The organism is Butyrivibrio hungatei NK4A153, assembly GCF_000424465.1.
In the GTDB taxonomy this organism is placed as follows: domain Bacteria; phylum Bacillota; class Clostridia; order Lachnospirales; family Lachnospiraceae; genus Butyrivibrio; species Butyrivibrio hungatei_A.
The window spans coordinates 1-115,343 of sequence record NZ_AUJY01000008.1; the positions used below are offsets into that span (position 1 = coordinate 1).

The window sequence follows — 115,343 nt, forward strand, 5'->3', positions numbered from 1 at the left end:
TAAGAATCTTAGGTGTTGTAAGACCATGGTTAGTTACCTGGTCAATAAAATATTCCTTGAACTCAAGAGTGAACGTTAGCCTATAGGGGGTAGCTGTGTGTGTATAAGGATTCTGAACAAGAATTGCAACTTGTTCATTTGTGTAACATGGTTTCTTTTTTGGATTCATATAGAGTCCTCCCTTGCTAATTATATCAGCAAAGACAGTTACATCCGTGTCCACATGTTGGGATTATCACATTTTTTAGTAAATATACAGCCAATGTTATGTCCACATGTCGGATTTGTTGTTTGAAATCCTGCCAAAATGCTTTTTGGCTGTGTCCACTTCTTGGGGTTCATTTTAAGGAAATGACACCGTACAGAAAGGCTGAAAGGAAAGCGTACGGTGTGAAAATGGGAAATGACACCGTACAGAAAGACTGAAAGGAAAGCGTACGGTGTGAAAACAGGAAATGACACCGTACAGAAAGGCTGAAAGGAAAGCGTACGGTATAAAGGCAGGAAATGGTACCGTACAGAAGAGACGGAAGGAAAGTATACGGTGGCAGATGCAATCTATTAATAATTTGAAGTATAGTTTTCAATTAGATGAACGTTTAGCTGGAAATACTTGACATGAACGAGACGTTGGTATAATATCTTTTTAAATAAATATTCAATAAACCGTTGAAGCGGAGATAACGGCAATGATGCCAATACAGAGAGTCTGAGGTGCTGAGAATCAGGCATGAAACAAGTTGTCAAATGGACCGCTGAGGGCGTAGTGAAAAGTGAGATATGAAATCTATGGTTTTCTTCATCGAACTTTGTTCTGACGAGTGCTAAGCACGAGAGCAGGGCTTCCGATGAAAGTGATTTTTGGGTATGGAACTACCGCATAATTATTCACCCAGTATTCTACGACGTAAGGCATGCGTGATTTGCCGGGGATATGTTGGTATCTCGCTAAGTTGCATGGTAACACATGAATTCAAGGTGGCACCGCGGATAAAGTTTAAGTATTCGTCCTTGATAGAGTCTAGGCTCTATCAAGGACTTTTTTGCGTGATATAGGTGTTACAATACAATCATTTGTCATGCTTGCATGATCAAATGCTTGCATTGATAACCCGAACAGACATGAGGAAGTAGCACGATAGTGCGGATTCCGAATGGATGTAGGATTGCGGGAGCGAAGCGGAGCAATCCGTATATCACGCAAAATAAGTGCAGCTAATGCGCAGGGATTTCGCAATCGAAATCCTATGCAATAAGCACACCTTGTGGTAATGATAATAATTGCTTTGTAATACCGCTCGATTGCTACTCTTTGTTCCGTGATAACGGATTTGTTGAGATTGGGATTGCGGCATATAAAGGTTTTAATCCTTGCACTTTTTATATGTTTTTTTACCGTAAGAAAAGGCTCAAAAGCATATAAATCGGTTCTTGCACATATTATCTATATGTTTTTGCTGAAAAAATATAGGCAAAAAGGCATATAAAACCTTATGTTTTTTGAATTTTATACCATGACTTTATTTCGGAGGTATATAAAAAGGATTTATAACAGCATTTTATATGCTCGGAGCAATTCAAATATCGCGCAACCGCGCAAAATAGGCGTAGCTAACGCGCAGGGATTTCGCAAGCGAGACCACGCAAAAACATAAGCAAAGCAAAACATAAGCAAAGCAAAACATAAGCAGAGTATCAACCCTTAGTAAACCGATACAATTCATCACCGACACAATTCATCACCACGAAAGGACAGTACTATGAACATTACACCTACATTGGAACAAGTAAAGAGCATAGCTGCGACAAAGGAATACAACGTTATTCCTGTAAGCTGCGAACTTTTGTCGGATTTCATCACTCCGATCGAAGCAATGAGAAAACTTAAGAACGTATCGACTCACTGCTATATGCTTGAGTCGGCGCAGGCGGACGAGACCTGGGGAAGATATACATTTATGGGGTACGATCCCAAGATGGAAATAACCTGCAAGGACAATGAGCTTGTTGCGGGAGATCTCAAGGTGACAACGGATAAGCCTGATGCATACCTTCGAGACATCCTCTCAAAGTACAAGAGCCCGAGATTTGATTACCTTCCTTCTTTTACAGGCGGACTTGTCGGATATTTCTCTTATGACTATTTCGGATATTGCGAACCGACTGCAAAATGCAATGTAGAGGACACCGATGCATTCAAGGATCTGGACCTCATGCTCTTTGACAAGGTCATTGCCTTTGATAATGTAAGACAGAAGATAATTCTTATCATAAATATCAAGACAGAAGGCAACATTGAAGAGAATTATAACAATGCCAAAGAAGAACTTGGAAAGATAAAAGATCTTTTGTACAAGGGAGAAAAGAGTACCGAAAAACCCGGAAAGCTTCTTGGCGAAGTGACACCTCTTTTTACCAAAGAAAAATACTGTGACATGGTTGAGAGAGCTAAGGATCATATCAAAGAAGGTGACATCTTCCAGATAGTCCTTTCCAACAGACTTTCGGCCGATTACGAAGGAAGTCTTCTAAATACATACAGAATGCTCAGAACAATCAATCCTTCGCCCTACATGTTCTATTTTTCCGGAACAGACGTGGAAGTTGCGGGAGCATCGCCTGAGACGTTGGTTAAACTTGAGAATGGCGTGCTTCATACATTCCCTCTTGCGGGAACAAGGAAAAGAGGTGAGACCGAGGAAGAGGACAAGGCCCTTGAAAAAGAGCTTCTTGCGGATAAAAAAGAACTTGCGGAGCACAACATGCTTGTTGACCTTGGAAGAAACGATCTTGGCAAGATAAGCGAGTTTGGAAGCGTAGAAGTTGAAAAGCTCCACGAGATCACAAGATACTCACACGTAATGCACATCGGTTCAACGGTACGCGGAATCATCAGAAAAGAGTTTGATGCCATAGATGCGGTAAATGCGGTACTTCCTGCAGGTACACTTTCTGGAGCACCCAAGATCAAGGCATGCAAGCTTATCGGAGAACTTGAGAACAACAAGCGCGGAATTTACGGCGGAGCTGTTGGATATATAGATTTTACGGGCAACATGGACACATGTATCGCCATAAGGATAGTTTACAAGAAGAATGGCAAAGTGTTCGTTCGAAGCGGAGCCGGCATCGTAGCCGATTCCAATCCGGAGAAAGAGTTTGAGGAGTGCCTCAACAAGGCAAAGGCTTCACTCAGAGCACTTGAGCTTTCACAGGAGGTGGAGTGATGGTCTTATTGATAGATAACTATGACAGTTTTTCATATAATCTGTATCAGATGATCGGTGAGATAGAGCCTGACATCAAAGTGATCAGAAACGATGAACTTACAATTGATGAGATAAGGGCGCTTAAGCCTGACAGACTTATCATTTCGCCGGGGCCCGGAAGACCTGAAGATGCGGGAATAATCGTAGAAGCTGCAAAAGAACTTGGAAGAGAAATCCCTACACTAGGAGTGTGTCTCGGCCATCAGGCCATCTGCATGGCGTTCGGAGCTACGATAACATATGCAAAAGAGCTGATGCACGGCAAAGAATCGACAATATCTTTTTATGCGGATTGCCCTTTGTTCAAAGGGCTTCCCGAAAAGGTGAGCGTGGCAAGATATCACTCACTTGCAGCAGATGAAAAGACAATGCCTGAGTGCCTTGAAGTTGTCGCAAAGACAGACGACGGCGAGATCATGGCAGTTCAGCACAAAGAGTATCCCATATACGGAGTGCAGTTCCATCCCGAGTCAATAATGACTCCCGAGGGAAAAGAGATGTTAAGAAACTTTATATGATATAGGCGTCGTAAGTCCAAAATGCGTACATGCTTGTATGTTAAGCATTTTGACTTTATGACCCGAACAAATATGAGGAATTAGCAATTTGCGTAGTAAATTAGCGGTTTCCGAATATTTGTAGAATTGCGAAAGTTTCGAAGAAACGGAGCAATTCGTATATCATAATCAAATAATTTAAATCAGGAGGCAATAGCAATGATCAAAGAAGCAATAGTAAAAATCGTAAACAAAGAAGACCTTACATATGATGAGGCTTATGCAGTAATGAATGAGATCATGGGAGGAGAGACAACACCTACACAGAATGCAGCTTTTTTGTCAGCTCTTTCCACAAAGTCAGCAAAGGCTGAGACAACAGATGAGATTGCAGGTTGTGCAGCAGCTATGAGAGACCATGCGACCAAAGTTGACACCGGAATGGATATCTTCGAGATTGTAGGAACAGGCGGAGACAACGCTCAGAGCTTTAACATTTCAACTACATCTGCACTTGTTGCGGCAGCAGGCGGAATGAAAGTTGCAAAGCACGGAAACAGAGCAGCTTCTTCAAAGTGCGGAACAGCTGACTGTCTTGAGGCACTTGGCGTAAACATTCAGCAGGATCCCGAGAAATGTATCGAACTTTTAAAGGAAGCAGGAATGTGCTTCTTCTTTGCCCAGAAATATCACACGTCAATGAAGTATGTAGGCGCAATCAGAAAAGAACTCGGATTCAGAACGGTGTTCAACATCCTTGGCCCCCTTACAAATCCCGGATCACCCAAGATGCAGCTTCTTGGTGTTTACGATGAGTATCTCGTTGAACCCCTTGCAAGAGTTCTTGTAAGCCTCGGAGTTGAGAGAGGTATGGTAGTTTACGGACAGGACAAGCTCGATGAGATCTCACTCAGCGCTCCGACAACAATCTGTGAGATCAGAGACGGATGGTACAAATCATATGTTATAAAGCCTGAGGACTTCGGACTTACAACATGCAAGAAAGAGGACCTTGTAGGCGGAACACCCGATGAGAACGCCGAGATTACAAGAAAGATCTTAAAGGGCGAGAAGGGACCCAAGCGCGATGCGGTTCTTTTAAATGCCGGTGCATCTCTTTACATCGGTGGAAAGGCAGACACCTTCGAAGCAGGAGTTAAGCTTGCGGCAGAGCTTATTGATTCAGGCAAAGCATACGAGACACTTGAGAAACTTATTGAAGTAAGTAACAGGTAAATAACTATGACTATTTTGGATGAACTCGCAGCATATGCGAGAAAACGAGTTGATATAGCCAAAGAGAAAGTTTCTTTGGAAGAGGTAAAGCAGAAGGCACTTGCGATGCCCAAGGGAGATTTCCGGTTTGAGAAGAACCTTAGGCGTGATGATATTTCTTTTATCTGCGAGTGTAAAAAAGCTTCTCCTTCAAAGGGTATAATCGCTGAGGAATTTCCTTATCTGGAGATTGCAAAAGAGTATGAGAAAGCAGGCGCTGACTGCATTTCCGTATTAACAGAGCCGAAGTGGTTCCTGGGAAAAGATGAGTATCTTAAGGAAATCACAGATACTGTAAAGATTCCCTGCATCAGAAAAGATTTCACGGTAGATGAGTACATGATCTACGAAGCAAAAGTACTCGGCGCTTCGGCGGTTCTTCTCATCTGCTCAATCCTTGATGATGCGGCTATAGAGAAGTATCTTGGAATATGTAACGACCTTGGACTTTCCGCTCTTGTCGAGACTCATGATGAGGAAGAGGTCAAAAGAGCTGTTTCACTCGGCGCTTCCATAATCGGTGTAAATAACCGCAACCTCAAGGACTTTAGCGTTGATACATCAAACAGTGAGAGACTTAGAAAGATAATTCCTTCTAGTTCTGTCTTTGTTTCCGAGAGCGGCGTAAAGACGGCGGAAGATGTAGCAAAGCTTAGAAAAATCGGCGCGGATGCGGTACTTATAGGCGAAACGCTGATGAGAGCAGCAGATAAGAAGGCTAAGCTGAATGAACTTAAAGGCATATGATGTCTTTAATAAGGAAAAGAGCTATGACAGATAATAGATACAAGCGCCCAAAGATAAAGCTGTGCGGGCTTTCGTCGGCTTCGGATATAGAAGCTGCAAATGCGTTAAAGCCTGAATTCATCGGTTTTGTCATATGGGAAAAGAGTAAGAGAAATGTCGGTAAGGACAAGGCAGCAGAGCTAAAGAAGATGCTTGATCCGCAGATTAAGGCGGTTGGAGTCTTTGTTGACGAGGATGCGGAAGTTGTCGCAGATCTTTTGAATAAAAATGTGATAGACATCGCGCAGCTTCACGGAAGCGAAGATAACAGCTATATCGCAAAACTTAGGAAGCTGACAGATAAGCCTGTCATCAAGGCTTTTCAGGTTAAGGGCAGCGAAGATATAGCTGATATCGAGAAATCCGATGCCGACTATGTGCTTATCGATTCCGGTCAGGGAGCGGGAAAAGCGTTCGACTGGAAGATACTTAAAGGGGTGAAAAGAGATTTTTTCCTCGCCGGAGGGCTTGATCCCGATAATGTTGCGGAAGCTGTGAGGGTGGTTGCACCCTATGCGGTTGATGTAAGTTCGGGGATAGAGACAGACGGCAAAAAAGACAGAAGCAAGATGGAAAGATTTGTCGGAAACGCAAGAAATTAGTATAAAGACACGATGGCAATCAGATAAATAAATTGCGAAAGATCTATCGTATCAGCACGCTAATTCGCAGGAATCTGCGATTACATGAATAAAAACATTTTTTGTGAAAGGATGTACCATGACTAATAAAAATGGACGTTTCGGTATACACGGCGGACAGTATATACCCGAGACACTTATGAATGCAGTAATAGAGCTTGAAGAAGCTTACAATCATTACAAGAACGATCCTGAGTTCAACGCAGAGCTCACAGAGCTTTTAAATGAATATGCGGGAAGACCTTCACGCCTTTACTACGCTGAGAAGATGACAAAGGACCTTGGCGGAGCAAAGATCTATCTTAAGAGAGAGGACCTTAACCACACGGGCTCTCATAAGATAAATAACGTTCTCGGACAGGCTCTTTTGGCCAAAAAAATGGGAAAAACAAGGCTCATAGCTGAGACGGGCGCAGGACAGCACGGTGTTGCAACAGCTACGGCTGCAGCTCTTATGGGCATGGAGTGCGTTGTATTTATGGGCGAAGAGGATACTAAGAGACAGGCTCTTAACGTGTACAGAATGAGACTTCTCGGCGCAGAAGTTATCCCTGTTAAGTCAGGAACCGCAACACTTAAGGACGCCGTATCGGAGGCCATGAGAGAGTGGACTTCAAGAATTGACGATACGCATTACTGCCTCGGATCTGTCATGGGACCTCATCCGTTCCCAACAATAGTTAGAGATTTCCAGTCTGTTATCTCTAAGGAGACTAAACAGCAGATTCTTGAAAAAGAGGGAAGACTTCCCGATGCGGTTATCGCATGCGTTGGCGGCGGATCAAACGCTATCGGAAGTTTCTATAACTTTATAGAAGATAAGGAAGTAAGGCTTATCGGCTGCGAGGCAGCAGGACGCGGAATAGATACTTTCGAGACTGCAGCGACCGTCAATACAGGAAGAGTGGGAATTTTCCACGGAATGAAGTCATACTTCTGCCAGGATGAGTACGGCCAGATTGCGCCTGTTTACTCGATATCCGCAGGACTTGATTATCCCGGTGTCGGACCTGAGCACGCATACCTTCATGATATCAAGAGAGCTGAGTATGTGCCTGTGACTGACGACGAGGCTGTTAATGCTTTTGAATATCTTTCACGCACAGAGGGAATCATCCCCGCAATTGAGTCTGCTCATGCGGTTGCCTATGCTATGAAGGTCGCAAAAGAGTATGACAAAGACAAGATCATCGTTGTAACAATCTCGGGAAGAGGAGATAAGGACTGCGCAGCAATCGCTCGCTACAGAGGGGAGGATATCCATGAGTAACATTAAGAAAGCATTTGAAAACGGCAAGGCATTTATCGCCTTCATCACATGTGGAGATCCCGACCTTGAGACCACCAAAAAAGTTGTTCTTGAAGCATGCAAAAACGGTGCAGATCTTATAGAGCTCGGAATACCTTTTTCCGATCCCACAGCCGAGGGACCTGTAATTCAGGGTGCAAATATCCGCGCGCTGGCAGGAGGCGTTACAACAGATAAAGTTTTTGATCTTGTAAGGGAACTTAGAAAAGAAACAGATACACCTTTCGTGTTTATGACTTACGCAAACGTAGTATTTTCATATGGTTCTGAGAAATTCATCTCACTCTGCAAAGAGACGGGCGTAGACGGAATTATTCTTCCCGATCTTCCGTTTGAGGAAAAAGAGGAGTTTTCTCCTGTCTGCGATAAATACGGAGTAGATCTTATTTCGCTTATCGCGCCCACATCCGAGAACAGAATCTCAATGATCGCTAAAGAAGCACAGGGCTTTATCTACATCGTATCAAGTCTTGGTGTAACAGGAACAAGATCTGAGATTAAGACAGACCTTGCATCGATCGTAAAAGTCATTCGCGAGAACACCGATGTTCCCTGCGCAATCGGCTTTGGAATCTCAACACCCGAGCAGGCAGCCAAGATGGCAGCAGTATCTGACGGCGCTATTGTTGGTTCTGCGATAATCAAGATTCTTGAGAATTATGGAAAAGAAGCTCCGAAGTATGTCGGAGAGTATGTGAAGTCAATGAAGGACGCGCTGTGAATAAGCTTTGCATAGTTTGCACAAATTTTTTAATACTTTGATAAGTGCTCTGCACGAAAAAGAGGACTCGCACTAATTTGATCACTTAGTGCGAATCCTCTTTTTATCTATAATGGAAAAACTATATTGTTTACTGCCCAATCATGCTTATTACAAGACCTACGAGTATGATAGCCGCACAAAAGATCTTGTAGCCGATATTTTTTTCCTTGAAGATAAACTTTCCGCATATGATAGAGACGATGCAGGCGGATTGTTTGAGAAGAGTCATTATTATGACTTTCGAATCAGCGAAGGAATTGGCGATAAACAGCGCTTTGTCCGCAATAAAGAACAGGAAACTGAGTATCCAGATCCAGCCGTTCTTCCACACGGAAGAACTTATCTTGATGCGTCTTACGACAAAATACATGCCGTAGAAGATCACAAGATAAAACATGTACCAAAACTGAAGCTGAGAAGAATTGATATCTCTCATATATATTTTGTCGAGGCAACCGGATATCGCATTGCAGATGCAGGAAGCAAGTACCATCCATACATATATGGATGGTATTTTTTCTGCCTTGTATGTTCCGCGGGTGTCGGAACGCTTTTTCATCTCGGGATAGATCTTTAAGAACAAGAGCCCGAAGAGTATGAGTAGAAGGCCGACTGTTGAATATATTGAGCCTTTTTCTTTTAACACAAATATTCCGAACGCGGTTGAAAAGAGAATCCTTGAGAGGTCAAGAACTCCGTATAAGCTGATGGGGATATTGTCGAGCGCCTTAAACGAGCATATCCACGCTATGAATATTACAAAACTCTTTATTGCGATCAGGAAAAAATATTTCGGAGGAAATCCTTTAAATGCCGCGGGCGCCTCCGGTATGCAGAATAAAAATGTAAGGAAGGTATATACAAAAAGCACTTCCATTACTGTATTTTTAGTCAGCGCTTTCTTTTTTACAACATCACGGAATCCTTTTACTATTCCGTAGAACAAAACAAGTCCGGCCCAAAGCATTTCTAAGATATCTCCTTTATAAATAAGTAAATCCGAAACATTATATCATTTTTGCCACTTTATGTATGTAATTTATGATTGAAAATTGCCTACTTGATTATTACAATATTATTAACAATATGTTAAGGAGAATTTTGTATGAGAAAAGTTTTTGATGCGCTAAAATACGCTGTGATCATGGCGTTTTGTATTTTTTTATTTGTTAAAACAGACTGTAAGGCTTATGCTGCTGACTGGTATATTTCACCGTCGGGTAACGATTCAAACGCCGGCACGTCTGTATCCGCTCCGTTTAAGAGCCTTATGAGAGCTCAGGAGGCGGCTTCGGTGGGAGACACCGTGTATATTATGGGCGGCACATACAATGATTTTGGTATTGCGGCCAAAGACAACAACTACAATTATGTAAATGAGTTTACAAAGAGCAACATCACTTACAGAGCTTACACATCCAAGGAGGTACCTGTATTTGATTTTTCAAGAGTGCCTACGGATAAGAGAGTGGCGGCTTTTCATATCAAGAGCGGAGTGCAGGGAGTGTATTTCCTCTGCTTTAAAGTTACGGGAGTTCCTGTGGGAAACCAGAAGCAGTCTGAGTGTTTCAGAGTAGAGGGAAATGCCACGTTTAATCAGATCACATGCTGTGATTCACAGGCAAACGGTTTTTATTTCTGCAACAACGGAAGCGGTAAGTGCATAAAGTGCGATGCTTATAATCTTTTCACTTCGAATAGAAATTCCAATTCGAATACCGACGGTTTCGGCGCGCACGGTCAGGGCGTTGTTTTCCAGCAGTGCAGGGCATGGTCATGCGGTGATGACGGATTTGACTGCATTACATCCAAGGGTGCCAACACTTTCGAGAACTGCTGGGCATTTAATATGAATAAAGGCGGAGATTCCAATGGATTCAAGATTGGTGGCTACGGCACGGGCAAGGTTCCGAACACAGTTCCTGTACATACCGTATCACATTGCATTGCTGTAAATAATGCATCCAACGGATTCTATGCAAACCACCAGCCCGGACAGGCAGCAAACTGGACCAACAATGTGGCTTACGGTAATGCAAGAGGCAACTATAACATGCTTGAAAGAGTGAGTCCTTCGGATTCCAAGGATATTCCGGGAACAAGAGAGTTCCTTAGATGCAATATTTCTTTAAATGGAGCGGTTACAAATATCGGTAGAGGAACAAAAGTTGGAAGTTGTTCATGGAACAGTGGATATAACTGCACTAACGACGATTTTGAGAGCCTTGATGCTTCACAACTTTCAGCACCTCGAGGCGCAAACGGAGTGCTTCCCAATATCAACTTTATGAAGCCCGTGAGCGGAAGTGATCTTCAGGATATCGGATATTATATGAATTGATTTATGGAATAAATTGCGGAATAGATTTATTTTTTTCACTGTTTATTGAGCTTTTTTTGTGTTGTATAAAACGTTTTTAATAATCTGTTTTGATAAAAGTATCGTATCACATACCACAATTTTATATGTTTGCTGAAACAGAAAAGTGCAAATGATAGTATATTTATGGCTTTAATAATGAATACTACGATATAAGAAAAAAGAGATAAAGAATATAGAAAATACGAGGTCTATGCATGGAAAAAGAAAAGCGTGACTACAGGAAGGAGCTTAATGCAATTCGGATTGAGAGAGAAGAAGTGCAAAGCAGATACGCCGGATTGCGAAAAGAACTTGAAAGTCAAAACGAGGAGCTGGTTCATAGGATGAATAATGAATACAGAGATTTAGAGTATTCAAACATAAATAACGATCCTGTACTCGTGGACATGTACGAAAGGCGTGCAGCATATTTTAGAAGGAGTAATAACGATATTTCAGATTTTTATGATTCTATAGAACAAAAAGAACGAAAAATAATGGATGAACTTGATAAAAAGGAATATAGAATCAAAAAGGAAATGAGCAGCGACGAAAAAAATAATGAGTGATTAGGAGTATGAAAAATGGCTGATGGAATGGAAATAAAGATTAAAGGCGATGAAATAGAAAGTTTTAGGAAACGTCTTTTCGTAGCAGGATGTTATCTTGGAGAAGACATCGACGAGGCTAAGAAAGATCATAAAAGTAATATAACAGCAAATAAAAGTGCACATATGAGATTCGCTGAGGAGAAAGAGTTGCGGAAAAATACACAGGATTCGGCAATTAATGAATGTAAAAATATTGCAACTATGAAAGAGAACTATGAAGATGCCGACCAGCAGGCAAGCAATTATATAACAGTGGACTTAACTGCAAATATACCCGATTATAATAAGTACAATACTAAAAACTCAAATACGCTGGATCAGGCTGAGTTGCAGGAGATATATGACGAAATTATGGCAGATGAAGCAAAGAAAAAAGCTAGAAAAGAAGCTTTTGATAAACTGTTTAAAGGGCATTGATTAAAGAAAAGTATAAGATTATGAGTGAAAAACGTAAGTGAGGAAAAACAATGGTAGAAAGTGATTATTTAGATCAGGGAAAGCTGAAAATGCAGTGTCATACAGCGATTTCCGTTTTTACAGCAAATAACGGGAAGCTCTCAGCATTAAGAAGAATATATAATTCGTCACGAGATGTTACTTTTACAGGTAAGGGATCAGAAAGTTTTTTTGGACATTGTGATAATTATGTTGTTCTTATAGATGCCATCATGACTGCAAATGATTGTGATATTGCAGATAATAAAACTCTGTGGGCTATGCTTGGCTTTGATATTCTTGATGGCAGTGTTATTTTACCCAAAAAAAGAGAAGCAAAGCAAAATGAAGAGCATGAACGTCATGAAGCCGATAAAGCAAAAAGGAGAAGAGATTCTGCGCCTGAAGATGAAAAAGGGTATTGGGATTCAAAATATCATAATCATTTGAATAGGGCAGATATTTATGAGGAAGAATACAATTACTGGAAAGGACTCGAAGAGAAGTTTGATCAGATAGAAACTGACTCAAAAGGTTTATTTAAGGATAGTGTGTCTATTAGGACAGCAGCAACAAATGGACTTAAGGAACTTTCAAGAGATTTTTCTACTAAATCATTTGTATTCTTTTATAACCCGCTTTGGAAAAACGGCATAGAAAAACTGTGTAATCAGGTTTCCATGGTTGATAAATGCAAGGAAAAGTGGAAAGATGGAAACGGTGTATATAATCTTGATGTTTTAAAAGATATATTAAACAATAGGATGGATGAGTTATCTGCACCTGAAGTTACGGCTTTCGAGGAGGTTCTTAAAGAACTACATCCAGAGGCTCAGAAGCAGGTTATCGGACATGCTGTTGCCGGAGATGCTGACATAAAAGATCTTATTCAGGGAGTTGTTAAGTCTTTCGGATCCGGAGCTAAAATAGGAGTTGATGAATATAATGTTTTAACTTCAAAAGATGATAAAAGTGCCAGAAAAGCTTGGCTTAAGCTTACAAAAGATTTTGAGTCTGCTACTGCAACTTGGGCAGGAACATTATTTTATACTGGAAATATAAGAGAAGCATTTGGCACGTTGACAACCGATGTGAAAAAGGACTTTATTAAATCTATTTCGGAAGAAGGCGATGATTTAGTAAATGTAAGTGGATTCGAAATAATAAAACGTTCCTTTAAAAAAGATTTTAAGTCTTATGCTTTTAAGAATGTAGAAAAAGCCGGTGAGGCTGCAATAGAAAATGCAGATGATATAGCTGAGGGAACATTAAGAGGCATAAAAATAAAAGCTAAAGATGCAGCGAGATTAGATAATGTAAAGGCCGGAGTAAAATGGGCGGGCACGCTTGTTGACTTTGCTTTTAATGCATCAGATAACTTGGAAGAGCAGGAGCTGGCGCGTAAGTCAGGCATAGAAATGTCAAACGGAAGAGTGGCTGCGGAAACAGTAATTGAGACGCTTGTTGATGTAGGTGTTGGATTTGTCGGTAATGCAGCTGCAGGGTTTGCAATAGGTGGGGCGGCAGCGCTTCTAGGACTTTCAGCTCCTGCCATTGCTGTTACAGCTGCGAGTGCAGTTGTAGTTTGGGGGATTAACGAAGCCTTTAAACACAAAACGGGAAAAGATGCAGGAGAAAATGTTGCAGATATTGCGTGTGATATTATGGGATTAAAATAGTTTTGTTTTACTACTAGTTGATGGAGGAGAATAATGGGTTTAGTAACTGTTTTAATAATATTGGCATGGGAATGTATAGTAGCCATGTTTGCTTTTTTGCTTCATGTTATTCCGCTTAAAAATTATTATAAGAATATTGTTAAGGTACAATTGTTTTTATCATCAAGTGCACTTATATTGGGACTGTTTGTTCATTACTATGTGAAAATGAATTACGATTCGGGTATCTTTTACGGAAGCAAGTGGGATGATAGAGGCGAGCCAGAAATGGTGATATTGTTTTTGACATTCTTTATTTGTTCATTGATCCATTTTGCTGCTGATAAGAAGAATAGCCGCAATAAGATAGAGACTTTTGTATTAAGAGCTGATGAATACAAAATAGTAAAAGATGTTGAGTATTTATATATGCCGACCGTAAAGAATTATTGTGAATTTGACAGAGGAATAATTGCCTTTTCAGGTAATATGCCTAATCGAGAGATTGATGGCACATTTACATGTAGGATGGTAAAAGACGGAATATATGAATGCTTTGAGTATAAGGCATTGTCAGGCGAAAATAATAAGTTGAGTTTTTCAAGAATAAAACAAATTATTATTTGGCTCTTAGGTGCAATAGATGTAGTGTTGGCAGGCATTTGGATTTCACAAGATCCTAAAATGCATATAGATGTTGTGTCGCATTTTTTGCCGGGGTTAAGTTTAATTCTTTTTGGAACGATGCTTTTTGAACTGCTTAAAGGAACTAAGGGATTATTTGCCAAAATTATGATTGCGTTCTCGATTTTTTTAATTATCATAGGAATCGTTAGCTTTTTTAAATAATTAGGGGGTTAAAATGGACGTTAAAGTAAAAGATCTACTGCCAATCGGTAGTGTAATATGGCTCAGGGATTCAAAGCATCCGCTTATGATTTTTGGAGTTAAGCAGCAGAATCTAGAGACTAAGCAGGAATATGATTACATAGGAGTCCTTTATCCGGAAGGAAATCTTGGAGGAGAATCACAGTTTATGTTTATGCATAAGGACATCGAAAGAGTGTTGTTCCACGGCTTTGAAGACGAGAGCAGAACAGAGTTCATTGAGAAGCTGTCTGAGTTCTACGGAGAGTGATATTTGGCATAAAGGCTATTTGATAAAAAAGTAATGCTAGTGTGGTAAAGGATATGCTTATAGTAACTATAACGATAATATTAGCGTGGGAATGTATAGTAGTTATGTTTGGCTTTTTACTTCACGTTATTCCACTTAAAAATTATTATAAAAATATTGTTAAGGTACAATTGTTTTTATCATCAAGTGCACTTATATTGGGGCTGTTTGTTCATTACTATGTGAAAATGAATTACGATTCGGGTATTTTTTACGGAAGCAAGTGGGATGAAACCGGTGCTTCAGATATGTTGGTTTTGTTTTGGGTATTCTTTATTGGTTCTTTAATCCATTTTTATGCTGATAAGAAGAATAGCCGTAATAAGATAGAGACTTTTGTATTAAGAGCTGATGAATACAAAATAGTAAAAGATGTTGAGTATTCATATATGCCGACCGTAAAGAGTTATTGTGAATTTGACAGAGGAATAATTGCTTTTTCGGGTAATATGCCTGCTCGAGAGGTTGATGGCACATTTACATGTAGGATGGTAAAAGACGGAATATATGAATGTTTTGAGTATAAGGCATTATCGGGCGAAAATAATAAGTTGAGTTTTTCAAGAATAAAACAAATTATTATTTGGCTCTTATGCGCAGTAGATGTAGTGCTGATAGGTATTTGGCTTTCACAAGATCCTAAAATGTATATAGATATTGTGACGCGCTTTTTGCGGGGGTTAACTATAATTCTTTTTGGAACGGTCCTTATTGAACTGCTTAAAGGAACAAAGGGATTGTTTTCCAAAATTATGATTGCGTTCTCGATTTTTTTTATCATCATAGGATTTATTAGCTTTTTTAAATATTAACAGGGGGTTAAAATGGACGTTAAAGTAAAAAATCTACTGCCAATCGGTAGTGTAATATGGCTTAGGGATTCAAAGCATCCGCTTATGATTTTTGGAGTTAAGCAGCAGAATCTAGAGACTAAGCAGGAATATGATTACATAGGAGTTCTTTATCCGGAAGGAAATCTCGGCGGAGAATCACAGTTTATGTTCATGCATAAGGACATCGAAAGAGTGTTGTTCCGCGGCTTTGAAGACGAGAGCAGAACAGAGTTCATTGAGAAGCTGTCTGAGTTCTACGGAGAATGATATTTGGTATAAGGGGCATTTGATAAAAAAAGTAATGCTAATGTGGTAAAGGATATGTATATAGTAACGATAGCAACAATAATAGCATTGGAACTTATAATAGCTACATTTGCTTTTATACTTAGAGTTATTCCGTTAAAGAATTACCATAAAAATATTGCCAAAGTACAGATTGCCTTACTGGGAATAGCTTCTTTACTGGGAGCGTTTGTTTTCATATGCTTTAATTTTGACAGGTATAATTAATCTTTTTATGTAAAGTGCGTTGAGTGAAATATAGCTGAAGTGAAATTGCAGAATGATAAATTTCATTATGGACTTTAATCGGACCTTACGGTATAATTACTCTGTTTTAATAAAAAAAGAACTATATATAGATAATTATTGGCAAAATTAGAGAAATCTAATGACGCAAAGCTATAGGGTCCGAAAGGACAGCCAGTTGCAGTTGAGTTTATAGCGGCGCGTCAGTGCCGCTATTTTTTATTTATTGAAAAATCTAGAAAAAAGGAATTACGTGCAAGCAATGAGAAAGAAAAGTATTACTATGGCAATCGCAGTGCCGGTGCTGTGCGCAACAATCATCGGATATGGAGATAATTCATCATCACCTGAAGAAGTTTTTGTACATATGGAAGAAACATTTGCTCCGGGAGATCAGGAAGGAATTACCGAAACAGTTGAAGCTGGCGCAGAAGTGGTGAATCCTGTTGAAGATAATGCAGTTACAGAGGAAGTTGTAAGCGAAGCACCTGTTGCTGAAGCTCCGGCTCCGGCGCCTGAAAATATAGCTTGGGCAAGCATCGGTCATGAAGATATCATGCTGTATCCCGCTAATGAGGATGCAAATAACGTAAATGCGAGAGTCGCATGCGGATATATAAACGGATATATTGTAAAACCGGGAGAGACATTCTCATACGCAAGCACGATCGGAAGGGGAACACCACCTGAAAAAGGATATGTTATAGCACATGTTGTCGGAGGATATGATTACGGCGGAGGCGTATGTAAGATAAGCAGCGCTCTTTACCACGCAGCAATGAATGCCGGTTGCAAGATTGTTGAAAGACACAATCATTCAAAACCTGTTGACTACTATAAGCAGGGAGATGATGCAGCTATTGCATACAAAACCAGAAAAGACTTCAGGTTCAGGAATATATTTGACCATGATGTTATGATACAGGCAGCTTACGATGAAACCGGATATCATCTTGATATCCTTGCACCGCAGCCTGCAGGAATGCCTGTCGCACCTGCTCCTCAACCTGAAGGAACACCGGTTGTTCTTGCACCACAGCCTGAAGGAACACCGAATACTCCTGATCCTCAGCTTTAAGAAAAATTGATTTACGATTAAAAATAGAAAGCACCTCTTTCTTGGATGACGGTTCTAAGCCAGATCCGATGATGAAAGAAGGTGCTTTTTTAATCTTAAATAACTATAAAATCAATTGAACACAATTTTTTTTAGTTATATAATACTTGATTGAAGATTACAACAGGAGAGAGACTATGATAAAAACGTTAGGTAAAGAACTAAAAGAATATAAGCTCGTATCCGTTTTGACGCCGCTTTGTATGATCGGTGAAGTTGCGGCGGAGATGATCATCCCAAAGCTTATGGGAAAGATTGTCGACAACGGTATATACGGAGAGAACATGGCGTATATTTTCAGAGTGGGCATTATGATGCTTTTGATCGCTCTGTTTGGACTCGCTGCGGGACTTGGAGGAGCGTATTACGGATCGAAGGCGTCCACAGGTCTTGCAAAGAACCTCAGAAAGGCTATGTTCGATAATATTCAGACTTTTTCTTTTTCCAATATAGACAAATTCTCTACATCGGGCCTTGTAACAAGGCTTACAACCGATGTCACCAATATTCAGAATGCATATATGATGCTTCTCAGAATGGCAATGAGAGCGCCGGCGACTGTTATTGGCGCGATGATCATGTCATTTATGATCAACCCCAAGCTTGCTACGATCTATCTCGTGGCTGTAGGTGTTCTTGCCGCGTTCATGGCTATTATCATGAGTAAGGCGACTGTTTATTTCAAAGAAGTTTTTGAAAAATATGATGAACTCAATGAGAGTGTTCAGGAGAATGTTTCCGCGATCAGAGTGGTAAAGGCTTATGTTCGTGAGGACTATGAGAATGATAAGTTCAAAAAAGCTGCCGGAAACATTTACAACATGTTTGTAAGAGCTGAGATGAACGTTATTAAGATGGGACCTATGATGACGGCTACCGTTTATGTGTGCATCCTTCTGATAAGCTGGGTCGGCGCGCACATGATCGTTGCGGGAAGCCTTACAACAGGTGAACTCATGGGACTTTTGGCTTATTGCATGAATATCCTTATGAGTATGATGTTCCTTGCAATTATCTTTGTTATGCTCACTATGGCACAGGCAAGCGGAAAGCGTATCGCAGAAGTTTTGGAAGAGACACCCGATATCACAAATAAGCCAAACGTGATCACAGCAGTTCCCGATGGAAGCATCAGTTTTGAGCATGTAATTTTTGCATACAATACGACTTCGGAAGAGCCTGTTTTAAAAGACATCAATATTGATATCAAGTCAGGTGAAACAATCGGAATTATCGGTGGAACAGGATCTGCCAAGTCTTCTTTGGTTAACCTTATCAGCAGACTTTATGATGTAACTGAAGGTGCCGTTAAGGTAGGTGGAATCGACGTAAGAGATTATGATATGGAGACACTCAGGGATCAGGTTTCCGTGGTGCTTCAAAAGAATGTTCTTTTCTCCGGAACTATAATAGAAAACCTCAGATGGGGCGATAAGAACGCGACAAAAGAGGATTGCATAAGAGCCTGCAAGATGGCTTGTGCAGATGAATTTATTGAGAGAATGCCCGATGGATATGACACATATATAGAGCAGGGCGGTGCCAATGTATCAGGCGGTCAGAGACAGAGACTTTGTATTGCAAGAGCGCTTCTTAAAAAGCCCAAGATACTTATTCTCGACGATTCAACAAGTGCGGTTGATACCGCTACGGATGCCAAGATCAGAAAGGCGTTCGCAGAGGAAATACCCGGAACTACCAAGCTTATCATTGCACAGAGAATCGCGTCCGTTCAGGAATGCGACAGGATAATCGTCATGGATGACGGTCAGATCAGCGGTTTTGGAACACACAAAGAGCTTCTTGAGAATAACACTATTTACAGAGAAGTATACGAATCGCAGACCGGTGGTGCAAATGCGGACTTTGATAAGCAGGCTTAAGGAGGATTCATTATGGCAGAAGAAGCAAAAGAGATAAAAGTAGGGCCGGGCGGCGGTAACAGACGCGGCATGCCAAAGCCTAAGATTGAAAATCCCGGAGCTCTTTTTAAAAGGCTCATGGGTTATGTGTTTAGATATTATCCTGTGCACATGGTTACTGTTTTGGTGTGCATACTTATAACGGTTGCCTCAAATATTCAGGGAACATTTTTTACAAAAAGTCTTATTGACTCGTATATACAGCCAATGCTCGACAGCGGAAGCAATGATTTCGGGCCGCTTCTTGGTGCTATAGGAAGAGTTGCGATTTTCTATGCTCTCGGTGCATTGTCGGCATACGTTCAGTCAAGAGTAATGGTATATATCAATCAGGGAACGCTCAGAAGACTTCGTGAGGAGCTTTTTACCCATATGGAAAGCCTTCCCATCAAGTATTTTGATACAAATGCGCACGGCGATATCATGTCAATTTATACAAACGATATCGACACGCTCAGACAGATGATAAGCCAGAGTATTCCCCAGCTTATCAACAGCGGAATTACGATTGTCAGCGTGCTTGTTTCAATGTTTATTCTTAGTATACCGCTTACTTTTGTGACTCTTGCTATGGTCGGAGTTATGCTTTTTTGCTCAGCTATGGCTACCAAGGCTTCGGGAAAAAACTTTGTGGAGCAGCAAAAGAACCTCGGTGCGCTTAACGGTTACATTGAAGAGATGATGACGGGACAGAAGGTGGTTAAGGTATTTAATCACGAGTCTGAGAGTATTGTGAAGTTTGATGAGCTTAATGAAGCTCTTTGCAGCAGTGCATTTAAGGCTAATGCTTTTTCGGGATCTCTTGGTCCTATAAACGCACAGCTTGGAAATACAAGTTATGTTATCTGTGCGATGGTCGGTGGTGCGATAGCTCTTTCTGATAATATTGCCGTAGGCTTTACAGTTGGTGCGCTTGCATCCTTCCTTACATTTAACAGAAATTTCAGTATGCCGATAAACCAAGTCAGCATGCAGCTTAATTCGATAGTTATGGCTCTTGCCGGTGCGGATCGTATCTTTAAGCTTCTCGATGCACAGCCTGAGACAGATGACGGCTACGTAATGCTTGTCGATGCGATTGAGGAGAACGGCGAGATAAAAGAGGCCGATCATCATACGGGTCACTGGGCTTGGAAGCACTATCACAAGGCTACCGATACGACAACTTACCAGCCGATGGAGGGTGATGTAACTTTCAACGGCGTGGACTTTGGTTATACGGATGAAAAGATGGTTCTTCATGATATCGTTCTTCATGCAACACCCGGACAGAAGATTGCTTTTGTAGGTTCTACGGGAGCAGGAAAAACCACGATAACAAACCTGATCAACAGATTCTATGATATTCAGGACGGTAAGATCAGATATGACAACATCAATATCAATAAGATAAAAAAAGCGGACCTTCGCCGCTCGCTCGGAATAGTGCTTCAGGATACGCATTTATTTACGGGTACGGTTAAGGACAACATCAGATACGGCAAGCTTAATGCAACTGATGAGGAAGTAATCGCAGCAGCAAAACTTGCAAATGCACACAGCTTTATCAAGAGGCTTCCCGAGGGTTATGACACTATGCTTACAGGTGATGGAGCCAATCTGTCACAGGGACAGCGTCAGCTCCTTGCTATTGCAAGAGCAGCTATTGCAGATCCTCCGGTACTTATCCTTGATGAAGCTACATCTTCGATTGATACGAGAACAGAGAAGATTGTTCAGGACGGTATGGACAGGCTTATGAAGGGCAGAACGACCTTTGTAATTGCACACAGACTTTCAACCGTCAAGAACAGTGATTGCATAATTGTCCTTGAGCAGGGACGCATCGTAGAGCAGGGTACGCACGACGAACTTATCGCCAAGAAGCAGAGATATTACCAGCTCTATACAGGCATGAAATCGGAGACTGCGTAAAGTATAGTTAGGCCGAGATTTTGTATATTAGTATAAAAATATTTTCTTGACATGTAGTCATTGCGTATATTACAATTCGTTTGTGATGCACGCAGTGACTACATTTTTTGTGAGGATTTATGAGAACTGAGAAATATAACATAGAGGGTATTGAAGTCGAAATTGAGATAGCAGACAGAAGCGATGAGGACATAGAGCGTACCAGGACTGCGTATGCTTTTAAGGCAATCAGAGAATTCTCGGGAATGAACAGAAAGCAATTTTCGGAGTGGCTTGAAATTCCGTACAGGACGATGCAGGAGTGGGAACTTGGACGTCGTGTTATGCCGGAATATGTTCTTAAGCTGATTGCATATAAGGTTGCAAATGAGAAGAGGAGACAGTGTTGAAGTTTTAAATTATGGGGAAGAAAGATATATTGACTAAACAATATCTTGCACAGGATGATGTTTTTGCCGATGCATTTAATTACTATTTTTTTGACGGGGAAGAGGTAATTAAGCCTGGAGAGCTAAAAGAGCAGGATGCTGCGGAATTAGCGGCAATTGATAAGATGAATAAAGTGTTTACCAGCCAGAAGATGCGTGATGTTTTAAAAATATGCAATATCAAGCGCAGTAAATATGCAACGATGGTTCTTTTGGGAATAGAAGGGCAGACCAATATTCATTATGCTATGCCGGTAAGGGATTATTTATATGATGCACTTAATTATGCTTCTCAGGTTGAGAACATTAGAAAGCAGCATGAAGATAATAAGGATTTATCAGGAGATGAAAGGATATCCGGTTTTTCCAGAGAAGATCATATCCTTCCGGTTATAACACTTTGTATTTGTTTTGATAAGAAAAAATGGGATGCTCCCAGGTCGCTTTTCGATATGTTTGGGGATATGGATCCGAGAATTGCCAAATATGTTGATGATTACAGGCTTAATTTAATAACGCCTGATGAGATAGAGGATTTTAAGAAGTTTTCATCAGAACTTGGCAAGGTTATGGAAATAATACATATTTCAGATGACAGTGAGAAACTGCATGATATAATAATGTCAGGAAGCGATGAATTAAAGGTAAAGACCGTCGAGATGATAAATATGTTTGCCGGTACCAGAATTTCTACAGATAATGCGAAAGGAGGGCAAGTCATGGTTAGTAAGGCGTGGAAGGAATTGGTTGATGCAGAAAGAGAGATAGGCCGCGAGGAAGGCTGGGAAGAAGGAATTTCGGAAGGCGGCGATATGCTTGCAAAACTCCTTAAGATTTTAGTGCCAGGTAGTATAGAGTTTGACAAAGCGTTAAATGCTACAGGTAAAGAGAGGATGAAGCTTTATAAAAAGTATGGCATCTTAGATTAGCTTAATTAGTATGTTATGTGGCCGGATAGACAAGCGCTGTCCGGCTTTTTCTATGATAATAAAAAATAACATGGTGAAGGTATGAGTGACAATTTGAATATAAATAAAAAATATAAAACCCCTGAAGAGGTACTGAAAGTCCTGTTTGGATACGACACTTTCAGACCGGGGCAGAAAGATATAGTTGATGCAATCTTAGATGGAAGAGATGTTTTTGCTGTTATGCCTACGGGGGCGGGAAAATCTTTATGTTATCAGATACCTGCAATGATGTTGGATGGCATAACGTTAGTGGTTTCTCCACTTATCTCTTTGATGCAGGATCAGGTTAATTCTTTGAATGAAGCGGGAGTTTCGGCTGCATATATTAATAGCTCTCTTTCTGACAGAGATTTATTTGAAACGGTAAAAAAGACCGGAAATGGTGAATTTAAAATCTTATATGTTGCGCCTGAACGACTTATGACGGAAGGGTTTATAGAACTTGCAAAGTCTGTAAATATTTCAATGATCACGGTTGATGAAGCACATTGTATATCGCAATGGGGGCAGGATTTTAGACCAAGCTACATGAAAATTGTTGAGTTTGTGAAACTTTTGGGCAAGAGGCCTGTTATTAGTGCGTTTACTGCTACAGCGACTGAGACTGTCAGAGAAGATATTGTGTGTACACTTGGACTAGGTAATCCGTATGTTCTGATTGGTGGATTTGACAGGGAGAATCTTTATTTTCAAGTTGACAAACCGAAGAATAAGGAACAGTACATTTTGGATTATATCGCTAATCATCCGAATGAAAGTGGAATAATTTATTGTGCCACAAGAAAGAATGTAGACAGCTTATATGAGATATTGGCAGATAAAGGAATCGCGGCAGCAAAATACCACGCAGGGATGAACGCTTCTGAAAGAAAGCAGATGCAGGATGATTTTGTTTTTGATTACAAGAGTATTGTTGTAGCTACCAACGCATTTGGTATGGGGATTGATAAGTCGAATGTCAGATTTGTCATTCACTATAATATGCCTCAGAGCATGGAAAATTACTATCAAGAGGCGGGGCGTGCAGGAAGAGATGGGCTTGATTCAAAGTGTATTCTTTTGTTTTCACCGCAAGATATTGTTATAAACAGATTTCTGTTAGAGCACAAAGAAGTGGCAGATATTGATCCGGCAGATCTTGAAACAATCAAGGAACGGGATAATCAAAGATTGCAGGTTATGGAAAGATATTGCTATACAACAGGGTGTCTTCGTAATTATATTTTGAAATATTTTGGAGAGAACCACGAAAATCCTTGCGAAGATTGCGGCAACTGCAATCGTGAGTTTGAAACACTTGATATGACTGATGCAGCAAAAAAGATAATAAATTGCGTTTATGAAGCAAAAGGAAGATATGGCAGAGGAATTATCATAGATACTGTCCTTGGAGCAAAAACGGCAAGGTTGAAAGAAGTGGGGGCTACGAACTATAAATCGTACGGAGTGCTTAATTCGATAAACAGAAGTATGTTAATGAGAGTCATCGATCAGCTTGTTTATGAAAAATACCTTGTTGTAGGAGATTATCAGGTTTTGAAAATGGGAGATATCAGGAGGCTGAAAGATTCAGCTACCTCAGTTATGGTTAAGATAACAGATGAGGACAAGCGTCCTGAAAAAGCGCGCAAAGTAAACAAAAAAGTAGCCGAAAAGAGCTCGCTTACATCCTCAGGATATAAATTGTTTGAAAGACTCAGGGAGCTAAGGCTTGAAATCTCTCGCGAGGAAAATATGCCTCCGTATATTGTCTTTAATGATAAAACATTAATAGACATGTCAGCCAAGGTTCCGACAACAAAGGAAGAAATGCTGGAAGTTTCCGGTGTCGGAGAGAATAAATTTAAGAAGTACGGTGATAGATTTTTGAAAGCGATTTCTGAGTGCTGTAAAGAGCTTCCGGAGCTTATCACGAAAAAATAAATTATTGGGATATGAAAGGCTTGAGCTTTTCATATCCTTTTTTGTATCAGAAGTATATTGACAATATGGTCTAATAATAGTAGACTACATTTATAAGGTTTACAATTAGTAGACCAAGAAGAGGAGGGAATGGATGGAGCAATTATTCATAGGCGTTTTAAACAATGCTATTACGGTAAGTGCGCTTATCATTGCGATCATCGTAGTCAGAGCTTTTGGGAAAAAGATGCCTAAATGGATTGCATGCATGCTATGGATGACTGTCGCGATAAAATTGGTTGTTCCCATACAGTTTGAAAGTGTACTTAGTTTGATACCTTCAGGAAAACCGATTCCGACAAACATTTCTATGGAAACAAAACCGCAGATAAGCTCAGGAATAAGCAGTGTTGACGAGATTGTGAATCCTGTTATCAGTCAGAGCTTTACACCGGAAAAGGCAGTAAGTATCAATCCGATGCAGATTTTTTTCCATACAGGTGCACTTGCGTGGCTTGTGGGCATGGCAGTAATGCTGATCTATGCTGCGACAACATATATGCTGATAAGGAAAAAAGTCAGCGCATCGGTGAAGATTGATTCAAGGGTTTATGAGTGTGATGATATTTCAGATTCATTTATTCTTGGGACAATATCTCCGAAAGTTTATATACCTTCATCGCTGTCTGATGAAGCAAGAGTGTATATATTAAAGCATGAATTTGCTCATTTAAGCAGGTACGATCACCTATGGAAACCGCTTGGCTTCTTGATCCTATCGGTATATTGGTTTAACCCGCTATGCTGGATAGCTTATATTCTTCTTTGCAGGGATATAGAGTATGCATGCGATGAAAAAGTAACTAAAAACATTGAGAAGGGCGAGAAAGCTGAATATTGCAGAGTACTACTTGAAAACAGTATGCAAAGAAATATGATATCGGCTTGCCCGGTGGCATTTGGAGGAACAGACGTGAAAGACAGAATAAAGAATATTGTAAATTATAAGAAACCGGCTTTTTGGATCACATTGGCATCTATCATGGTGTGCGCTGTGGTGGGTGTGTGTTTTGCAACAAGCAGGAACACAAATACTACAAGTGAGCAGCAAACAGTAAAACTCGCGCAGGCGCAAGCAGAAAATCAGGAACAGACGCCTAAGAGTGAAAAAAGTGTCTGGACTAGGCTTTATGAAGGAGACGAGACAGCAGCCGATCCGAAACTGGAACTGAAAGAAACCACAGATCCTAAAATCATCGACTTTATCAATAAGTTCTATGAAGCCCAAGCAAGCGGTGATATAGAAACACTTAAAGGCATGCACAAAGATTTAAGTGAATATAGTGAGCTTAGGACAAAAGCAATGGCAGATCATATCGAAAAATATGATTCGTTTAATATATATAACCAGCCCAGACCTCATGAAGGAACAAATATTGTTTATGTGTTTAATACTGTTAAGTATAAAGAGTATGATAAGCCTATTCCGGAATGTAGTTGGTTCTATATATATACAGATGAAAATGGTGAATTGCATGTAAACGATAATATAGCTGATGAGGCTACAAAAGAGGAGTGGAAGCATATTGATTTGGCATCAATGCAGCCTAGTGTGCTCAAAGTATATAAAAAGTATCCTCAGGTTGATAATGATACTTATGAAAAAGTCATTATAAAATTAAATGATGAAGTTGCTGAACAGATTAAAGCAGAGGTAAATAAAAATAACTAAAAACATTATGAAGGGCAAGAAAGCTGTATATTGCAGCTTGTCCGGTGGCATTAGGAGTGATAGACATGAAGAAAAGAATTAATAATGTTGTAAATTATAAATTACAAAAATTCGAGTGGTCATAAATTTAGATAAGTGACGGAGGTAATGATGGAAGAACTGAGGTTAGGTGCTGTAGAAAGACAGTTTGCAGATATTATATGGCAAAATGAGCCTATCCCTTCAGGTGAGCTTGTAAAGCTTTGTGAGCAAAAACTGGAGTGGAAAAAGTCTACCACTTACACAATGTTGAAGCGCTTGTGTGAGCGTGGCATATTCAAAAATGAAAACGGTGTTGTATCATCTGTTCTCACCAAAGAGGAATTTGGCGCGGCACAAAGCGAAAAGATAATTGAGGATACGTTTGAGGGTTCACTTCCTGCATTCATTGCTGCATTTACTTCACGTAAAAAGCTTTCGGCCGATGATGTTGAAGAGATACAGAAGATGATCGACGAGATAAAAGGGGAATAGCTTATGGAACAGGTATTTTTGTTCGTATTAAATAATGCAATCACTGTAAGCGTTCTTATTATTGCGATCATTATGGTAAGGGCACTTGGAAAAAAGATGCCCAAATGGATCACGTGTATGCTTTGGATGATAGTTGCCGTAAAACTGACAGTTCCTGTGCAATTTGAAAGTGTAATGAGCTTGATACCTACGGGAAAGCCTATTCCGACGAATATCATTACGGAAAACAATCCGCAAATAAATTCAGGGATAAGTAGCAGTGTAAATTCGTTGCAGATTTTTTTCCGGATAGGTGCGCTTGTGTGGCTTACAGGTGTGATACTAATGCTGACTTATGCTGTTGCAACATATGTGCTTATAAGGAAAAGAGTCAGCGTTTCGGTAAAGATAGATTCAAAGGTTTATGAGTGTGATGACATTTCGGATTCATTTATTCTTGGAACAATATCTCCGAAGGTTTATATACCGTCATCGCTGCCTGAGGGAGCAAGAGAGTATATATTGAAACATGAATTTGCTCATCTAAGTAGGTACGATCACCTATGGAAACCGCTTGGTTTTTTGATATTGTCGGTATATTGGTTTAATCCGCTGTGCTGGATTGCATATATTCTTCTTTGTAAGGATATAGAGTATGCCTGCGATGAAAAAGTAACTAAAAACATTGAAAAGGACGAAAAGGCTGAATACTGCAGAATACTGCTTGAAAACAGTATGCCAAGAAAATTGATAGCCGCATGCCCTGTGGCATTTGGAGGTATAGACGTGAAGGATAGAATAAAGAATGTTGTAAATTATAAGAAACCTGCTTTTTGGATTACAATCGCATCCATTATGGTGTGCGTTGCAGTGAGAGTGTGCTTTGCAACAAATAAAGGCTCAAAAACTGTAGATGAGCAGCAAGTAGCAGTTGCTTCTGTTGAAGCGATTCCTAAAGGAACTAAATTGGTTGGAGTGATTGAAGCTTCCGAAGGTGTTCTCAGAGTTCGCCAAGCTCCCGATGATGATGCTGAATGTATCGGCTTTTTAGCTCCGGATGATGAAGTTGAGATTATTGAAGATGCTGATGGCTGGTACAAGATTGGACTCGAAGACGGCGAAGGCTATATAAAAAGTGATTATGTAAACATTGGTTCGGAGAAGGATGCTAATAATTCAGAATCCAATTGACGAGATAATGACAGCATATTGGCGAAGATAGAACAGGTAATGTTTTATCTGTATATTGGCTGGATTGTTTGGGTTGCAGGCATGGGCGTGATGTTGATGTATGCCGTAATAACCTACATTCTTACAAGAAAAAGAGTGAGCGCATCAGTGAAGACTGCATCAGGTGTCTATGAGTGTGATGATATTTCAGACTCTTTTATTCTCGGAATAATATCTCCGAGAGTATATTTGCCATCTACATTATCGGAAGATGCGAAAGGATACATATTAAAGCATGAGTTTGCGCATCTGAGCAGATGCGATCATGTATGGAAACCTCTTGGATTCGTGATTTTATCGGTATACTGGTTCAATCCTCTTTGTTGGATTGCATATATCCTTCTTTGCAGGGATATTGAATATGCATGTGATGAAAAGGTGGCAAGGAATATTGAAAAGATAGAGAAGGCAGAATACTGCAGAGTATTGCTGGAATACAGCATACCAAGAAGTATGATTGCAGCGTGCCCGGTGGCATTTGGAGGAATAGACGTGAAGAGTAGGATAAAAAATGTTGCAAATTACAAAAAGCCGGCGTTTTGGATTACAGTGGCATCCATTATGGTTTGTGTCGGCATCGGAGTATGTTTTGCCACCAGCAGAGGAACAGAAGAAGCGAAAGTAGATGAAAAAGCTTCTCAGGCACAGGCGGAAAATGTTGGAAAACAGAGTGTAGATGGGAAGTGGTATGGAATTGCAGCCGCAGGTGATTGTATTCTTCTTGAAAAACAGCAACCAAAGCAGGACACAACTTCTTATGAATATAATATGAAAAATATTTTCGAAAGTCCTGAAGCTGCCCTTAAAGTTCTTGAGAGTGACGGAGAGGATTGGGGCATGATTGCTTCTGATGATAATTACGTTGTTTTGGCGAGGCGGGAACAGATAGCGGATGGCAATTTGACTTCTGAGAGTGATGCAAGATGGGATGAGCAACTACGGGAATCAAATAACAGTATTCTTAAAGAATATCTTGCGGATGATTCTGCAAATTACATGGATATGATTTTGAAGATGAGAGGAGATAACGACTTGAATAATTAAAACACTGAATGATCGAGAGGAGTGTCAGTATGTCAGCATTAATTACATTGATGGTGTTTGGAAAAAGTATAGGAATATACCATGCTTTCGCGGGAATTGTCTTACTGGTTTGGCTATTTGTGTTTTTTATCATAGGTGATAATTACGATATGAGAAACGATGTCCTTGCAAGTATGGGAAGCAAATAATTGAGAATATATGTGACTAAAACTGAGTACATGACCCTGAGAGTAAATTTTGCCTTTTTGGACCATGCATATCTGAGGAAAAAGAGGAGAATAAGAGTACAAGATATGACCCTAGGAGCAAGAAATGACTTCTAGGGTCATATACATCAGGGAAAAAAGAGAAGAATAATAGCGTAAGATATGACCCTAGGAGCAAAAAATGCCTTCTAGGGTCATATAAATCAGAGGAAAAAGAGAAGAATAAGAGTACAAGATATGACCCTAGGAGCAAGAAATGACTTCTAGGGTCATATACATCAGGGAAAAAAGAGAAGAATAATAGCGTAAGATATGACCCTAGGAGCAAAAAATGACTTCTAGGGTCATACATATCAGGGAAAATAGAGAAGAATTAAAGCAAAAGATATGACTCTAGAAGCAGGAATTGCTTTTTAAGGTCATATATGTCAGGAAAGAATAGGAGAATGAGCGCAAAAAAATGTGCAGTTCTCGGACGAGGATGATGATTTTCAAGATGAAGAAATGAAGAGAGCTCGACTGTTTCGAACAACGCTGAGAGGAGAGCTCTCTTCATTTATGAATCTTAGAAAATCACACCGCAGACGAAAACAAGCATTTTCAAACGGATACCTTAGGGCTGGGCGTAAGGAAAGGCTGTCACACTAATTAGTGCGACAGCCCCTTTGATTTTACGCTTTGACATTATGTAAATATTATCCGATAGCTTTTTTAACGGCTTCAAGAACACGGTCTGCCTGGAAAGGCTTAACGATGAAGTCCTTAGCACCCGCCTGAATTGATTCGATAACCATCGCCTGCTGACCCATTGCGGAACACATGATACATACAGCGTTAGGATCTGCAGCCTTAATTCCCTTAAGTGCGCCAATTCCATCAAGCTCAGGCATTGTGATATCCAGAGTAACAAGGTCGGGTTTCAACTCATTATATTTCTCGATTGCGACTTTGCCGTTCTCAGCTTCACCCGCAATTTCATATCCATTCTTGGAAAGGATATCCTTAAGCATCATACGCATGAAAGCGGCGTCATCAGTAATGAGTATTCTTTTTCCCATATTGAACCTCCAAAAAGTATTTTTAGTTGCTAAAAAAATTTAAGCAATTTTTTTCAAAATTAAGTAATTCGGTACATAATATATTGTAACACATGATTATGATAAAGCGAGTTAAAACGTTATTTAAAAAATAAAAATTTGATAAAATTTCGTTTCCTAACCGGCTAAACTTATCTGTTACCTTGATTTCATTACCGGCAGAGAGTAGTCATACTCTGTATCATCGTGATTAACGACCTGCCACTGAATTATACTACAAGTATTGTTTGAATTGAAGGATTTTTTTGCACTATTAGCAATTATCGCAATTTCAAGCGATTGTTTGTCGGTTAATGGTATGCTTTCCTTCATTATATCACCTGATATTCCTTTGCGATAGCCCGAATTTACAGCGGTGACAAAAGCATTGCCTTTATGACATGCTTCGTAGTACGCAAGTTGTCTGTCGGACAGATTTTTACTTAAGTTGTAATCCGCTTTCGCATTTACGAGCGTAAGCGTTGCAAATGAGATAAGACACAAAACGGAAAAAACCAGAAGAATAGAGGCTGTTCCGATATTTATGCCGTGTTTACCTTTCTTTTTCACTTGGACTCCTTTTGGCTGAGCGGTGTGTCAACCGAATAACTAACTATTATGAGATCTTGGTCGTTTGGAATCGAAGAAATTACTTCATCGGTTTCCTTAACATTAAGTATTGCCACGTTACCTTTAATCACTTTTCCGGAATATGTGGATCCGTAGTCTTTGACATCGGAGTAAACTGAAGAAGCATCTGCCTTTTCAGCCACCAGCAGGGCCTCATATGAGGCGTCTGAGTGAGCTTCCTGTAATACATTCCATTCTTTGTCGAAAAAGAGAATTACGGCGTCTTCAGTGACGTATGCGTAGGGGTATAGTTCTGCAATCTTTGAAACGTCGCCGTTGCTTTCGTAAAAAGCTTCCGCAAGGTTCTGGGACCAGATTGTTGCATTGCTGAGTGCGGTGGATTTTTCCGTAAGTTTGTGCGCGCCGACGAAGAGTCTTATAGAAACCGCTGCGGCGAGGGAAAAGAAAAATACCGCTATTATAAGTTCCATCAGGAACAAGCTTGTTCTCGAATTATTTTCAGGCATCGTTTATTCCTCACTGACACTTTTTGTTTTGACAAGAAATGATTCTTCCGTTCCATCTTTTAAAATAACGTAGACGGAAAGGGTATCATCTCCTACATATTCGATATCAAACTTGGTCAGTTCAAGTATCTTTTGTCCTGTCTGGGGATAAAGGTCTTTGAGTTCATCCATGGCAAAGAGCTCCATGAGATTGCCTTCGTAGTCATATATGTAGGTGTTGTAAAGAATGCCGTCTTCCTCGTTCTGCAGAACAAGAGCATTCTGATCGAATATTTTTTTTATAAAAATTCCGCCCTTTACGTCGGACTGTCTGACCTTTTCCGTTATGTACGCACAGGCAGTGCGCTTGTGGTAATTGTCATCAACAGCAGTGACATTCTTCTGATATATATTCGCACCTATGGTTATAACGCTGAGTGCGGAAAAGATAAAAAGAAACATCAGACATATAACGAAGACCATGTCTATGATGTGACTTCTTGTTCCTTCAAAATCCATAATAGTTCCTCTATCGTACTTTGATAACTGTTACATCCGGGTACATGTTCGATGCGATTGGCTGGTAGTCGACAAAAAAAGTAGATTCGTCGTAAACAAGACCGTAGTGTTCTTCGATGTATGAAAGACTGGGGGGATACCTGCCTTCAATCGAATAACACTGAACAATGTCTCTGTTGATCGCATTTTCAAGTGAAGTTTGCTGCTTCTCGATCGTGTTTCTTCCCGATGCGTCGATCGCAATGTAAAAAAGGATACATATTGCGATGAGTATCACAAGCGAAGACCATCTGTAAAAAGTATCCGAAATATGTGAAAATATGCCGTTTTTAGCTTCAAATCTGTTTGTCATAATACTTTATCCAATATTTGTCATAATTCCCATCAGAGGAAGAATTACTGACATTAGAATCATTCCTACGATAACTGAAAGGATTATTACGAGCGTCGGTTCCAAAACTGAGATGAGAGAGTAGATTCTTCTTCCAGTGTCTCTTTCGTATCTCTCTGCGACCTGTTTCATGGCCTTGTCCATCGATCCTGATTTAAAGCCTACCAATATCATCTGAGCATAAAAAGAAGAGAATATCGAAGCTTTTTCAAGTGCTTCGGGGAAGCTGTCGCCGTCAATAAGGAAATTTCTGCATTCCTCGATCTTATCCTTCATCTCCTTGCTCTCAACAAGTTTTTTTACAAGTAAAAGAGCTTCGAAAGTATCGATACCGCTTGAAAGAGTGAGCACCATTCCGCTTGCGAAACGCTCGCTTTCAAGTTCCTGCATAAGTCTTCTTGTGGGCGCGAATTTGATCATGAACTTTTTGAAGTTCCTTTTTCCGCTCGGAGTAAGAGAGAAGTAGAGGAACAGCATGGCTATTATCACAAGCAGTATTACAAGGGCAAAAGAGTATTTGTTCAAAAGATTTCCCAGATTCAAAAGCGACTGTGAGAAACCACTCATTCCGGTGCCGAGCTGTGCAAATACCTGCTCAAATATCGGGAGAACTTTGGCAACAAGGACAGTTACGATGACCATCATCATAAAGATCATGATGAGAGGGTAGCTGATCGCATTTTTTACGCTCTCCTGAATGGAGTCTTCCCTTTCGTAGTAATCGGCAAGTGAATCCATAACTACGTCCATGTTTCCTGAAGTTTCACCGATCGTTACCATATGTACCACGTAATCGGGAAAAACATTGCTCATGGCAAGAGCTATGTGGAATTTTTCGCCGCTTCGCAAAGTCTGGCTGATACTTCCAAGAATCTTTTTTGCCGAATTGTCTTTGGAATCCTCTGTCAGAATATCGATTCCGTCTGCGGGAGCGATGCCTGCTTTTATAAGAAGAGCCATCTGCCTGCAAAAGCTTGCAATCTCATAACTGCTGAGACTTTTTTGTTTGTCTGTTTTTTTCATGGTGCCTCCGAAGAAAAATAATATGGTACGGGTGAAAGATTTCACCTAAGAAAACACTGGTCTAATCAGCGCTTTCCTGTATCAATAAACGTATTTAACAGAGTAATTGGATCCGTCTCCGATAAAGTTTTCGAGCTTTCTCTCTTCCGTATTTGATGCAAAAGTGGGATCGAGAAGTGACCAGTCTTTTCCGTCAAATTCGATCATTCCGTTTACCCAGCCTACATCTTTTATATAAGTGCTGAGCCATGCGTGATAAGCGGTTCCCGCGTAGCCGACTTCCATCTTTGTCGGGATGTTCTGGCTTCGAAGCATCGCAGCCATAAGCGAAGCGTAGTCGAGACAGATTCCTTTCTGGGTTATAAGAATCTCGTCAAGATCTGGAAGATAGCCGCTTTGCACGGTTTCAGCTTCTTCATAGTCGTAAGTGATATTTTCTATCATAAAGTTATAAACTTCTGCAACGACCTCGATGTCGGAATTGCAAGGATAAGCAAGTGCCGCACCTTTTCTGACAGCCAGAGAGTCGGGGGCGAAGTTGATGAACTGGTTTGGATACAGGAAAGGCTTATATCCGTTTGAAAGAGTTACATCTATCGGGAACGTGAACACCATTGAATACTTAGTCTCTGTGATGTTCTCATATACATTTATCATGTACTGCCCGTTTCCTGCCTGAAGAGGGAAGACCTCGCCGTCTTTTGAATTGCTTGAGATGTCGTAAGTATAGGTAACCGTGTCCGGGCCTGTGATTTGAAGCTTAACTTTGGGAGAACTTCCTTTATAAGTCACGAAAATATAGCCCTCAGACATGTTTGAATAGTCGATACGGGCATATTCGTTCTCAAATGTATCGGTTCCGGGAGCTGTAGGGACAAGGCAAAGAGGCGTGTTGTCGCGACTTCCCCTTACGGTCTCATCAATCTGCGCATCTTTTTTGTGGCCGGCTCTGTCAAGGAGCGTTACGCCGTGTTTGGAGCCGCATGATGTGAGAAATAAAACCGAGCAGGTGAAAAGACAGATTAAAGAGAATATACGATTTTTAAAAAAGCTTTTTTCAATCATAATTTTCATGAGAGTATTTGTGGTGCATCCTTAAGTTTCTTATAGGCAAAAGAGATTAGTTCGGACATTACGGATCTCTTTTCGTTAGAGTTGAGTACGCATGCGTATGCTATCTCAAGAGGTGTTCCGACAGCCATCTCGTTGTAGCCGCGGATTCTTTTTGTGAGATCTGAAAGGAACATATCGCAGTCGGTGTCCGAACAATTTTCAATCAGAATAATAAATTCATTTCCGCCGTTTCTTCCGACATAACCATATTTTTCGCCGACATCCTCAAGAATAAAACAAAACTCGGTAATTAGGTTGTTGCCGTTATCATGACTTGTTGTCTGATTTACGGTCGGAAGATTATTTATTTTCATAACAACAAAGCCGACCCCGGGGAGTCGTTCCGAACCATTGAAACTTTCAAACAGAAGGTCGCAACTGAATCTGTTGGGAAGTCCCGTGAGCCTGTCGAGGTAGGCAAGTCTGTTTAGTCTGTAGCCGATATTTGTAGTCTTTTTTAATATATAAAAGTCTATTATAACGGAAATAAATACCATTAAAACAAAGATTAAGACAGATAGCAAGAGCCTTTGCGAAGTTTTGTCCTTGGAAAACGTCATTTTTAAGAGGTCTGTTCGACAATAAAATGCCAGAATCGCAGTAACAACGCATAAACAGCAAAGAGTAACAGACTTGTACATGAATATGAAATTATATACGTTAGTTTGTTTACCTCTGGTGTAGAATTCTTCCCTCATATAGCCTCCAAAGCTTCGCGCGGGTGCATCGAGAAAAGAAAGGAATCGGTAATCTTCACTGGCGATACAGAGAAAATATCCATTCTTTCTAAACGATACATCAATATCATGTATATTTTACTATATTTCGTTCATCTTATAAACAAAAACTTCCACATCACTTGTGGCAGGCAGAAGCACTTGCTATAAGCTTATTGTATATTTGGACAGAGAATCTGCTTGGTTTTACCCTGTCTCTTTTCAGCTTAGTGCATATTTGGACAGAGAATCTGCTTGGTTTTACTCTGTCTCTTTTCGGCTTATTGAATATTTGGACAGAGAATCTGCTTGGTTTTACCCTGTCTTTTTTCGGCTTATTGAATATTTGGACAGAGAATCTGCTTGGCTTTACCCTGTCTCTTTTCAGCTTATTGAATATTTGGACAGAGAATCTGCTTGGCTTTACCCTGTCGCTTTTCGGCTTAGTACATATTTGGACAGAGAATACGCTTGGTTTTACCCTGTCGCTTTTCGGCTTATTGAATATTTGGACAGAGAATACGCTTGGTTTTACCCTGTCGCTTTTCGGCTTAGTACATATTTGGACAGAGAATCTGCTTGGTTTACCCCTGTCTCTTTTTCACTTATTAAGTATTTAGACAGGGCTCTTCACAGATATAACAATGACTTTATAAACTACTATGAATGCTTTGCAAGATTTTTTTAGTATAATTGGGGGAAATTTGGAAAGCAGTTGTATTCGGCGTGAAAAAGCACCGCCCACGCAGTGCTACAAAGCTGCAGGCGGTGCAAGAAGTTCTTTTATAATTTATGGAATGTAGGTTTAAGCCTTTCGAAAGTACAGTATTCGTCGAAGCCGCATTTTTTTGCAATGATACTTGCCTTCTCAAATGCGCCGGCAACGCCTTCGGGATTATGAGCATCGGAGCCGAAAGTGATTATCTTTCCGCCAAGTTCCTTGAACCTTTTTAAGACATCGGGACTTGGATTCGTGGGGCCGCCCGATCTGAAAAGACGGCTGGTGTTAAAGTCGAGGCCTTTGTCGTTCTTTATAAGATGAATCAAAATGGCGTCGATGATATCTGAATAAGCTTCATATGAATATGGATTGTTGCCTTCGGGAGCGTAGCGGGCGAGATAGTCGAGGTGCCCGAGGACGCAGTAGTCATCAAAGAGTTTTAAGTTTTCAAGCGTAAGTTCAAAGTAGTGCCTGAAAACTTCTTTTACATCAAGGCCTTCCCAGAATTCAGGGTAGTAGGGATCTTGCCCGTCAATAAGATGCATGGATGCGATGACGAAGTCAAAAGATTCCGAGCGGACATAGGCTGTGTTTTCTTTGGCTATATGATCCTGCATGCCTACTTCAACACCGAATTTTATAGAAATCTTGTCTTTGTACATCTCCTTATACTTATATAGCTCTTTTTTGTAAGGAGGAGTGTCCAATAAAAAATAATCTTTCGGGGTGTCTTCGGTTATCGGATAGTCCATGTCCATGTGGTCGGTAAAACAGATTTCTTCAAGGCCTTTGTTTATGGCACTTTTGATCATGTCTTCCATGGGTGCTTCGCTGTCGCCCGAATTGTGAGTGTGTAAATGGTAGTCTGCCGGTAAGATCATATGGGGTTCTCCGTGATTTATTAAATGATGAATGTATGCATTTTGGTTATTGAAACAACAATATTATGATATACGAATTGCTCCATGACTGACGTCATTCTCGCAATTCTACAATCATTCGGAAACCGCGGATTTGCAAAGCAAATCGCTAATTCCTCATGATTGTTAGGGTCAAAAGGTCAAAAAGCTTAACATGCAAGCATGTACGCATTTTTGACTTTTTGACACCTATATCATAATATTCTTACTTGATTTATGCTACATTTTTTATTAGAATTAGAGTTGCTGATAAAAAATTATCAATAAGTGTGATATTAAGCAGCAATTAAATATTATATTCATTTTAGGAGGAACTTAAAATGGCAGTTAAAGTAGCAATCAATGGTTTTGGTCGTATCGGACGTCTTGCTTTCAGACAGATGTTTGAGCATGAAGGAACAGAGATCGTAGCAATCAACGATCTTACAGATCCTAAGATGCTTGCTCATCTTCTTAAGTATGATTCATCACAGGGCAAGTACAAGTATGCTGATAAGGTTTCTTACAGCGAGAATTCAATCACAGTTAATGGCAAGGAAATCACAATCTACAAAGAGGCAGATGCTAAGAACCTTCCTTGGGGCAAGATTGGTGTAGACGTTGTTCTTGAGTGTACAGGTTTCTACACATCAAAGGCTAAGGCACAGGCTCATATCGATGCCGGTGCTAAGAAGGTAGTTATTTCTGCTCCTGCAGGAAATGATCTTCCTACTATCGTATACAATGTTAACCACGAGACACTTACAGCAGATGACAACATCATCTCAGCTGCATCATGTACAACAAACTGCCTTGCACCTATGGCTAAGGCTCTTAACGATTTCGCACCTATCCAGTCTGGTATCATGGCAACAATCCATGCTTACACAGGTGATCAGATGATCCTTGACGGACCTCAGAGAAAGGGTGACCTTAGAAGAGCACGTGCAGGCGCTGTTAACATCGTTCCTAACTCAACAGGTGCTGCAAAGGCTATCGGCCTTGTTATCCCTGAACTTAACGGAAAGCTCATCGGAGCTGCTCAGAGAGTTCCTGTTCCTACAGGTTCAACAACTCTTCTTTTCGCAGTTGTTAAGTCAAGCACAGAGGTAACTAAGGAAGCTATCAACGAGGCTATGAAGAAGGCTTCTGATCCTGAGACATTCGGATACAACGAGGATGAAATCGTTTCATCTGATATCGTTGGAATGACATATGGTTCACTCTTCGATGCAACACAGACAATGGTTAACAAGATCGGTGATGATCTCTATGAAGTTCAGGTTGTTTCATGGTATGACAACGAGAACTCATACACATCACAGATGGTTCGTACAATCAAGTACTTCGAGAAGTTCGTTAAGTAATCACTTGACGAGGTTTTGTCGAGTCTAGTGTACTACTTAGTTCGATCGAGCACCTTCGGTGCGAGAGTCGAACCTCCTTGTGAAAACTCGCAGGGAGCAAGTAGAACCTAATAGAAACCATTAAGAGGGTCCGGTCCGTTTGGACCAGGCCCTCTATTTTATTGAATAGGAAATTTCTTTGAAATTCCCTATTCAATAAAAACGCTCCGCTATGGATGCGCAACTCGCGGAAATGAAATTATTGCTTACGCAATCCGCTCGTGCGCGAAAGAGTCGCAAGCGACTCTTTATCATCAATTTTTATTACAAAGGAGAACAAAAATGAGTCTTAATAAGAAATCAGTAGACGATATTAACGTAAAGGGCAGACGCGTACTCGTTCGTTGTGACTTCAACGTTCCTCTTAAGAACGGTGAGATCACAGACGAGACAAGAGTAGTAGCAGCTCTTCCTACAATCAACAAGCTTATAAAGGATGGCGGCAAGGTTATTCTTTGCTCACACCTTGGAAAAGTAAAGAACGGCCCCAACGAGGGTGAGTCACTTGCACCTGTTGCAAAGAGACTTTCAGAGAAGCTCGGCAAAGAGGTTAAGTTCATTTCTGATTACAACGTAACTGGCGCTGATGCAACAGCAGCAGTAGAAGCTATGAACGAGGGAGACGTTATCCTTCTTCAGAATACTCGTTTCAGAGGCAAGGAAGAGACAAAGCCCGAAGAAGCAGGAGATGCTTTTGCAAAAGAGCTCGCAGAGCTTGCTGATGACTATGTATGCGATGCTTTCGGATCAGCTCACAGAGCACACGCTTCTGTAGCAGGCGTTACAAAGTTCATCACAGAGAAGGGCGGAAACAACGCAGTTGGATACCTCATGCAGAAGGAAATCGATTTCCTTGGAAATGCAGTTGAGAACCCTGTAAGACCTTTCGTAGCTATCCTTGGTGGTGCTAAGGTTGCTGATAAGCTCAACGTTATCAATAACCTCATCGAGAAGTGCGATACACTTATCATCGGTGGTGGTATGGCATTCACATTCCTCAAGGCTCAGGGCTATGAGGTTGGTAAGTCTCTTGTAGACGATACAAAGCTTGATTATTGTAAGGAAATGCTTGAGAAGGCTAAGGCTAACGGCAAGCAGCTTCTTCTTCCCATCGATACTGTAGTTTCAGCAGGATTCCCTGATCCTATCGATAACCCCAGCATCGAGACAGAAATCGTTCCTTCAAATCAGATTCCTGCTGATAAGGAAGGTCTTGATATCGGTCTTAAGACACGTGACCTCTTCGCTGATGCTGTTAAGTCAGCTAAGACAGTTGTTTGGAACGGACCTATGGGTGTATTCGAGAACCCTGTTCTTGCTGAAGGAACAAAGGCAGTAGCTAAGGCTCTTGCAGAGACAACAGCTACAACAATCATCGGTGGTGGTGATAGTGCAGCAGCTGTTAACCAGCTTGGATTTGCTGACAAGATGAGCCACATCTCAACAGGTGGTGGAGCTTCTCTTGAGTTCCTTGAGGGTAAGGCGCTTCCCGGTGTAGTAGCAGCTGATGATAAGTGAGACTCCGACGAGGTTTTTTCGAGTCGGTAGTTCGAACTTAGTTCTGGCGAGCACCGATAGGTGCGAGAGCAGAACTTCCTTGTGAAAATCAAGAAGTAAATATTACAAAAATATAGAGGTGGAAAACATGGCACGTAGAAGAATAATCGCCGGAAACTGGAAGATGAACAAGACTCCCAGCGAGGCTGTAGCTCTTTGCGAAGAGCTCAAGGATCTTGTAAAGAATGATGCTGTAGACGTAGTTTATTGCGTACCTGCAATCGATATCGTACCCGTAGTTAACGCTGTTAAGGGCACAAACGTACACGTAGGTGCAGAGAACTTCTACATTGTAGACAGCGGAGCATTCACAGGAGAAATTTCAGCTCCTATGCTCAAGGATGCCGGTGTAGAGTACATCATCATCGGACATTCAGAGAGAAGAGATATCTTCGGAGAGAACGATATCCTTATCAACCAGAAAGTAAAGAAAGCATTTGCTTCAGGTCTTACACCTATCCTTTGCTGCGGTGAGTCTCTTGCACTTCGTAAGGCTGATACTTACAAAGAGTGGATCGAGAGACAGATCACATGGGATCTTGATGGCGTAACAGCTGATCAGGTTAAGAAGCTTGTTATCGCTTACGAGCCTATCTGGGCAATCGGAACAGGCGAGACAGCTACAGCAGATCAGGCTGAGGAAGTATGTAAGCTTATCCGTGAGCTTATTGCTAAGCTTTACGATCAGGCTACAGCTGATGAGGTTCGCATCCAGTACGGCGGATCTATGAATGCAGGAAATGCTGCAGAGCTTCTTTCAAAGCCCAACATTGACGGCGGACTTATCGGCGGAGCAAGCCTTAAGGCTGACTTCGGAAAGATTGTTAATGCATAATGTACTACTTTGTTCCGGCGAGCACCTTTGGTGCGAGAGCAGAACATCCAATTTTACGGAATAAACTGCCATTATTGTAAAATTTATAGGCGACGCAAAAGATGATTTCATCTTTTGCGTCGCTTTTTACTTTAAAGAAATTTCTTCAAATTTCAGGAAAATTGACTAAGAGATAGGGAAAGCAATGCTTTAGTCAACGCGTCAAGAAAAATTGCCTTGGATTGAGCAGAAGATTACAGGGAAAAGTGACTAAGGGAGAAGAAACATAATAATTTAGTCAACGCGTCAAGAAAAATTGCCTTAGATTCAGCGGAAGATTACAGGGAAAAGTGCCTAAGAGAGGGTAAAAGCAAAGATTTAGTCAACGTAGCAAGAAAACCCGCCTTGGATTAAACGTAAGATTACAGGAAAAAGTGCCTAAGAGAGGGTAAAATTAAAGATTTAGTCAATGTAGCAAGAAAATCCATCTTAGATTGAGCAGAAGATTACAGCGAATATTGATCAAAAGTCGGCGAGACATCACACTAAGCGATAACCTCAGCTGATTGGCACTGATAAGTTTTCTCAAATTCTCACGAAAGACATACTATGATAAGATTTGAGCATCACAGAAATGCGATGCTGACCGGAAAGCCGGAGGTGTTATGATATACCTCCGGTTTTTCTATAAAATGTCGGCATCTTTCGGGAGAGGTGAAGAAATGCCAAACATACAGTATTCGGGAGTCAGGGAGAGCATCCCGGGAAGAATAAACGATCTTGGTACAACCGGAAAAGAAGTTGCGGAAAACTACAAAAAGGGATGTCTTAAAAGGGCAGACAGGAGCTTTGCACAGGGACTGCAGTGTCAGCAGATAAACAGTATGGCGGCGCTTATGTCTTTGGAGGATTCTGTCTTTATCTCACATTCTCCGCAGGGGTGTGTCGGATGTGCGATCATGGCGGTAGATATGTACCGTGTCGGACAGATTCACAGAGGAATCAAGGTTGTCAAAAATCCCAGACTTATTGTTACAAATATAGATCAGAAGAGTGTAGTATTTGGCGGTGAGCAGAAGCTTAGAGAGGCTGTTCAGAAAGCAGTCGAGAGATACAATCCGAAGCTTGCGTTTATATATGCTTCCTGCGCATCAGGTATCATTGGAGACGATATTGACGCGATAGCACAGGATCTTCAGACTGATTATCCTGACACTATAATGGTTCCGATACACTGCGAAGGCTTCAAATCTAAAGTTTGTGCGTCCGGGTTTGATGCGGCATTTATTTCGATCAATAAATATATTTTGAAAAAAGAGAAAGTTGAAAAAGAAAAAGGACTCATAAATCTTTTTGCTCCTACGACAGTCAGTTTCGCCGATCAGAAAGAAATGGAGCGAATGATAAATCTTTTGGGTGCAAAGGTCAACTATATTCCTTTTTACAGCTCTCTTGAAAAGATAAAAAGAATCCCTGCAGCGGAGGCTTCGACATCTATCTGTAAAGTATTTGCGGATGAGTTTATGAAGACTCTCTGGGAAGACTACGAGATACCTTATTCACACACCGTAATGCCTATCGGAATAAGAAATACCGATAAGTGGTACAGAGGCATCGCTAAGGTTATCGGCAAGGAAGAGGAAGTTGAGCGGATCATCGCTTCCGAACATAAGAGAATTGAACCGCTTGTGGCGGAACTTAGGGAAAGACTTAAGGGAAAAAGAGTATTCATATGCGGAGGAACAGGAAGGTCTTTTGCGGCAGCAGCTCTTATAGATGATTTTGGCATGGAACTTGTTGGACTTGAAACACCGACCTATGACGCCGATGCGCAGGTTGACATAGAGTACCTTAACGACATTCACAAGAATTTTGTGGTTGATATTGCCAACATGCAGCCTTTTGAGCAGGTTAATCTTTTGAACAAACTTAAACCCGATGCATTTATAGGAGTTCCCGAATGGGCGGCAAAGCTTGGAATTCCGACTACACACGTTCTTGACGGAAAAAGACCTACGATGGGATATGATGGACTTCTTTTTCTTGGAAACAAGATTGCGGATCAGCTTGAAAATCCGGGATTTAACAGGAAACTTGCAAAGCATGTAAAACTCCCTTACAAGGATTCATGGTACAAAGAAAATGCGTTCAAATATATTTTAGGGGGAGAAGATTAATGTCACATATTATGGAAAATCCTAAGGGCGGATGCGTTCTTGCGGGAATCAACGCCGTTCTTGGTGCGATAAACAGAGTCTGCCCGATATTACATTCAGGTCCCGGATGCTGTATGCAGACAACGGCAGCAGATCAGGGACAGTCGGGGCATAAACATTCATGCTTTGTGAGCGGAGTGTCGATCCCGTCAAGTAACATGCTTGAAAAAGAAGTTGTATTCGGCGGAGTAAATAAATTAAGAACAACAATTCAGGGCTCGATTGACATAATGGATGCCGATGCTTTTTTTGTCCTGACCGGATGTACCGCAGGTATTATCGGAGATGATATCGAGAGCGTCACAAGTAAATTCAGGGAAGAAGGGCACGAAGTCTATTCAATCGATACGCCCGGATTTGCGGGCGACAGTAACCTCGGGTATGAGGTGATCTGGAATACGTTTATAGACAAGGTTATTGAAAAAGATGTTCCAAAGGACGATAAGCTTGTGAATATCTTTGGAATCGTGCCCTACCACGATCCGTTCTGGAGCGGCACGCTTGAAGAGATCGATAGGATTCTTTCGAAGCTCGGACTTAAGGTCAATACCTTTTTTACAAAACATCAGGGAATTGAAGATATTAAAAAGAGCTCCGGTGCGGCGCTCAATATCATTGTAAATCCGTGGCTCTTCAACGGGCCTGCCAAGAAGTTTGAGGAGAAATTCGGCGTTCCAAGTATCAGGATTCCGGGACTCTTTGTCGGCGCGACAGATACCACTAATTTTATCATAGCAGTGCAGAAAGCACTTAATCTTGATGAAAAACTTGTAGAGGATGTGATCGAGGCGGAAGAGGACTATGTCTACAGCTATCTGGGACAGTCAATCGGTGTTGTGAGCTGGAAAAGATTTGCTGTTGTTGCAGATGCAAACAGTGCTGTCGGATACACAAGATATCTTGCGAACGATTACAGCTTTACGCCTGTTCTGGTGATAGTATCCGAGCCGATCTTCAGACAGGAGGACAAGGACAGGATAGAAAAAGAAATCCGGGACCTTGAATATGCAAAGCCTCCGAAAGTTCTTTTCCTGACGGATCAGTACGAGATCAACAAGGCAATCCGTGAGGAGGAAAAAGAGATAACACTTCTTGTAGGAAGTAGCAACGAGAGAGAAATTGCGCTTGAAAAAGAGATTCAGTTCATCCTCGGCGCATTTCCCATAAATGAAAGGCTTATTTTTAACAGAACCTATGCGGGTTACAGAGGAAGCCTTACATTTACGGAAGATATTTATGATAACAACTGATCAAAAGAATCGTTCTGTTACCGAAGCTATCGGTGGCGGAGCGGTTTTTATTGAGGAAATTTCTTCGAACTTGTTGAATCCCTGTAAATAAGGTCGGTTTCGGTGTATGTGGTACGATAGTTCAGATTGGGCTGTTCTATTCGTGAAATAACAAGATTTGCTGCGGAATATCCGATTATCTGACTGTGAATATGGCTCGTGGATAATGAAGGAGTCATTATCTTTGATTCCGGTGAATCATCAAAGCCAAACAACTTTATATCTTTGGGACATTCAACGCCTATTTTTCTAAGTCCGTACAATAGATCGAGTGCGACAAAGTCATTTGCACAAATAAACATTTCGGGAAGTTCTTTCATTTTTTCAAGAGCCCTAAATAAGTAGTCTTTGTAATCCGAGCCGTGAGGATGTACCTCTGAAAGGCAGTATTTATTTTCAAATGTAAGATTGTTGATATACATTGCTTCTCTAAATGCTATAAAGCGTTCGTAAAAAGAGCGGCAGTGGGTTACCTGTCCGACAAAGCCAATCTTTGTTATGCCTTTTTTGTTCATATCGCTTACTACGCGGTATATATCTGAAAAATTGTCCATCAGTAAAATGTCGGCATTCAATTTACGCCAGTAACTGGCAACCGGAGCGTCTATCATCAGGACGGGGAGGTCGAGATTGCAGATCATTTCACAGTATTGCTGATTAAACATTTCTATACATACGATTGCTCTAGTATTTTCGGGCCTGTATGTTAGTGGGAGACTAAGGTCTTCTATATTGTTGGTATCGACTCTGTGTATGGTGAGACTATATCCCATAAGAGAAATCTCATGCTGAAACTTATCAAGCATAGTTGATGCAAAATGTGAATTATTAAGGAAGTTTCCGGTGAAAAGAGCTATTTCGCCTGAAACTTTATTTTTTGTAAAAGAAGGATTCTTTATATCCGCAATGGAATTGGCATATGAGAACTGTTTATATCCCATTTCCAGTGCTTTCTCAAGAACCTTCTGCCTGGTGGATTCAGCCAGCACGCCGGTATTATTGATTGCTTTGGATACTGTATTTCTGGATAATCCCAGTGCATCGGCTATATCCTGAATAGTAACTTTTGTAGCCATAATTATTCTCCGTTGGTAAAAATGTTGTGCACAAATGTTACATTTGCACATTTAGCACATTTGGATATTAGATTTGCGGCAAATACGAATTTCTGCAATTTCATCCAAGAATACCTAGATTATAAGATGTCAGAGAGAAAGTGTCAAATGTAAATTAAAATTGTGCAAATGACAAAATTAATCTGTTGACATATAAACATATATGTGATAATTTTTACATATACAAAATGAATGTTACAAATGTAAAAGTAATGGAGGAACTAATATGAATGCTAAAACGAAGGATAATACGCTGCATAACACACTCGTATATATCAGGCAGCACTGGCAGTTGTATGTATTCTTTTTAGGACCTGCACTTATACTCACCATTATTTTCAAATATATTCCTATGGGAGGAATCCTGATCGCGTTTCAGAAGTACAACCCATTTAGAGGAATACTTGGAAGTGAGTGGGTAGGACTTAAATATTTTGAACAATTTTTATCCTCGCCGGATTTTATGCAGTACTTGCTGAATACGCTTAAGTTAAGTGTATACGGACTGTTGTGGGGATTCCCGATTCCTATTATCCTGGCACTTCTTCTCAACAGAATAACAAGCAGCAAGATAAAACAGAAGATTCAGCTGGTCCTGTATATGCCTAACTTCATTTCAGTAATCGTTCTTTGCGGTATGGTAAGGATTTTGCTTTCGGTAACAGGACCTTTCAATATGTTCTTGGGAACAAACATAAACTTCCTTACCATCCCTGCAGCATTCAGACCGATTTACATCATAAGCGGTATCTGGCAGGGAGCAGGATGGGCATCCATCATGTACACTGCGGCACTTTCAAATGCAAGCAATGAGTTAAAAGAGGCGGCACAGATTGACGGAGCAAATATCTGGCAGCAGATCAAAGCGGTTGAATGGCCTGCCATAAAGGATATGGTAGTTATACAGTTCATACTTCAGGCCGGAAACATAATGAGCATCGGATTTGAAAAAGCTTATGCTCTTCAGTCGGATATGAATCTCGCTTCATCGGAGATCATTGCAACTTATGTTTATAAGAAAGGCCTTTTGAATGGTGATTACAGTTATTCTACGGCGGTAGGTCTTTTCAACACGATCATAAATGTAATACTTCTGATAGCAGTCAATAAAGTTGTTGAAAAGCTCAATGACGGTCAGGGATTATAAGGAGAAAGAGAGATGGAAAAAACACTTACAGTTAAGAAAAGTGAGTTCGCAAGAGCTTCCATGGGAGATAAGATCTTCCTTTTGATCGGATATATACTTTTGGGACTATTTGTTGTAGCAATAATCGGACCTGTAGTATACATCGTTATTGCCTCCTTTATGGATCCGATAACACTTCAGAACAAGGGAATTGTCTTTGATATCAGCAAGTGGACCACTACAGCATATGAGAGAGTAATGTCCAATTCCCAGATATGGATTGGATTTGGCAATGCAGTTCTTTACTCGGTCTTATTCAGCGTCATATCGGTATTTATAACTCTTCTTTGTGCATATCCTATGTCCAGAGATGATTTTAAAGGGAAAAAGATATTCAACACAATTTTCATCATAACCATGTTTTTTGGCGGCGGACTTATCCCTACATACCTTCTTATAAGCAACATGGGACTTCTTGACAGCATGTGGGCGATAATACTTCCGAATGCTTTCAGTGTATGGAACATGATAATTGCAAGAACCTATTATAAGGGAGTTCCTAACGAACTTAGGGAGGCAGCCGATGTTGACGGAGCAAATGAACTTGTATTTTTCTTCAAGATCCTGCTTCCGGTGTGCACGCCGCTTATTGCAGTTTTGGTGCTTTGGCAGTTTGTCGGAATGTGGAACAGTTATTTTGACGCAATGATCTATCTTAATTCGGCTGAAAAACAACCGCTTCAGCTGGTGCTTAGGGCTATTCTCATACAGAACGAACCCGATCCCGGAATGATAGCAGATATGCAGAGTACAGCACAGAGGGCACAGCTGGCCGAACTTTTGAAATATGCAACGATAATAGTATCGAGTCTTCCGTTAATAGTGATGTATCCATTCTTCCAGAAATACTTTGATTCCGGAATTATGATCGGATCTGTAAAGGGATGAGAAGAATTGCAGTGGTTTTTTCAAGGATAGCTTAAATGTACTTTGGAGGGTAAAAAAGAGCATAACATCCTTGTGAAGGCATAAAGTATTAATAGTAAGGAGAGGGCAAATGAGAAAGGAAAAAACTAAGTTTATGGCGGCAGCGCTTGCTTTGACAGTATCTGCAGGCGCACTTATGGGATGCGGCAAAGCATCTTCGGGAAGTGATATTGCATCTGTTTCAACAGATAATCTGAGCTTTCCACTTCAGGAAAAGGTTACGATCACCGGAACGATAAGTTATCCGTCCGGTACGGAATCGGAACCAAACAATAGGACAATCTTCAAGAGACTTGAGGAAGAAACAAACGTGCATGTTGATTGGACAGCTATATCGAGCGATCAGTGGGGGGACAAAATCCAGCTGAATATGGCAAACAAGAATGCTCTTACTGATTTTGTGTTCAATGCAGGTTTTGGAAACTCAGATCTTATCAGATATGCTGACCAGGGGGTTATCATTTCTTTAGAAGATTATATCGACAATAACATGCCTAATCTAAAAGGCGTGTTCGATAAGTATCCGGAGTACCGCACGATGTGTACCGATTCAGAGGGACATATCTGGGCGCTTCCATGGATAGAGCAGCTTGGTTCCAACAAGACTGCAATTCAGACAGTTGGAAACAACTTTACTTATATCAACAAGAAGTGGTTGGATTTTCTTGGACTTTCAACACCTACGACAGTTGATGAATTTGAGCAGGTTTTGAAAGCATTTAAGGATCACGCTTCAGAGCTTCAGGCTGAGTTTGGTATTGAAGGTGACATCATTCCTATGTCATGCATAATGAACGATCAGGATCCCAGTCTTCTTATCAACGGATTTGGAGAGGGATACGGAGATAACGATATCGGACAGCATATTGCTGTGACAAATGACAAGAAGGTTATCTGCACAGCAACACAGGAAGGATTTAAGTCAGGCTTCCGGTGGCTCCACAAGCTTTACGAAGAAGGACTTATCGATCCTGAGTGCTTTACACAGGACTGGTCTACATATGTAGCAAAGGGTAAGTCTCACAGATATGGCGTTTGCTTCACATGGGACGTTGCAAATATTGATAATCTTCAGGACTTTGTTCCTCTTGCAGCGCTTCAGGCAGATACCAAAAATGTTACTCCTCTTAACAGCTCTTTTACTTCCGGATTTGATCGCGGAAGATGCGTTGTAACTGCAAAGTGCGAGAATCCTGCACTTGTATGCGCATGGCTCGATAAGATGTACGATCCGTTCCAGTCACCTCAGAATAACTGGGGAACATACGGAGAGGATGATGAGTTTGATATCTTTGAGTTGTCAACAAATGATCAGGGTGAAAAGATGCTTAAGCATGCGGCGCTTGGCGATGCGTCTCCTGTAGAAGTACGTGAAGCAGAGTGTGTAGGCGGACCTCTTGCAATCCTTGATGAGTATTACGGCAAATATGTTACATGTCCTGATGATGCTCAGTATCGTCTTGACTGGATCAAGGAGTATTACACCAATGATATGCACAATGAGTATGTATATCCCAATGTATTTATGACAGCGGAAGATACAGAAAAGCTCACATCCATTCAGCAGGATCTTATTACATATATAAATTCAAGCAGAAGTAAGTTTGTAATGGATGGCCTCAGCGATGCTGATTGGGAGGCTTATCTTAATCAGGTTAATGCATACGGAATTGATGAATATCTTGCAATTTATCAGAAGTATTTTGACGAGTTTTACAAGTAATCGGAAGGTTAATGTTTATTGGAGATGGGGAGGAGATGATCCTCCCCATTTAAAAAAGATGAAAAGAATAACAATTTGTTTGCTACTTATATCGTTAATGATGATACAAGGATGTGCCGGTAAAAAAATGAATGAATGTTTATTCCCAAGGGCTGAAGACAGTTACGTCGGAGATGTCATGGCTCTTTCGACAGAGAAAGGAGTTTACCTCAATTATCTTTATGAAACGGATAATAACGGAGTGGGGTATCATCCGATACATCAGTTCTACACCCGTAATTTTGTAAGCTTTGAAGACAAGGGACAGGTACTTGCATATTCAGAGGAAATGGAAGCACCGGATCTTGCTGTGGGAACAGGATCATTTATTATTGATGATGCCGGAACATATCATTGTTTTTATACAGGACATAATGGTTATTATGAGGAATACGGGCTGGATAAAGAGTGCCTGATGCATGCAACAAGTAAAGACAATAAGACTTATACCAAGGATACTGAAAATATTATACATGCTCCGGAAGGATACAGTACGGAAGATTTTCGCGATCCGCAGGTGCTGCGAACAGATGACGGCTATATGATGCTTGTGGGAGCGAGAAAAGAAAACGGGAATGAGAGCGCGATAATATGCTATCGTTCCGATGATCTTAAAAACTGGAAGTTTGAAGGCGACTTTTATACAAACAAAGACTTATATTTTATGGAGTGTCCGGATCTGTTTAAGATGGGCAATCGTTATTATCTGACATTCAGCTGGAACAATGTTGTATATTACAGAATGTCGGACAGCATCAACGGACCGTGGGAGAAACCTGAGACGGATACATTTGACGGAAACGGTTTCTATGCGGCAAAGACCTGTGAATATAAAGGAAAAAGATATCTGATAGGTTTTTTGGATAGAAAGAAAAGAGAAAGTGACAGGCTTCCTTATACCTGGGCGGGAAATCTCCTTGTATATGAACTTAAGGAACTGGAAGATGGAACGCTTGGCGTAGCGATGCCTGAAGAATATATAAATTATTTTGACAAACAGATTTTTGAAGCAGAAAGTGTAAAAGACGAATCGGAACTTGGAAATGTTCCGGAAAGCTGCCGGCTTACATTTGAGCTTGAGATGGAAAACGAAGGCAAGTCGGAGATTATATTTAACAATGCCGAGAAGAATGAGGAATACAGAATAACCATCGACAATGGCGAAGATAAGATCACCTATGATGCTTATCCCAATGAACAAAGTATGAGCCTTAAGGCGGGAGTTAAGTATCAAGTTGATGTAGTTGTGGAAAAAGATATAACAGTGGTTTATGTTAACGGCGAAAAAGCATTGTCAAATCGCATTTATTCGGCGGTGGGCGCGGATTGGAAAGTGCGCCTTCAGGGAGCAAGCATAGACAATTTAAAGATATATGGCAGGAAAGGAATACTATGAACGATAAGTTATTAAAAGCAAGAGAATATGAGTGCAAAAAGGAAAAGACAATCGCGGAGGAATTTCGTCCTCTTTTCCATCTTACTCCAAGATGCGGATGGATGAACGATCCGAACGGATTTAGCATATATAAGGGTAAATATCATCTTTTTTATCAATATAATCCTTATGAGACTGTCTGGGGGCCTATGCATTGGGGCCATGTAGAGAGTGAAGACCTTATCGATTGGAAGTATCTTCCTGCCGTTATGGCACCGGAAGCAGATTATGATAAGGACGGATGTTTTTCGGGAAGTGCGATTGAAACAGAGGATGGGAAACATCTGATACTATATACCGGCGTTCTCAGGAAACAGGATGAGAATGGCAACTTCTATGATGTCCAGACTCAGTGCGTTGCTGTAGGAGACGGAAAAGACTATGAAAAATATGAGATGAATCCGGTAATTACGGGCGATAAGCTTCCGGAGGGAGCGGGAAAAATAGATTTCAGAGATCCGAAGATCTGGAAAGAAAACGGAAAATACTATCTTGTTGCAGGAAACAAGACTGTTGACGGTGATGGACAACTTTTGCAGTATTCAAGCGATGACGGCTTTAACTGGAAATATGATAAAATACTTATAAAGAATAATAAAAGATTCGGAGTCATGTGGGAATGCCCGGACTACTTTGCGCTTGACGGAAAGCATGTACTTCTCACAAGCCCGCAGGATATGCTTCCCGAGGGACTTGAATTTCACAACGGTAACGGCACATTATGCATAATCGGAAGTGTCAACGATGAAGGAGATTTCTGCGAGGAGAATTGTCAGGCGGTAGATTACGGAATAGATTTTTATGCGCCTCAGACTACCAGGACCAAAGACGGAAGGCAGGTTATGATAGGCTGGCTTCAGAACTGGGATACTTTGGCAATAAAACGTGAAGATTTTCCGTGGTTTGGACAGATGAGCCTTCCCAGGGAAATATCGATAAAGAACGGAAGGCTGATTCAAAAGCCTATTCGCGAAATAGAGAATTACTATGGTAAAAGAGTAAGCAGACAAAATGTCATCGTTACCGATGATTGTGTACTTTCAAGCTTAGAAGGCAGATGTATCGATATGACGGTTAATGTAAGATTGGCTGGCACATACCTTTCATACGGTAAGTTTGAAATACGCTTTGCAGATAACGGTAAAGAATATTCAAGCATAGAATTTGATCCTGTTGAATCTATAGTGAAGATCGACCGCAAGCATTCCGGAAACAGAAGGGCAATCGTGCACCAGAGAAGATGCAAGGTGGCTGATAATAACGGAGAGATCAAACTGCGCGTGATACTTGACAGATACAGCATGGAATTGTTCATTAATGACGGAGAACAGGTAATGTCAATGGGCATCTTTACAGATATTAAGGCTGAAGGAATCAGCTTCAGGGCTAACGGCGAATTAATCATGGACGTTGTGATGAATGAATTGGAGAAGAAAAATGAGCAAATTTAATGTTGTGGCACTTGGAGAATTACTGATCGATTTCACAAATAATGGAATGAGCGCTCAGGGGAATCCTTTATTTGAAGCTAATCCCGGGGGTGCACCGTGTAATGTCCTTTCCATGCTGCAGAATCTTGGAAACAGCACTGCATTTATCGGAAAGGTCGGAGATGACTTTTTTGGAAAAATGCTAAGGGAAAGAATTGAAAAGCAGGGAATAGAAGCTTCAGGTCTTGTACAGGATGCGACAGTACCGACTACTTTGGCTTTTGTGAATAAGCTTGCAAACGGAGACAGGGATTTTTCTTTTTACAGAAAACCGGGAGCAGATATGATGCTGACTGCGGACGATGTCAGGGCAAACAGAAATCTTCTTGAAAATACCGAAGTCTTCCATTTGGGAACATTGTCTATGACAGATGAGCCGGCAAAAGAAGCAACAAAACTGGCTGTTAGTATTGCAAAGGAAAGCGGTGCCGTTATCTCTTTTGATCCGAACTACAGAGAGCCGTTGTGGGAATCTGTAGAGGATGCTCTTGAGGCAATGAAATACGGCTTTGAAAATTGTGATGTTTTAAAAATATCAGACAATGAAGTTGAACTGTTCACCGGAATGGCTGATATTGAAGCAGGTGCGAAGAAAATACAGAAAGAATTCGAAATACCAATTGTATTTGCAACACTCGGGGCAGAGGGAAGTATGGCTCTGTATAAGGACTTTGTTGTAAAAAAAGAAGGCTATAAGAATCCGGATACGATAGAAACTACCGGTGCAGGTGATACATTCTGTGCCTGTGCAATTGATTATATCCGTAGGAATGGCCTTAACGATCTTTCGGAGGCCGGTCTGTCAGAGTGCCTGTCATTTGCAAATGCAGCAGCATCGATCATCACTACAAGAAGAGGCGCACTATCTGTTATGCCGACTTTGGATGAGGTTGGATTGTTCATGAAATCACGCGAATAAATATAAAACGCTCCGTGGCCAAGATAGGCGGCCATTTCGGACAAAAGATTGCATCTTATTTTGGCGGCAAGAATGTAAGAGTGCTCAACTACGGCTTTATCAAGAAGTTCTATGATGGAATGAGCGCCGAGGATGCGCTTAAAGAGAGCAGGATAACACCTGAGTGCATACTTGAAGATGTTTGCATATTTGACCTTAAATGAAAAAAAGCGTAAATTGAAATGGTAACATTTCATTCATTTAAGGAGAGAGAATATGGCAAAAATCTTAAATCCCGAACAGTATCAGGAGTCTATGAGCGCCAAAGGCGAAATTCGTTATCAAGAGACACAGAGACTTTTGTTCTTTGGACTTCCGTGGACTTTTACAAAATATGAACTTAGAGACAATGACCTTACAATCATCAAAGGTTTTTTGACAGTGCGCGAAAACGACTGTTACATGTACAAAGTATCTGATGTTGAGATAACAAGAACTCTCATGCAGAGAATCTTTGGTTTATCAACGATCATATGTTATACCTCTGATGTTACGGATAAGACTATCGTAATGAAGAATATCAAGCACGGCCGCGAGATCAAGGATTTCCTTCTTCACGCTTCCGAGGCAGCAAGAATCCGCCGTAAGACTGTAAGCATGCAGAACATTGGATTTGATACCGATGATATGGATGATTATCACGACATGAACTAATTTATCGAACTTCCTAGTTTAAAAGATATGTGTTAAATTATATATAGCAACGTTTTTTAGTTAATATTATACCTATACGAGGATGATATGGTAAACATAGTTGATGATCGCAAAGTTAACTCCGGGGCAAGAGGAGTTTATCTTGCATTAATGGTATTTGGCGGAATATTGATGAATATTTGTGGAAGTAAGTTTGTCGGTCGCTTCGAAATTCCGCTATATCTGGATTCTGTAGGTACTATGACCGTATCTATGCTGGGAGGATTTCTTCCCGGTATATTTGTCGGTTTTTTCAGTTCGTTCTTAAACAGTATTTTTACTGATTCCGTGGCGATCTCCTACAGCATGATAAATGTTCTTATCGCTATACTTACCACTGTTTTTTATGAAAAAAAGTGGTTCAAAGATTTCTATAAAATAATCCTGGCAGTACTTATATACGGCGTTGTCGGAGGCGTTTTGGGAGCAATACTCACGGGTATTATCTACGGCTTTGGCTCTGAGACTGCGTCACTTAACTTTTTGAAGATAATCTATGAATCCGGTAAGATGTCGGCATTTCAGGCAGCTCTGATTGCCGATTATGTAGTCGATGTTGCGGATAAGATGATAAGTGTGTTGATAGCTCTTTTGATCACATTTATAGTTCCTGCCGGTGTTCGCGACAGACTGAATGTGAAGTACTGGAAGCAGGCGCCTCTGACGCCTGAAGCCGTGCAGACTATGAGAAGCGGAAAGAGCCGTCGTATATCACTTAGAATGAAGGTTGTTATCCTTCTTACTCTTGCAACGGGACTCGTCGCTTTTTGTGCTATTTTTATCAGTACGATGTTGTTCAGAGATGCGATAGTTCAGACGGGAAAAAATACTGTTCACATTGCGCAGGAAATAGGCAGTTATTCGGGCGTTGACCTTTCCGGAATATCACCGTACTCGGAAGAAGAGACGGGAAGAGAGGTCTTTAAATTCGCTACCAGACAGATATCTCTTTTCATCGGATTATACATATTCATTCTCGGCGTAGGTATCTATATGTCGGAGTATCATCTGATACTTCCGATCAATACGATGGCGCTCTCGTCGTCGCGGTTTTCTGACGGAAGCGAGGAGAATCTTGAAAAGACGGCGAAGATGTTTGAAGAGATCAAGATCGGAACCGGCGATGAGATTGAAAACATGTACGATGCGCTTCTTAAGATGATAGAGGCACACGTTGCGTCTGTTAAGGCACTTAAGAGTAGAAACGAGACCATTACTGCACTTCAAAATTCAATCATCTATGCTCTTGCCGATCTTGTTGAAAGCAGAGATCAGAGTACGGGTGAGCATGTTAAGAATACAGCGGAATACACCAAGATTATCATGAATGAGATGATAAAAGAGGGCGTATATACAGATCTTTTGACACCGCAGTTTGTTTCGGATGTTTATCATTCGGCACCGCTTCACGATGTCGGAAAGATCAGTATTTCCGATAATTTCCTTAATAAGCCGGGTAAACTCACACCCGAAGAATTTACGATCATGAAGACTCATTCAAAGGAAGGCGCCGTGATCATCGATAAGGTTATGAGCAATCTTCCCGAGCAGGATGCGGGCTATCTGAAAGAAGCCAAGAATCTTGCCATGTACCATCACGAGAGATGGGACGGAACCGGTTATCCGATGGGACTTAAGGGAGAAGAGATTCCTCTTTCCGCAAGGATAATGGCGGTAGCCGATGTATTTGATGCGCTCATCTCGGAGAGAAGCTACAAGAAAGCGTTCCCGTTTGATGAGGCAATTAAGATTATTAAGGAGAGTTCCGGTACTCACTTCGATCCGAAGGTTGCACAGGCTTTTTTGAATGCGCTTGAGGAAGTAAGAAAGATAGCGGAAGTCTGAAAGGATTTTTATGAAAAAAGACAATATTATTTTGGTTGGGATGCCTACATCCGGAAAGAGTACGGTAGGAGTAATACTCGCCAAAATATTGGGATATAATTTTGTTGACGCTGATATAGTTATCCAGAAAAAAGAAGGAAGGAGACTTTCTGAGATAATAGAGCAGGAGGGTGTTGACGGATTTATTGAAATCGAGAACAAGGTAAATGCAGGTATTGAGACGGAGAGAACCGTCATAGCAACCGGTGGAAGTGTCGTGTACGGCAGAGAAGCTATGGAGCATTATAAAAATATCGGTAAAGTAGTGTATCTCAAAGTCGGAATGGAAGCTCTGACAAAGCGACTTAAGGATGTAAAACAGCGCGGGGTTGTTATGAGACCCGGACAGTCCCTGATCGCGCTTTATAATGAGCGAAGCGTTCTGTATGAGAAATATGCCGATATCACTATCGATGAAAAAGATAACACAATGGAAGAGGTCGTTACAGACTTAGTCGCAGCACTCAAATAATAAGGCATGAATGAATAATGGAGCGAACGAAACTAAAAAAGGCGAATACATAACCGGCTCGGGAAGGCGGTTTGTTTCTGATGCGCCCAAAGAGTTTCACTACACGTCATTTGAGACAAAAAGGCTCCTTAGAGAGTATGCGCCTGTGAGTGAGGCGCCTCTTTTATACAAAGATACTTCACTTGCCGTTCTGGAGCCGCATGCCGTATTAAACAGAGAAAAGCTTGTGGTATCTTTTTGCATAAAGTCTGAAAAGGGCGGCCACAGCTATGTTCTTAAGGATATAGCCGAGCTTCTTGATGCTATAGAAAAGCACAGCTTCTTAAGCTATGGTAAGCATCTTGAGTTTACGCATGATATGTCTTCATTTTCTGCGGATTCCCAGAAGATAATAAATTTCTTATTTGACTATTTCAGAGGTAGAAGAGCGGGAGACCCTTATCAGGTCTATTCGCGTTCAAAGAGCCGTAGCAAAAACATCGAGCTTTGCGGTAATGAGATTGATGAGTTTTTTAAATCTGTAAAAGAGACTTTTTTCCTTAATTCCGATTTTAGGGCGAGGTACAGCGAAGAACGCCTTCTTGAGATAGTTCCTGTTTTCCCTGACATTGACCTTCATATTGAGAAAAAGAACTTCGGAGTCGTTTTCGAATCCGGCTCTTTTACCATGTTCGAAGGATATTCAAATATTTATTTCGAAAGAAAGAGAAAGCTTCACATGATTCCCCGAAGTGACTGCGCGGAGATCATTCCGGTGCTCAAGTTCCTTGCGGCTAGAAGAACTGAGAACGAGCTCTTTATAGCTGAAAAAGATCTGCCTCTTTTTTCGGAAGGTCTTTTCCATGTGATCAATGAGTTCTTCAATGTGAGCACGGACGGCTTCGAGGCTTCGAGATACGCGCCTGATATTCCAAAGTTTGAGATCTACGTAGATATGCCGGATGCAAATAGCATAACCTGTAAGGTGAAAGCGGCGTATGATGCCGGAAACGGTATGAAAGAGAGCTTTGACATCTTTGAATCCCGGGACATTGACAAGTTTGGCGATGAGCCGGCGACCGATGTGAAGAGGAACAGTTATCTGGAGAACAGAACTGCAAAACTGATAAGCCCGTATTTTGACAGACTTGACTCCGACAGGAAAGCGCTGGTACTTACGACGGATTCATATACGGATGATAAGCTTTACGTTTTTCTTGCGGAAAAGATGGGATATCTTTCTACCATAGGCGATGTATTCGTATCGGATGCGATCAAGGCGGTAAGGATCGAGAAGGGGCTCAAGGTGAATCTTGGCGTCTCTGTTGTTTCGGACCTTCTGGAACTTTCGATGGTGCCTGAAACGCTTACGCCTGATGAGCTTGGTGAGATACTGAGTCAGTACGACAAAAAGAGAAAGTATTATAAATTAAAGAGCGGCGAAGTGGTGAGCGTTGCGAGTGATGACGCCAAGATGCTGTTTGCGCTTAAGGACGGACTTGGAATAACGGCGAAGCAGATTGTCGAAGGTCACGCAGAGGTACCGAGATACAGAGCTCTTTTTATCAATGATATCGCGGAAAAAAATATTCAAGAGGGCGGTTCTTCCATCGGAAGAAGCAAGAACTTTAAGGAATTTGTGTCGGGATTTGCAACGCCTACGGATGAGCGCTTTAAGGTACCTGAGAGTCTTGAGGATGTTCTTAGGGATTATCAGAAGACGGGATTTTTCTGGCTTAAAGCTCTTTCGCATAACGGATTTGGCGGCATTCTTGCCGATGACATGGGACTTGGTAAGACAATTCAGGTTCTTGCATATCTTCTCAGTGCAAAAGAATGTGCGCTAAAAGAGGGAAGAAAGAACAGGTGCAGTCTGATTGTGTGTCCGGCGTCACTTGTGTACAACTGGCAACATGAGATCAGGAAGTTCACACCGCTTCTTAACTGCGAGATAGCTGTCGGCATAAAGCCTGACAGAGTGAGGATCACGTCGGAGATTGACAGTGAAGAGACCGATGTTATCATCACGTCATATGATCTTTTAAGAAGAGATATCGAGCTGTATAAGTATTTGAATTTTGACTGCTGCGTTATTGATGAAGCGCAGTTTATAAAGAACCCGGGTACGCTTATTGCGAAGGCTGTAAAGAGCATAAATGCGGCATTTAAAGTGGCTCTTACGGGAACGCCCATCGAGAACAGACTGAGCGAACTCTGGAGCATATTTGATTTCTGCATGCCGGGATATCTTTTTGGATATAAGCAGTTCCGTGACAATATTGAGGTTCCCGTTGTTTCGGACGGGGATGAGTCTTCGACCGAGATGCTCAGGAAGATGATAGCGCCTTTTGTGATCAGAAGGCTTAAGAGTGATGTCTTAAAGGATCTTCCCGACAAGCTTGAAGAGAATATCTATGCGCCTATGAACAGTTCTCAGAGAGAGCTTTATGATGCGCACCTTCAGAGAGTTAAGCTTATGGTCGAGGGAACGGATGAGGAATCTTTTGGAAAAGACAGGATAGTAATCCTTTCGGAACTTACAAGGCTTCGCCAGCTTTGCTGCGATCCGGGGCTTGTGTATGAAAACTATACAGGCGGAAGCGCCAAAACAGATCTTCTTATCGAGATGATAAAGAGTGCCTCCGAAAGCGGCCACAAGATTCTTTTATTCTCGCAGTTCACATCAATGCTCGACAGAATAACAAAGGAACTTGAAAATGCGGGAATATCGCACTACCTTCTTACCGGTTCCACCAAGAAGGAAGACCGAATAAAGCTAGTCGATGCCTTCCAGGAAGATGACACTTCGGTATTTTGCATATCCCTTAAAGCCGGCGGCACAGGTCTTAACCTTACAAGCGCGGACATCGTCATCCACTTCGACCACTGGTGGAACATCGCGGTCGAGAACCAGGCAACCGACAGAGCCCACCGAATCGGCCAAAAGAATGTCGTCACCGTATATCGCCTGATCATGGAGAATACCATCGAAGAGCGCATCATCACCCTTCAGAACCGCAAAAAAGAGCTGGCCGACAAGCTCCTCAACACCGGCACCATGAGCAATCCGACCCTCACCAAGGAAGAGCTCCTCGAGCTGCTCGGGTGATATTGCAGGCCTGGCCGCTTACAGCTATGGCGCAGTCAGACCCCTTTAGGGCCGGCCACGGGCAGTGCGGATATATTTTTTTGAGTTTTGCGAGGGAACGTTGGATTCAGGGGGCTCCGAGAACAGCCATGAAATTCTGCTTTGAGGCTCACTGTTTGACATTCGGTCCGCCTTATAGCGGGGGCCACGGGCTTATGTTTTTTCGCAATCACTCCGGCTCACATTTTTATAGGGTTCCGACTGTTTTTCTTTTATGGCGCATGTCTCGACTAAACTCGCATCCGGACGCATTTATCAGAATTGTAATAGCCCGCGAAGGCGGGCGTATAAAAATAAAGAAAGCCATCTCTGCAAGCTTAGAAGTTTGCGAGAGTGGCTTTCTTTATTTTTATAACTGCAAAGCAGTATATTACAATTCTGATAAATGCGTCCGGATGCTCAAACAACGTCTCCACATGCGCAGGAAAAACAGTCGGAACCCTATAAAAATGTGGCCTATCGTGAAATGCTCAAAAACATAAGCCCATGGCTCCCCGCTGTAAGGCGGACCGAATGGAGTTTTGAGCCGATAGAATTTCATGGCTGTTTTCGGAGCCCCGTGAATCCAAGTGATGGAGCAACTCAAAAAAATATATCCGCACTGCCCGTGGCTGCACCTAAGGGGTCTGGCTGCGCCATAGCTGTAAGTGGCCGGGCCTCAGATCTCGTGGTAGAGGACCGGGAAGAGGTCGGCACGGATTATGAAGATGTCGTGAGGGTTGTCTTCCCTAAAGGCGATGTAGTCGCCAATCTCGCCGGAGTAGTAGCGATCCTCGTTTGATACGGTGAAAAGCTTTACTTTTTTGGTGAGAGGTTTAGCGTAGATGTTCACTTCGTCCAGACTAATGGCTGTTCTGGCGAATGACATTACGGTTTTCTTTTTGCCTGTGGCGGTATTCCTGATCTTGGGATCATATTCAAATACTTTATTGAATGATTTATTCAAAGTTTTATAGGAACTTCTGAGCTTTTTTTCCGATATTGGATAAACTTCGCCAAAAAGACCTATCATCAGGTAAGTGGTGGTATCTATGATAACATCCATATCTCCTTTTAACGTTCTGACTGTTATCTCAGTATTGTCGGGGAAGATGTCATCAAGCTTTACGTAACCAAGTTCCTGAGTGGTTTTTGCATATTTTTTCATTTCAGACGTATTAAGCGTCATTTCCTTGGCATATATTATCTCGTAGGAATCAAAGTATTGTTCCATGCGCTCGTGAAGAATCTTGGCAGAAAATTCTGCGTATTGCTCATCGGTTTGCATCGGGAAAAGATGCATAAGTTTCTCGGGACGAAGCTTTCCGCCGGCTTTGTACATATGACCGCCGCCTCCGCCCAGACCTTTTGCAAGAAATGCGGCAAGCTCGTCGGCATGCACTTCTTTTATGCAACTTCTGACAGAAAATTTTACTTCACTCTGTCCTATGTAGTAACTGAGACATACGTTTACGCCTGCGGTCTCAAGTGCAAAATCACTCATAACTCCGAGAATGTTCGGATCGCAGGGCTCTGACTTTATTATCATATACTTGTTTTTTTCAAAATACTCGTAGTTCAGTATTGCATTTCCTGTAACCTTGAGCTCATCAAGGGAAATGTTTGAATTACTCATTTCCACGATTATACTTCTGTTAATAACAAGCTCGTCTTGCATATCCTTATCAAGAGGGTGGGAGATTTCGGAGAGTTTGTATGTGTCGGTGTAAAGACCGTAGTAAAGAGCTGTTGCAAGGAGCGGATTATCGTTTACGTCTACGCCTTCTTTTTTGAGTAAATCCCAGACAACTGTGGAGGCGCTTCCGACTGCATTCTTTATTTCCGAATACTCGGGAAGGTCATCGATTGCCTGATGATGATCTATTATCGCAATATGTTTTGCGGGAGTTTTGGTAATATTCCTTTGTCCGTATTGACAGTCGACAGTTATCAAAAGCTCCGGAGTGTCGGCAAAATCCGGCTCATAGCTTACCGGTATCTTGAGTTTGTCGAGCATGATGGTAATATTACTCTTCGTGATCACATTTTTGCCGCGGTAGATGAGTCGTGCATTTTTTCCATTATTTTTAAAATACCACCATAAAGCGTATCCCGATGCAAGTGCGTCAGCATCCGGATTATCGTGACACTGTATGACAATATCATTGTATTTCAGTAATTCATTCAATCTCATAACTATATAAATCCAAGCAAGTTCGGCCCTTGTGCTTTGCGTGGGAGCGAACTGTAACATTTGAATGGATACCTGTATTAAAAGGTCACCATTTCTATGATAATCAATTTTTTCATTATGTAAAGAGCAGTGCTTTAATTAATTTTAATATAAAATATTAATTGTAAAAAAATAAAATTATTCTTATATGGTAGTATATAATATATTTGATGCGGGTGTCAAAAGTAAAATTTTGACATTGAAAAAATATGTCAAAAGCGTGATAATGAGTAAACTATGACAAAGAAAAAGCTTGCTCTCGAGGTAATCGAGAGGTTGAAAAAAGAATATCCCGAGGCAAAATGTACTCTTGCCTACGATAAGGCCTGGCAGCTTCTGATAAGTGTGAGGCTTGCTGCGCAGTGCACGGATGCAAGAGTAGACATGATCACGCCTCTTTTATATGAAAAATATCCGACGGTCAAGGCTCTTGCCGAGGCTCCCGTGGAGGAGATTGAAAAGATAATCCGACCGTGCGGACTCGGTAATTCCAAAGCAAGAGACATTTCTGCATGCATGAAAGTCATTAACGAAAAGTATGGCGGCAATGTTCCCGATAACATGAAAGAACTCCTGGCGCTTCCCGGTGTCGGCAGAAAGAGCGCAAACCTTATAATGGGAGATGTTTTCGGTCAGCCTGCTATCGTCACAGACACACATTGCATCAGGCTTTCCAACCTCATCGGTCTTGTCGACAACATAAAAGAACCCGCCAAAGTCGAAAAAGAACTTTGGAAGATTATTCCACCCGAAGAAGGCAACAACCTTTGCCATCGTTTTGTGCTTCACGGCAGAGCAGTCTGCATCGCCAGAAGACCCGACTGTGCAGAATGTTGCTTAAAGGATATATGTAAAAGCGCCCTGTAGGAGTGTTTCTTGATTCTACTCAAGTTCTCTTTTTATACAATATGATAAATTATTGGTGGATTGGAACGTTATACACATGAATCCAAAGGAGAGAGAATGAGAGATATCGAATATCTTAAGCTTCTCAGCAAGGAGTTTCCCACTTCAAGGAAAGCCGGTGCTGAGATTATCAATTTGCGGGCAATCTGCGCACTCCCAAAGGGGACTGAATATTTCTTTTCGGATATTCATGGGGAGTATGAGAGTTTCTCGCATCTTTTACGAAGTTCATCAGGTATTATAAGAGCCAAGATAGAAGAGACTTTCGGAAATATGATGTCCGAAGAGGATCAGCTTGAGCTTGCAAATCTGATCTACTACCCGAATGAAACAATTGAAAAAAAGAGACATGATGAAAATGCCACAATAAAGCAGCTTCACGACGGACAGAAGATTACGATAAACAGACTTGTTGCAATATGCAAAGTCGTAAGCTCCAAATACACAAGATCCAAGGTGAGAAAAAAGATGCCGCCCGATTACGCATATGCCATTGATGAGCTGATGCATCTTGATATGAACGATTTCAATAAAAAGGCCTACTACAACGAGATCATAAACGGAATAATCGAGATCGAGTCGGCGGATGAATTCATCATCGCACTCTGCGAGCTGATTCAGAACCTCACGATCGATTCGCTTCATATAATAGGAGATATTTTTGACCGTGGTCCAAGGCCTGACCTTGTAATGGAAGAGATCATGAATTTCCACGACGTCGACATTCAGTGGGGGAATCATGATATCGACTGGATGGGCGCTGCATGCGGAAATACGGCGTGTATCGCAAATGTCTTGCGAATAGGAACAAGCTATAACTCTTTTGATGCCCTTGAAGACGGCTACGGAATAAACTTAAGACCGCTTTCCATGTTTGCTGCCGAAGTTTACGGAGACGATCCGTGCGAAAATTTTAGGCCGCATCTGCTTGATAAGACGGAGTATGATTCCGTGAATCCCGATCTTGCCGCGAAGATGTGCAAGGCAATCAGCATTATCCAGCTAAAACTTGAAGGGCAGATCATAAAACGCCATCCTGAGTACGGGCTTGAGGACAGGCTCCTTCTTGAACGGATTGACTTTGGAAGCGGTGAGATAGATATTCAGGGAAAAAAATATAAATTAAGCGATACAAACTTCCCGACTATTGATCCGAAGGCTCCTTACGGGCTCACACCTGAAGAAGAGGAGCTTATGCATACCTTAAAGCTAAGTTTTATGCATTCCAAGCTTCTTAGAAAGCATGTGCAGTTTCTTTATTCACACGGGGCGATGTACAGGACGATAAATAATAACCTTCTTTATCATGGTTGTATTCCGATGGATGACGATGGGAATTTTGCCTGTATGACGACTTTAGACGGCAGTTTTTGCGGCAAGGAACTTATGGATTACCTTAATTCCAAAATCCACGATGCTTTTTTCCTCGACATCAGAGATGACAGGGAGAAAAAACAGGATGCCATTGATTTTATGTGGTACTTGTGGTGCGGTCCGAAGTCGCCTCTTTTTGGAAAAGACAAGATAACTACATTTGAACATCTTTTTCTTAAAGAATATAAGGAACTGTGCGTGGAAAAATACAATCCGTATTATAAGTATTCGGCGGAAGAGCGATATGCTGACAAGATTCTGAAGGAATTCGGCCTTGATCCCGAGTGGGCACATATAATAAATGGACATGTTCCGGTAAAGACAATGAAGGGAGAGAGCCCCGTTAAGGCAAACGGAAAGCTCTATATAATAGACGGAGGTCTTTCAAAAGCCTATCACGAGCAGACGGGAATTGCGGGATATACACTAATATACAATTCAAATCATCTTGCGCTTGCGGCACATAAGCCGTTTGTGAAGGGACAGGAGAATACTCCGACAATCCGGATAACGGAAACGACCAAGAAACGCATACTTGTAAAAGATACGGATATCGGAAAAACGCTGATAGGACAGATTGAGGACCTTAAGGAACTTCTTTTGGCCTATGAAAGCGGACTTATCAGGGAAAATAGTCATTAATTTCTTATAAATAGTTTATAAAAAAGTTATTTGACGTATTTTGCCCATTTGTTTAAAATAACTATAACCTAGAAAGTTTGTGCATATTTATTTTTCATGTAGAGAAACAGAGAGACGAAGGGAAAAGGGTCTGATATGGATACTAACGGACTTAGTGCTGAACAGCAGGCTTTATTGGCCAGTATAATGGGTAAATCCTCACAGGCCGGAGGGGGCGGATTCAATCCTTCGACACCGGCAGCGCCCGGAGGAGCAGCGCCGTTACCTGCAGATAATGGGAAGATGCTCAGCCAGGCAGAAATAGACGCCCTGATTGCATCAATGGGTAAGTGAGGATACGAAGAGAGTAATTTATAGAGGGTTTTTATTTGTTTTTTTGCGTCGACACATATGTGTCGGCGTTTTTTTGCGCTTAATGGGTTTAAGAATCGCAGAAAATATATTATCATTATATTGTGAATAATTAATTGTTTATCAGAGTATTAAATTCACGAGGCCTTTGTTTCTTATCGGATAGCCTAAATGTCTGGAGGGGAATAACATGTATATTGCGATGCAGTGCAGTGACAGCAACGGGACACTAAATACGGAAGTTTGTACCTTCTGCGGAATAAGATATGACACCAGGTATAAATCGGCGGTCATTTCCACGGAACATATCAATCATGACTATGTTATCCCGATGGAAGCAAAAGATTATGAGAACGCTGTAAAACAGATAATGGACGCGCTTAAGAACCATGCGGATATTATAAACATTGAGCAAGGCATTGTTTGCCGCGGAAGAAAAGGGGAATCAAGACACGTTGAACCACAAAAGCTGGTGATAGTGCAGATATGACAACGAGGAGGAATACAATGGATAAAAAAGTATTGGTGGCTTATTTTTCTGCCAGCGGAGTTACTGCGAAAGTTGCAAAAGAGCTTGCTTCTTCTATAGGAGCTGACATTTACGAGATTGTTCCGAAAGAGAAATACACATCGGAAGATCTTAATTGGCAGGATGAAAAATCGCGAAGCAGTATAGAAATGAAAGATGTCGCGTCGCGTCCCGAGATTGCGGATAATTCTGCAAATGTGGACACGGCAGATGTAATTTTCATCGGATTTCCCATCTGGTGGTATACAGCACCACACATCATAAACAGTTTCCTTGAATCCTATGATTTTGCAGGTAAACATGTAGTTCTCTTCGCAACATCGGGTGGAACCGACATAGAGAAGAGTGTAAAAGACCTCCAGAATACCTACACTCGAATCCGCTTCGACGGAGGTAAAAAGATAAGCGTCGGAACTCCCGCAGACGAGCTTAAAGCTTGGGCAGGAAAATACGTATCGTGAAATATTGAAGGATGTAGTCATCGTTCCGGCTACATCTTTTTTTGCGCTTTTATACAAAAATTTTTCACAGATAAGAATATTTTCACATGCTATCATTCATAATGAAAAGATTTAACAGGGAGATATAGGAGAAAGAAGGAAAAGGTATGAAGAAAAGAGGTTTATTGTTACTGCTTGATCCTGCGGAGCCTGCAAAGAAAGCTACGGTGTACACTCGGACTATGAGTGATGGCTTTAGGTATTCTGAGCTGAATTGTTGGGTGGACCGATATAAGGCATATATTAAATTTTATGATGACAATACAGGTGAGCTGGATCTGAAATACAACGGCGATGGCGGATATTACAAATTTACATATGACGATAATAAAATCCATGTTACCGGTTGGATTAATAATACCGATGCAGGGGTCGGTGACAAAATAGACGGAATAGAATATGAATACAAGATTGAAGGAAATACGCTCAAGTTTAAAGATGAAGAGGGCGAGTGGTCGGACTTTGTCAAAGAAGAGAATTAAGCTTGCCTTTGCACGATCGATTACTGCTCTGGGCTCATTGTAGTGTCCGGCACAACATGAGCAAAAATTGCATATATACGCCGCAGCAATCGGTACATGTTTTTTTCCACCGTTTATTTGACATCCGTTTTGCTTGTGGTAAAATTTTGTAGATAGTCTATGCTTTTATTCATTAGCTGAGCATAGTTTGAATAGTTATATTGGAGGAGTAATATCTCATGTCAGAAGTATACAATCATCATGTAGTTGAAAAGAAGTGGCAGCAGGTCTGGGACGACGAGAAGGCTTTCGCTGCAACAAATGACTTCACAAAGCCTAAGTACTATGCGCTTGTAGAATTTCCTTATCCTTCGGGACAGGGACTTCATGTAGGACATCCGCGTCCTTATACAGCGCTTGATATTGTAGCAAGAAAGCGCAGAATGCAGGGATATAACGTACTATATCCTATGGGCTGGGATGCGTTCGGACTTCCTACAGAGAATTATGCCATTAAGAATCATATTCATCCCAAGATCGTTACAGAGAATAACGTAAAGAGATTCAAAGAGCAGCTTCATTCACTCGGATACTCTTTTGACTGGGACAGAGAGATAAATACAACAGATCCTAAGTACTATCACTGGACACAGTGGATCTTCAGAAAGCTCTTCGAAGAAGGACTTGCTTACAAGAAGGAGATGCCTATCAACTGGTGTACTTCATGTAAGGTTGGTCTTGCAAACGAAGAAGTTGTTAACGGTGTCTGCGAGCGTTGCGGATCACCCGTTGTTCGTAAGGTAAAGAGCGAGTGGATGCTCAAGATCACTGAGTATGCAGATAAGCTCATCGACGGACTTGATACTGTTGATTATATCGAGAGAGTTAAGGTTTCACAGAAGAACTGGATCGGACGTTCAACAGGTGCCGAGGTTGATTTTGCGATAAAAGATACCGAGGACAAGCTTACAGTATATACAACAAGATGCGATACACTCTTCGGAGCTACTTATATGGTAGTTTCACCCGAGCATCCTTATCTTGATAAGTACAAGGACAAGATTGCAAACTTCGACGCTATCCTTGCTTACCGTGAGGAAGCTGCAAAGAAGTCTGACTTCGAGCGTTCTGAGCTTGCCAAGGATAAGACAGGTGTGCAGGTTGAAGGTATCGTTGCCGTTAATCCCGTTAATGGAAAAGAGATTCCTATCTGGGTTTCAGATTACGTACTCATGAGCTACGGAACAGGTGCTATCATGGCGGTTCCTGCACATGATGACAGAGACTGGGAATTTGCAAAGAAATTTGATCTTCCTATCATTCAGGTTGTTGCAAAGGATGGCGAGGAAGTTGATGTTAACGCTGCTGCATTTACAGACGTTGCAACAGGAGTACTTGTTAATTCGGGATTCCTCAACGGTCTTTCTGTAGCAGATGCCAAGGCTAAGATGATCGAGTTCCTTGAGGAAAAGAAGATCGGTCATGCCAAGGTAAATTATAAGCTTCGTGACTGGGTATTCTCACGTCAGAGATATTGGGGTGAGCCTATCCCTGTAGTTCATTGTGAGAAATGCGGATATGTATCTATCCCTGAATCTGAACTTCCTCTTCTTCTTCCCGAAGTAGAGAGCTATGAGCCTACAGATAACGGTGAGTCACCTCTTGCAGCTATGACAGACTGGGTAAATACGACATGTCCTTGCTGCGGCGGACCGGCTAAGAGAGAGACAGATACAATGCCTCAGTGGGCAGGATCTTCATGGTACTTCTTAAGATACTGCGATCCTACAAACGATAATGAGCTTGCAAGCAAAGAAGCTCTTAAATACTGGATGCCTGTAGACTGGTATAACGGAGGAATGGAGCATACAACACTTCACCTTCTTTATTCAAGATTCTGGCACAAATTCCTCTACGATCAGGGCGTTGTTAACACTCCTGAGCCTTATCAGAAGAGAACTTCTCACGGAATGATCCTTGGTGAGAACGGCGAGAAGATGAGTAAGTCAAGAGGAAACGTAGTTAACCCTGACGATATCGTAAGAGATTACGGTGCAGATACACTTCGTACATATGAGATGTTCATCGGAGCATTCGACCTTGCAGCAAGTTGGTCAGAGGACGGAGTTAAGGGATGCCGCAGATTCCTTGACAGAGTATGGAAGCTTCAGGATATCATGACTGAGGAAGAGGGTTATTCAAAAGATCTTGAGACCAAGATGCACCAGACAATCCAAAAGGTTTCATTTGACTTTGAGAACCTTAAGTACAATACAGCTATCGCAGCAATGATGGCACTTATAAATGACTTCTACAAGAAGAATGCCGTTACAAAGGGCGAGTATAAGACTCTTATCACACTCCTTAATCCTGTTGCGCCTCATATCACAGAGGAAATCTGGCAGACAATCGGAGGTGAGGGTCGTTTGTATCAGCAGAGCTGGCCTGAATTTGATGAAGCCAAGACAGTTACTAACACTGTTGAGATCGCAGTTCAGATCAACGGTAAAGTAAAGGCAACTCTCAATATCAGCAAAGATGACCCTAAGGACGAAGTTATCGCAAAGGGTAAAGAGCTCATTGCTGACAAGCTTGAGGGCAAGACAATAGTAAAAGAGATTTATGTTCCGGGAAGAATTGTAAATATCGTTGTGAAGTAACTTCCGTAACTGAATAATTAAGAATAAAGAAGAAGCAGTAATTGAGGTGACCCCCAAAAGTTAGATTTTTGGTCTAACTTTTGGGGGGCGGTACAAAATGAACTGTTGCTTCTTTTTTTATGCAAGCGAAAAAATCTCTTAGATGATATAATGTTAATAGATGTGCCAAAAAACATTACACCAATTGGCATAAGATTATTGGAAAGAGGTAGAATGCGGGATGTCAGGAGGAGTGTACGATACAATCAATAGGATTTTCGATACCTTTGCGGTAACGTCGAGAAGCCGATATGTATATGTCTATGACATGGCAAAAAATATCTCGAGGTGGTCACTTAACGCAGTTGATTACTTCGGACTTACAAGCGAGTATATTTATAATGCATCGGCTGTATGGGAAAGCAAGATCCACCCTGATGACAGAGAAAAGTATAACGAGTATCTCAAGCAGGTTTTTGTCGGTGTTAAGCTTGATCCCAATTTTGAATACAGGGCAAGAAACAAAAACGGCGAGTATGTTGCGTGCTCATGCAGGGGTGTCGTAATAAAAGACTATGTCGGAAAGCCCTCTTTTTACGCATGTTCAATAACAAACAAAGGAATAATAAACAACAACGATCCGATAACTCTTTTGCCCAACCAGTATGAAATGCTGAATGACATGAGAAGTCTTAAGAATAATAAAAAGACCTATGCCGTTCTTATGATCAATTTCATCGACTTTGGTGATGTAAACAGGCGTTACGGATATATGACCGGTAACAGTGTGCTCAGGGCGCTTGCGACTAAGCTTGCGACGGACGGTGCACCGATAGGAAAGGCATACAGAGGCGAGGGAACAATCCTTGCGCTCATCAGCGAGAACATAGATCTTGAGCCGCTTAAAAGACTCTTTATGAGGCTTAAGACTTATTCAAGAGAAGGTATAATGGTCGAAGGAAAGCGTGTTGTCAATGAACTTGGCGGCGGCATAATAATCGCGACCGATTTTGATATAGACGAGCATTCGATTTATACGAGCGCGAAGTATGCGCTTAATTATTCCAAGACGCAGAAGCACGGAAATCTTATGGTTTTCCAGAACGATACGGCGGAAAGCAATAAGAGTAACATGGCTCTTGTAAATGAAGTAAGAAACAGCGTCATAAACGGATATCACGGCTTCTATCTTGAGTATCAGCCGATCTTTTCGGTTACCGACAATCAGCTTGTGGGAATGGAAGTGTTCGTAAGATGGGAAAAAGAACCTTTCGGCTCGGTTTCGCCATCGGAGTTCATCCCATGGCTTGAGCAGGATCCTGTTTTCTATGCGCTTGGAAACTGGATTCTTGAGACGGCGCTCGGAGAGGCGCTTGAGATAAAGAGAAGTCAAAAAGATTTTTACCTCAGTGTAAACCTTGCATTTATGCAGCTTGAAAGATCCGAGTTCAGAACAGTTCTTTTGGAAATCTTGCGAAGAACGGGATATCCGGCAACAGGCCTGTGCCTTGAACTTACAAACAGCAGCAGTCAGCTTGGAATGGAACATCTAAAGAGCCAGATTGAATTCCTTAAGTCATGCGGGCTTAAGATAGGGCTTGATGCGTCAGACTTTGCGGCAATGGATCTTGTAAGGCATCTGCCGATAGACCTTATCAATCTCGTTCCTTCAATGACGGGGGGAATGGAGAATAACATTACTACTAAGTACATGGTGGAAGCCGTTACTTCTTTTGCCCACAGACTTAATATAAGGACGTGTTTCACAGGCATAGAGGATGAGGAGACGCTTAAGATTGCCAAGCAATATCCCATTTCTGATATGATGGGATATTATTTCGGGCATCCGTGCAGGATAGAGGAGTTTAAGAGAGAGTACCTTTGACACAGGCGAAGTATAGTGAATTACGGAATTGAGAAAGGATTACGATGAGCAGAACCTTTCGTTATATTCAAAATGATGATGTTCTTAAGTCTTTCATAAAGTTTAGGGATACCATTCTGATTGAAAGACCGGTGGTTATTGCGCGTCACGGAGACTACAGCCTTACTATGACGAGAGTTTCCGACAATTCACTTAAGCTTACTATTGTTAATACGGAAAAGAAAAAGAAAGTTTTCAGCAGGACTTACGATGTAGATAAAACTACAGATGCGCTTGTTTCCAGAGGGACGAGGCATGCTTGCCAGAAGATGGCTGAGCTTAGCGATGAAGAAGTGGACAGAAAAAGACTCCAGATCTGGAAATGGTATGTCCTTGACTGGCAGGAAGAGAATATCGATAAGGATGGCGAGATACTGAAAGCGGAGATTACCTGGGAGGATTATGTCGATAAGACCAAGAACGACGTGCTTGATATCGAGGCTTTTCTCCACGGTGATTATCTGAACCTCGGAAATACGCTGATGCTTATAGAAAAGTATATGCCGGACGCCGGACATCGCGATATGTTCAGGAAATTCGCAATTGAAGACATTATGGAGATGACGAGCGAAGATACTAAGGATAAGTCGATCGCGGAGGCTGAAAACAGGGTTCAATCAGAAGAAGTCAAAAAGCACACTTATCAGTTTACGGTAAGTGTCGAAGCCACGGACAAAGAACACGCAAGACAGGCGCTGTTATTTTATCTTGCGGGAGATGAGAGAATAAAAGTACAAAAATAAAGCACCAACCTTTCATAATGAAAAAAAGATTGATGCTTTCTTTATTTGGAACTGAACTAATCACCTGATTTTAACGAACGCTAATGCTTTTTTCTCTGTATTGTTCTCCTTCCTGTGGATAAGCTCCGTTGTATGTACGGTGTACTCTGAAGTGTATTCTTCATCCGATACATTTCCGGCTCCCATCATATCGAGTGCTTTGAATTTGCCGTAGGAAAGGTTCTGCTCTTTTGCCTTAATTGCATCTGCCATGATCTCGATGCAACTTTGGCTGATGTTATTCTTGGCCTTAGCTGAACGTCTCATTTTTTTTCCTCCTCGTCTCATAAGAAATATTCAATTCATAAGAAATAAAATTACTAAATGATTTGCTTGTAAATTAATAGGCCCCTCAACCTATTGTGGTTTTGATACAAGATTTCATTCAATGAATACATTATATACTATTTATCATAGAAATAATAGTGATATTTAGCCACTTTAACCCGTTAAAATATAAAAATTTTATGAAATTATCTTTCTTTTTCACATAAGGAAAACGACGCTTACACAAATTAGAGTGTTTTTGCACCTGCTTGCATTTAATTTTAAATTGTGTACAATATAATATGATTCGAAGTTGTTTTATTTTTTGGTTGATTATGAGGTTTATATGAAGAATATTGTAGAGAACAAGCAGTTTGATGAGGAGAGAGCTCTTTATAATCTCACTGATGCAGAGGTTAGGAATTGTAGATTCGAAGGACCTGCAGACGGCGAGTCTGCGCTTAAAGAGGCAAGGGATATAAAGGTGGAAGAGTGCAGTTTTTCCCTAAGGTATCCACTTTGGCACGTGACGAACTTTGAGATTGATAAGTCTTCTATGAATGAATTTACGAGGGCAGCTCTCTGGTACGATAAAAACGGAAAGATAAAGGATTCCAAGCTTGGCGGTATTAAGGCTCTTAGAGAGTGCAAGGATATAATCATCGAGAACAGCGATATTGTGTCTGAGGAGTTTGGATGGAAGTGTGACAACATCACGCTTAAAGATACGAAAGTTGAATCAATGTATCTGTTCCTTGACAGTAAGAACCTGAAACTTGATAATGTCGAGATGAAGGGCAAATACTCTTTTCAATATGTTGAAAACATGGAAATATCAAATTGCAACTTTGATACCAAGGATGCTTTTTGGCACACTAAGAACGTTACGGTAAGAGACAGCATCGTTAAGGGTGAGTACCTTGCATGGTATTCGGAAGGGCTTACACTTATTAACTGCAAGATAATAGGAACGCAGCCGCTTTGCTACTGCAAGGACCTTAAGCTTATCGATTGTACGATGGAAGGCTGCGATCTTTCTTTTGAATATTCGGATGTAGAAGCGAGTATAATAGGTAGCATAGATTCAGTCAAGAACCCGAGATCGGGCAAAATAACAGCAGATGCCGTCGGTGAGATCATCACGGAGGCACCTGTAATAGAATGCAGCGGAGAGGTTATCATAAGATGAAAAAAGGGCTTGTTTTGGAAGGCGGAGCAATGAGAGGCATGTTCACTTGCGGCGTGCTTGATGTTTTTCTGGAAGAGGGGATTGAATTTGACGGAGCCGTGGGAGTTTCCGCGGGAGCTACGTTTGGCTGTAATATCAAGTCAAAGCAGCACGGAAGAGCGCTCAGATATAATAAGAAATACTGCGCGGACAAAAGATATCACAGCATCTCATCTCTTTTGACAACAGGCGACATCTACAACGTAAAATTTTGCTACGACGAACTTCCTTACAAGCTTGATAAATGGGACATTGAGACATTTAAGAATTCACCGATGGAGTTCTACTGCGTTGCAACGGACATAACAACCGGCAAGCCCGTATATCATAAGTGCCTTACCGGGGAAAAAGACGACATAATCTGGATACAGGCATCCGCTTCAATGCCGCTTGTATCAAGACCTGTAGACATAGCCGGTGGCAAATACTTAGACGGCGGAATATCAGATTCCATCCCGCTTAAGTTTATGGAAGAGCAAGGCTACGATAACAACCTCGTCATTGAAACCCAGCCTGTCGACTACATCAAGAAGCCGCAATCATATATGCCGCTTGTCCGCTTTATGCTCCGCAAATATCCCAACATGATTAAGGCGATGGAAGAGCGCTACATCATGTATAACGAGGAGAAGAAGTATATCAGAGAAAAAGAGCTCGCCGGCGAGATTAAAGTCATCCGTCCCGACGCGCCCTTAAATATCAGTCCTGTCGAAAAAGACCCTGCACAGCTCCAGCGTGTCTATGACCTGGGCAGAGCCAAAGCACTTGAATATTTGTCAAAGCAGTAAGATGAGTGTTTGCCATGATTGCTATTAAATCAGGCAAAAGCTCATTACCGTAATGCGCTTTTGCTTACTTGGAGAGCAGATCCATGTAAATATGTGCATTATCTGTCTTTATCATATTGATCGCAAACGCGTCATATTCTGACGGATCGCCCAGCTGCGAAGTAATGCTTGATTCGTCATATCCGTTGCCAATCACGATGGTAAGATCAAGATTGAGGGAGTAGGCGTACAGCTGCAGCAGCGGCTGGTACGTCTGGCTAAGGAAATCATCTTCGGTACTGTAGATGTTTAGCCACACCTTTTTTCTTGGATGCTCATCTTCATTAAGCTGGTGCGTTACTTCTTCATACGGCGCTCTCGGATCGAGGTGCGATATATAGTTTTCACTTGTAACGGCAAGGTTTAGTGCCAGGAAGGCGCGCTCCCTGTCGGCATAGTAATAGTCAGCATCGCGAAGAACGTTTCCGGCATCGTCTATCACACCGATTCCGGTGTTTACATCAACTCCGTCAAGACAATTTCTTAGAATGCGCAGCGTAAGGTATGCCTGAATTTCGGCTCTTTGGCTGATACTTCCGCAAAAGCCGTCCTTTATGGCAGCTACGCAGTCTCCGTTTGCATCATATCCAAATACGGGAACACCGTTACTGTGAGCCCATTTATCAAACATCTTAAGTCCCATTCCGTCGTTGTTGGAAATAATAACATCTATGCTGTCGCCAAACAGGCTTACCCATTCATCAATGGCAACGCCCGCAGCTTCCGCATTCCAGGTTGCGCCATTAGGAGATGCCATCTCTTTTGACGCAAGCTCTCTTATGATATAGTCTTTTCCCGCTATTGTGATGCTTCCGTCTGTTACGATCTTAGAACTTCCATCGAGGTTTAGTCCGACGGCATCGGGAATTATCACATCATCTTTTTTTACGGCAGTTCCGCAAGCTTTTCTTGCTCCGCGCGTTCTTGCGGCGGATATATTGTGCCCCGTATCGCCTATGGCAAGGACATAGCCGATGATTCCGTCACCGTTTCTGTCAAGCGAAGCATCGCGGCCCATTATGTATTTGATGATCATCTCGCCTTGCAGCGTTGCACCCTGCTCCATATCAACACCGACGTAGTATGTATTATTGTTAAAAGTTATGGCGTCGTAATCAATTTCGCCGGTCTCGCTGTTTGAAGGCTGTCTGTTAAACCAGACAACAGGCTTGTCCTTATTTGAGATATTCGCACCGGTCATCGAATTGCTTGCCGTTTCGGCGCAAGCGGAAGAAGTTACCATTCCGGCTAAGAGAAGCGGGATAATAATTTTTTTTCCAAAATTCATACGATCATCTCCTTACAGATTGTCTTCCCTGAAATCGTTTGCGAGGAAAAGAGCCATCTTATCTTTTACACTTCTGGTGCAACCCTCGACTTTTTCGCGCGGGATCGAGCAGAATATCTTGACGATTTCCTTATCAAGCTGCGAACCTGCAGCAATCTTCAAAGAACCGATAGCGTCGTCGTAGGATCTCGAGGGCTTGTAGGACCTTACCATGACTATCGCGGAATACGTGTCGGCAACTGCTATTATCCTCGATGCGAGAGGAATTTCGTTGCCTTTAAGTCCGTAGTAGCCGTTTCCGTCAATTCGCTCGTGATGGTACAAGATCCAGTCGGATATATTGTCAAAAGAGTGAATTTGCTTAAGTACCTGCACACCGATGTTTGTGTGCTTTTTTATAAGATCCCATTCGCCGCTTTCAAGTTTTCCCGGTTTGTTCAGGATCTTGCTCGGGATTCCGAGTTTTCCGACATCGAGGAAAAGAGCCGCATAGCGCAGATTCTCACATTGAATTGTCTTTTTATATTTGTACGGAAGGTAGTCATATATGAGCATGGCAATCTCCATAACGTGGATGGAGTGGCCGTCGAGGTTGGTGTCGCGCGCTTCGATCATTCCGATCAGGCTCTCTGCGATCTCCTTTGTCTTGGACTTCACATTTGTTATGACTATGAATATCCAATTGGTGAAAAGAAACATTATCAGGGACAGAATGACCACTACAATCCCGCTTAGGATATTGTCGCGGCTAATGAACATTGCAGCTACAAAGAAGAAGCATGTGGCTATGTAGAGACAATAGGAAGCATAGAGGATCACTTTTTTCTTCCCGTCAAATGTAGTAATGACATCTCTGTGAATGGTGAAAAAAGAGATACACTCCAGAGTGGTGTAGACCGCTATTATGATTCCACATAAAATAAGGGCTTTTACAACAATGATCATATCTGCACTCCTTATGGAAAAGAGGAAAAACTTCAGCCTACCGTGATGCGGTTTCTTCCCTGTTTTTTGGATTGGTAGAGAGCTTCGTCGGCACGCTTATAGATTGCATCCATGTCTTTGTCATCGCCCGTGACGGCGGTAACACCCAAAGAAGCGTTAATGCCGCTTAGTTCGCCAATCTGCACTGCATTTAGATTTGTAAGAATATATTGCAAAAGAGATATTACATTTTCCATGTTTTTCTGACCGCGTATGAGCATTATATACTCATCGCCGCCGAGTCTTCCTGCGATGCTGAATTTGTCGCGCACGGCTCTTTCTGTAAAAGACCATTTCTCAAACATATCAATATTTAAGGCTTCTACTATGGTGTGTGATGTCGTCTGGATTGCCTTGTCACCCATCTGATGTCCGAGTTTGTCGTTTATCTCTTTGAACTTATCAAGATCCAGAAGACATATGGCGAGGAATTCATCGCGCCTTATCGGATCTTTTATGATCTGATCGGCTATCGCAAAAAAACGAGCTCTGTTAAGAAGATCCGTCAAAGTATCAAAACTTGAGCGTATCTCGAGGTCGCGCTGAATCTGAATATTTTTTTGAAGAGTATAGAACTGTGTCATTTTATTGTGCTGGAAGAAGTAATGCAGAATAAGCGAAAGAGCAAGGAAAACAATTATATTGTACATATCAAGTTCTGCGAGGGAATGTGGTTTGAACTTGAACGAAGTGTATAAAAAGACACTGCAATAGAAGATAAGAAGTACAGTAAATCTTATCATGGTATCGATATATGTAACGGAAAGAAGGACAACTATGACAAGATACATAGTTGCGGCAAGATAGGGCTGCGAGACCGATGAGAATATTCCGAAAACAATCAGGATAATTGAGCTTGCATGAACAAAGAAAGTTGAGTACCTAGCACAGAATTTTTTGAGCACAATAAAAACGACCTCAAAAACCAGAGACAGGATCATAAACGAGTAATACATGTTGAAATTTCTTCTTGTCAGCCCAAACTCGTTCAAAAGACACAGGATCATAAAGGTGAGGGTCATCAAAAGAAGCCAACTGTTAATAATTAACAGGTGCGTGTAATTTGTGTCATGTATGAGTTTTTTACAATCATCATAGCGATGCTTTTCGAATCCGTAGTAGTTTATCTTTTGCCAATACATAGTCAGACCTCATAGCCGGTATTGCCATCAAATTAACTATTTACAGTATAATTATACGCTATTTACAGAAAATGCGAAACAGGGAAAAGTGTGAGGGGGAGGTGGAGCATATCGGTTATAGCTTTAGCTGTAGGAGAGGAATTGCTTTTGGGAGGAATGGATGTTTTACGGCCAAGATGTTGCTATCAAAATATTTAAGCTTAAGATTTTGTGGTTAAGATGTTGCGGAGAAGGAGAATTTGAACACGTTGTATGGTCTTAGAGAGTGTATTGGGGCTGTAGGACCATGCGTTTCATGAATTTGAAGTGGGTATGAGAGAGTTTTGTGGCTGAGGGTATGGTCCTAGAGAATGTATTGGGGCGATAGGACCATGCGTTTCATGATTTCACAGGGATTATGAGAGAATTTTGGAGCCGAGAGCATGACCCTAGAGAGAAGTATTTGGCGATAGGACCATGTATCATGCAAAATCACGGGCTCTGTAAGCGGTTTGCGCCCGAAAAAGCATGACCCCAGAGAGTGTTTTTTATTAATAGGACCATACATCACATAAAAAACACATTCAGTGCCCTTTTTCAAGGCGGTTATGTGATATTATTACATGTGTTATTTTACTATGTGAGGTTCCTACTATTTAATATACCGCCGAGATGCCGGCGAATGGGAAAGCTTTCTTACTACATTAGTTTGTAGAGGAAAGCTTTTTATATGTGGTCCCTTGGGGACGGGGGTAGTGGACCATTCTCATTAAGTGAGTGTAGATAAATGCACCGTAGTCGTTGAATATATTAGAAATGAGGAGCAGAATAGTATTAAAGAATTACCGGATACTGATTATTTTAATGGAACGCGAAAGTGAAAAGAACTGATGGAAAAGATTAAGAATACGATATTAAACAGGAAAAAAATCATATTCTCTATCATTGTAGTTCTGATAGCCATATTAGGATATAAGTTATTTTGTCTTTCACTTGTAGGAAAGATGTATTTGAACGGTGATTATCTGTTTAAGATTGAAAAAGATCATGCAGTGCTAAAAGAGTACACCGGTACTTCTGAGATAGTAAAGATACCAAAGAAGATAGCAGAAAAACCTGTTACAGAGATTTTCTATAATGCATTTAGCAGAAACCTCAATATCAGAGAAGTTGAATTTCCATCAACTATGCGAATTATAGATAACCATGCCTTTGATCAGTGTTCCAATCTTGAAAAAATAAAGTTTAACGGTTGTTTGGATGAAATAAGATACAGAGCATTCGGAGGCTGCGAAAAATTAACTGAATTAGAGTTCTTCCCCAATTCAAAAACCCAGGTTTTTCCTTGGGCATTTGAAAGTTGTTCCAATCTTAAAACGGTTAATGTAAATAACGCTCCGATTACTTTAGAGTGGTATGCTTTCGCTAGTTGCTTAAGGCTTTTAGAGATAGTTGGTGCGGATAATATGCGTGCGGATATTGGTTCTTTCTTTCATTCAGGACTGGAATTTACGGTGAAGCGGGAGAATGGATTTACATATTTTTCAAATTTTCTGCTGGGTTACACAGGAAATGAAAAGGATATATATATACCGGAAGGTATCAGATTTATAAGTTATAGATGTTTTGGATATCTGGATTATTATGACGTATCCGGTATTCATTTTCCAAAAGGTTTTACAACAAAGCGTTTTTTGCTTGAATTCAATAAGGATATGATAAAAAAGAATGGAAAGGTAAAGCTTTATTTTGCAAATACTGAGGCTTTTTTTGAAGATTATAAAGACAACACCGATGAGCTTTTCTTTCAACCTAATGCAAATGAAAATGATGAGTATATAAACTTTCTTATTGAGGATTGCATTATTGTAGGACCTGAAGATAGCGCCGCAGTTCAGTTCGCGAAGAATCATGGAATTGAATATACTATAGAGGAATCTTAGGAGTAACAATTTTATGCGAAAACCAAAAAGCTTTCTTACTACATTGATATGTAGAGGAAAGCTTTTTATATGATATAATAGAAGGCAGTTATAGCTTGTTTTTTCAGTGATTTAGTAATTTTATATTTTAGATTTCAGTGCACCACAGCTTTAAAAATATCAAAAAAAGCGGAGCAACTACATGACTACTGCAGATCAGACGCAAGAAATTCTTTATGTAATCACGAATCACAAATTTCCAAGCGAAAATTGCAAAGTATATGTGACTCTGCAGAGGAGAAGAATGACCGGTTTAATCAGGCTAATATTTTGAAATTGATCTATTGTCATCATGATATTACCGAACAGGATTTGCAATACGCACATGAATGCCTGGTTTCCTCACACAAGGCGCCCAAGTCTTGGTTTGGCCCGAAGAAGACTGTCTGCAAAAAATTACTGGGAGCTACATATAATAACGAAAGAAAAAGAGCTTTTCAATGAGGCACAAAACTATGGGATTGGATTTATCGACGGGAAGTATCTTGTAGAATGGCAAGAGTGGAATCCTCCGGGTGATAAACCACATACATGGTTTAGAAGTATACCTTATGCCAATTATTATGATGCATTTACGACATTAAAACGCATAGCTGAATATGATGTGTCGTTTGAGTACAAAATAGTAAGGTTGGTAATAAAAATGTATTTTATGCACTATGATAGTGAAACGGTAAATAATAATATTATAAGAAACAGCGATGTTTACGTGGATAACTCGGAAGGGGGATTAAATGGCCCATTTAAGTTATTACATGTAGAAACCAAACCTTTAGGATGTGAAAATCAGTATAGTCTGAAAATGTCAGGGGATGGGAAACTTGCCTCTTGGTATAACCTTAAAGTAACAAACACAAGAGTAGAAGCATCGAAACGTTTTGCTTTTATTGGGGTATTGGCAAAGATTGTTTGGTGGATTGTTTTTATCTATACAACAATATGCGCTTATATGATTTCGGATCTATATGAGGCCTATCAGGTAGAGCCGGGAGATTATCAGATTTTAGCAGTTTTGTATGGAGCTCTTTTGATAGCTGCTTATATGTATGATGGCTGGAATAAATCTACCGAGAAGATACTTGAATTGTACATGAACAACTTTGCACTGGGCGACGCGAATGTGGAATTAATGGATAAAAAGCTATCTGATATGTATCATGACACCATGAGTAAGGTGGCAAGAAATAGGGCGGAATACGGAGCGGAAGTTATTAGTGACGAGCTTAAAGCTGAATTAAGTATTGAAAGTAAAGTAAATGTAGAGATTTCTTTCCTTATTCCAAGAGAGAAGCGTTGTGACAGTTTTTTGGCAAAAAAGAATTTATCGGATCCTGTTGCGGGATTGAAAGAGGCTGTAAGCAGATGCTATTCATCGGATGATCCGGAGGAAGAATGGGAAGACGATCCACTTATTCTATTGGATAAGATGGAAGAGATTTTTTTATTACCTCTTGGAAACGATGTTTGTGATGCATTAACAAGTATTCTTTCATATTCTGAAAATGATGACTTAGAGGACATCAGAAAAACGGCAAGTGAATATTATAATGCAGTAGAAGATGAGATTGGGCGACCATATGCTTTCTATAGAACTGCGCATCCTTTGACAGAAAAGCAAAAGAGAGCATTAGGGGCGGTTTGTCATATGGATAAAATTGATAAATTGTTTGTTGCTGAATATCAGGAATATCTTATGTATGTTCTTATCTATGATAAACATGAACATTCGGCGTATTACGGTATCTGAAAATAATTACATTAAAAGATTTATTATTTTCTTATAAAAAATATTGTGTTTTTATGGGAAATAAAATATACTAGTAACAACAGAACCCAACACGCCTCTCAACGATGCGGACCACGTTGGGTCTTTTAATTCTTAGGAGAAATTTATGGGGGAATTGAAGCAACATCAGCCGCCAATGACGATTGATGAACAAGTTGAGAACTTAAAAGTACTAGGACTCACAATAAAAGATGAAGAATATGCTAAAAAGATACTGAATGACATATCTTATTTTAGACTGATCAAAGCCTATAGTTTAGGCTTTAAACCTAAAAACGGAAAGTATTCTTCCGGAGTAACATTTGAACAAATCGTAGAATTGTATTTATTCAATGCCAATTTCAGGCAACTTACCTTTGCAGAAATAGAAAAGATTGAAGTTAATGTTAGATGTAGAATAGCAAATTATTTTGCGGAAACATATGGTGTTCTGGGGTATAAAGAGTCTTCAAATTTTATAAATAAGAAACGTCATGATGTTTTTTTGGAAGATATAAAGGAAGAAGTTGGAAGGAATTCAAAAGCTCCTTTTGTAAGAAACTTTGAGGAAAATTATGAAGGTGCCGAATTACCTATTTATGCTCTGGTAGAGGTGTTCAGTTTTGGAACTTTGTCAAAGTTCTATAAGAATATGAAAAATGCAGATAAGAAAGCTGTAGCTAAGAGCTTTGGGATTGGATACACATATTTGGAAAGTTGGTTAGAGAGCATTTCTTATGTCCGTAATATATGTGCACATTATGGACGACTGTACAATGCTAAATTATCAAAAACTCCAATTTTATATAAGGAATATTCACAAGCAGGTATAGGAAATAATAGAATGTTTGGTGTTCTTCTTTGTATGAAGCAGATTTTGAAAAATGATTCTCATTGGAATCTATATGTAAATGAAATTGCTGAATTGATAGATAAATATGAAAAAGTAGATGTGAAAACAATGGGATTTAATGATGACTGGAAAGAATTATTGGAGCTGTAAAATGGGTAGTGTATTGAAGACGAATCGTATTTTTGTAAACACAGACTTCAAAATAAAATTTTATGCTTGACAACTCATATATGTGAGAGTAGAATCATAAAACATAAAGACAAGGGCGTCTTAGAGAATAACTCTAAGGCGCTTTTTCTGTTTTTCGGGCTGTAACTGTGTGTTTATGCCCTGATGCAATCGGTATAATATTTCCGGAGTATTATAATCTCGGTTGTATACAAGTATTCGTGGATTAAAGAATATTTGTGGAATCGTTGAAAAATCGAGGAATGAGGCGGTTTTTCACAGAAGCGATTTATAAATAAAAAATAATATCAATTCTGATGCAATGGGGCATCAACCTTCTACGGTATTAGTAGATGGCTGATGTCCTGTTGTTTTTTGTTCAAAAACGAAATAGATATTGAACAAAAAGGGAGAGGAGAAATTGTATGAGTGAAGAAATCTTAAGTGCAATAGACAGTAGTGTCTTCGGTGTCTGGTTCCTCATTGGAGCAGCATTAGTATTCTGGATGCAGGCCGGATTTGCAATGTGCGAGGCCGGTTTTACAAGAGCCAAGAATACCGGAAACATCATAATGAAGAACCTTATGGACTTTTGTATAGGAACCGTAGTTTTCATCTTAATCGGATTTGGACTTTTTCTCGGTGAGGATATGGTCGGAATCATCGGAAAACCCGGATTTGACATTTTTACAAACTATGCAAACTTTGATTGGTCCAACTTTGTATTTAACCTTGTTTTCTGTGCTACTACAGCAACAATCGTTTCAGGATCGATGGCTGAGAGAACTAAGTTCTTATCATATTGTGTGTACTCGGCAGTCATTTCAGCAGTTATCTATCCTATTGAAGCACACTGGACATGGGGCGGCGGCTTCCTTTCGCAGATGGGCTTCCACGATTTCGCAGGTTCCAACTGCATTCACATGGTAGGTGGTATTTCAGCACTTATCGGTGCAGCAATCCTTGGACCCCGAATCGGTAAGTTTGAAAAAGACAAGAACGGAAAAGTTACAAAAGTAAATGCTTTCCCCGGTCACAACCTTGTAGCTGCATCACTTGGTGTATTCATCCTTTGGCTTGGATGGTACGGATTCAACGGAGCAGCTTGTACTTCAATCGATCAGCTCGGATCTGTATTTGTAACAACAACAATAGCACCTGCACTTGCAACAGTAACATGCATGATCTTTACATGGGTTAAATATGGTAAGCCTGATGTTTCAATGTGTCTCAACGCATCACTTGCAGGTCTTGTAGCTATCACAGCTCCTTGTGATGTAACAGATGCTTTTGGTTCGATCATCATCGGAATCGTTGCCGGACTTCTTGTTTGCTTCGGTGTTTGGTTCCTTGATTATAAGCTTCACGTAGACGATCCCGTCGGAGCAGTTGCAGTACATTGCTTAAACGGTATCTGGGGAACACTTGCTGTAGGTCTTTTTGCAACAAATACAGCACCCGGTTATTCAATCGCCGACTCAGCAGGAAATGAGCTTGTAGGTCTTTTCTACGGCGGCGGATTCAAGCTCCTTGGATTACAGTTCATCGGTATGATCTGCACAGCAGCTTGGACAGCAGTAACTATTACAATTACTTTCCTTGCTATTAAGAAGATTATGGGACTCAGAGTTACAGAGGAAGAAGAAATCCTCGGACTTGACTCCACAGAGCATGGACTTGCATCAGCATATTCAGGATTTGCCATCATGGATGTTTCAAACACCTTGAATATGTCAGTTAACGAAAATACAGACCTCGGAGTAAGTTCTTACGAAGAGGCTTCAGAAATACAGAAGAAAGCTTCGGTGCCTGTTGTTACAGCACCTGTACATACAGAATCAGGAATTCATAAAGTTGTTATTATCGCTAAGTTGTCCCGCTATGACAAACTGAGACGTGCGATGAACGAACTCGGCGTAACCGGGATGACTGTTACTCAAGTCATGGGTTGCGGCATCCAGAAAGGCTCAGGCGATATGTATCGCGGAGTTGAGATGGACGCAACCCTCCTTCCTAAGATCAAGTTGGAAGTGGTTATCAGCAAGATTCCTGTTGAAGATGTAATTGAAGCTGCTAAAAAGACTCTTTATACCGGCCACATCGGAGATGGAAAGATCTTCGTTTACAGCCTTGAAAACGTCGTAAAGATTCGTACCGGCGAAGAAGGAGCAGCGGCGTTGGCTGACGTTGAGTAGGCTGTGAGAACTTAGCGAGGTTTTACCGAGCTTAGTTCGAACGTCTTACGTCGAGCGAAGCGAGAGGTAAGTTCCTTATTTAAAGGTATAAAGGTAAATAAATTCATGCAACAAAGGCGTTTGCGCAATAGCCATTAAGGCAATATATACAATAGTTTGCGATTTTGTGCCACTACGATGAGACTGACAGGCTCATCGTAGTGTTTGGCACAATCGGAGCAAAATATTGTATATATTGCCGCCCAGGCTATTACACAGACCGTTTGAATAAATGAAACACCGGGAGGAAGGATAAAGTATGTGCGCAATTCTTACATACGCTAGAGCAGATGCTGCTCAGGAATTTTTTGAAGAAATGTTATATAAGACTCATTCCAGAGGCCCCGACATGTCGAGAACTCTGAAAGTCAGCGAAGGATGGATGGGATTTAACAGACTCTCCATCATGGGACTGAATGAAGCGGGGATGCAACCCTTTTCATTAAATGGAAACGCAGTTATATGTAACGGAGAGATATATGGATTTGAGCATATCAAAAAATATCTCATTTCCCTGGGCTACAGCTTTAAGAGCGAAAGTGATTGCGAGATACTGCTTCCTCTTTATGAGAGGCTCGGAACCAAAATGTTCGGACTTTTGGATGCCGAATTTGCATGTGTGATCTATGACGCGGCAAAGAGAAAGTTCATAGCCGCAAGAGATCCGATCGGTATCAGACCTCTTTATTACGGATACGACGATGAAGGACACATCCTTTTTTCATCGGAACCAAAGAATATCATAGGTACATGTCGGAAAGTTATGCCTTTCCCGCCCGGACATTACTACGAGGACGGGGAATTTGTATGTTATAAGGATATGACTGACGTAAAAGAAATTTCGACAGACAGCCTTGAAGTCATAACAACAAAGATACACGACAAGCTCGTAAACGGAATAGAAAAAAGACTCGACGCTGATGCGCCCGTAGGATTCCTTCTTTCCGGAGGGCTTGATTCATCACTTGTTTGCGGTGTTGCCGCAAGACTTTCGGACAAGCCGATTGAGACATTTGCGATTGGAATGGATATCGATGCAATCGACCTTAAATATGCAAGGGAAGTTGCGGAGTACATTCACAGCAATCACCACGAAGTCATAATCACCAAAGATGATGTGATAGGCGCACTTGAGCCTGTTGTTGAGGCACTTGGAACTTTCGATATCACAACGATAAGAGCTTCCATAGGAATGTATCTTTTGTGCAAATGGATACATGAAAACACCGATATCAAAGTAGTTCTTACAGGTGAAATCTCAGATGAGCTCTTTGGTTATAAATATACGGACTTTGCTCCGAGCGCCGAAGCCTTCCAGGAAGAGGCAAAAAAGAGAGTGAGAGAGCTTCACATGTACGATGTCCTCAGGGCAGACAGATGTATCAGCGTAAACTCACTCGAAGCAAGAGTTCCTTTCGGAGATCTTGATTTTGCAAGTTATGTAATGAGCATAGATCCCGAAAAGAAGCTCAACACATACGGAATCGGAAAGTTCTTATTAAGAAAGGCTTTTGAAAAAGATGAAGTTATTCCAAGATCGATCCTTATGAGAGAAAAGGCAGCTTTCTCAGATGCCGTAGGACATTCGCTCAGGGACGACCTTATTGAATATGCTGAAGGGAAATACTCTTTTGCAGATCTTGAAACAATGAAAAAGAAGTACACTCATGCAACTCCATTTACAAGGGAGTCTCTCCTGTACAGAGAACTGTTTGAGAAGTACTATCCCGGTCAGTCAGATATGGTAGTAGATTTTTGGATGCCCAATAAGAGCTGGGAAGGATGCAATGTTGACGATCCTTCCGCAAGAGTTCTTTCAAACTACGGAGCATCAGGAAAATAAATATTAAAAACGGAGGAAATTAAAATGATCGATGCAGAGAAATTAACAGAAGAATTTGGATGTCTTGTTTTTAATGACAAGGTTATGAAAGACAGGCTTCCTAAGGACATATACAAGGCAGTTCACAAGACAATTGAGAAAGGAACACATCTTGAGCTTGATGTAGCAAATTGCGTTGCTGCAGTAATGAAAGAGTGGGCAGTAGAGAACGGTGCAACACACTTTACACACTGGTTCCAGCCTATGACAGGTCTTACAGCCGAGAAGCATGACAGCTTCATTTCACCTACAGAAGACGGCAAGGTTATCATGGAGTTCTCAGGAAAAGAGCTCGTAAAGGGTGAGCCTGATGCTTCAAGTTTCCCTTCAGGAGGACTTCGTGCAACATTCGAAGCAAGAGGATATACAGCTTGGGATCCTTCATCACCGGCATTTATTAAAGACGGATCTCTTTACATTCCTACAGCATTCTGCTCATACGGCGGAGAAGCTCTTGATAAAAAGACACCTCTCTTAAGATCAATGGAGGCTCTTTCAAGAGAAGCTGTTAAGATGCTCAAGCTCCTTGGATATGAGGATGTTAACAGAGTAAGCACAACAATCGGTTCAGAGCAGGAATATTTCCTTATCGATAAAGAAGATTACAAACTCAGAAAAGACCTTCTTTTCACAGGTAGAACACTTCTTGGTGCGCCTGCAACAAAAGGTCAGGAGATGGAAGATCACTACTTCGGTGTAATTAAGCCTAAGGTTTCAGCATATATGCACGATCTTGACGAGGAACTCTGGAAACTCGGAATTCCCGCAAAAACAAAGCACAACGAGGTTGCTCCTTCACAGCACGAGCTTGCACCTGTATTTGAGACAGCAAACATCGCTGTAGATCACAACCAGCTCACAATGGAAGTTATGAAGAAAGTTGCTGACAAGCACAACTTCGCATGCCTCTTACATGAGAAGCCATTCGAGGGAATCAACGGTTCAGGTAAGCACAACAACTGGTCTGTTTGCACAGATACGGGAATGAACCTCTTAGATCCCGGTAAGAACCCCGGTGAGAACACTCCTTTCCTTGTATTCCTTATGGCAGTTATCGCAGCTGTTGATGAGTATGCACCACTTCTTAGACTTTCCGTTGCATCTGCAGGAAACGATCACAGACTTGGCGGAAACGAGGCGCCTCCGGCAATCATTTCAATTTTCGTTGGTGACGAGCTTAGCGAAGTACTTAAGGGTGTTGAAGAAGGAAACGCATACCACAGCAAGGGCAAAGTACAGATGGGTATGGGAGCAGAAGTTCTTCCTCACTTCACAAAGGACAACACAGACAGAAACAGAACATCACCTTTCGCATTTACAGGTAACAAGTTCGAGTTCCGTATGCCCGGTTCTGCAGTTTCTGTAGCAAACGCAAACATCGTTCTTAACACAGCTGTTGCAGAAGAAATCACAAAGATCTATGCAAAGCTTGAAGGTGTTTCAAAGGAAGAGCTCAGCGATAAGTTAGCAGAAGTTCTTAAAGAGACACTTAAAGAGCACAAGAGAGTTCTCTTTAACGGAAACGGATATACAGACGAGTGGGTAGAAGAGGCTGCAAAGAGAGGACTTCCCAACCTTAAGTCACTTCCCGATGCACTTCCTTACTTCAAGGAAAAAGAGTCAGTTGACCTCTTCACAAAGCACGGCATCTTCACTAAGGAAGAGATTGATTCAAGATATGAGATTCTCCTTGAGAACTACTCAAAGTCAATCCACATCGAGTCTTTGACATTGCAGGAAATGGCTAAGAAAGACCTCATGGAAGGACTTATCGCATATCAGAGCGATCTTCTTGAAGAGGCAGCAGGAAAGAAGAGCCTTCTTGGAGAAAAGAGTGCAACATTCGAGATAGAGACACTCAGAGCAATTGACGAAGCTCAGGGTAAGATGAGCGAAGCTCTTAAGAAACTTGCAGCTGATACAACAGTTGCTGAGGGTAAGACTGAAGTTCTCGAACAGGCTTCTTACTACCAGAAGACAATTCTTGCAGACATGGATGAAGTGAGAAAGTATGCAGATGCTGCAGAAGCACTTGTTCCTGACAGCTATCTCGGATATCCGACATACGGACAGATGCTTTTCTCATTAAGATAAAAAGGAAAAAGGAAGGATAAAAATGGAAACTTGGATGAATGAACATGATGCCTGCGGTATAGGTGCAGTCATCAATATAGACGGAAGTGCAGACAACAAAGTTCTTGACGATGCGCTCAAGGTAGTAGAAAAACTTGAGCACAGAGCAGGAAAAGATGCAACAGGAAAAGTCGGTGACGGTGTAGGAATACTTGTACAGATTTCTCACAGATTCTTTTCTCTTGAAGCAAGAAAAATCGGTATTTCTCTTAAAGAAGCAGGCGATTACGGAATAGGGATGTTCTTTTTTCCTCAGGACCCTATGAAGCGTATGTTTGCAAAGCGCATGCTTGAAGTCATTGCAGAAAAAGAAAACCTTAAGGTACTCGGTTGGAGAGATGTTGAGACTCATCCCGAAATTCTGGGAGAGGTTGCAAGAAACTGTATGCCTCATATTTCTCAGTGCTTTATTGAGAGACCTTCGGATGCGGCAAGAGGAATTGAATTTGACAGACGTCTTTACTGCCTTAGAAGAGAGTATGAGAAATCTTCTGAAGATACTTACATCTGTTCATTTTCATCCAGAACCATTGTTTATAAGGGAATGTTCCTTGTAGGACAGCTTCGTAAGTTCTACGAGGACCTCCTTTCTCCTGATTACAGAACAGCGATTGCGCTTGTGCACAGCCGCTTTTCAACTAACACAACTCCTTCGTGGCAGCGAGCTCATCCGTACAGGATGATCGCCCACAACGGAGAGATCAATACTATTCGCGGAAACAGCGACAGAATGCTTGCCAGAGAAGAGACTATGTCTTCGGACGTTTTCGGTGACGATCTTTCAAAGGTTTATCCCGTTATCTCATCTTCGGGTTCTGATTCCGCAATGCTCGACAATACACTTGAGTTCCTTTACATGAATGGAATGGATCTTCCGCTTGCAATGATGCTCGCAATTCCCGAGCCTTGGAAGCACAACGACTTCATGGATAAGGACAGAAAAGATTTCTATCACTACTATGCGACAATGATGGAGCCATGGGACGGCCCTGCGGCAGTTCTTTTCACAGACGGCGAAGTATTTGGCGCAACACTTGACAGAAACGGTCTCAGACCGTCCAGATATTATGTTACAAAGGACGGAAGACTTATCCTTTCATCGGAAGTCGGTGTCCTTGATATTCCTGAAGAGAATATCGTAAAGAAATCACGTCTTTCACCGGGACATATGCTCCTTGTTGATACAAAAGAGGGACGCATAATCTCTGATGAAGAGTGTAAGAACAAGTACTCACAGGCTAAGCCTTACGGTGAGTGGCTTGACAGATATCTTTTACACCTTAATAAGCTCAGCATTCCCAACAAGAAGATTCCTACACATACACAGGAGATGAGGGATAAGCTCTACAAGGTGTTCGGATATTCATATGAAGATGTTAAACAGCAGATTCTTCCAATGGCGATGAACGGCATAGAACCTACAGTTTCCATGGGTACAGATGTACCTCTTGCTATGCTTTCAACTCATCACCAGCCGCTTTTTTGCTATTTCAAGCAGCTCTTTGCGCAGGTTACAAACCCGCCGATCGACTCTCTTCGTGAGAAAGTCGTTACAGATACAACCGTTTATATCGGTTCCGACGGAAATCTGTTAAAAGAAAAGAGCGACAACTGCAGAGTTTTGGAAGTTAATAATCCGATACTTACAGGCGTTGACCTGATGAAGATAGAAGCTCTCAATCAGCAGGGCTTTTCGGTGAGAAAAATCTCACTTTTGTATTACAAGAATACTCCCGTCGAGAGAGCTTTGGAGCAGCTTAACATATCTGTAGACAGAGCCGTTGCAGACGGAGTTAACATCATTATCCTTTCAGACAGAGGAGTTGACGAGAACCACATGCCGATTCCTTCATTGCTTGCGGTTTCATCTGTTGAGCAGCATCTTGTAAGGACAAAGAGACGCACAGCCGTATCACTCATCCTTGAGAGCGGCGAGCCAAGAGATGTTCACCAGATCGCTACACTTCTTGGTTTTGGTGCAAGAGCGATTCATCCTTATCTTGCTCAGGAGTGCATTGCCGAGCTCATAGATATAGGAATTTTGGACAAAGATTATCATACCGCTATTGCGGACTACAACAAGGCACTTCTGGGCGGCGTAGTAAAGATCGCTGCAAAGATGGGTATCTCTACTTTGCAGTCCTATCAGTCTGCGAGAATTTTCGAGGCTATTGGTCTGTCAAAAGAGCTTGTTGATAAATACTTTACAGGAACAACCAGCAGAGTTGGCGGAATCGGCATAGAGGAGATTGGTGAGGATATTGAGCTTCGTCACGATAAGGCATTCGATCCTCTCGGACTTTCAACCGATTCAACACTTGATTCTATCGGCTTCCATGCGCTCAGAAGCGGTGATGACAAGGAAGACCACATGTATAACCCTAAGACTATCGTTACTTTGCAGAGAGCGGTAAGAGAGGGCGACTACGATAGATTCAAGGAATACACACAGATGGTTGATGACGAGGACAGACCTCATACATTGAGGGCTCTTTTGTCCTTCGTACCTGCTAAAAAGCCTGTTCCGATCGAAGAGGTTGAGAGCGAAGAAGAGATTGTTAAGCGCTTCCAGACAGGTGCTATGTCATACGGTTCTCTTTCAAAAGAGGCACACGAGACACTTGCCATAGCTATGAACAGACTCGGCGGAAAGTCTAATACCGGTGAGGGCGGTGAAGACGTTGCACGTTTTGGAACTGAGAGAAACAGTGCCGTTAAGCAGGTTGCATCGGGAAGATTCGGCGTTACAAGCAGATATCTTCAGAGCGCACAGGAAATTCAGATCAAGATGGCGCAGGGAGCAAAGCCCGGAGAGGGCGGACACCTTCCCGGAAAGAAGGTATACCCTTGGGTTGCAAGCACACGTTTCTCAACACCCGGTGTTGCACTCATTTCACCTCCGCCGCACCATGACATCTATTCAATAGAAGATCTTGCGCAGCTTATTTATGACCTTAAGAATGCAAACGACAGAGCAAGAATCTCTGTTAAGCTTGTTTCTGAAGCAGGCGTTGGAACAATAGCTTCAGGTGTTGCAAAAGCAGGAGCACAGGTAATCCTTGTATCCGGATATGACGGAGGAACAGGTGCCGCACCTTCATCTTCGGTTCACCATGCGGGACTTCCGTGGGAGCTGGGAGTAAGTGAAGCACACCAGTCACTTGTAGATAACGGACTTAGAAGCAGAGTAGTTCTTGAGGCAGACGGTAAGCTCATGACAGGTAGAGATGTTGCCATCGCAGCACTTCTCGGCGCAGAGGAGTTTGGTTTTGCAACAGCTCCCCTTGTATGTATGGGCTGCATGATGATGCGTGTATGTTCAAAAGACACATGCCCTGTCGGAATCGCAACTCAGAACGAAGAGCTCAGAAAGAGATTTACAGGTAAGCCTGAGTATGTCATGAATTTCATGCTCTTTGTCGCAAGACAGCTTCGTGAGATCATGAGTGAACTCGGATTCAGAAAGCTTACCGATATGGTAGGAAGAACAGATTGCCTTAAGATGAGAAGTGTTCGTGGGGCCAGATGCAAGGACGCTGCAGATCTTAGCAGAATTCTTGACAGCAAGTATGCCGGAATTGAAAAGAATCACTTCGATCCTAAGGATGTATATGATTTCGGACTTGTTAATACTTTGGATTCAAAGGTTCTTATTCCTGAGTATGAAAAAGGAAAGAATGCACTTAAGGCTTATGCTGTAAAGGCAAATGAAGATGAGGAAAGAAGAGCATCCGAATCTGAGAGAGTAAAGATGAAAGTCGATATCTCAAGTACCGACAGAAGCTTTGGAACACTGCTTGGAAGCAGAGTTACAAGTGACTTTAAGAATACTCTTCCCGAGGATTCCGTATTTGTCGAAGCATACGGCGGTGGAGGACAGTCATTCGGCGCATTCCTTCCAAAGGGCGTTACGCTTAAACTTTACGGTGATGCCAATGACGGATTCGGCAAGGGACTTTCAGGCGGTAAGGTCATCGTAAGACCTTCAGAGAAAGCTACGTACAAGGCACATGAGAATATAATCATCGGTAATGTCGCTCTTTACGGTGCTACTGCCGGAAAAGCTTACGTATGCGGTGTTGCGGGAGAGAGATTCTGCGTAAGAAATTCAGGCGCAATCGCTGTTTCCGAAGGATGTGGAGATCACGGTCTTGAATATATGACAGGCGGAAAAGCGGTTATCCTTGGAATGACAGGTAAGAACTTTGCTGCCGGTATGAGCGGCGGAATCGCTTATGTACTTGATAAGGAGCATACTCTTTATCTTAGAATGAACAAAGATATGGCATCTCTTTATGAAGTGACCGAAAAGTACGATATTGCAGAGCTTAAGTCGATTCTTGAAGATTATGTAAAAGAGACCGGCTCTGAATACGGAAAAGAAATCCTTAAGAACTTTGACAGCTATATTCCCGACTTTAAGAAGATAGTTCCCAACGACTATCAGAAGATGCTTACGGCTATAAGCAAGTTTGAGGAACAGGGAATAGACCACGACCACGCAGTGTTGGAGGCATTTAAGGAATTGGCATGAACAGCGCATCGGCGCGACAAGAGTCACAAGTGACTCTTGAGCTAATGGGTTACTTCACTTCATATATAAATAGGAGATGTAAAATGGGAAAAGAAACAGGCTTTCTTGAATATAGAAGAACAAATAATAAAGATATCCTGCCTGAAGACAGAATTCTTAACTTCGAGGAGTTTCATGCTCCTCTTGATGTAAAGGAGAGAAGAGAGCAGGCCGCAAGATGTATGAACTGCGGAGTTCCGTTCTGTCAGTCTGCAATGAATCTTGGCGGAATGGTAACGGGATGCCCTCTTCACAATCTCATCCCCGAGTGGAATGATGAGATTTACAAAGGACACGACGGACATGCTTTTGCAAGACTTCATAAGACAAGTAACTTCCCTGAGTTTACGGGAAGAGTATGTCCGGCACTTTGCGAAAAGGCATGTATGTGCGGACAAAACGGCGATGCCGTAACAGTTCACGACAACGAGCTTTACTTAATAGAAACAGCTTTTGAAAAGGGCTATATCAAACCCGTAGTTCCTGAAATAAGGAGCGGCAAGAAAGTTGCTGTAATCGGAAGCGGCCCTTCGGGACTTGCCGTTGCCGATGAGCTTAACCACAGAGGACACAGTGTTGAGGTTTTTGAGAGAGACGATGAGATCGGAGGACTTCTCATGTATGGAATCCCCAACATGAAGCTTGATAAGAGCGTTATAAAAAGACGCAGAAAGCTCATGGAGGAAGAGGGCGTTGTATTCCATACAAATTCAGACGTTGGGAAAAATGTGAGTGCGGCAAGCCTTAATGAGAAATTTGATGCGGTGGTTCTTTGCTGCGGTTCCAAGAAACCAAGACCTCTTAATGTAGCAGACCCCGAGAAAATCAAGGGTGTTTACAATGCCGTTGATTTCCTTACACAGACAACAAAGGCACTTATGCAGTGCTCTGATAAGAGTGCACAGACTCTTTCAAAGCACGGCGGATTTATAGATGCAAAGGGCAAGAATGTTGTTATCGTAGGTGGTGGCGATACAGGTAACGACTGTATCGGAACGGTTATAAGACACGGAGCAAAGAGTGTTACCGCTCTTGAGATGATGCCTAAGCCTCCTGTAAACAGAGCTGCTTCCAATCCATGGCCCGAATGGCCCAAGGTTCTTAAGACTGATTACGGTCACGAGGAAGCAATCCATGTTTTCGGTGAGGATCCGAGAGTCTATGAGACAACGGTAAAGAATGTTACAACCGACAGCAAGGGAAATATCAAGAAGATCGAAACTGTTAAGGTTACTTTCAAGGACGGTAAGTTAACAGAAGTTCCGGGATCCGAGAAGACCCTTAAGTGTGATATCCTTCTTATAGCTGCAGGATTCATCGGTTGTGAAGACTATTCGGCAGATGAATTCGGGCTTAAGAAGAGTCAGCGCGGAACGGTTGTTACAGAGGCTGACAGCTATCATGTACCGAATACAAAGCTCTTTTGCGCAGGTGATATGCACCGTGGACAGTCGCTCGTTGTTTGGGCGGTCTATGAAGGACGAAGCTGTGCTAAAGAAGTGGACGAATATTTGATGGGCTATACAAATTTATAAAGAAAGAATATTAGGGAAAACTCCTTTATCCATCAACTCTCTGACGGGGGTGATGGGTAGAGGAGTTTTTGCTATGTAAACTCATTTATAACAAATGATTACAACAAATTTAACTTTTATGTTGCAAAAGTAGGGCGAGTGCTCTATAATAATAACTACCAAGGCTGAATACTTGTAAGAAAATGTTAAGCTAGTTTTTATAAAAAGAGGAGTTAATTATGAGAAAAAGCCTAATAGTTATGGTAATGTGTCTGGTCGTTGCATCAGGGTGTATGGGATGCGGATCAGAAAAAGAGTTAAGCGTTAACGATGTTGAAATTAATCCTATAGTTGAAGATAAACCTGTAGTAGTAGATGAAAACGGTAAGGCTATTAAGAGCGATAAGATTGCTGACGATCTTGAAACAGTTTTTGAGAAATTTGAGGGCTCATGGATATTTGATTCAAGACGGGGGGCAGCGGTCATGATCGAAAGAGCAAATGAAACAGATTATGTTTTACCGGGAGCATCATGGGTGGTAGCTATTTCAGGTGGCGACATAATGACAGATAAAGATGTTGTTGATTATACCCAAAGTACTATTTCTTTTTGTAAAAAGAATTCTGATGGGGATTACTATTATAAATTGTCTTTTGGGGATGACGTTAAGAGCATCGAGATGGCGTGTGGTGACACACAGAACGCAGCAGATTCGGTACTTATCTGCAACGAGAAAAGTGAGGGATGACTTCTATGAAATTTAGTAATACGGAAGCCATAGCCGGTAATTTATTTTTTTTACTAATGATACCTGCCGTACTTTTTGTAGGTTGCTCATTAGATGGTAATATGCCCGGGGGGACAGATGAGGCTATAGATAACAAAATTGTTGATGTAAGCAGTGCAGGCGATTATTCAAAGGAGGGGAATGATAGTAGCACATATGATAATGCTTTAAGCGCAGTAGATTTCGAAAGCTTCCTGGGAGTCGAGGGGATGACTCCTGCGGATTATAATGCTGAAGAGTTTTGGAGCGCTAATGATGTCGCAAAGCTTATTGAGGAGTATGAAAGTATTGAGATAGTGAGCTCCAGCTATGAGGATGGAGCTTCACAACCTCTTTACACCAACAATTATTGGTATTCAAAGGAGTACAGTGCGAACAAAAATGAGCCGGGAGATTCCTTTATTGTCAAAGATAATGTCAGGGCGGTAAGTCGTCCGAGCTATATGAACTCAGATAATAAGGAAGAGACCGGAATAATGATCGAGCTTTATTCTTCGCCGGATTGCAGAATGGCGAACGTTGCAGAAAATGTTTATGCGAAGAATGATGAAATGCCGATCGGGCGTTGCCTTAAGGGAAATGGAGAAGTGTATTTTGAGATAGAGAGAATAATAGATTATTCAAATGAGGAGGCGCTCGATAATAAGGAACTTAAGGAGAAGACCACAAAATGGGGAATGGTCTTTGACGAGGAGACTAAGGTATTAAAAAGAGCTGCGATCACTTCCGCAAATGTTTTGGGAGGAGTTATTGATACTCGTTATTATGAAGTGAAACTTGGAACCGGTATGCCGGAAATGTTTACAGCTTTGAAGAATGTTCTTGATGAAGATCTCGCAGCTTCGGATGAGGATTCCAGAAATATACATTTTGTATACGGAAACGGAAATCCTGTAAAGAAGGAATGCGACTATAAAGTCAAGAAGGGAACTAATGTAATTTTTGAGACATCGAAGGATAATCTGTTTCTTGATGAAAACGGAACTGTTCCTTACGATCCGTCAGATCTTACAAGCAACATAACGGTTTATAGAATAAAAAAATAATGACATAATTACATAGATAGCACTGTAATCGTGAGGACAGATATGTACAATTTGTACGTTAAATCCTAAATTGTATATATTTGTCTTTGCGAATACAGCGAAGACAAATATTTATCTTACTTACCCTAATTTAAAACAAATTTATTTAATAGGAAATTTCTCCGGATTTCCTATTGAATAAAGATTAAACCCTACAAGCTGATCACTTGTAGGGTTTTAATTGTACATTTTTTTAATTTAGGGTTAAGTGCTAATTGCTATATTTGTTGCAACGCCGTTCTCAACCGTGATCTCTAAGTAAAGTTCTGAATCTGCAAGATCGGCGAGTTGCTTCTTGAATTCATCGGCCGTCTGTACTTCCGGTCCGCCTTCTCCGCCTTGGAGCTCGTAGTTTGTATTTTTATCGACAGCGAAAGAAAATATACCGTCTTCTGAAACGGAAATAACATCCTGTGATGCATTTTGGCGGTAACCGTAGCTACCTGCGATACAGAATGCATCATCTGAAAGTTCTGATGCGTAAACTATTTTCTGCTGAGCGCCTGTCTCATCGGGAACACCGGCCTCATCCTTCTTTGATGCTATGAGATATGAGGAATAAATTCCGTCGGTAATTGTCTCAACTGCATCCTTCTTAAGCTTTCCTTCGGCTTTTGGAGAAGATTCCTTGGAAGTGTCCGCAGCTTCTTCCTCTACATCAAGGTCTTCAACATCCTCGTCATCAGAATTTGATCCATCTATAAGTCCTGTAACTTCCTCGCTAACCTGATCGAAAACGTCTGACGAACAGCCCATTGAAAATGCTCCAATGCACATGCAAAAGAGCATAATCAGTACTTTTCTCTTCATAACTTATTTCTCCTCAAATATTAAATCTTTCTTAATTTTATCACTAGTTTTTTAAAAATCAACAGATGAAGGGGAGGACATTTTTAAGGAAAAATATGTAAAAAAAATCCTCATGGACAACTAAATGTCCATAAGGATTCTGAAAAACGATATTATTATGAGCTGATTGAAACTGACTTAGCAACGCCACCTTCAACAGTTACCATAAGTATGAGCTCTGAATCGGCACAGCTTGAAAGAACCTGTTTGAAACTATCCAAAGGAACCTCTTCGGGACCGTCCACTCCGCCGAGCATAGTGAACTTTGTGTTAGCATCAACCTTGAATGAGAATGAATCATCATCTGAGTTTGATTCCATCTCGCCGCCCTCAACACTGCTGTAGCCATATACACCTTTAATAAGTAACTCACTGTTTGTAAGTGCTGTATCATAGGCTATACATGAAACATTTCCGTCTTCGTTAGGATTTCCGGCACGGTTCTGACCCGATGATTGAAGAGTAGCGGTATAGAAACCGTCCTCGGTTACGGGAGTTGCACTTCCGTTCTTTACAAGATCGCTGTTCTTGAAAGGATCTTCTCCGTTGCTTTCCTGTGCAACAGATACAGACTCGCCGTCCTCTGTCTGAATATCACTTGGTGCTTTTACCTCAGAATCATCAACTGTTTCTATCTCAAGATCGTTAACATCTTCCAAATTCTGGAGCTCTTTAAGATCGTCAAGCGAACAACCCATTGCCATAACTCCAATGCACATGCTAAGTAGCACGCCAATTATTCTTTTCTTCATAAAAAACTCTCTCCTCAAAACATTAATTCTTTCTTAATTTTACCACAACATTTTATTTTATCAAGCATTTATCGTTGAAAAATAAATAATAATACATGACCTGCTAAATCAGGTTTTATCTTGCATATAAGAGGACACTGACCTATAATGTACTTTAAATTTTTTGTTTTGGAGATCTGAGATGTTTAGTAAGATTTGTAAGTTTATAAAAAAAGAAGCTGTACTCACAATTTCTTTTGTACTGGCGGTTGTTTCAAGTTGTTTTATCCGTCCCGATGCGGAATATATAGGGTATATAGATTTTAGGACGCTGAGTATTCTTCTTATGCTAATGCTTACGATGGCAGGGCTCCGGAAGTTCGGAGTTTTCAAGCAGGCGGGAGAGTATCTTGTCTGCAAGGCGAAGGATACAAGAGAGATGATAGCGATTCTTGTTGCACTTTCTTTTTTCTCCGCAATGGTAATTACAAATGATGTGGCGCTTATAACTTTCGTGCCGTTTACGATAATATCCCTTGAGATCGCGGGACGTACCGATATGCTTATTATTACGGTAGTTCTTGAGACAATTGCGGCTAACCTTGGAAGCATGCTTTTGCCGATAGGAAATCCGCAGAATCTCTATCTTTATTCAAAGGCGGGAATGTCTCTTAAAGAGTTTTTGGGATGTATGCTTCCTTATTCGGTGTTCGCGTTTGCACTCCTTGCTGCGGTTATCTATTTTAAGGCTGACAGGTCGGGTATAGAGAAGAGCGGGAAAAACAGTTATATGAGAACCGGTAAGGAAAAGAGATTGATCGCATTGTACGCGCTTACTTTCGTATTTGCGATCCTTGTTGTTGTAAGAGTTGTTCCTTATGAAATAGCACTTGCCTCAGTACTTGCACTTGTACTTATATTTGATGCAAAGACGCTTTCAAAGCCTGATTATTCATTGCTATTTACGTTTGTTTTTCTTTTTGTCTTTATCGGAAATATGAAGAGGATTCCGGCTTTTTCAAATGCTCTTTTATCCGCCGTTAACGGAAATGAAGTAGTGCTTTCCGTTGCGCTCAGTCAGGTTATAAGTAATGTCCCTGCGGCGATTCTTTTATCCGGATTTACGGGAAACTATGAAAAGCTGATAGTAGGAACGAATTTCGGCGGACTTGGAACACTTATCGCGTCAATGGCGAGCCTTATCTCTTTTAAGCTCTATTGCAATACCAAAGATGCGAACAAGAATAAGTACATTCTTGTGTTTACGGGATATAATCTGCTGTTTCTGGCGGCTCTTTCTTTTGCCAGAATGGGACTTTCTTCCGGAGCCGGCAGGACGGTAATGAACAGCCTTTCGTTTATAAAATAAAGGGCGTAAATAGATTCATATAGAAAAGAGGTATAAATATGTACATGGAACCTGAGAAAATTACTTGCAAGAATGGCAAAGAATACAAGATGACATCAATAGGACCTGACAACGTAGTGGAATACTTGGATTTAATGTATCAGGTTTCAAGTGATACACATTATATGACCAGGTACGGCGATGAAGTTAAGCGTGATGAAGCGGGAGTGGAGGCTGAGAAAGCCAGACTTAAAAAACTTGCGGATGACGATCGTCAGGCTATGATCTCTGTTTTTGACGGGGAGAAGATAATAGGAAATGTTGCGGTTTACAGTAGCGGAGCGATTCACAGGAAAGTGGCTCACCGTTGCAGCATGGGAATCGCTATCAGAAAAGAGTACCGCGGAATGGGACTTGGAAATATACTTGTGAACCGTGCGATCGAATTCGCCAAGGAATCGGGCTATGAGCTCATGGAGCTCGGAGTGTTTTCTGACAATGAACCGGCGCACTCTTTATATAAGAAGATGGGCTTTACCGAGTGGGGATGCCTTCCCGATGCGTTCAGGCTTGATTGCGGCAAGAGTGTTGACGAGATAACAATGTATAAGAAGCTCTAAGAGGTATGGCTACCGATGGCCCTTTGGGGACGGGGTTAGTGGTCTATTTTACATGCGATAAAGGAGAGTTGAATGCGAGTAAGTGAAAGTTGTGCGGAATGTCTTTTTAACCAGCAAAAGAATCTTACGGATGATAAGGATTATCTTGCTGAGATAAAGGCGATAATAGACGGAAGAGATGAAGATGATACGGCGCCGTATCTTGTATATAGAATTAACAGTGTTTATGAGGGACGCTTTGGTAAAAAGGCTTCCTATAAGGATGTGAAGAGAAAGTACAACGACCTTGTGATGTCCATGGAAGATGACCTTAGAAAGAAGATAGAGAGCTCGGAAGATCCGCTTTTTAAGGCGCTCGTTTTTGCGAGAATCGGAAATTATATAGACTTTGGTGCGATGAACAATGTTGATGAGAATACATTTCTTGCTTTGTTCGATGATCCGAAGATGAGAAGCGAGGATGAGGCTGATATCAAGTCACTTTTTGCACAGTGTGAGACTGCAAAGAAGTTCCTTTTGGTTGCTGATAATTGCGGAGAGATCGTGCTGGATAAGCTGTTTCTTGAGCAGCTTGTAAAAAAGTATCCGCAGCTTGAAGTGTCAGTTATGGTAAGAGGCGCTGATGTGCTTAACGACGTAACACTTGAAGATGCCGAATATGTCGGACTCAGCAAAAAATACAGGATTATCCCAAACGGCAATTCTGCGGCGGGAACAATTTATCATATGTTGTCGGATGAGGCCAGAAAGGCTATAGACAGCGCGGAGATCATTCTTGCAAAAGGGCTTGGAAACTATGAATCAATGTGTAAACAGGGGAGACATATCTTTTTCTCATTCCTGTGCAAATGCGAGCTTTTCACAAGCAGATTCAATGTGCCGAGACTAACAGGGGTGTTTGTTGAGGAGAGAATAGCGGATTAAGATTTAAACGGCACCCGGTGTTAGCATCGGTGTGCCGATTATTATAAAAAGGTTATGGAGGAGGAAGAAATTATGAAGACTATCGGACTTATCGGAGGAATGAGCTGGGAGAGCACGATTACTTATTATGAGATTCTTAATAAGGAAACGGTGGCGAAACTTGGCGGATTCCACAGTTCTAAGATTATGATGTACAACGTTGATTTTGCCGAGCTTGAGGAAAATATGAGTAAGGGCAACTGGGACGGCAATGCGCAGATTCTTACCGATGCGGCAGTGAGGCTTGAGAAGGCGGGGGCTGATTTTATCGTGATCGCTACCAATACAATGCACAAGCTTGTTCCGCAGATTGAGGAAAAGATAAATGTTCCGATTCTTCATATTTCCGATGCCACCGCCGATGCGATAAAGCGCGACGGTCACAAGAAAATTGCGCTTCTTGGAACTAAGTTTACAATGACACAAGACTTCATCAAAGACAGACTTGTTAAAGCGGGACTTGAGATAATGATTCCCGATGAAGAAGATATCGAGCTTGTAAACAACGTTATCTTCGATGAACTTTGTCTTGGAAGGGTACTTGATTCCTCTCGCAAGGAGTATCAGAGAATCATTTCATATATGAAGGATCGCGGCGCAGAGGGCGTTATCCTTGGCTGCACCGAGATCGGTATGCTGATCAAAGAGGAGGACAGTGTTCTTCCGACATATGATACGACAATCATTCATGCAACCGAGGCTGCAAGGTTGGCACTTGCGTGAAGTGGTCTCTTGGGGACGGGGTTAGTGGCCTATTTTGATAAAAATAGATCATGACTCCGTCTTTTTTGACCTATTATAATAGAATAGAAGGGATAAAGATGAAGATAAGAATAACAAATGATGGAAACGAGCAGGATATTGCGGATGTCTTTGAGATGCTTAAGGCGTATAATTTAAGTAAGCTTGAAACCTCGGATGTAGATCCGGTCGGCGTTTACTATGATGATGAGAGCGGTAGGAAACTTGCGGGGCTTACAGGCGAGACTTTTGGAAACTGGCTATGTATCAAGTACCTGGTTGTGGATGAGAGCTTAAGAGGGCAAGGCATCGGGAGCAAGCTGCTTAAGGCTGCTGAGGAAGAGGCTAAGAAGCGCGGCTGCAAGTATTCTTTCGTTGATACATTTTCTTTTCAGGCGCCTGCGTTTTATGTGAAGCATGGATATAATGAAGTCTTTGCGTTAAAGGAGTACCCGATAACGGGAGCGAGATATTACTATACTAAGGAATTGTGATAGACGAGGCGCGTATATGAAGTAGCTGACCGATGGATGATTGAGGGAATCACAGGTAAGAATTGCATGAGAGACGGGGCTGAGAGTAACATGATATATGCGCAGAGTAAGTATAGATAGTTTGTGAAGGAACTGTGCGGTGCAAAAATGAAGAAGTGCACCGTACGGATAACCTGAGAAGGGACTGTGTGGTGCAAAAATGAAGAAGTGCACCGTACGGATAACCTGAGAAGGGACTGTGCGGTGCAAAAATGAAAAAGTGCACCGTACAGATAGCTTGTGGAAAAACTGTGCGGTGCAATAATTAAGGAGCATACCGTACAGATAGTTTATGAAAAAACTGTACGGTGCAAAAATGAAAAAGTGCACCGTACGGATAACCTGAGAAGGGACTGTGTGGTGCAAAAATGAAGAAGTGCACCGTATGGATAACCCGTGAAGGAGATGTGCGGTGAAAAAATAAAATGGCCCCCAAGAAGTGGACATTGCCAAAAAGCATTTTGGCAGGATTTCAAACAACGAATTCGACATGTGGACACAAAAGTAGCTGTAAATTTATGTGAAAAGTTAGCTAATATGCGAAGCATAGTGGAGCAAAAGGAGGACAATCTATGCCAAACGAAAACGGAACATGGATAATGTACGGCGTATCATGGAATGATCCTGAGTGCCTTCACAGCGTGGAAGAGGCGATTGATTACATAAATGAGGTAGGTTTTTTGCCTTTGTTTAAAAATGAGATTCCGGGCTTTTCGATTGAGGAAAGGACTGTGCCGAAATATTGGTGGTGCGGCGATCCGGAAGTTGACCCGTGGGAGTGGAGAGAGCTTATAGCGCGGAGCGGCAAGGTTGCCTATGGGAAGTTCTTTGATAAAAAGGCGGGATTTATCTCTGAGAAATGGCTTCCGTATTTTGTGAATGTCCGCAGGGACGGCTATGACTTTGATGCGCTTTGGGAAGATGGCAAGGCATCGGCGAAGCAGCGCAAGATTATGAATCTTTTTGCTGAAGAAAATGAAGATGCAGAATATTATTCCAATGAACTTAAGGCGCAAGCGGGCTTTGGCAAGGGCGGAGAAAAGAACTTCGACGGCACGATGACAGGACTTCAGATGCAGACTTATCTTTGCGTTCGTGACTTTAGGCAGCGCAAGAACAGGCTTGGCGAAGAGTATGGTTGGCCAATCGCGATATACTGCACGCCTGAGCATTTGTGGGGATATAAGCATGTGACTAAGGCGTACGGCGAAACGCCGCAGGAATCTGCAGATAGAATCATGAAATATATGAACGAAACCTATCCTATTGCGACAGAAAAACAGATTAAGAAGATAATAGGATTAAAATGAATATGCCAATTGCAACTGAATAGAAAAACAAGAGGATTATTGGACTGAAATGCATATGCCGATTACGACAGAAAAACTCAAAAGACAAAAAATGGTCCTCAATCCCCGTCACCAAGAGACCACGGGGACTTGTTTTGGCGGATATACTGCGGAAATTTAGGATTAAAAAAATTTCCGCAGTTTTTTTGTAACCTTTTATGCCACCCGATTGTATTATTTATATAAGGCTTTATAAAGGAGTAGTTAATGAGAATACCTGTACAGGAATTGGTAGAAATGTACAAGGACAACATATACGCCGCGGCGTTTAACATATGCAAGAGTGCAGCAGATGCAGAAGATGTGGTTCAGGATACATTTTTACAATATTACATGACAAAAAAAGAATTTGATGACGAAAAGCACATCCGATACTGGCTACTAAGGGTGGCAATCAATAAAGCAAAAAATATTCAGCTTTCATTCAGAAGAAAAAATGAAACCACGTTGGAAGAATATATAGAAACGCTTACATTTGAAACACCTGAAAGTAGAGATCTTTTTGCGGAAGTTATGAAATTGCCTGAGAAATATCGTGTTGTGATCCATCTTTTCTACTATGAGGATTACAGCATAAAAGAGATAGCAAAGATACTTAAGCTGACAGAGAGCAGCGTTAAAGTAAGGCTATCGCGCGGACGTGCCAAATTAAAAGATTCACTTAAGGAGGGATGGGAAGATGAGCAATAAAGAAAATTATAAAAAGGCTTTTTCGGTACTTAAGTCCTCCTGCGACTTTACTTTGGAGGAAAAAAGAATGAACAGAATTAAGAGAGAAAATACACATAGAAATCTTTTGGTGGCGGCAGTAGCTATGCTTGTGGTTTTGGTAGGTTCGGGTACTGCGTATGCAGCTGATTTAGGCGGAATCAAGAAGACGGTTCAAATGTGGGTTCACGGTAATAAGACTGATGTTTCATATGAGTTCGATGAAGAAAAGAATAATTATGTAAAAACATATGTTAATGAGAATGGCGAAGAAGTGCAGGAAGATGTCTCTGTATGGCATGGGGATAATACGCCGTTGGAAGAAGATGAATTGATAGAGTATGAAAGTGATAATGTTTCTTATGAGAAAACGGATGACGGAAGGTTTATGATTTATTACCAGAACAAGGCAGTTGATATCACCGATAAATTCACAGACGGAACGTGTTATATACATGTTGTGGGTGAAAAAGGTGAAAAATATATAAGAATTAAACTTACTGAAAATGGTGATGATTATAGAGAAATGATTGACGGTCCTAAGCCTTTTGTAGATTATGTGGATAAAAAAGGTGTTCATCATTATGAAGATGTTAAGCTTGATGAAAACGGCAATCTTAGTGAATCTACTAAAGAAGCTTATAAAAGATGTTTTCATAAATTTATTGAAGCTGAAGAGTAAAAAACTCCCAATATAGATTATGTTTAAGCTGTGACAAGAAAAGCTTATACCAACCGATAAATTATACTGATTATGCATCCCGGAAATACTGTGATAGCATATTTACATACAAAACAATTGTTATATGTTGAAACGTTGATCAAGGCGGTTTGTGTGTATAAAATCATAAAAGAAATCCTCTTACAGAAAGCTTTTGCCTATATCGTATCCCGTGTGCCATCGGGGAACGAACGCTTTGATCAATATTTCCTTAGCGCGACCGGAAGACCGGAGGTTATTTGTATAGGATAACCTTCGGTCTTTTTGTGTAGAGCACTTAGCGAGGTATTTTCGAGCTTAGTGCGAGCCATGGGGATATACTTAACGAGGTTATGTCGAGTATAGTATATATCCCAAGTGCAGTTTTAGGAGGACATCATGGGAAAAATTTATGAAGCTATAACAGAACTTATCGGGCATACACCACTACTTAGATTAAACGGATATATAAAAAAGAATGGTTTGGATGCGGATATTTTGGGAAAAATAGAGTTTTTTAACCCTAATCAGAGCATAAAAGACAGGATTGCGCTCAGCATGATAGAGGAAGCTGAGAAAAACGGCAGTTTGAAAAAAGGCGGAACTATATTGGAAGCAACCAGTGGGAATACCGGTATAGGACTTTCGGCAATTGCGGCAGTGAAAGGTTATAAAACGCACATCTACGTGCAAGATACAGTGAGTGAAGAACGTTTTAAGGTAATGAGGGCGTTCGGAACCGAGGTGTCTAACATGAGTGACATTCCGGAAGTTGATAAGGCTCTTAAAGAAAATAATAATGATTATGTTGCCGGATATGCAGCTTTTTATGAGAAATTTTTGGGAAAAGATGATAGTGTTTTTCTTGTAAATCAAGATGCAAATCCGGCTAATCCTGAGATACACTATAAGACAACAGGGCCGGAGATATGGGAAGACAGTGAAGGAACAGTTGATATTGTGGTTGCTGCTGTCGGAACAGGGGGAACAGTTACCGGAGTTGGTAAATATCTTAAAGAAAAGCGACCTGATATAAAAGTAATAGCTGTTCAACCCGGAGAAAATTCTATTCCTTCGAAAGATAATCCCAATCCGGAAGAAATTGCGGGAGTACATCCTTTTGTAGGAATTCCTGCTGAATTTGTACCGTCAAATCTTGATGATAGATATTATGATGAGTGTTTTCCTGTTGAAACAAGCCAGGCCTATGAAGCTGCAAGAGAAGTAGCAAGGACTGACGGTATATTGATCGGAGCTTCGAGCGGAGCAATTCTGTATGCGGCTACTCAGGTTGCGAAAAGAGAAGAGAATAAAGATAAGACAATAGTTGCTATTTTTCCTGACACGGGATTGCGATATCTGTCAACTAATCTTTTTGGGTAAAAAATGGACCACAAACCTCATCCCCAAGAGACCATATGGGTCAAAAAATACTAAGGAGAAAAACATAACATGTACATAAGAACAGCGACAATAGAAGATCTTGATGCAATCGCTCAGGTGGAAGCGGAGTGTTTTCCGCCGACGGAAGCTGCGACTGCAGCAGAGTTTAAAGAAAGGCTTGAATATTACGCAGAGCATTTCTGGCTTATGTTTGACGGGGATTTGCTTATAGCTTTTGTGGACGGATTTGTCACAAATCAAAAAGATCTTACGGATGATATGTATGAAAATGCCGCGCTGCATGATGAAAACGGTGATTGGCAGATGATATTCGGAGTTAATACCATTCCTGAGTATAGGAAAAACGGATACGCCGGAGAACTTATAAAAAGAGCTATCGAAGATGCAAAAAAGCAGGGCAGGAAGGGACTTGTTCTTACATGCAAAGACAGACTTGTGCATTACTATGCAAAATTTGGTTTTAAAGACGAGGGTGTAAGTGAAAAGTCTACGCACGGTGGTGCAGTCTGGAATCAGATGAGGCTGACATTTTGATAAGTGAAAAAGAATGACCGCCGATCTCGATAACTCTATAGCGATGCAATGATATTTCGTGGAAACGTGCTTCTTATATGCTAAAATAATATGTGTGATCGTCACATGTAAACAGGAAAACATTCTTTTGGAAAAAACGCAGAATCCCGCATTTACTGAGGATTTTGTGGAAAAAGAATCCGAAACGCACAGTAAGATGAGGTATTTATATGGCAAATATCAAATGGGGTGTACTTGGAACTGCGAATATAGCAAGGGGATGCACGATTCCCGGAATGCAGCTTGCAGACAGCTGTGAGCTTTACGCGATTGCGGGAAGGGATAAAGAAAAGGCTGAGTCATTCATGGAAAAATTTGGTTTCCGGAAGGCTTACGGAAGCTATGAGGAGCTGCTTGCCGATAAGGATGTGCAGGCGGTATACGTTCCTTTGCCAAACCATCTACATCGCGAATGGGTTATCAAGGCGCTGAAGGCCGGGAAGCATGTTCTTTGCGAGAAACCGCTTGCTCTAAATGAGGAGCAGGAAAAAGAGATGTTTGAAACCGCCAATGAAAACGGCGTGCATCTCATGGAAGCGTATGCATATCTTCACAGCCCTTATATTCAGAGTCTTAAAAAAGATGTCTTCAGCGGCGTCATAGGCGATGTTGATTATATCGAGACAGCTTTTTTGACACAAGGTTATGAAGATGACATAAGAATCTACAAGGAGATGGGCGGCGGTGCGATGTATGACCTTGGATGTTACTGTACGACTATGATCCTTTCGCTTATTGATTCAAATCCGGAATATGTCAAAGCGGTTGCGGAATATAACGAGCATGGCGCGGACATCTCGACATCGACGATAGTTCGATTTGCCAACGGAGCAAGAGCTTCTTTTAACGTGGGAATGATCCTGGGAAAAGAAAAGCCTGCAAGACTCGACAGATTGTATATTCATGGAAGCAACGGCCACATAATCTCTGATGTTGAATACAATCAGCAGGGTGATGTGAGCTACAAGATATTTACGCAGGGAAAAGAGATTGAGAGGAAAGTCAGCATTCCGCAGAACTATTTCCTGGAAATCCAGCAGATGAGCAAATGCGTTGCCGGAGAGGCGGTACCATTTATAACGCCGGAGTTCTCGATGTCTAACGCAAAGCTGATGGATATGGTGCTTAAAGAGATTGGATATTGAAGATAAAATAAAATGCTTTACAATCCGTTTTGTATGAGAAGGGTTGTAAAGCGTTTTTGCACTTTATGGAAAAATAAAGTGTAAAAATTGCACCTGAAATAACGCGAAAGTGCAATAATGAGTTCAATAAAAGAATTAAGGATAGAAAAAAATCTTACTCAACAACAGGTAGCTAATCTTGTTGGAATCTCCCTTAGATCATATAAGTCGTATGAGAATGATAAATTAAAAGAAGACTCTATAAAATATAATTATATATACGATAGACTTCAAGAGATAAACCCGTTAGATGAAGAACATGGAGTATTGGAAATTGATTATATAAAAACAAAATGTATGGAAGTTTTTAAAGATTATCCTGTGCATTACTGTATTTTGTTTGGTTCTTATGCAAAGGGAAAAGCGACGGAAACGAGTGATCTGGATTTGCTTATATCTTCGGATGTAAAAGGAATTAAGTATTACGGAATGGTAGAAAAGCTTAGGAATACTCTTCATAAGAAAATAGATGCGCTTAATCTTGAACAACTTAAGGATAATTTGGAATTGACTAATGAAATATTAAAGGACGGGATAAGAATTTATAGTACATGATTATGGAAATGTAGATCTTAATATTGTTTATGAAACACTAAAGTATGATATTCCGGAATTGATGGAACAGTTAAGAGAGTGAACATTACTTTATTTACGGGAACGCATGGTGGTTTGCAAAAATATCGTTGCATTTAAAGAGGTATTTTGCTACACTTTGTATTGAAATAAAAAATCTTAAAGAAAGCGAGGTACATTTGATGCGTGTTATGAAAACAGAGATTGTAATTAAATACAGTATGATGACCTCGGTATGTGCTTTTTGATTTTTATTGAATCTTTTATATTTGAGTTTACGACCGTGGCTTGTTTGAGTCACGGCCTTTTTATTCCTAAATACTATCTATTTGCCTGATTCAAGGCGCATATTCAATTTGCACAAGGTCTTCATATCTGTAACGAACGCAGTCTCTGGGAACGGAGGTGTGAAAGTTAGGAGCTTTGCCGTTTTAGGACGGAGGTGCAGGCTTTTTAAAAAATATAAGTCAGAAGAATTAAGGAGACCAAAACATTGAATAATAATATATTTACTGGAAGAATTTCGGAAGTTGAAAGAAGCAATTATACGATAATTTTTGAAGGAAAAGATGTTACTGCAAGGCTTAAAGGTAATTTGCGCGGGGAGGATCCTGAAAAGCTCCCTGTAGTCGGAGATTATGTCACATTTAATTACAACCCGATAGGTGATTCCGTGATCACATCTGTCTGTGAGAGAACGAGTTTTTTGCAAAGACCCGATCAGGCAAAGACAGGTGTTATGCAGTATATGGTTGCAAATGCAGATTATTCGTTTATTGTGACATCGTTAAATGACGATTATAGCTACAACAGAATAGCGAGATATGTCAGCGTTGTGCTGCAGGGTGGCTCGGTGCCTGTTGTAGTGCTTACCAAGTCAGATCTGTGCGGTAATGTCGGAAGGTATGTGCGAGAGGTGGAATCCATATCCGACAAAGTCAGAGTACATGCTATTTCTGCGATTTATGACATAGGGCTGGATGAGCTTAATGAATATCTCATCCCCGGAAAGACAATATGTCTTCTGGGTTCCTCGGGAGCGGGAAAATCAACGCTTCTAAATGCTTTAGTTGGTGATGACGTGATGAAGACCGGAAAAATCAGAGAGTCCGATTCAAAGGGAAGACATACAACGACGCACAGACAGCTTATTCAGCTTGCAAGCGGAGTTTCGATAATCGACACTCCGGGTATGCGAGAGATTGGAATGGCTAAGACTGAGGAGGGTATTGATAATACTTTTTCAGATATTCTTGAGCTTTCATGCATGTGCAAGTTCAGCGATTGCAAACATGAATCTGAGCCGGGATGTGCGGTGAGGGCAGCGATTGAAAGAGGAGAGTTGTCTGAAGAAAGATTGGAACTGTATAGGAATCTGGGACGAGAGAATGTGCGAAATTACGCTAAGAAAAAAGAAATATCAAAGTGGGCAAAGAAGATGAAGAACTTCAAAGATAAGAATAATTGGGGCTGATTCTAAGTAACAAAAAAGCTGGCAGGAATTAAAAACTGTCAGCTTTTAAAGTACATTGTTATTTTGTCAGTCATCATAACGGAATTCCTGAACTCCGCCGCCGTCGTATCCGCCGTAAGTTAAAACGTTGCGGTTACAATCAAGCTTAAGGAAGTATCCGCCTGTAAGGGTAGAGTACTTATCGTCTGTTGCCTGAACATTGAGAGAATTGCTACCACAAAGATAATAATCTGAAAAACCGTCTCTCTCAGCACGGGTATTGTCTGTCATTAAGAAATAGTCCAAAGGTGTGTTATCATCAAATAAATCAGGGCTACTGAGTCCCTGTGTAGGATCGACATGATAATCTTTTCCACCTATGGAAACAAAACTCCACTGATGGTCACCGTTAATATTATATCCACTGATGACGTCGGCTTCGACGCCACACTGTAAAAGAAGATAGGAGTAAAGGTCGCTTAACTCCTGGCTTATGCCTTTGTTATCCATTAAAGCCCTGTAAGCTCCAATGTTGTCAGCTTTTCCGGCTAAGTAGTCTTCATACATCTCGTAGTCATATACGAAGTTCTGTGAGATGTACACATATAAGTTCAAAGCTTTTTCAAATTCGGAATAGCTTGGATCAACGTTTGCATTTAACGTATCAATAACTTTATCTTCAAATGCTTTCTCTCGGGAATGAAATTCATCCTTTGTGATATTGTATTTAATCTTTCCAACTCCGTCTTCGAATCCGGTTGTCTGATCGGCTGAAATACATGATACCGCAGCCGGGAAGAAGTGGCTTAAAAGATCTCCTTCAATACATTCTATGTATGTAGCTTCATCAGGGCATTCGAAGGTATCTTCCCCGGATTTCAATGCTTTACATAAATTGAAAAATGAAGCCTTTGTTTTTTCGCCATAAATTGTAGCGGCTTTTTTTGAGAAAACATTTTCGTTAAATTTAAATGTGTTTGCAGCTATTGTGTTATTCTGTGAAGTTGTATCGTCTGCTGGCTCTGCACTAAGCGGCATATCTTCGACTGATATGGAAGTGACATTCGTGGCATTACTTGCATTTGTACCGCATGCGGTGAGTGCAAGTGTAGCAATCAGCACAATAGATAAATAGCTTTTTCTCATTTTCATTTTCCTCATACAAATTGATATAAAGATACCATGTTTTGGGGAAATAGTATAGGTGGAAATTGCCGATTTTATCGTTAATTATGACTCGAATTATGAAAAAATGTTACAGCAATTTTTGCAATGTATGCAATGCTGTATTGCATATTGCACAAAAATAGTATCTAAAACATGTGGAAAATGGTTAGATAGATGTACCGATACTATGTAACTTTGTAGAATGTGTACAATTTTGCCAAAGGAATTTTGGGTAATAATCCATGCAAAAATTAATAATATTTCAGTGGGAATATTATTTCGTGAAGGTGAAATTATTTCCGAAGATAGATGTCTTTTCGCTATAATAGTTTGAAAAAGGAGCGAAAAAGCTTCTGTTGTATACGAAATTACGATAGATGCCGGCTAAACGATTTATTGATAAGTTTTCGTGGCGCATTTCCGGAACTCTACGATACGTAGGTGGTGGTAGCTTTATGTGCAGATTTACAATGGGTACATGGAGGTAAAAGAAAATGAATCAATATGTTACAGGTGCAGTCATCAAGGAACTGCGCGAAAAAAATAAAATGACACAGCTTCAGCTTTCTGATAAGCTGGGAGTTAGCGACAAGACAATCTCTAAGTGGGAGACAGGAAAGGGATATCCTGATATCACGTTACTTGAGCCGATTGCGGATGCATTTGGAGTGTCAATCACGGAACTTATTTCCGGAAACACCATTCATAATGAGAATGTTTCTGCAAATATGATGAGGTCCAAGTTTTATGTGTGCCCCGTTTGCGGGAATGTGATCCATAGTATGGGAGAGTCGGTGATTCAGTGCCATGGGATTCAGCTTACGCCGCTTGAAGCAGAGACTTCGGATGAGCAGCATATGGTCTTTATCGAACGAGTTGAGGATGAGTATTACGTGCGGTTTGACCATGAAATGACGAAGGAGCATTATATTTCTTTTGCGGCAGCGGTATCGTCAGATGACATGCAGCTATTAAAGCTCTATCCGGAAGGCAGGGCTGAAGCGAGATTCAAGATTCGCGGAGTTAAGAAGCTTTTTTTCTACTGTAACCGCGACGGGCTGTATTCCGTTGATATTGTAAAAGGCATTGATGATAAGGAAAGCGGTTACGACGACGTTGAGGAGCGAAGAGCACTTGAGAAGGCAGCAGATATGCTATTTGGGAAATGAACCTGGGGGACGGGGGTAGTGGTTCATTTTTGAAATAATGAGCCACAAACCCCGTCCCTTGGGACCAAAAGGAAAGGACTGACAAGATGATTGAAACAGACAGACTACGACTTAGAAACTACACCATGGAGGATTTCGATGCTCTTTATGAGATTTTGTCAGATCCTGAGACTATGCAGCATTATCCTGCGCCGTATAATGAAGAGTGGACAAAGAAGTGGATCACATGGAATCTGGATAACTATGAAAAATACGGTTTTGGCCTATGGGCTATTGAGCTGAAAGAGACAGGAGAATTTATCGGTGACTGCGGGATAACTATTCAGAATATAGATGGAGAGCAGCTTCCCGAGATCGGATATCACATAAACAAGAAATACTGGCGCAAAGGGTATGCCAAAGAGGCCGCCCGCGCCTGCAGGGACTGGGCGTTTAATAATACTGACTATGATATTTTGTATTCTTATATGAAGTATACCAACGTCGGCTCATATTCTACAGCGCTTGCGAACGGTATGAAGAAGATAAAAGAATACCCCGATCCGCACAATGAAATCTCATATGCATATGCGATAACACGTGATGAATGGAAAAAGGTGGTAGGATGAAAATATGTAAAGCTTTTAAAGAAGACTTGGATGAGATATTAAAACTTCAGTATCTCGCGTATCAGAGTGAGGCAAAACTTTTTAAAACACAGGATATTCCTCCTCTTGAGCAGACGCTTGAGGAGGTTGAGCATGAATACAACACGGGGGGAATTTTGAAGATGGTGGCGGAAGATGGTACCATCATCGGTTCAGTCCGTGCCTATGTAGAAAATGGCACAGTATATATTGGCAAGCTCATGGTTCATCCTAAGTACAGATGCCTTGGGAATGGAACAGCTCTTTTGAAGGCAATTGAAGAATTACATCCGAATAAAAGATTTGAGCTTTTTACATCTACCAGAAGTGTCGATAATATCAGGTTATACGAGAAATGCGGTTATAAGATATTCGGGCAAAAAGAAGTAACGGATGAGCTGACTTTTGTATATATGGAAAAGTGCTGATTTAAGGTAAGCGGAAGCTGACATTTTAGGATGAATTGACTGCAAAAGCAGAAAGTGTCAAATTGAGTCAACCAACAATACAAAAAAGAATGTAGGTTGCAATTTAAGAAGCAGAATCACATCATAAGATACAGAAATGATGAATGTTTACAACTGAAAAAGGAACAGGTTTTATGAGCAAGATTAACACGGTAATTTTTGATATGGACGGAACAGTGTTGAACACACTTGATGATCTGACGACGTCCGTAAATTATACAATGGAGAAATTCGGATTTCCACAGAGGACGCTCGAAGATTATAGGCGCGCGTTTGGAAACGGCATAAGGAAGACAATCGAGCTTACGGTACCGGAAGGAACTTCGCAGGATGTGATAGACGAGATGGTGCCGGTATTTAAGGAGCATTATGATGTGCACTGCCTTGATAAGACGGGACCTTACGCGGGCATAATCGAGCTTATGAGAGAACTTAAAAAGCGCGGTTACAAGATGGCCATTGTTTCCAACAAGATTGATTCTGCGGTAAAAGAGCTGAATCAGAAGTTCTTTTCCGAAGTGGTTGAAGTTGCGATCGGAGAGCAGGACGGGATAAAGAGAAAGCCTGCGCCCGATATGGTCGTAAAAGCAATGGATGAACTTGGAAGCTCTGCTGAAGAAGCGGTATACATCGGTGATTCTGAGGTTGATTTTGCAACGGCAAAGAATTCGAATCTTCCGTGCATATCGGTGTTGTGGGGCTTTAGAGATAAGGCTTATCTTGAGGAGATAGGAGCAAGTATTTTTGCGGAAGAGCCCGATAATATATTGGAAATTCTTACTCAGCTTAGCTCTAAAAAAGTAAGAGCACAGCTTCAGGATTGAGGCTGTGCTTTTTTATTTGAAATTCCTATCAAATAAAAAGCGCTCCGCTATGGATGCGACCGATGCGCAGATGAATTATGCAAGCTAAAGCTTGCGCGCATCGGCGCGCAAAGAGTTGCAGAGCAACTCTTTGTTCTAAGATGGATAAAGAAATGAGACGTTTGAAAAAGATATAATATAGCTGTCAGCTTTTGCCTTTTTAAATCGTTTTATAAGTGAAAGGCAAAATATTGAAAAAAGGAGCATTTTACATGGACGAAAAAGAAGTAAGGCGGGTGGTGGAGACGTACTCCGATATGATTCTCCGAATCAGCTGCAATTATTTGCAACATACGTTTGATGCGGAAGATATTTGTCAGACTGTGTTGCTTAAGTTGATTTCCTGCGATTTATCTTTTGACACAAATGAACATGAAAAAGCATGGCTGATACGCACTACGATAAATGCATGCCACGATCTTCGAAAGAGCGCTTATTCAAGGAAAATGGTAGGGCTTGATGCTATCACGGAAAAAGAAGCTCCGAAGGCGCCTGATTCAGATCTTTTGGAGGAGATAAAGAAGTTGCCCCTAGGCTATCGCATGAGCATTTATCTTCATTACTACGAAGGATACTCGGTAAAAGAAATTGCGAAAATCATGGGAAAGTCGCAGTTTGCTGTTTCACAATATCTTTCGCGAGGACGGCGTGAGCTTAGAAAAAAGCTGGAGACAGGTGGTGACTATGGTGCAAAGGCAGGTGAAATCTATGAATGAAAATATTATTGTATCTTATAAAAAAGCTATGAATGAACTTTGTTTTTCAAAAGATCAAAAGGAGGATATGATCGGTAGACTCACTGAGGTAGGGAGTTTCAAGAATGTTGTGCAAAAAAAGAAAAAGCTAAGTGTAAAGAAGATTGTTGCTTTAACTGCGGCATGTCTGGCTGTTCTTGGAGGCTGCGGAGTTGCAGTGGGGAAGGCTACAGGAGTTGTCGCTTCATTTAGCCCTGACACTTTTTTCTCCAAAACATCTGATTTTAGTCGTCTGGACAAACTTGAGAAAAAAGTAGGAATAGGCGTCACTGCGGTGGAAACATTCAGTAACGGGTATAAGTTTGACTCGATGGATGTTGAGGATTTCCGTACGGTGGATGATGAAGACAGAACAGTAGGACGATTTAAAGAGTTAAGAATTGAGTATGTATGCGATAATAAGGCTCAGATCAGTGTAAATATGGAATCTGCTTTGGTAAACGGTCACATTGATGATGATCCGGGCGTTGCTTTAAGAGCCAATGAGATGCGGACTGTTGACGGCATAAATGTCTACTACAACTATGATGAGTATTTGGGACTTCCGGCGTCAAAAGATATCTCACCAACCGAAGAAGAGCTTAA

The 115,343-nt window shown here is 41.2% G+C and carries 103 protein-coding genes and 1 riboswitch (1 of these 104 running past the window's edge); of the genes, 84 read left to right on the plus strand and 19 right to left on the minus strand.

Going from position 1 to position 115,343, the window contains the following annotated elements:
* Window positions 1–1,760: 1,760 nt before the first annotated feature.
* The 7 genes from trpE (at window position 1,761) to trpA (ending at window position 8,498) form a co-directional block, all read left to right on the plus strand.
* Window positions 1,761–3,227 (plus strand): anthranilate synthase component I, encoded by a 1,467-nt coding sequence (trpE, locus tag G628_RS0105610; protein WP_027208669.1) that lies wholly within the window; start codon window positions 1,761–1,763, stop codon window positions 3,225–3,227.
* The gene (locus G628_RS0105615; RefSeq protein ID WP_027208670.1) at window positions 3,227–3,787 is read left to right on the plus strand and encodes an anthranilate synthase component II; all 561 of its coding nucleotides are present in this window, start codon (window positions 3,227–3,229) and stop codon (window positions 3,785–3,787) included. The genes trpE and G628_RS0105615 overlap by 1 nt, the downstream gene beginning before the upstream one ends.
* A gap of 198 nt (window positions 3,788–3,985) precedes the next feature.
* On the plus strand, window positions 3,986–5,002 hold the full coding sequence (trpD, locus tag G628_RS0105620; RefSeq protein WP_026668179.1) for an anthranilate phosphoribosyltransferase: 1,017 nt from the start codon (window positions 3,986–3,988) through the stop codon (window positions 5,000–5,002).
* A 6-nt stretch (window positions 5,003–5,008) separates the two neighbouring features.
* Window positions 5,009–5,788 (plus strand): indole-3-glycerol phosphate synthase TrpC, encoded by a 780-nt coding sequence (gene trpC, locus G628_RS0105625; protein WP_027208671.1) that lies wholly within the window; start codon window positions 5,009–5,011, stop codon window positions 5,786–5,788.
* Window positions 5,789–5,811: 23 nt separating this feature from the next.
* A complete protein-coding gene (locus G628_RS0105630) occupies window positions 5,812–6,429 on the plus strand; it encodes a phosphoribosylanthranilate isomerase (protein WP_027208672.1) in 618 nt (205 codons plus the stop codon).
* A 118-nt stretch (window positions 6,430–6,547) separates the two neighbouring features.
* Window positions 6,548–7,738 carry a tryptophan synthase subunit beta gene (gene trpB, locus G628_RS0105635; protein WP_026514971.1) on the plus strand — a complete coding sequence of 397 codons (1,191 nt, stop codon included), beginning with the start codon at window positions 6,548–6,550 and terminating at the stop codon, window positions 7,736–7,738.
* On the plus strand, window positions 7,731–8,498 hold the full coding sequence (trpA, locus tag G628_RS0105640) for a tryptophan synthase subunit alpha (protein WP_026654139.1): 768 nt from the start codon (window positions 7,731–7,733) through the stop codon (window positions 8,496–8,498). Before trpB ends, trpA begins: the two co-directional genes overlap by 8 nt.
* A 130-nt stretch (window positions 8,499–8,628) precedes the next feature.
* On the opposite strand, the gene G628_RS0105645 is transcribed toward trpA, so the two are convergent.
* Window positions 8,629–9,507 (minus strand): EamA family transporter, encoded by an 879-nt coding sequence (locus G628_RS0105645; RefSeq protein WP_027208673.1) that lies wholly within the window; start codon window positions 9,505–9,507, stop codon window positions 8,629–8,631.
* Window positions 9,508–9,645: 138 nt separating this feature from the next.
* Between G628_RS0105645 and G628_RS0105650 the strand changes: the two genes are divergently transcribed.
* From G628_RS0105650 to G628_RS18675, 19 genes are all read left to right on the plus strand, one after another.
* Window positions 9,646–10,881 (plus strand): right-handed parallel beta-helix repeat-containing protein, encoded by a 1,236-nt coding sequence (locus tag G628_RS0105650; protein ID WP_027208674.1) that lies wholly within the window; start codon window positions 9,646–9,648, stop codon window positions 10,879–10,881.
* Between the two features lie 236 nt (window positions 10,882–11,117).
* Window positions 11,118–11,471: a hypothetical protein gene (locus G628_RS0105655; protein WP_026654142.1), complete on the plus strand. Its 354-nt coding sequence runs from the start codon at window positions 11,118–11,120 to the stop codon at window positions 11,469–11,471.
* 15 nt (window positions 11,472–11,486) lie between these two features.
* Window positions 11,487–11,930 (plus strand): TIGR04197 family type VII secretion effector, encoded by a 444-nt coding sequence (locus G628_RS0105660; protein ID WP_026654143.1) that lies wholly within the window; start codon window positions 11,487–11,489, stop codon window positions 11,928–11,930.
* A 299-nt stretch (window positions 11,931–12,229) separates the two neighbouring features.
* On the plus strand, window positions 12,230–13,627 hold the full coding sequence (locus tag G628_RS0105665) for a hypothetical protein (RefSeq protein ID WP_155833770.1): 1,398 nt from the start codon (window positions 12,230–12,232) through the stop codon (window positions 13,625–13,627).
* A 33-nt stretch (window positions 13,628–13,660) separates the two neighbouring features.
* Entirely contained in the window at window positions 13,661–14,455 is a 795-nt protein-coding gene (locus G628_RS0105670) for a hypothetical protein (RefSeq protein ID WP_027208676.1), read from the plus strand.
* Window positions 14,456–14,468: 13 nt separating this feature from the next.
* The gene (locus G628_RS0105675; RefSeq protein ID WP_027208677.1) at window positions 14,469–14,744 is read left to right on the plus strand and encodes a DUF4176 domain-containing protein; all 276 of its coding nucleotides are present in this window, start codon (window positions 14,469–14,471) and stop codon (window positions 14,742–14,744) included.
* Window positions 14,745–14,785: 41 nt separating this feature from the next.
* Window positions 14,786–15,595 carry a hypothetical protein gene (locus tag G628_RS0105680; protein ID WP_196803713.1) on the plus strand — a complete coding sequence of 270 codons (810 nt, stop codon included), beginning with the start codon at window positions 14,786–14,788 and terminating at the stop codon, window positions 15,593–15,595.
* 12 nt (window positions 15,596–15,607) lie between these two features.
* The gene (locus tag G628_RS0105685) at window positions 15,608–15,883 is read left to right on the plus strand and encodes a DUF4176 domain-containing protein (RefSeq protein ID WP_027208679.1); all 276 of its coding nucleotides are present in this window, start codon (window positions 15,608–15,610) and stop codon (window positions 15,881–15,883) included.
* A gap of 376 nt (window positions 15,884–16,259) precedes the next feature.
* A riboswitch (cyclic di-GMP riboswitch) is annotated at window positions 16,260–16,333 on the plus strand.
* Window positions 16,334–16,409: 76 nt separating this feature from the next.
* Entirely contained in the window at window positions 16,410–17,225 is an 816-nt protein-coding gene (locus G628_RS18020) for a VanW family protein (RefSeq protein ID WP_081670576.1), read from the plus strand.
* 176 nt (window positions 17,226–17,401) lie between these two features.
* Window positions 17,402–19,147 carry an ABC transporter ATP-binding protein gene (locus G628_RS0105700; protein WP_027208681.1) on the plus strand — a complete coding sequence of 582 codons (1,746 nt, stop codon included), beginning with the start codon at window positions 17,402–17,404 and terminating at the stop codon, window positions 19,145–19,147.
* A 12-nt stretch (window positions 19,148–19,159) separates the two neighbouring features.
* On the plus strand, window positions 19,160–21,100 hold the full coding sequence (locus G628_RS0105705) for an ABC transporter ATP-binding protein (RefSeq protein WP_026654148.1): 1,941 nt from the start codon (window positions 19,160–19,162) through the stop codon (window positions 21,098–21,100).
* 119 nt (window positions 21,101–21,219) lie between these two features.
* Entirely contained in the window at window positions 21,220–21,489 is a 270-nt protein-coding gene (locus G628_RS0105710) for a helix-turn-helix domain-containing protein (RefSeq protein ID WP_026654149.1), read from the plus strand.
* An 11-nt stretch (window positions 21,490–21,500) separates the two neighbouring features.
* Window positions 21,501–22,457 (plus strand): hypothetical protein, encoded by a 957-nt coding sequence (locus tag G628_RS16530; RefSeq protein WP_051199047.1) that lies wholly within the window; start codon window positions 21,501–21,503, stop codon window positions 22,455–22,457.
* 81 nt (window positions 22,458–22,538) lie between these two features.
* The gene (gene recQ / locus G628_RS16535) at window positions 22,539–24,422 is read left to right on the plus strand and encodes a DNA helicase RecQ (RefSeq protein WP_034500670.1); all 1,884 of its coding nucleotides are present in this window, start codon (window positions 22,539–22,541) and stop codon (window positions 24,420–24,422) included.
* A gap of 133 nt (window positions 24,423–24,555) precedes the next feature.
* Window positions 24,556–26,133: a M56 family metallopeptidase gene (locus G628_RS18025; protein WP_051199048.1), complete on the plus strand. Its 1,578-nt coding sequence runs from the start codon at window positions 24,556–24,558 to the stop codon at window positions 26,131–26,133.
* Window positions 26,134–26,283: 150 nt separating this feature from the next.
* Window positions 26,284–26,646, plus strand: coding sequence for a BlaI/MecI/CopY family transcriptional regulator (locus tag G628_RS0105730; protein WP_026654150.1), 363 nt, complete (start codon window positions 26,284–26,286; stop codon window positions 26,644–26,646).
* Window positions 26,647–26,649: 3 nt separating this feature from the next.
* Complete coding sequence (locus G628_RS16545; RefSeq protein WP_051199049.1) at window positions 26,650–27,816, plus strand: M56 family metallopeptidase; 1,167 nt, start codon at window positions 26,650–26,652, stop codon at window positions 27,814–27,816.
* Between the two features lie 18 nt (window positions 27,817–27,834).
* Window positions 27,835–28,899: a M56 family metallopeptidase gene (locus G628_RS18030; RefSeq protein WP_027208682.1), complete on the plus strand. Its 1,065-nt coding sequence runs from the start codon at window positions 27,835–27,837 to the stop codon at window positions 28,897–28,899.
* Window positions 28,900–28,928: 29 nt separating this feature from the next.
* Entirely contained in the window at window positions 28,929–29,087 is a 159-nt protein-coding gene (locus G628_RS18675; protein WP_155833772.1) for a hypothetical protein, read from the plus strand.
* Window positions 29,088–29,800: 713 nt separating this feature from the next.
* On the opposite strand, the gene G628_RS0105750 is transcribed toward G628_RS18675, so the two are convergent.
* The 8 genes from G628_RS0105750 to G628_RS16560 form a co-directional block, all read right to left on the minus strand.
* A complete protein-coding gene (locus tag G628_RS0105750; protein ID WP_022764589.1) occupies window positions 29,801–30,163 on the minus strand; it encodes a response regulator in 363 nt (120 codons plus the stop codon).
* Between the two features lie 177 nt (window positions 30,164–30,340).
* Window positions 30,341–30,751 (minus strand): hypothetical protein, encoded by a 411-nt coding sequence (locus G628_RS18035; RefSeq protein ID WP_051199050.1) that lies wholly within the window; start codon window positions 30,749–30,751, stop codon window positions 30,341–30,343.
* Window positions 30,748–31,278, minus strand: coding sequence for a hypothetical protein (locus G628_RS0105760; RefSeq protein WP_027208683.1), 531 nt, complete (start codon window positions 31,276–31,278; stop codon window positions 30,748–30,750). The genes G628_RS18035 and G628_RS0105760 overlap by 4 nt, the downstream gene beginning before the upstream one ends.
* A gap of 3 nt (window positions 31,279–31,281) precedes the next feature.
* Window positions 31,282–31,776 (minus strand): DUF4860 domain-containing protein, encoded by a 495-nt coding sequence (locus G628_RS0105765; RefSeq protein WP_026668193.1) that lies wholly within the window; start codon window positions 31,774–31,776, stop codon window positions 31,282–31,284.
* Window positions 31,777–31,786: 10 nt separating this feature from the next.
* A complete protein-coding gene (locus G628_RS0105770; protein WP_026654157.1) occupies window positions 31,787–32,128 on the minus strand; it encodes a hypothetical protein in 342 nt (113 codons plus the stop codon).
* 6 nt (window positions 32,129–32,134) lie between these two features.
* Complete coding sequence (locus G628_RS0105775) at window positions 32,135–33,190, minus strand: type II secretion system F family protein (protein ID WP_026654158.1); 1,056 nt, start codon at window positions 33,188–33,190, stop codon at window positions 32,135–32,137.
* Window positions 33,191–33,271: 81 nt separating this feature from the next.
* Window positions 33,272–34,264: a transglutaminase-like domain-containing protein gene (locus tag G628_RS0105780; protein ID WP_027208684.1), complete on the minus strand. Its 993-nt coding sequence runs from the start codon at window positions 34,262–34,264 to the stop codon at window positions 33,272–33,274.
* On the minus strand, window positions 34,261–35,001 hold the full coding sequence (locus G628_RS16560) for a GGDEF domain-containing protein (protein ID WP_026654160.1): 741 nt from the start codon (window positions 34,999–35,001) through the stop codon (window positions 34,261–34,263). The genes G628_RS0105780 and G628_RS16560 overlap by 4 nt, the downstream gene beginning before the upstream one ends.
* A gap of 161 nt (window positions 35,002–35,162) precedes the next feature.
* Here G628_RS16560 and G628_RS0105790 point away from each other — a divergent pair, with 161 nt between their 5' ends.
* Entirely contained in the window at window positions 35,163–35,639 is a 477-nt protein-coding gene (locus G628_RS0105790; RefSeq protein ID WP_155833773.1) for a hypothetical protein, read from the plus strand.
* Window positions 35,640–35,802: 163 nt separating this feature from the next.
* Here G628_RS0105790 and G628_RS0105795 read toward each other — a convergent pair whose 3' ends face one another.
* Window positions 35,803–36,621, minus strand: a complete 819-nt coding sequence (locus tag G628_RS0105795) for a histidinol-phosphatase HisJ family protein (protein ID WP_027208686.1) — start codon at window positions 36,619–36,621, stop codon at window positions 35,803–35,805.
* Between the two features lie 359 nt (window positions 36,622–36,980).
* On the opposite strand from G628_RS0105795, the gene gap reads away from it, so the two are divergent.
* The 5 genes from gap (at window position 36,981) to G628_RS0105820 (ending at window position 43,882) form a co-directional block, all read left to right on the plus strand.
* On the plus strand, window positions 36,981–38,006 hold the full coding sequence (gap, locus tag G628_RS0105800; RefSeq protein ID WP_026654163.1) for a type I glyceraldehyde-3-phosphate dehydrogenase: 1,026 nt from the start codon (window positions 36,981–36,983) through the stop codon (window positions 38,004–38,006).
* A gap of 321 nt (window positions 38,007–38,327) precedes the next feature.
* Complete coding sequence (locus G628_RS0105805; protein WP_027208687.1) at window positions 38,328–39,563, plus strand: phosphoglycerate kinase; 1,236 nt, start codon at window positions 38,328–38,330, stop codon at window positions 39,561–39,563.
* Between the two features lie 127 nt (window positions 39,564–39,690).
* The gene (gene tpiA / locus G628_RS0105810) at window positions 39,691–40,437 is read left to right on the plus strand and encodes a triose-phosphate isomerase (protein WP_027208688.1); all 747 of its coding nucleotides are present in this window, start codon (window positions 39,691–39,693) and stop codon (window positions 40,435–40,437) included.
* Window positions 40,438–41,138: 701 nt separating this feature from the next.
* Window positions 41,139–42,593, plus strand: a complete 1,455-nt coding sequence (locus tag G628_RS0105815; protein WP_027208689.1) for a nitrogenase component 1 — start codon at window positions 41,139–41,141, stop codon at window positions 42,591–42,593.
* A complete protein-coding gene (locus G628_RS0105820; RefSeq protein ID WP_027208690.1) occupies window positions 42,593–43,882 on the plus strand; it encodes a nitrogenase component 1 in 1,290 nt (429 codons plus the stop codon). The genes G628_RS0105815 and G628_RS0105820 overlap by 1 nt, the downstream gene beginning before the upstream one ends.
* A gap of 47 nt (window positions 43,883–43,929) precedes the next feature.
* On the opposite strand, the gene G628_RS0105825 is transcribed toward G628_RS0105820, so the two are convergent.
* On the minus strand, window positions 43,930–44,997 hold the full coding sequence (locus tag G628_RS0105825) for a LacI family DNA-binding transcriptional regulator (RefSeq protein ID WP_027208691.1): 1,068 nt from the start codon (window positions 44,995–44,997) through the stop codon (window positions 43,930–43,932).
* A 265-nt stretch (window positions 44,998–45,262) separates the two neighbouring features.
* On the opposite strand from G628_RS0105825, the gene G628_RS0105830 reads away from it, so the two are divergent.
* From G628_RS0105830 to G628_RS16570, 11 genes are all read left to right on the plus strand, one after another.
* Window positions 45,263–46,183, plus strand: a complete 921-nt coding sequence (locus G628_RS0105830; protein ID WP_026654168.1) for an ABC transporter permease — start codon at window positions 45,263–45,265, stop codon at window positions 46,181–46,183.
* Between the two features lie 12 nt (window positions 46,184–46,195).
* Window positions 46,196–47,110: a carbohydrate ABC transporter permease gene (locus G628_RS0105835; protein ID WP_026654169.1), complete on the plus strand. Its 915-nt coding sequence runs from the start codon at window positions 46,196–46,198 to the stop codon at window positions 47,108–47,110.
* A gap of 109 nt (window positions 47,111–47,219) precedes the next feature.
* Window positions 47,220–48,872 (plus strand): ABC transporter substrate-binding protein, encoded by a 1,653-nt coding sequence (locus tag G628_RS0105840; protein WP_027208692.1) that lies wholly within the window; start codon window positions 47,220–47,222, stop codon window positions 48,870–48,872.
* 127 nt (window positions 48,873–48,999) lie between these two features.
* On the plus strand, window positions 49,000–50,307 hold the full coding sequence (locus G628_RS0105845) for a family 43 glycosylhydrolase (RefSeq protein WP_185750353.1): 1,308 nt from the start codon (window positions 49,000–49,002) through the stop codon (window positions 50,305–50,307).
* Window positions 50,304–51,797, plus strand: coding sequence for a glycoside hydrolase family 32 protein (locus G628_RS0105850; RefSeq protein ID WP_027208693.1), 1,494 nt, complete (start codon window positions 50,304–50,306; stop codon window positions 51,795–51,797). Before G628_RS0105845 ends, G628_RS0105850 begins: the two co-directional genes overlap by 4 nt.
* Window positions 51,784–52,755 carry a carbohydrate kinase family protein gene (locus tag G628_RS0105855; RefSeq protein WP_026654173.1) on the plus strand — a complete coding sequence of 324 codons (972 nt, stop codon included), beginning with the start codon at window positions 51,784–51,786 and terminating at the stop codon, window positions 52,753–52,755. Before G628_RS0105850 ends, G628_RS0105855 begins: the two co-directional genes overlap by 14 nt.
* Before the next feature lie 14 nt (window positions 52,756–52,769).
* Window positions 52,770–52,958 (plus strand): hypothetical protein, encoded by a 189-nt coding sequence (locus G628_RS0105860; RefSeq protein ID WP_027208694.1) that lies wholly within the window; start codon window positions 52,770–52,772, stop codon window positions 52,956–52,958.
* Between the two features lie 52 nt (window positions 52,959–53,010).
* Window positions 53,011–53,448 carry a PH domain-containing protein gene (locus G628_RS0105865; protein WP_026654174.1) on the plus strand — a complete coding sequence of 146 codons (438 nt, stop codon included), beginning with the start codon at window positions 53,011–53,013 and terminating at the stop codon, window positions 53,446–53,448.
* An 87-nt stretch (window positions 53,449–53,535) separates the two neighbouring features.
* Entirely contained in the window at window positions 53,536–55,332 is a 1,797-nt protein-coding gene (locus tag G628_RS18040) for an HD-GYP domain-containing protein (RefSeq protein ID WP_051199051.1), read from the plus strand.
* Window positions 55,333–55,342: 10 nt separating this feature from the next.
* Window positions 55,343–55,843: a shikimate kinase gene (locus G628_RS0105875; RefSeq protein ID WP_026654175.1), complete on the plus strand. Its 501-nt coding sequence runs from the start codon at window positions 55,343–55,345 to the stop codon at window positions 55,841–55,843.
* Between the two features lie 10 nt (window positions 55,844–55,853).
* Window positions 55,854–58,931: a DEAD/DEAH box helicase gene (locus tag G628_RS16570; protein WP_051199052.1), complete on the plus strand. Its 3,078-nt coding sequence runs from the start codon at window positions 55,854–55,856 to the stop codon at window positions 58,929–58,931.
* Between the two features lie 697 nt (window positions 58,932–59,628).
* Here G628_RS16570 and G628_RS0105890 read toward each other — a convergent pair.
* Complete coding sequence (locus G628_RS0105890; protein WP_196803714.1) at window positions 59,629–61,143, minus strand: DHH family phosphoesterase; 1,515 nt, start codon at window positions 61,141–61,143, stop codon at window positions 59,629–59,631.
* Between the two features lie 276 nt (window positions 61,144–61,419).
* On the opposite strand from G628_RS0105890, the gene G628_RS0105895 reads away from it, so the two are divergent.
* The 9 genes from G628_RS0105895 (at window position 61,420) to G628_RS0105935 (ending at window position 71,251) form a co-directional block, all read left to right on the plus strand.
* Window positions 61,420–62,049 carry an endonuclease III domain-containing protein gene (locus tag G628_RS0105895; RefSeq protein ID WP_027208697.1) on the plus strand — a complete coding sequence of 210 codons (630 nt, stop codon included), beginning with the start codon at window positions 61,420–61,422 and terminating at the stop codon, window positions 62,047–62,049.
* 96 nt (window positions 62,050–62,145) lie between these two features.
* The gene (locus G628_RS0105900) at window positions 62,146–64,104 is read left to right on the plus strand and encodes a fructose-bisphosphatase class III (protein ID WP_027208698.1); all 1,959 of its coding nucleotides are present in this window, start codon (window positions 62,146–62,148) and stop codon (window positions 64,102–64,104) included.
* Between the two features lie 135 nt (window positions 64,105–64,239).
* Window positions 64,240–64,437 (plus strand): hypothetical protein, encoded by a 198-nt coding sequence (locus tag G628_RS0105905; protein WP_027208699.1) that lies wholly within the window; start codon window positions 64,240–64,242, stop codon window positions 64,435–64,437.
* A gap of 208 nt (window positions 64,438–64,645) precedes the next feature.
* A complete protein-coding gene (locus G628_RS0105910) occupies window positions 64,646–64,945 on the plus strand; it encodes a hypothetical protein (RefSeq protein WP_026654182.1) in 300 nt (99 codons plus the stop codon).
* 17 nt (window positions 64,946–64,962) lie between these two features.
* Window positions 64,963–65,445, plus strand: a complete 483-nt coding sequence (locus G628_RS0105915; protein ID WP_026654183.1) for a flavodoxin — start codon at window positions 64,963–64,965, stop codon at window positions 65,443–65,445.
* A 146-nt stretch (window positions 65,446–65,591) separates the two neighbouring features.
* Complete coding sequence (locus G628_RS0105920) at window positions 65,592–65,966, plus strand: hypothetical protein (protein ID WP_027208700.1); 375 nt, start codon at window positions 65,592–65,594, stop codon at window positions 65,964–65,966.
* Between the two features lie 218 nt (window positions 65,967–66,184).
* On the plus strand, window positions 66,185–68,605 hold the full coding sequence (gene leuS, locus G628_RS0105925; protein ID WP_027208701.1) for a leucine--tRNA ligase: 2,421 nt from the start codon (window positions 66,185–66,187) through the stop codon (window positions 68,603–68,605).
* 220 nt (window positions 68,606–68,825) lie between these two features.
* Window positions 68,826–70,469: an EAL domain-containing protein gene (locus tag G628_RS0105930; RefSeq protein ID WP_026654187.1), complete on the plus strand. Its 1,644-nt coding sequence runs from the start codon at window positions 68,826–68,828 to the stop codon at window positions 70,467–70,469.
* 44 nt (window positions 70,470–70,513) lie between these two features.
* The gene (locus G628_RS0105935; protein WP_026668209.1) at window positions 70,514–71,251 is read left to right on the plus strand and encodes a hypothetical protein; all 738 of its coding nucleotides are present in this window, start codon (window positions 70,514–70,516) and stop codon (window positions 71,249–71,251) included.
* A 60-nt stretch (window positions 71,252–71,311) separates the two neighbouring features.
* Here the strand turns inward: G628_RS0105935 and G628_RS0105940 are convergent, their stop codons facing one another.
* The gene (locus tag G628_RS0105940; protein WP_026654189.1) at window positions 71,312–71,557 is read right to left on the minus strand and encodes a hypothetical protein; all 246 of its coding nucleotides are present in this window, start codon (window positions 71,555–71,557) and stop codon (window positions 71,312–71,314) included.
* A gap of 346 nt (window positions 71,558–71,903) precedes the next feature.
* On the opposite strand from G628_RS0105940, the gene G628_RS16575 reads away from it, so the two are divergent.
* Window positions 71,904–72,746: a DUF3737 family protein gene (locus G628_RS16575; RefSeq protein WP_034461891.1), complete on the plus strand. Its 843-nt coding sequence runs from the start codon at window positions 71,904–71,906 to the stop codon at window positions 72,744–72,746.
* Entirely contained in the window at window positions 72,743–73,573 is an 831-nt protein-coding gene (locus G628_RS0105950) for a patatin family protein (protein WP_027208702.1), read from the plus strand. The genes G628_RS16575 and G628_RS0105950 overlap by 4 nt, the downstream gene beginning before the upstream one ends.
* Before the next feature lie 64 nt (window positions 73,574–73,637).
* Here the strand turns inward: G628_RS0105950 and G628_RS0105955 are convergent, their stop codons facing one another.
* Genes G628_RS0105955 through G628_RS0105965 form a run of 3 tightly spaced genes read right to left on the minus strand, consistent with a single transcriptional unit; the run spans window position 73,638 to window position 77,026 of the window.
* Complete coding sequence (locus tag G628_RS0105955; RefSeq protein WP_026654191.1) at window positions 73,638–74,900, minus strand: substrate-binding domain-containing protein; 1,263 nt, start codon at window positions 74,898–74,900, stop codon at window positions 73,638–73,640.
* Window positions 74,901–74,912: 12 nt separating this feature from the next.
* Window positions 74,913–75,845, minus strand: a complete 933-nt coding sequence (locus G628_RS18045) for an HD-GYP domain-containing protein (RefSeq protein ID WP_051199053.1) — start codon at window positions 75,843–75,845, stop codon at window positions 74,913–74,915.
* 32 nt (window positions 75,846–75,877) lie between these two features.
* Window positions 75,878–77,026, minus strand: a complete 1,149-nt coding sequence (locus G628_RS0105965) for a GGDEF domain-containing protein (protein ID WP_027208703.1) — start codon at window positions 77,024–77,026, stop codon at window positions 75,878–75,880.
* Between the two features lie 869 nt (window positions 77,027–77,895).
* On the opposite strand from G628_RS0105965, the gene G628_RS0105975 reads away from it, so the two are divergent.
* From G628_RS0105975 to G628_RS0106020, 10 genes are all read left to right on the plus strand, one after another.
* Window positions 77,896–78,948, plus strand: a complete 1,053-nt coding sequence (locus G628_RS0105975) for a leucine-rich repeat domain-containing protein (protein ID WP_026654194.1) — start codon at window positions 77,896–77,898, stop codon at window positions 78,946–78,948.
* Window positions 78,949–79,312: 364 nt separating this feature from the next.
* Window positions 79,313–80,734 carry a hypothetical protein gene (locus tag G628_RS0105980; protein ID WP_155833774.1) on the plus strand — a complete coding sequence of 474 codons (1,422 nt, stop codon included), beginning with the start codon at window positions 79,313–79,315 and terminating at the stop codon, window positions 80,732–80,734.
* Between the two features lie 145 nt (window positions 80,735–80,879).
* Window positions 80,880–81,755 (plus strand): Abi family protein, encoded by an 876-nt coding sequence (locus G628_RS0105985; protein ID WP_027208705.1) that lies wholly within the window; start codon window positions 80,880–80,882, stop codon window positions 81,753–81,755.
* 443 nt (window positions 81,756–82,198) lie between these two features.
* Window positions 82,199–83,968 carry an ammonium transporter gene (locus tag G628_RS0105990; protein ID WP_026668222.1) on the plus strand — a complete coding sequence of 590 codons (1,770 nt, stop codon included), beginning with the start codon at window positions 82,199–82,201 and terminating at the stop codon, window positions 83,966–83,968.
* A 298-nt stretch (window positions 83,969–84,266) separates the two neighbouring features.
* On the plus strand, window positions 84,267–85,850 hold the full coding sequence (asnB, locus tag G628_RS0105995; protein ID WP_027208706.1) for an asparagine synthase B: 1,584 nt from the start codon (window positions 84,267–84,269) through the stop codon (window positions 85,848–85,850).
* Window positions 85,851–85,874: 24 nt separating this feature from the next.
* Window positions 85,875–87,983, plus strand: a complete 2,109-nt coding sequence (locus G628_RS0106000; protein ID WP_034500675.1) for a glutamine synthetase III — start codon at window positions 85,875–85,877, stop codon at window positions 87,981–87,983.
* Window positions 87,984–88,005: 22 nt separating this feature from the next.
* Window positions 88,006–92,556: a glutamate synthase large subunit gene (gene gltB / locus G628_RS0106005; RefSeq protein WP_034500676.1), complete on the plus strand. Its 4,551-nt coding sequence runs from the start codon at window positions 88,006–88,008 to the stop codon at window positions 92,554–92,556.
* Between the two features lie 83 nt (window positions 92,557–92,639).
* Complete coding sequence (locus G628_RS0106010; RefSeq protein ID WP_027208709.1) at window positions 92,640–94,130, plus strand: glutamate synthase subunit beta; 1,491 nt, start codon at window positions 92,640–92,642, stop codon at window positions 94,128–94,130.
* 218 nt (window positions 94,131–94,348) lie between these two features.
* Window positions 94,349–94,858: a hypothetical protein gene (locus G628_RS0106015; RefSeq protein ID WP_026654212.1), complete on the plus strand. Its 510-nt coding sequence runs from the start codon at window positions 94,349–94,351 to the stop codon at window positions 94,856–94,858.
* Window positions 94,859–94,863: 5 nt separating this feature from the next.
* Complete coding sequence (locus G628_RS0106020) at window positions 94,864–95,943, plus strand: hypothetical protein (protein WP_155833775.1); 1,080 nt, start codon at window positions 94,864–94,866, stop codon at window positions 95,941–95,943.
* 243 nt (window positions 95,944–96,186) lie between these two features.
* On the opposite strand, the gene G628_RS0106025 is transcribed toward G628_RS0106020, so the two are convergent.
* Complete coding sequence (locus G628_RS0106025) at window positions 96,187–96,792, minus strand: hypothetical protein (protein ID WP_027208711.1); 606 nt, start codon at window positions 96,790–96,792, stop codon at window positions 96,187–96,189.
* Window positions 96,793–96,947: 155 nt separating this feature from the next.
* Complete coding sequence (locus G628_RS0106030) at window positions 96,948–97,583, minus strand: hypothetical protein (protein WP_026654215.1); 636 nt, start codon at window positions 97,581–97,583, stop codon at window positions 96,948–96,950.
* A 181-nt stretch (window positions 97,584–97,764) separates the two neighbouring features.
* Between G628_RS0106030 and G628_RS16585 the strand changes: the two genes are divergently transcribed.
* From G628_RS16585 to rsgA, 14 genes are all read left to right on the plus strand, one after another.
* The gene (locus G628_RS16585; RefSeq protein WP_081670578.1) at window positions 97,765–98,931 is read left to right on the plus strand and encodes an SLC13 family permease; all 1,167 of its coding nucleotides are present in this window, start codon (window positions 97,765–97,767) and stop codon (window positions 98,929–98,931) included.
* 38 nt (window positions 98,932–98,969) lie between these two features.
* Entirely contained in the window at window positions 98,970–99,530 is a 561-nt protein-coding gene (locus G628_RS18050) for a GNAT family N-acetyltransferase (RefSeq protein WP_051199054.1), read from the plus strand.
* A 72-nt stretch (window positions 99,531–99,602) separates the two neighbouring features.
* On the plus strand, window positions 99,603–100,454 hold the full coding sequence (locus tag G628_RS0106045) for a damage-control phosphatase ARMT1 family protein (RefSeq protein WP_027208712.1): 852 nt from the start codon (window positions 99,603–99,605) through the stop codon (window positions 100,452–100,454).
* Between the two features lie 72 nt (window positions 100,455–100,526).
* Window positions 100,527–101,216: an aspartate/glutamate racemase family protein gene (locus G628_RS0106050; protein WP_027208713.1), complete on the plus strand. Its 690-nt coding sequence runs from the start codon at window positions 100,527–100,529 to the stop codon at window positions 101,214–101,216.
* A 92-nt stretch (window positions 101,217–101,308) separates the two neighbouring features.
* The gene (locus G628_RS0106055) at window positions 101,309–101,728 is read left to right on the plus strand and encodes a GNAT family N-acetyltransferase (RefSeq protein ID WP_420354236.1); all 420 of its coding nucleotides are present in this window, start codon (window positions 101,309–101,311) and stop codon (window positions 101,726–101,728) included.
* A gap of 611 nt (window positions 101,729–102,339) precedes the next feature.
* A complete protein-coding gene (locus G628_RS0106060; RefSeq protein ID WP_026654219.1) occupies window positions 102,340–103,077 on the plus strand; it encodes a hypothetical protein in 738 nt (245 codons plus the stop codon).
* Between the two features lie 246 nt (window positions 103,078–103,323).
* Window positions 103,324–103,806: an RNA polymerase sigma factor gene (locus G628_RS0106065; RefSeq protein ID WP_026654220.1), complete on the plus strand. Its 483-nt coding sequence runs from the start codon at window positions 103,324–103,326 to the stop codon at window positions 103,804–103,806.
* Window positions 103,796–104,506, plus strand: coding sequence for a hypothetical protein (locus tag G628_RS0106070; RefSeq protein WP_026654221.1), 711 nt, complete (start codon window positions 103,796–103,798; stop codon window positions 104,504–104,506). Before G628_RS0106065 ends, G628_RS0106070 begins: the two co-directional genes overlap by 11 nt.
* A 417-nt stretch (window positions 104,507–104,923) precedes the next feature.
* Window positions 104,924–105,907 (plus strand): PLP-dependent cysteine synthase family protein, encoded by a 984-nt coding sequence (locus G628_RS0106075; RefSeq protein ID WP_027208715.1) that lies wholly within the window; start codon window positions 104,924–104,926, stop codon window positions 105,905–105,907.
* A 69-nt stretch (window positions 105,908–105,976) separates the two neighbouring features.
* Window positions 105,977–106,462, plus strand: a complete 486-nt coding sequence (locus G628_RS0106080) for a GNAT family N-acetyltransferase (RefSeq protein ID WP_027208716.1) — start codon at window positions 105,977–105,979, stop codon at window positions 106,460–106,462.
* 209 nt (window positions 106,463–106,671) lie between these two features.
* Window positions 106,672–107,646, plus strand: coding sequence for a Gfo/Idh/MocA family protein (locus G628_RS0106085; RefSeq protein ID WP_027208717.1), 975 nt, complete (start codon window positions 106,672–106,674; stop codon window positions 107,644–107,646).
* Between the two features lie 117 nt (window positions 107,647–107,763).
* Window positions 107,764–108,240: a nucleotidyltransferase domain-containing protein gene (locus G628_RS18880; protein WP_027208718.1), complete on the plus strand. Its 477-nt coding sequence runs from the start codon at window positions 107,764–107,766 to the stop codon at window positions 108,238–108,240.
* A 22-nt stretch (window positions 108,241–108,262) separates the two neighbouring features.
* On the plus strand, window positions 108,263–108,322 hold the full coding sequence (locus G628_RS19130) for a hypothetical protein (RefSeq protein WP_242827194.1): 60 nt from the start codon (window positions 108,263–108,265) through the stop codon (window positions 108,320–108,322).
* 429 nt (window positions 108,323–108,751) lie between these two features.
* Window positions 108,752–109,732, plus strand: coding sequence for a ribosome small subunit-dependent GTPase A (gene rsgA, locus G628_RS0106095; RefSeq protein ID WP_051199055.1), 981 nt, complete (start codon window positions 108,752–108,754; stop codon window positions 109,730–109,732).
* A gap of 66 nt (window positions 109,733–109,798) precedes the next feature.
* Here the strand turns inward: rsgA and G628_RS0106100 are convergent, their stop codons facing one another.
* The gene (locus G628_RS0106100; protein WP_026654226.1) at window positions 109,799–110,857 is read right to left on the minus strand and encodes a transglutaminase domain-containing protein; all 1,059 of its coding nucleotides are present in this window, start codon (window positions 110,855–110,857) and stop codon (window positions 109,799–109,801) included.
* Window positions 110,858–111,372: 515 nt separating this feature from the next.
* Between G628_RS0106100 and G628_RS16595 the strand changes: the two genes are divergently transcribed.
* From G628_RS16595 to G628_RS0106130, 6 genes are all read left to right on the plus strand, one after another.
* A complete protein-coding gene (locus tag G628_RS16595) occupies window positions 111,373–112,047 on the plus strand; it encodes a helix-turn-helix domain-containing protein (protein WP_081670579.1) in 675 nt (224 codons plus the stop codon).
* Window positions 112,048–112,133: 86 nt separating this feature from the next.
* Complete coding sequence (locus tag G628_RS0106110) at window positions 112,134–112,655, plus strand: GNAT family N-acetyltransferase (protein WP_026668238.1); 522 nt, start codon at window positions 112,134–112,136, stop codon at window positions 112,653–112,655.
* Complete coding sequence (locus G628_RS0106115) at window positions 112,652–113,101, plus strand: GNAT family N-acetyltransferase (protein WP_027208719.1); 450 nt, start codon at window positions 112,652–112,654, stop codon at window positions 113,099–113,101. The genes G628_RS0106110 and G628_RS0106115 overlap by 4 nt, the downstream gene beginning before the upstream one ends.
* A 173-nt stretch (window positions 113,102–113,274) precedes the next feature.
* Window positions 113,275–113,964 carry an HAD family hydrolase gene (locus G628_RS0106120; RefSeq protein WP_026654229.1) on the plus strand — a complete coding sequence of 230 codons (690 nt, stop codon included), beginning with the start codon at window positions 113,275–113,277 and terminating at the stop codon, window positions 113,962–113,964.
* 251 nt (window positions 113,965–114,215) lie between these two features.
* Window positions 114,216–114,719, plus strand: coding sequence for an RNA polymerase sigma factor (locus G628_RS16600; RefSeq protein WP_034500678.1), 504 nt, complete (start codon window positions 114,216–114,218; stop codon window positions 114,717–114,719).
* Window positions 114,712–115,343, plus strand: partial view of a hypothetical protein gene (locus G628_RS0106130; protein ID WP_027208721.1) — the 5' portion only. The gene runs 181 nt beyond the window's last position; 632 of the gene's 813 nt are visible here — the first part of the coding sequence; it begins with the start codon at window positions 114,712–114,714; its stop codon lies off the right edge, out of view. The genes G628_RS16600 and G628_RS0106130 overlap by 8 nt, the downstream gene beginning before the upstream one ends.

Bases quoted from the DNA above. Each gene is read 5' to 3' on its own strand.
- trpA (WP_026654139.1), top strand. From the start codon at position 7,731: ATGAGTAACATTAAGAAAGCATTTGAAAACGGCAAGGCATTTATCGCC.
- G628_RS0105915 (WP_026654183.1), top strand. From the start codon at position 64,963: ATGGATAAAAAAGTATTGGTGGCTTATTTTTCTGCCAGCGGAGTTACT.
- G628_RS18025 (WP_051199048.1), top strand. From the start codon at position 24,556: ATGGAGCAATTATTCATAGGCGTTTTAAACAATGCTATTACGGTAAGT.
- G628_RS0105665 (WP_155833770.1), top strand. From the start codon at position 12,230: ATGCTTGGCTTTGATATTCTTGATGGCAGTGTTATTTTACCCAAAAAA.
- G628_RS18040 (WP_051199051.1), top strand. From the start codon at position 53,536: ATGGTAAACATAGTTGATGATCGCAAAGTTAACTCCGGGGCAAGAGGA.
- G628_RS0106080 (WP_027208716.1), top strand. From the start codon at position 105,977: ATGTACATAAGAACAGCGACAATAGAAGATCTTGATGCAATCGCTCAG.
- G628_RS0105905 (WP_027208699.1), top strand. From the start codon at position 64,240: ATGGATACTAACGGACTTAGTGCTGAACAGCAGGCTTTATTGGCCAGT.
- gap (WP_026654163.1), top strand. From the start codon at position 36,981: ATGGCAGTTAAAGTAGCAATCAATGGTTTTGGTCGTATCGGACGTCTT.
- G628_RS16600 (WP_034500678.1), top strand. From the start codon at position 114,216: ATGGACGAAAAAGAAGTAAGGCGGGTGGTGGAGACGTACTCCGATATG.
- G628_RS18675 (WP_155833772.1), top strand. From the start codon at position 28,929: ATGTCAGCATTAATTACATTGATGGTGTTTGGAAAAAGTATAGGAATA.
- G628_RS0105900 (WP_027208698.1), top strand. From the start codon at position 62,146: ATGAGAGATATCGAATATCTTAAGCTTCTCAGCAAGGAGTTTCCCACT.
- gltB (WP_034500676.1), top strand. From the start codon at position 88,006: ATGGAAACTTGGATGAATGAACATGATGCCTGCGGTATAGGTGCAGTC.
- G628_RS0105670 (WP_027208676.1), top strand. From the start codon at position 13,661: ATGGGTTTAGTAACTGTTTTAATAATATTGGCATGGGAATGTATAGTA.
- G628_RS0105630 (WP_027208672.1), top strand. From the start codon at position 5,812: ATGACAGATAATAGATACAAGCGCCCAAAGATAAAGCTGTGCGGGCTT.
- G628_RS0106000 (WP_034500675.1), top strand. From the start codon at position 85,875: ATGATCGATGCAGAGAAATTAACAGAAGAATTTGGATGTCTTGTTTTT.
- G628_RS0105955 (WP_026654191.1), bottom strand. From the start codon at position 74,900: ATGAATTTTGGAAAAAAAATTATTATCCCGCTTCTCTTAGCCGGAATG.
- G628_RS0105765 (WP_026668193.1), bottom strand. From the start codon at position 31,776: ATGGATTTTGAAGGAACAAGAAGTCACATCATAGACATGGTCTTCGTT.
- trpB (WP_026514971.1), top strand. From the start codon at position 6,548: ATGACTAATAAAAATGGACGTTTCGGTATACACGGCGGACAGTATATA.
- G628_RS0105930 (WP_026654187.1), top strand. From the start codon at position 68,826: ATGTCAGGAGGAGTGTACGATACAATCAATAGGATTTTCGATACCTTT.
- G628_RS0105675 (WP_027208677.1), top strand. From the start codon at position 14,469: ATGGACGTTAAAGTAAAAGATCTACTGCCAATCGGTAGTGTAATATGG.
- G628_RS0105775 (WP_026654158.1), bottom strand. From the start codon at position 33,190: ATGAAAAAAACAGACAAACAAAAAAGTCTCAGCAGTTATGAGATTGCA.
- G628_RS0105750 (WP_022764589.1), bottom strand. From the start codon at position 30,163: ATGGGAAAAAGAATACTCATTACTGATGACGCCGCTTTCATGCGTATG.
- trpE (WP_027208669.1), top strand. From the start codon at position 1,761: ATGAACATTACACCTACATTGGAACAAGTAAAGAGCATAGCTGCGACA.
- G628_RS0106065 (WP_026654220.1), top strand. From the start codon at position 103,324: ATGAGAATACCTGTACAGGAATTGGTAGAAATGTACAAGGACAACATA.
- trpD (WP_026668179.1), top strand. From the start codon at position 3,986: ATGATCAAAGAAGCAATAGTAAAAATCGTAAACAAAGAAGACCTTACA.
- G628_RS0105795 (WP_027208686.1), bottom strand. From the start codon at position 36,621: ATGATCTTACCGGCAGACTACCATTTACACACTCACAATTCGGGCGAC.
- G628_RS0106085 (WP_027208717.1), top strand. From the start codon at position 106,672: ATGGCAAATATCAAATGGGGTGTACTTGGAACTGCGAATATAGCAAGG.
- G628_RS0105655 (WP_026654142.1), top strand. From the start codon at position 11,118: ATGGAAAAAGAAAAGCGTGACTACAGGAAGGAGCTTAATGCAATTCGG.
- G628_RS0106100 (WP_026654226.1), bottom strand. From the start codon at position 110,857: ATGAGAAAAAGCTATTTATCTATTGTGCTGATTGCTACACTTGCACTC.
- G628_RS0105865 (WP_026654174.1), top strand. From the start codon at position 53,011: ATGGCAAAAATCTTAAATCCCGAACAGTATCAGGAGTCTATGAGCGCC.
- G628_RS0105780 (WP_027208684.1), bottom strand. From the start codon at position 34,264: ATGAAAATTATGATTGAAAAAAGCTTTTTTAAAAATCGTATATTCTCT.
- G628_RS0105975 (WP_026654194.1), top strand. From the start codon at position 77,896: ATGGAAAAGATTAAGAATACGATATTAAACAGGAAAAAAATCATATTC.
- G628_RS16560 (WP_026654160.1), bottom strand. From the start codon at position 35,001: ATGAGGGAAGAATTCTACACCAGAGGTAAACAAACTAACGTATATAAT.
- G628_RS0106070 (WP_026654221.1), top strand. From the start codon at position 103,796: ATGAGCAATAAAGAAAATTATAAAAAGGCTTTTTCGGTACTTAAGTCC.
- tpiA (WP_027208688.1), top strand. From the start codon at position 39,691: ATGGCACGTAGAAGAATAATCGCCGGAAACTGGAAGATGAACAAGACT.
- G628_RS0106020 (WP_155833775.1), top strand. From the start codon at position 94,864: ATGAAATTTAGTAATACGGAAGCCATAGCCGGTAATTTATTTTTTTTA.
- trpC (WP_027208671.1), top strand. From the start codon at position 5,009: ATGACTATTTTGGATGAACTCGCAGCATATGCGAGAAAACGAGTTGAT.
- G628_RS18020 (WP_081670576.1), top strand. From the start codon at position 16,410: ATGAGAAAGAAAAGTATTACTATGGCAATCGCAGTGCCGGTGCTGTGC.
- G628_RS0106050 (WP_027208713.1), top strand. From the start codon at position 100,527: ATGAAGACTATCGGACTTATCGGAGGAATGAGCTGGGAGAGCACGATT.
- G628_RS0105760 (WP_027208683.1), bottom strand. From the start codon at position 31,278: ATGCCTGAAAATAATTCGAGAACAAGCTTGTTCCTGATGGAACTTATA.
- G628_RS0106120 (WP_026654229.1), top strand. From the start codon at position 113,275: ATGAGCAAGATTAACACGGTAATTTTTGATATGGACGGAACAGTGTTG.
- G628_RS0106015 (WP_026654212.1), top strand. From the start codon at position 94,349: ATGAGAAAAAGCCTAATAGTTATGGTAATGTGTCTGGTCGTTGCATCA.
- G628_RS16570 (WP_051199052.1), top strand. From the start codon at position 55,854: ATGAATAATGGAGCGAACGAAACTAAAAAAGGCGAATACATAACCGGC.
- G628_RS0105855 (WP_026654173.1), top strand. From the start codon at position 51,784: ATGAGCAAATTTAATGTTGTGGCACTTGGAGAATTACTGATCGATTTC.
- G628_RS0106025 (WP_027208711.1), bottom strand. From the start codon at position 96,792: ATGAAGAGAAAAGTACTGATTATGCTCTTTTGCATGTGCATTGGAGCA.
- G628_RS0105815 (WP_027208689.1), top strand. From the start codon at position 41,139: ATGCCAAACATACAGTATTCGGGAGTCAGGGAGAGCATCCCGGGAAGA.
- G628_RS0105950 (WP_027208702.1), top strand. From the start codon at position 72,743: ATGAAAAAAGGGCTTGTTTTGGAAGGCGGAGCAATGAGAGGCATGTTC.
- G628_RS0105660 (WP_026654143.1), top strand. From the start codon at position 11,487: ATGGCTGATGGAATGGAAATAAAGATTAAAGGCGATGAAATAGAAAGT.
- G628_RS18050 (WP_051199054.1), top strand. From the start codon at position 98,970: ATGTACATGGAACCTGAGAAAATTACTTGCAAGAATGGCAAAGAATAC.
- G628_RS0105840 (WP_027208692.1), top strand. From the start codon at position 47,220: ATGAGAAAGGAAAAAACTAAGTTTATGGCGGCAGCGCTTGCTTTGACA.
- asnB (WP_027208706.1), top strand. From the start codon at position 84,267: ATGTGCGCAATTCTTACATACGCTAGAGCAGATGCTGCTCAGGAATTT.
- G628_RS0105685 (WP_027208679.1), top strand. From the start codon at position 15,608: ATGGACGTTAAAGTAAAAAATCTACTGCCAATCGGTAGTGTAATATGG.
- G628_RS0106030 (WP_026654215.1), bottom strand. From the start codon at position 97,583: ATGAAGAAAAGAATAATTGGCGTGCTACTTAGCATGTGCATTGGAGTT.
- G628_RS0105850 (WP_027208693.1), top strand. From the start codon at position 50,304: ATGAACGATAAGTTATTAAAAGCAAGAGAATATGAGTGCAAAAAGGAA.
- G628_RS0105980 (WP_155833774.1), top strand. From the start codon at position 79,313: ATGAATGCCTGGTTTCCTCACACAAGGCGCCCAAGTCTTGGTTTGGCC.
- G628_RS16575 (WP_034461891.1), top strand. From the start codon at position 71,904: ATGAAGAATATTGTAGAGAACAAGCAGTTTGATGAGGAGAGAGCTCTT.
- G628_RS0105730 (WP_026654150.1), top strand. From the start codon at position 26,284: ATGGAAGAACTGAGGTTAGGTGCTGTAGAAAGACAGTTTGCAGATATT.
- G628_RS0106010 (WP_027208709.1), top strand. From the start codon at position 92,640: ATGGGAAAAGAAACAGGCTTTCTTGAATATAGAAGAACAAATAATAAA.
- G628_RS16545 (WP_051199049.1), top strand. From the start codon at position 26,650: ATGGAACAGGTATTTTTGTTCGTATTAAATAATGCAATCACTGTAAGC.
- G628_RS0105835 (WP_026654169.1), top strand. From the start codon at position 46,196: ATGGAAAAAACACTTACAGTTAAGAAAAGTGAGTTCGCAAGAGCTTCC.
- G628_RS0106045 (WP_027208712.1), top strand. From the start codon at position 99,603: ATGCGAGTAAGTGAAAGTTGTGCGGAATGTCTTTTTAACCAGCAAAAG.
- G628_RS0105875 (WP_026654175.1), top strand. From the start codon at position 55,343: ATGAAAAAAGACAATATTATTTTGGTTGGGATGCCTACATCCGGAAAG.
- G628_RS16585 (WP_081670578.1), top strand. From the start codon at position 97,765: ATGTTTAGTAAGATTTGTAAGTTTATAAAAAAAGAAGCTGTACTCACA.
- G628_RS0105920 (WP_027208700.1), top strand. From the start codon at position 65,592: ATGAAGAAAAGAGGTTTATTGTTACTGCTTGATCCTGCGGAGCCTGCA.
- G628_RS0105650 (WP_027208674.1), top strand. From the start codon at position 9,646: ATGAGAAAAGTTTTTGATGCGCTAAAATACGCTGTGATCATGGCGTTT.
- G628_RS0105805 (WP_027208687.1), top strand. From the start codon at position 38,328: ATGAGTCTTAATAAGAAATCAGTAGACGATATTAACGTAAAGGGCAGA.
- G628_RS0105770 (WP_026654157.1), bottom strand. From the start codon at position 32,128: ATGACAAACAGATTTGAAGCTAAAAACGGCATATTTTCACATATTTCG.
- G628_RS0105615 (WP_027208670.1), top strand. From the start codon at position 3,227: ATGGTCTTATTGATAGATAACTATGACAGTTTTTCATATAATCTGTAT.
- G628_RS0105985 (WP_027208705.1), top strand. From the start codon at position 80,880: ATGGGGGAATTGAAGCAACATCAGCCGCCAATGACGATTGATGAACAA.
- G628_RS0105700 (WP_027208681.1), top strand. From the start codon at position 17,402: ATGATAAAAACGTTAGGTAAAGAACTAAAAGAATATAAGCTCGTATCC.
- G628_RS0105705 (WP_026654148.1), top strand. From the start codon at position 19,160: ATGGCAGAAGAAGCAAAAGAGATAAAAGTAGGGCCGGGCGGCGGTAAC.
- G628_RS0106075 (WP_027208715.1), top strand. From the start codon at position 104,924: ATGGGAAAAATTTATGAAGCTATAACAGAACTTATCGGGCATACACCA.
- G628_RS0105830 (WP_026654168.1), top strand. From the start codon at position 45,263: ATGAATGCTAAAACGAAGGATAATACGCTGCATAACACACTCGTATAT.
- recQ (WP_034500670.1), top strand. From the start codon at position 22,539: ATGAGTGACAATTTGAATATAAATAAAAAATATAAAACCCCTGAAGAG.
- G628_RS0105965 (WP_027208703.1), bottom strand. From the start codon at position 77,026: ATGTATTGGCAAAAGATAAACTACTACGGATTCGAAAAGCATCGCTAT.
- G628_RS0105910 (WP_026654182.1), top strand. From the start codon at position 64,646: ATGTATATTGCGATGCAGTGCAGTGACAGCAACGGGACACTAAATACG.
- G628_RS0105645 (WP_027208673.1), bottom strand. From the start codon at position 9,507: ATGCTTTGGGCCGGACTTGTTTTGTTCTACGGAATAGTAAAAGGATTC.
- G628_RS0105940 (WP_026654189.1), bottom strand. From the start codon at position 71,557: ATGAGACGTTCAGCTAAGGCCAAGAATAACATCAGCCAAAGTTGCATC.
- G628_RS0105935 (WP_026668209.1), top strand. From the start codon at position 70,514: ATGAGCAGAACCTTTCGTTATATTCAAAATGATGATGTTCTTAAGTCT.
- G628_RS0105990 (WP_026668222.1), top strand. From the start codon at position 82,199: ATGAGTGAAGAAATCTTAAGTGCAATAGACAGTAGTGTCTTCGGTGTC.
- G628_RS0106110 (WP_026668238.1), top strand. From the start codon at position 112,134: ATGATTGAAACAGACAGACTACGACTTAGAAACTACACCATGGAGGAT.
- leuS (WP_027208701.1), top strand. From the start codon at position 66,185: ATGTCAGAAGTATACAATCATCATGTAGTTGAAAAGAAGTGGCAGCAG.
- G628_RS18045 (WP_051199053.1), bottom strand. From the start codon at position 75,845: ATGATCATTGTTGTAAAAGCCCTTATTTTATGTGGAATCATAATAGCG.
- G628_RS16530 (WP_051199047.1), top strand. From the start codon at position 21,501: ATGGGGAAGAAAGATATATTGACTAAACAATATCTTGCACAGGATGAT.
- G628_RS18880 (WP_027208718.1), top strand. From the start codon at position 107,764: ATGAGTTCAATAAAAGAATTAAGGATAGAAAAAAATCTTACTCAACAA.
- G628_RS0105820 (WP_027208690.1), top strand. From the start codon at position 42,593: ATGTCACATATTATGGAAAATCCTAAGGGCGGATGCGTTCTTGCGGGA.
- G628_RS0106060 (WP_026654219.1), top strand. From the start codon at position 102,340: ATGCCAAACGAAAACGGAACATGGATAATGTACGGCGTATCATGGAAT.
- G628_RS0105710 (WP_026654149.1), top strand. From the start codon at position 21,220: ATGAGAACTGAGAAATATAACATAGAGGGTATTGAAGTCGAAATTGAG.
- G628_RS0105825 (WP_027208691.1), bottom strand. From the start codon at position 44,997: ATGGCTACAAAAGTTACTATTCAGGATATAGCCGATGCACTGGGATTA.
- G628_RS0105845 (WP_185750353.1), top strand. From the start codon at position 49,000: ATGAATGAATGTTTATTCCCAAGGGCTGAAGACAGTTACGTCGGAGAT.
- G628_RS0106115 (WP_027208719.1), top strand. From the start codon at position 112,652: ATGAAAATATGTAAAGCTTTTAAAGAAGACTTGGATGAGATATTAAAA.
- G628_RS16595 (WP_081670579.1), top strand. From the start codon at position 111,373: ATGAATCAATATGTTACAGGTGCAGTCATCAAGGAACTGCGCGAAAAA.
- G628_RS0105890 (WP_196803714.1), bottom strand. From the start codon at position 61,143: ATGAGATTGAATGAATTACTGAAATACAATGATATTGTCATACAGTGT.
- G628_RS0105895 (WP_027208697.1), top strand. From the start codon at position 61,420: ATGACAAAGAAAAAGCTTGCTCTCGAGGTAATCGAGAGGTTGAAAAAA.